Source organism: Paenibacillus spiritus, assembly GCF_008710135.1.
Classification (GTDB): Bacteria; Bacillota; Bacilli; order Paenibacillales; family Paenibacillaceae; genus Paenibacillus_AQ; species Paenibacillus_AQ glufosinatiresistens.
Genome location: NZ_VYKK01000012.1, coordinates 1 through 115,343, shown reverse-complemented (window position 1 = coordinate 115,343; position 115,343 = coordinate 1). Strand labels below are relative to the sequence as shown.

Annotated in this window: 99 protein-coding genes, 1 pseudogene, 2 CRISPR repeat arrays and 1 other annotated feature (1 of these 103 running past the window's edge); of the genes and pseudogenes, 40 read left to right on the top strand and 60 right to left on the bottom strand. The window is 58.1% G+C overall.

What is annotated here, in order from left to right; translation table 11 throughout:
- From F4V43_RS09600 to F4V43_RS09520, 17 genes are all read right to left on the bottom strand, one after another.
- Positions 1–2,224: the 5' portion of an FtsX-like permease family protein gene (locus tag F4V43_RS09600; RefSeq protein WP_150458027.1), read on the bottom strand. 578 nt of this gene lie to the left of the window's left edge; only the first 2,224 of its 2,802 coding nucleotides appear in the window; its start codon is at positions 2,222–2,224; its stop codon lies off the left edge, out of view.
- Positions 2,221–2,907: an ABC transporter ATP-binding protein gene (locus F4V43_RS09595; RefSeq protein WP_150458026.1), complete on the bottom strand. Its 687-nt coding sequence runs from the start codon at positions 2,905–2,907 to the stop codon at positions 2,221–2,223. Before F4V43_RS09595 ends, F4V43_RS09600 begins: the two co-directional genes overlap by 4 nt.
- Positions 2,904–3,350 carry a hypothetical protein gene (locus tag F4V43_RS09590; protein WP_150458025.1) on the bottom strand — a complete coding sequence of 149 codons (447 nt, stop codon included), beginning with the start codon at positions 3,348–3,350 and terminating at the stop codon, positions 2,904–2,906. The genes F4V43_RS09595 and F4V43_RS09590 overlap by 4 nt, the downstream gene beginning before the upstream one ends.
- Positions 3,351–3,372: 22 nt before the next feature.
- Positions 3,373–3,804, bottom strand: coding sequence for a peroxiredoxin family protein (locus F4V43_RS09585; RefSeq protein WP_150458024.1), 432 nt, complete (start codon positions 3,802–3,804; stop codon positions 3,373–3,375).
- A 168-nt stretch (positions 3,805–3,972) separates the two neighbouring features.
- Positions 3,973–6,279 (bottom strand): TIGR03986 family CRISPR-associated RAMP protein, encoded by a 2,307-nt coding sequence (locus F4V43_RS09580; protein WP_191089541.1) that lies wholly within the window; start codon positions 6,277–6,279, stop codon positions 3,973–3,975.
- The gene (locus F4V43_RS09575) at positions 6,279–6,710 is read right to left on the bottom strand and encodes a hypothetical protein (protein ID WP_150458022.1); all 432 of its coding nucleotides are present in this window, start codon (positions 6,708–6,710) and stop codon (positions 6,279–6,281) included. The genes F4V43_RS09580 and F4V43_RS09575 overlap by 1 nt, the downstream gene beginning before the upstream one ends.
- Positions 6,691–8,193, bottom strand: a complete 1,503-nt coding sequence (locus tag F4V43_RS09570; protein WP_150458021.1) for an RAMP superfamily CRISPR-associated protein — start codon at positions 8,191–8,193, stop codon at positions 6,691–6,693. The genes F4V43_RS09575 and F4V43_RS09570 overlap by 20 nt, the downstream gene beginning before the upstream one ends.
- Positions 8,153–9,907, bottom strand: coding sequence for a hypothetical protein (locus F4V43_RS09565; protein WP_150458020.1), 1,755 nt, complete (start codon positions 9,905–9,907; stop codon positions 8,153–8,155). Before F4V43_RS09565 ends, F4V43_RS09570 begins: the two co-directional genes overlap by 41 nt.
- Positions 9,908–9,927: 20 nt before the next feature.
- A complete protein-coding gene (locus F4V43_RS09560; RefSeq protein WP_150458019.1) occupies positions 9,928–10,662 on the bottom strand; it encodes a hypothetical protein in 735 nt (244 codons plus the stop codon).
- A complete protein-coding gene (locus tag F4V43_RS09555) occupies positions 10,649–12,289 on the bottom strand; it encodes a Cas10/Cmr2 second palm domain-containing protein (RefSeq protein WP_150458018.1) in 1,641 nt (546 codons plus the stop codon). Before F4V43_RS09555 ends, F4V43_RS09560 begins: the two co-directional genes overlap by 14 nt.
- A 226-nt stretch (positions 12,290–12,515) precedes the next feature.
- The gene (locus tag F4V43_RS09550; protein WP_191089540.1) at positions 12,516–13,577 is read right to left on the bottom strand and encodes a DUF6602 domain-containing protein; all 1,062 of its coding nucleotides are present in this window, start codon (positions 13,575–13,577) and stop codon (positions 12,516–12,518) included.
- Between the two features lie 30 nt (positions 13,578–13,607).
- Positions 13,608–14,516: a CRISPR system precrRNA processing endoribonuclease RAMP protein Cas6 gene (cas6, locus tag F4V43_RS09545; RefSeq protein WP_150458017.1), complete on the bottom strand. Its 909-nt coding sequence runs from the start codon at positions 14,514–14,516 to the stop codon at positions 13,608–13,610.
- A gap of 119 nt (positions 14,517–14,635) precedes the next feature.
- A CRISPR array of direct repeats spans positions 14,636–17,237; the repeat unit is 33 nt; unit sequence ATTTCAATCCACGCACTCCATACGGAGTGCGAC.
- A gap of 158 nt (positions 17,238–17,395) precedes the next feature.
- Complete coding sequence (gene hepT, locus F4V43_RS09540; RefSeq protein WP_150458016.1) at positions 17,396–17,830, bottom strand: type VII toxin-antitoxin system HepT family RNase toxin; 435 nt, start codon at positions 17,828–17,830, stop codon at positions 17,396–17,398.
- Positions 17,827–18,273 (bottom strand): type VII toxin-antitoxin system MntA family adenylyltransferase antitoxin, encoded by a 447-nt coding sequence (mntA, locus tag F4V43_RS09535; RefSeq protein WP_150458015.1) that lies wholly within the window; start codon positions 18,271–18,273, stop codon positions 17,827–17,829. Before mntA ends, hepT begins: the two co-directional genes overlap by 4 nt.
- A 181-nt stretch (positions 18,274–18,454) precedes the next feature.
- Positions 18,455–20,584: direct repeats of the CRISPR family, unit length 33 nt.
- 253 nt (positions 20,585–20,837) lie between these two features.
- Positions 20,838–23,267: an RNA polymerase recycling motor HelD gene (helD, locus tag F4V43_RS09530; RefSeq protein ID WP_150458014.1), complete on the bottom strand. Its 2,430-nt coding sequence runs from the start codon at positions 23,265–23,267 to the stop codon at positions 20,838–20,840.
- 297 nt (positions 23,268–23,564) lie between these two features.
- The gene (locus F4V43_RS09525) at positions 23,565–24,146 is read right to left on the bottom strand and encodes a hypothetical protein (protein ID WP_150458013.1); all 582 of its coding nucleotides are present in this window, start codon (positions 24,144–24,146) and stop codon (positions 23,565–23,567) included.
- Between the two features lie 100 nt (positions 24,147–24,246).
- A complete protein-coding gene (locus F4V43_RS09520; protein WP_191089539.1) occupies positions 24,247–24,942 on the bottom strand; it encodes a YjgB family protein in 696 nt (231 codons plus the stop codon).
- Positions 24,943–25,078: 136 nt separating this feature from the next.
- Between F4V43_RS09520 and F4V43_RS09515 the strand changes: the two genes are divergently transcribed.
- On the top strand, positions 25,079–25,645 hold the full coding sequence (locus F4V43_RS09515; protein WP_150458011.1) for a GNAT family N-acetyltransferase: 567 nt from the start codon (positions 25,079–25,081) through the stop codon (positions 25,643–25,645).
- Between the two features lie 79 nt (positions 25,646–25,724).
- Here the strand turns inward: F4V43_RS09515 and F4V43_RS09510 are convergent, their stop codons facing one another.
- From F4V43_RS09510 to F4V43_RS09490, 5 genes are all read right to left on the bottom strand, one after another.
- Positions 25,725–26,126, bottom strand: a complete 402-nt coding sequence (locus F4V43_RS09510) for a hypothetical protein (RefSeq protein ID WP_310551491.1) — start codon at positions 26,124–26,126, stop codon at positions 25,725–25,727.
- A 45-nt stretch (positions 26,127–26,171) separates the two neighbouring features.
- On the bottom strand, positions 26,172–27,257 hold the full coding sequence (locus F4V43_RS09505; RefSeq protein ID WP_150458009.1) for a hypothetical protein: 1,086 nt from the start codon (positions 27,255–27,257) through the stop codon (positions 26,172–26,174).
- 149 nt (positions 27,258–27,406) lie between these two features.
- Positions 27,407–29,260 carry a ribosomal protection-like ABC-F family protein gene (abc-f, locus tag F4V43_RS09500; protein ID WP_150458008.1) on the bottom strand — a complete coding sequence of 618 codons (1,854 nt, stop codon included), beginning with the start codon at positions 29,258–29,260 and terminating at the stop codon, positions 27,407–27,409.
- Between the two features lie 428 nt (positions 29,261–29,688).
- A complete protein-coding gene (locus F4V43_RS09495; protein WP_150458007.1) occupies positions 29,689–30,486 on the bottom strand; it encodes a hypothetical protein in 798 nt (265 codons plus the stop codon).
- The gene (locus tag F4V43_RS09490) at positions 30,483–31,469 is read right to left on the bottom strand and encodes a L,D-transpeptidase family protein (protein WP_191089538.1); all 987 of its coding nucleotides are present in this window, start codon (positions 31,467–31,469) and stop codon (positions 30,483–30,485) included. Before F4V43_RS09490 ends, F4V43_RS09495 begins: the two co-directional genes overlap by 4 nt.
- Before the next feature lie 234 nt (positions 31,470–31,703).
- Here F4V43_RS09490 and F4V43_RS19845 point away from each other — a divergent pair.
- From F4V43_RS19845 to F4V43_RS09445, 10 genes and pseudogenes are all read left to right on the top strand, one after another.
- A pseudogene (locus F4V43_RS19845) lies at positions 31,704–32,153 on the top strand (VOC family protein); the annotation flags it as partial.
- Positions 32,154–32,201: 48 nt separating this feature from the next.
- On the top strand, positions 32,202–32,693 hold the full coding sequence (locus tag F4V43_RS09485; protein ID WP_223879845.1) for a GNAT family N-acetyltransferase: 492 nt from the start codon (positions 32,202–32,204) through the stop codon (positions 32,691–32,693).
- Between the two features lie 100 nt (positions 32,694–32,793).
- Entirely contained in the window at positions 32,794–33,120 is a 327-nt protein-coding gene (gene ytxJ, locus F4V43_RS09480; RefSeq protein WP_150458005.1) for a bacillithiol system redox-active protein YtxJ, read from the top strand.
- On the top strand, positions 33,117–33,353 hold the full coding sequence (locus F4V43_RS09475; RefSeq protein WP_150458004.1) for a glutaredoxin family protein: 237 nt from the start codon (positions 33,117–33,119) through the stop codon (positions 33,351–33,353). Before ytxJ ends, F4V43_RS09475 begins: the two co-directional genes overlap by 4 nt.
- A 224-nt stretch (positions 33,354–33,577) precedes the next feature.
- Positions 33,578–34,339 (top strand): glycerophosphodiester phosphodiesterase, encoded by a 762-nt coding sequence (locus F4V43_RS09470; protein WP_150458003.1) that lies wholly within the window; start codon positions 33,578–33,580, stop codon positions 34,337–34,339.
- 134 nt (positions 34,340–34,473) lie between these two features.
- Positions 34,474–36,084, top strand: a complete 1,611-nt coding sequence (locus tag F4V43_RS09465) for a spore germination protein (RefSeq protein ID WP_150458002.1) — start codon at positions 34,474–34,476, stop codon at positions 36,082–36,084.
- Complete coding sequence (locus F4V43_RS09460; protein WP_150458001.1) at positions 36,081–37,184, top strand: endospore germination permease; 1,104 nt, start codon at positions 36,081–36,083, stop codon at positions 37,182–37,184. Before F4V43_RS09465 ends, F4V43_RS09460 begins: the two co-directional genes overlap by 4 nt.
- Complete coding sequence (locus tag F4V43_RS09455; RefSeq protein WP_150458000.1) at positions 37,184–38,464, top strand: Ger(x)C family spore germination protein; 1,281 nt, start codon at positions 37,184–37,186, stop codon at positions 38,462–38,464. Before F4V43_RS09460 ends, F4V43_RS09455 begins: the two co-directional genes overlap by 1 nt.
- Before the next feature lie 10 nt (positions 38,465–38,474).
- Positions 38,475–38,714 carry a hypothetical protein gene (locus F4V43_RS09450; protein WP_150457999.1) on the top strand — a complete coding sequence of 80 codons (240 nt, stop codon included), beginning with the start codon at positions 38,475–38,477 and terminating at the stop codon, positions 38,712–38,714.
- Entirely contained in the window at positions 38,715–39,854 is a 1,140-nt protein-coding gene (locus F4V43_RS09445; RefSeq protein ID WP_150457998.1) for an endospore germination permease, read from the top strand.
- A gap of 85 nt (positions 39,855–39,939) precedes the next feature.
- Here the strand turns inward: F4V43_RS09445 and F4V43_RS20100 are convergent, their stop codons facing one another.
- Complete coding sequence (locus tag F4V43_RS20100) at positions 39,940–41,064, bottom strand: YsnF/AvaK domain-containing protein (protein ID WP_150457997.1); 1,125 nt, start codon at positions 41,062–41,064, stop codon at positions 39,940–39,942.
- Positions 41,065–41,371: 307 nt separating this feature from the next.
- On the opposite strand from F4V43_RS20100, the gene F4V43_RS09435 reads away from it, so the two are divergent.
- The 4 genes from F4V43_RS09435 to F4V43_RS09420 all read left to right on the top strand — a co-directional run bounded on the left by F4V43_RS09435 (position 41,372) and on the right by F4V43_RS09420 (position 48,169).
- On the top strand, positions 41,372–42,202 hold the full coding sequence (locus F4V43_RS09435) for an AraC family transcriptional regulator (RefSeq protein ID WP_150457996.1): 831 nt from the start codon (positions 41,372–41,374) through the stop codon (positions 42,200–42,202).
- Between the two features lie 363 nt (positions 42,203–42,565).
- Complete coding sequence (locus F4V43_RS20095; protein WP_150457995.1) at positions 42,566–46,261, top strand: cellulase family glycosylhydrolase; 3,696 nt, start codon at positions 42,566–42,568, stop codon at positions 46,259–46,261.
- A gap of 139 nt (positions 46,262–46,400) precedes the next feature.
- Entirely contained in the window at positions 46,401–47,390 is a 990-nt protein-coding gene (locus F4V43_RS09425; RefSeq protein ID WP_150457994.1) for an aldo/keto reductase, read from the top strand.
- A 236-nt stretch (positions 47,391–47,626) separates the two neighbouring features.
- Positions 47,627–48,169 carry a hypothetical protein gene (locus F4V43_RS09420; RefSeq protein WP_150457993.1) on the top strand — a complete coding sequence of 181 codons (543 nt, stop codon included), beginning with the start codon at positions 47,627–47,629 and terminating at the stop codon, positions 48,167–48,169.
- A 493-nt stretch (positions 48,170–48,662) separates the two neighbouring features.
- Here the strand turns inward: F4V43_RS09420 and F4V43_RS09415 are convergent, their stop codons facing one another.
- Complete coding sequence (locus tag F4V43_RS09415) at positions 48,663–50,282, bottom strand: helix-turn-helix domain-containing protein (RefSeq protein WP_150457992.1); 1,620 nt, start codon at positions 50,280–50,282, stop codon at positions 48,663–48,665.
- Positions 50,279–52,123 (bottom strand): sensor histidine kinase, encoded by a 1,845-nt coding sequence (locus F4V43_RS09410; RefSeq protein ID WP_150457991.1) that lies wholly within the window; start codon positions 52,121–52,123, stop codon positions 50,279–50,281. The genes F4V43_RS09415 and F4V43_RS09410 overlap by 4 nt, the downstream gene beginning before the upstream one ends.
- Positions 52,124–52,271: 148 nt before the next feature.
- Between F4V43_RS09410 and F4V43_RS09405 the strand changes: the two genes are divergently transcribed.
- The 3 genes from F4V43_RS09405 to F4V43_RS09395 all read left to right on the top strand — a co-directional run bounded on the left by F4V43_RS09405 (position 52,272) and on the right by F4V43_RS09395 (position 55,434).
- Positions 52,272–53,159 carry a carbohydrate ABC transporter permease gene (locus tag F4V43_RS09405; protein ID WP_150457990.1) on the top strand — a complete coding sequence of 296 codons (888 nt, stop codon included), beginning with the start codon at positions 52,272–52,274 and terminating at the stop codon, positions 53,157–53,159.
- A complete protein-coding gene (locus tag F4V43_RS09400; protein ID WP_408638333.1) occupies positions 53,156–53,995 on the top strand; it encodes a carbohydrate ABC transporter permease in 840 nt (279 codons plus the stop codon). The genes F4V43_RS09405 and F4V43_RS09400 overlap by 4 nt, the downstream gene beginning before the upstream one ends.
- 131 nt (positions 53,996–54,126) lie before the next feature.
- Positions 54,127–55,434: an ABC transporter substrate-binding protein gene (locus F4V43_RS09395; protein WP_150457988.1), complete on the top strand. Its 1,308-nt coding sequence runs from the start codon at positions 54,127–54,129 to the stop codon at positions 55,432–55,434.
- A gap of 119 nt (positions 55,435–55,553) precedes the next feature.
- Here the strand turns inward: F4V43_RS09395 and F4V43_RS09390 are convergent, their stop codons facing one another.
- Complete coding sequence (locus tag F4V43_RS09390; RefSeq protein WP_150457987.1) at positions 55,554–56,285, bottom strand: ZIP family metal transporter; 732 nt, start codon at positions 56,283–56,285, stop codon at positions 55,554–55,556.
- A 178-nt stretch (positions 56,286–56,463) separates the two neighbouring features.
- Between F4V43_RS09390 and F4V43_RS09385 the strand changes: the two genes are divergently transcribed.
- From F4V43_RS09385 to F4V43_RS09370, 4 genes are all read left to right on the top strand, one after another.
- On the top strand, positions 56,464–56,916 hold the full coding sequence (locus tag F4V43_RS09385; RefSeq protein ID WP_223879839.1) for a DUF2975 domain-containing protein: 453 nt from the start codon (positions 56,464–56,466) through the stop codon (positions 56,914–56,916).
- A gap of 11 nt (positions 56,917–56,927) precedes the next feature.
- Positions 56,928–57,167: a helix-turn-helix domain-containing protein gene (locus tag F4V43_RS09380; protein ID WP_150457985.1), complete on the top strand. Its 240-nt coding sequence runs from the start codon at positions 56,928–56,930 to the stop codon at positions 57,165–57,167.
- Positions 57,145–57,966 carry a DUF817 domain-containing protein gene (locus tag F4V43_RS09375; RefSeq protein ID WP_150458120.1) on the top strand — a complete coding sequence of 274 codons (822 nt, stop codon included), beginning with the start codon at positions 57,145–57,147 and terminating at the stop codon, positions 57,964–57,966. The genes F4V43_RS09380 and F4V43_RS09375 overlap by 23 nt, the downstream gene beginning before the upstream one ends.
- 101 nt (positions 57,967–58,067) lie before the next feature.
- Complete coding sequence (locus F4V43_RS09370; protein WP_150457984.1) at positions 58,068–58,553, top strand: DUF6803 family protein; 486 nt, start codon at positions 58,068–58,070, stop codon at positions 58,551–58,553.
- A gap of 45 nt (positions 58,554–58,598) precedes the next feature.
- Here F4V43_RS09370 and F4V43_RS09365 read toward each other — a convergent pair whose 3' ends face one another.
- Genes F4V43_RS09365 through msrA form a run of 4 tightly spaced genes read right to left on the bottom strand, consistent with a single transcriptional unit; the run spans position 58,599 to position 62,089 of the window.
- Positions 58,599–60,059 (bottom strand): sensor histidine kinase, encoded by a 1,461-nt coding sequence (locus F4V43_RS09365; RefSeq protein ID WP_150457983.1) that lies wholly within the window; start codon positions 60,057–60,059, stop codon positions 58,599–58,601.
- Complete coding sequence (locus tag F4V43_RS09360; RefSeq protein WP_150457982.1) at positions 60,046–60,762, bottom strand: response regulator transcription factor; 717 nt, start codon at positions 60,760–60,762, stop codon at positions 60,046–60,048. Before F4V43_RS09360 ends, F4V43_RS09365 begins: the two co-directional genes overlap by 14 nt.
- The gene (locus F4V43_RS09355) at positions 60,734–61,102 is read right to left on the bottom strand and encodes a hypothetical protein (RefSeq protein WP_150457981.1); all 369 of its coding nucleotides are present in this window, start codon (positions 61,100–61,102) and stop codon (positions 60,734–60,736) included. The genes F4V43_RS09360 and F4V43_RS09355 overlap by 29 nt, the downstream gene beginning before the upstream one ends.
- Positions 61,103–62,089: a peptide-methionine (S)-S-oxide reductase MsrA gene (gene msrA / locus F4V43_RS09350; RefSeq protein ID WP_150458119.1), complete on the bottom strand. Its 987-nt coding sequence runs from the start codon at positions 62,087–62,089 to the stop codon at positions 61,103–61,105.
- A gap of 237 nt (positions 62,090–62,326) precedes the next feature.
- On the opposite strand from msrA, the gene F4V43_RS09345 reads away from it, so the two are divergent.
- The 7 genes from F4V43_RS09345 (at position 62,327) to F4V43_RS09315 (ending at position 68,679) form a co-directional block, all read left to right on the top strand.
- Positions 62,327–62,929: a TetR/AcrR family transcriptional regulator gene (locus tag F4V43_RS09345; RefSeq protein ID WP_150457980.1), complete on the top strand. Its 603-nt coding sequence runs from the start codon at positions 62,327–62,329 to the stop codon at positions 62,927–62,929.
- Between the two features lie 205 nt (positions 62,930–63,134).
- Positions 63,135–63,899 carry an ABC transporter ATP-binding protein gene (locus tag F4V43_RS09340; protein ID WP_150457979.1) on the top strand — a complete coding sequence of 255 codons (765 nt, stop codon included), beginning with the start codon at positions 63,135–63,137 and terminating at the stop codon, positions 63,897–63,899.
- 30 nt (positions 63,900–63,929) lie between these two features.
- On the top strand, positions 63,930–65,009 hold the full coding sequence (locus F4V43_RS09335; protein WP_150457978.1) for an aliphatic sulfonate ABC transporter substrate-binding protein: 1,080 nt from the start codon (positions 63,930–63,932) through the stop codon (positions 65,007–65,009).
- Between the two features lie 27 nt (positions 65,010–65,036).
- The gene (locus F4V43_RS09330; protein ID WP_150457977.1) at positions 65,037–65,834 is read left to right on the top strand and encodes an ABC transporter permease; all 798 of its coding nucleotides are present in this window, start codon (positions 65,037–65,039) and stop codon (positions 65,832–65,834) included.
- A complete protein-coding gene (locus F4V43_RS09325) occupies positions 65,835–66,716 on the top strand; it encodes an ABC transporter permease (protein WP_150457976.1) in 882 nt (293 codons plus the stop codon).
- Between the two features lie 39 nt (positions 66,717–66,755).
- Positions 66,756–68,108, top strand: a complete 1,353-nt coding sequence (locus F4V43_RS09320; RefSeq protein WP_150457975.1) for an LLM class flavin-dependent oxidoreductase — start codon at positions 66,756–66,758, stop codon at positions 68,106–68,108.
- Between the two features lie 172 nt (positions 68,109–68,280).
- Positions 68,281–68,679 (top strand): hypothetical protein, encoded by a 399-nt coding sequence (locus F4V43_RS09315; protein ID WP_150457974.1) that lies wholly within the window; start codon positions 68,281–68,283, stop codon positions 68,677–68,679.
- 108 nt (positions 68,680–68,787) lie between these two features.
- On the opposite strand, the gene groL is transcribed toward F4V43_RS09315, so the two are convergent.
- The 7 genes from groL to F4V43_RS09280 form a co-directional block, all read right to left on the bottom strand.
- On the bottom strand, positions 68,788–70,407 hold the full coding sequence (gene groL / locus F4V43_RS09310) for a chaperonin GroEL (RefSeq protein WP_150457973.1): 1,620 nt from the start codon (positions 70,405–70,407) through the stop codon (positions 68,788–68,790).
- A gap of 61 nt (positions 70,408–70,468) precedes the next feature.
- Positions 70,469–70,750 (bottom strand): co-chaperone GroES, encoded by a 282-nt coding sequence (gene groES, locus F4V43_RS09305; protein WP_150457972.1) that lies wholly within the window; start codon positions 70,748–70,750, stop codon positions 70,469–70,471.
- Positions 70,751–71,012: 262 nt separating this feature from the next.
- On the bottom strand, positions 71,013–71,756 hold the full coding sequence (gene tatC / locus F4V43_RS09300) for a twin-arginine translocase subunit TatC (protein WP_223879843.1): 744 nt from the start codon (positions 71,754–71,756) through the stop codon (positions 71,013–71,015).
- A 165-nt stretch (positions 71,757–71,921) separates the two neighbouring features.
- Positions 71,922–72,140, bottom strand: coding sequence for a twin-arginine translocase TatA/TatE family subunit (locus F4V43_RS09295; RefSeq protein WP_150457970.1), 219 nt, complete (start codon positions 72,138–72,140; stop codon positions 71,922–71,924).
- Between the two features lie 84 nt (positions 72,141–72,224).
- Positions 72,225–72,710: a molybdenum cofactor biosynthesis protein B gene (locus F4V43_RS09290; protein ID WP_150457969.1), complete on the bottom strand. Its 486-nt coding sequence runs from the start codon at positions 72,708–72,710 to the stop codon at positions 72,225–72,227.
- A 71-nt stretch (positions 72,711–72,781) separates the two neighbouring features.
- A complete protein-coding gene (moaC, locus tag F4V43_RS09285; protein WP_150457968.1) occupies positions 72,782–73,249 on the bottom strand; it encodes a cyclic pyranopterin monophosphate synthase MoaC in 468 nt (155 codons plus the stop codon).
- A gap of 2 nt (positions 73,250–73,251) precedes the next feature.
- Positions 73,252–73,890, bottom strand: a complete 639-nt coding sequence (locus F4V43_RS09280) for a 5-formyltetrahydrofolate cyclo-ligase (protein WP_191089537.1) — start codon at positions 73,888–73,890, stop codon at positions 73,252–73,254.
- A gap of 174 nt (positions 73,891–74,064) precedes the next feature.
- On the opposite strand from F4V43_RS09280, the gene F4V43_RS09275 reads away from it, so the two are divergent.
- Positions 74,065–76,011: an ABC-F family ATP-binding cassette domain-containing protein gene (locus tag F4V43_RS09275; RefSeq protein ID WP_150457966.1), complete on the top strand. Its 1,947-nt coding sequence runs from the start codon at positions 74,065–74,067 to the stop codon at positions 76,009–76,011.
- A 349-nt stretch (positions 76,012–76,360) separates the two neighbouring features.
- Here F4V43_RS09275 and F4V43_RS09270 read toward each other — a convergent pair whose 3' ends face one another.
- The 7 genes from F4V43_RS09270 to F4V43_RS19700 form a co-directional block, all read right to left on the bottom strand.
- Positions 76,361–78,088 carry a 2-isopropylmalate synthase gene (locus F4V43_RS09270; protein ID WP_223879838.1) on the bottom strand — a complete coding sequence of 576 codons (1,728 nt, stop codon included), beginning with the start codon at positions 78,086–78,088 and terminating at the stop codon, positions 76,361–76,363.
- 59 nt (positions 78,089–78,147) lie between these two features.
- Positions 78,148–78,383, bottom strand: a binding site (T-box leader).
- 88 nt (positions 78,384–78,471) lie between these two features.
- Entirely contained in the window at positions 78,472–79,521 is a 1,050-nt protein-coding gene (gene tsaD / locus F4V43_RS09265) for a tRNA (adenosine(37)-N6)-threonylcarbamoyltransferase complex transferase subunit TsaD (RefSeq protein ID WP_150457965.1), read from the bottom strand.
- A complete protein-coding gene (gene rimI / locus F4V43_RS09260; protein ID WP_150458117.1) occupies positions 79,518–79,988 on the bottom strand; it encodes a ribosomal protein S18-alanine N-acetyltransferase in 471 nt (156 codons plus the stop codon). Before rimI ends, tsaD begins: the two co-directional genes overlap by 4 nt.
- A gap of 26 nt (positions 79,989–80,014) precedes the next feature.
- Positions 80,015–80,887, bottom strand: a complete 873-nt coding sequence (tsaB, locus tag F4V43_RS09255; RefSeq protein WP_150457964.1) for a tRNA (adenosine(37)-N6)-threonylcarbamoyltransferase complex dimerization subunit type 1 TsaB — start codon at positions 80,885–80,887, stop codon at positions 80,015–80,017.
- Positions 80,877–81,365, bottom strand: coding sequence for a tRNA (adenosine(37)-N6)-threonylcarbamoyltransferase complex ATPase subunit type 1 TsaE (tsaE, locus tag F4V43_RS09250; protein WP_150457963.1), 489 nt, complete (start codon positions 81,363–81,365; stop codon positions 80,877–80,879). The genes tsaB and tsaE overlap by 11 nt, the downstream gene beginning before the upstream one ends.
- Before the next feature lie 224 nt (positions 81,366–81,589).
- Positions 81,590–81,775 (bottom strand): H-type small acid-soluble spore protein, encoded by a 186-nt coding sequence (locus F4V43_RS09245; protein ID WP_150457962.1) that lies wholly within the window; start codon positions 81,773–81,775, stop codon positions 81,590–81,592.
- Between the two features lie 17 nt (positions 81,776–81,792).
- On the bottom strand, positions 81,793–81,954 hold the full coding sequence (locus tag F4V43_RS19700) for a hypothetical protein (RefSeq protein ID WP_191089536.1): 162 nt from the start codon (positions 81,952–81,954) through the stop codon (positions 81,793–81,795).
- A gap of 187 nt (positions 81,955–82,141) precedes the next feature.
- Here F4V43_RS19700 and F4V43_RS09240 point away from each other — a divergent pair, with 187 nt between their 5' ends.
- The 4 genes from F4V43_RS09240 to F4V43_RS09220 all read left to right on the top strand — a co-directional run bounded on the left by F4V43_RS09240 (position 82,142) and on the right by F4V43_RS09220 (position 86,487).
- On the top strand, positions 82,142–83,218 hold the full coding sequence (locus F4V43_RS09240) for a Ku protein (RefSeq protein WP_223879837.1): 1,077 nt from the start codon (positions 82,142–82,144) through the stop codon (positions 83,216–83,218).
- Between the two features lie 43 nt (positions 83,219–83,261).
- Entirely contained in the window at positions 83,262–84,272 is a 1,011-nt protein-coding gene (locus tag F4V43_RS09230) for an ATP-dependent DNA ligase (RefSeq protein ID WP_223879836.1), read from the top strand.
- Positions 84,273–84,477: 205 nt separating this feature from the next.
- Positions 84,478–85,371, top strand: coding sequence for a non-homologous end-joining DNA ligase (gene ligD, locus F4V43_RS09225; protein ID WP_150457961.1), 894 nt, complete (start codon positions 84,478–84,480; stop codon positions 85,369–85,371).
- A 468-nt stretch (positions 85,372–85,839) separates the two neighbouring features.
- The gene (locus F4V43_RS09220; protein WP_150457960.1) at positions 85,840–86,487 is read left to right on the top strand and encodes a transcriptional regulator; all 648 of its coding nucleotides are present in this window, start codon (positions 85,840–85,842) and stop codon (positions 86,485–86,487) included.
- 1,381 nt (positions 86,488–87,868) lie between these two features.
- Here the strand turns inward: F4V43_RS09220 and F4V43_RS09215 are convergent.
- Both F4V43_RS09215 and cls read right to left on the bottom strand, forming a co-directional pair.
- Positions 87,869–88,681 (bottom strand): YitT family protein, encoded by an 813-nt coding sequence (locus F4V43_RS09215; RefSeq protein ID WP_223879842.1) that lies wholly within the window; start codon positions 88,679–88,681, stop codon positions 87,869–87,871.
- 234 nt (positions 88,682–88,915) lie between these two features.
- Positions 88,916–90,352, bottom strand: coding sequence for a cardiolipin synthase (cls, locus tag F4V43_RS09210; protein WP_150457958.1), 1,437 nt, complete (start codon positions 90,350–90,352; stop codon positions 88,916–88,918).
- Between the two features lie 150 nt (positions 90,353–90,502).
- Between cls and F4V43_RS09205 the strand changes: the two genes are divergently transcribed.
- The gene (locus F4V43_RS09205) at positions 90,503–91,591 is read left to right on the top strand and encodes a M23 family metallopeptidase (RefSeq protein WP_191089535.1); all 1,089 of its coding nucleotides are present in this window, start codon (positions 90,503–90,505) and stop codon (positions 91,589–91,591) included.
- Between the two features lie 96 nt (positions 91,592–91,687).
- Here the strand turns inward: F4V43_RS09205 and F4V43_RS09200 are convergent, their stop codons facing one another.
- The 5 genes from F4V43_RS09200 to F4V43_RS09180 all read right to left on the bottom strand — a co-directional run bounded on the left by F4V43_RS09200 (position 91,688) and on the right by F4V43_RS09180 (position 101,637).
- Positions 91,688–92,482 carry an ABC transporter permease gene (locus F4V43_RS09200; RefSeq protein ID WP_317983777.1) on the bottom strand — a complete coding sequence of 265 codons (795 nt, stop codon included), beginning with the start codon at positions 92,480–92,482 and terminating at the stop codon, positions 91,688–91,690.
- Positions 92,466–93,389, bottom strand: a complete 924-nt coding sequence (locus F4V43_RS09195; RefSeq protein WP_150457955.1) for an ABC transporter ATP-binding protein — start codon at positions 93,387–93,389, stop codon at positions 92,466–92,468. The genes F4V43_RS09200 and F4V43_RS09195 overlap by 17 nt, the downstream gene beginning before the upstream one ends.
- Positions 93,390–93,588: 199 nt before the next feature.
- Positions 93,589–98,187 (bottom strand): glutamate synthase large subunit, encoded by a 4,599-nt coding sequence (gltB, locus tag F4V43_RS09190; protein ID WP_150457954.1) that lies wholly within the window; start codon positions 98,185–98,187, stop codon positions 93,589–93,591.
- Between the two features lie 336 nt (positions 98,188–98,523).
- A complete protein-coding gene (locus F4V43_RS09185; protein ID WP_150457953.1) occupies positions 98,524–100,878 on the bottom strand; it encodes a YhgE/Pip family protein in 2,355 nt (784 codons plus the stop codon).
- A 156-nt stretch (positions 100,879–101,034) separates the two neighbouring features.
- Entirely contained in the window at positions 101,035–101,637 is a 603-nt protein-coding gene (locus tag F4V43_RS09180; RefSeq protein ID WP_150457952.1) for a TetR/AcrR family transcriptional regulator, read from the bottom strand.
- Positions 101,638–101,934: 297 nt separating this feature from the next.
- Between F4V43_RS09180 and F4V43_RS09175 the strand changes: the two genes are divergently transcribed.
- Complete coding sequence (locus F4V43_RS09175; RefSeq protein ID WP_150457951.1) at positions 101,935–103,140, top strand: MGDG synthase family glycosyltransferase; 1,206 nt, start codon at positions 101,935–101,937, stop codon at positions 103,138–103,140.
- Between the two features lie 83 nt (positions 103,141–103,223).
- Here F4V43_RS09175 and F4V43_RS09170 read toward each other — a convergent pair whose 3' ends face one another.
- From F4V43_RS09170 to thpR, 3 genes are all read right to left on the bottom strand, one after another.
- Positions 103,224–103,907, bottom strand: a complete 684-nt coding sequence (locus F4V43_RS09170; RefSeq protein WP_150458115.1) for a metal-dependent hydrolase — start codon at positions 103,905–103,907, stop codon at positions 103,224–103,226.
- Positions 103,908–103,978: 71 nt separating this feature from the next.
- Entirely contained in the window at positions 103,979–104,878 is a 900-nt protein-coding gene (locus F4V43_RS09165) for a cell wall hydrolase (protein WP_150457950.1), read from the bottom strand.
- Positions 104,879–104,952: 74 nt separating this feature from the next.
- Positions 104,953–105,540, bottom strand: coding sequence for an RNA 2',3'-cyclic phosphodiesterase (gene thpR / locus F4V43_RS09160; protein WP_150457949.1), 588 nt, complete (start codon positions 105,538–105,540; stop codon positions 104,953–104,955).
- Positions 105,541–105,611: 71 nt separating this feature from the next.
- Between thpR and F4V43_RS09155 the strand changes: the two genes are divergently transcribed.
- Positions 105,612–106,568, top strand: coding sequence for a D-2-hydroxyacid dehydrogenase (locus F4V43_RS09155; protein WP_150457948.1), 957 nt, complete (start codon positions 105,612–105,614; stop codon positions 106,566–106,568).
- A gap of 44 nt (positions 106,569–106,612) precedes the next feature.
- Here F4V43_RS09155 and F4V43_RS09150 read toward each other — a convergent pair whose 3' ends face one another.
- Both F4V43_RS09150 and F4V43_RS09145 read right to left on the bottom strand, forming a co-directional pair.
- Positions 106,613–107,578, bottom strand: a complete 966-nt coding sequence (locus tag F4V43_RS09150; RefSeq protein WP_150457947.1) for a TRM11 family SAM-dependent methyltransferase — start codon at positions 107,576–107,578, stop codon at positions 106,613–106,615.
- Between the two features lie 33 nt (positions 107,579–107,611).
- Complete coding sequence (locus F4V43_RS09145) at positions 107,612–109,021, bottom strand: deoxyguanosinetriphosphate triphosphohydrolase family protein (protein WP_150457946.1); 1,410 nt, start codon at positions 109,019–109,021, stop codon at positions 107,612–107,614.
- A gap of 165 nt (positions 109,022–109,186) precedes the next feature.
- Between F4V43_RS09145 and F4V43_RS09140 the strand changes: the two genes are divergently transcribed.
- Positions 109,187–110,194, top strand: a complete 1,008-nt coding sequence (locus F4V43_RS09140; RefSeq protein WP_150457945.1) for a helix-turn-helix transcriptional regulator — start codon at positions 109,187–109,189, stop codon at positions 110,192–110,194.
- 93 nt (positions 110,195–110,287) lie between these two features.
- Here the strand turns inward: F4V43_RS09140 and modB are convergent, their stop codons facing one another.
- The 4 genes from modB to F4V43_RS09120 form a co-directional block, all read right to left on the bottom strand.
- Positions 110,288–110,950, bottom strand: coding sequence for a molybdate ABC transporter permease subunit (gene modB / locus F4V43_RS09135; RefSeq protein WP_150457944.1), 663 nt, complete (start codon positions 110,948–110,950; stop codon positions 110,288–110,290).
- Between the two features lie 17 nt (positions 110,951–110,967).
- The gene (gene modA / locus F4V43_RS09130) at positions 110,968–111,762 is read right to left on the bottom strand and encodes a molybdate ABC transporter substrate-binding protein (RefSeq protein WP_150457943.1); all 795 of its coding nucleotides are present in this window, start codon (positions 111,760–111,762) and stop codon (positions 110,968–110,970) included.
- A gap of 165 nt (positions 111,763–111,927) precedes the next feature.
- Entirely contained in the window at positions 111,928–112,896 is a 969-nt protein-coding gene (locus tag F4V43_RS09125) for a helix-turn-helix transcriptional regulator (RefSeq protein ID WP_150457942.1), read from the bottom strand.
- 193 nt (positions 112,897–113,089) lie between these two features.
- Entirely contained in the window at positions 113,090–113,803 is a 714-nt protein-coding gene (locus tag F4V43_RS09120) for a hypothetical protein (protein ID WP_150457941.1), read from the bottom strand.
- Positions 113,804–114,046: 243 nt separating this feature from the next.
- Here F4V43_RS09120 and F4V43_RS09115 point away from each other — a divergent pair, with 243 nt between their 5' ends.
- Positions 114,047–114,529, top strand: coding sequence for a coiled-coil domain-containing protein (locus F4V43_RS09115; protein ID WP_150457940.1), 483 nt, complete (start codon positions 114,047–114,049; stop codon positions 114,527–114,529).
- A gap of 35 nt (positions 114,530–114,564) precedes the next feature.
- Positions 114,565–115,269, top strand: coding sequence for an AIM24 family protein (locus tag F4V43_RS09110; protein WP_150457939.1), 705 nt, complete (start codon positions 114,565–114,567; stop codon positions 115,267–115,269).
- Positions 115,270–115,343 lie beyond the last annotated feature (74 nt).

The following is a 115,343-nucleotide window of genomic DNA, read 5'->3' as shown; positions in this document are numbered from 1 at the left end:
TGGAACCGTATGGCTTCAATTTGTCATATAAACGCGGGCTCAGAAGGATAAGGTTCTCGAACTGATGATCCACATTACCATCGGTCTTTTGGATTCCTATGACCCGAACCTCAACACGGACTCCGGTCCGGGGCCCCTTCCCAAATTTCGCACTGCCGGGCGCTTCTTCTTGTGGCAAAACCTGCAGAGACAGCTTGTCGCCTACACGAATTCCATGTAACGGTTTGCCGTAAAGCCCATACAGCTTGGACCACCGGTCGATGGAATACGAGAAGCTCCGATCAAGCACCACATTATTCGGGTTGTCACGTACGGCTTCCCACACTTCCCGGTCGCTGCGGAATCTCGGGTCTTTGTCCACGAGCGGTGTGAAGGCCTTCTGAATATACCCGTCTGAAGCCGGCAGCATATTGAACACCGTTTCCCCGGCGAAGAACAACGGGGAGCGGGCTGCAATCCGATAAGGCTCCACCGGCAGCGTTTTGGTTATTCGCTCTGCCAGTTGCGGGCTGCGGTCAATTTTCTCCAGAATCCGAGTCTTCTCCTGCTCATTTTCGTAGGGAATGTAGGTGGTGAGTCCGAGGACATTCGTGCTGGGCGACTGGGAGCTTTTCATATAATACTGCCCCGTAACCATGGCGATCGTCAGCATCGCGAAGACCAGGGAGAACAGAAGTGAAACCGTCCATACGCGGCGGTAGTTCAAGCGTGGATACCGTAAGGCCAGCTTCGTGGATAACCTCGAAAAACGAAGCAGGCGCATCAGCCGATGCAGCGGCTTGTCCAGCCTGGTCAACAGGTTGAGCCCGATATGCAGCAGACCCAGACATGCCGCGATCCAGGACACAAGCACCAACAACGACATTGGCATATTATTGACAGCCAGCCAGTGGGGTCCCGCTCCGGTTATCAATAAACTCAAGTGCAAGATGACGACAGCGCAGGAAATCAGCAGACCGAGAACATAAGCCCGCTTCGACGGAGGGCGGCCGGCAGCGGACTTACCCTTCGTCAGCTGAAGGATCGGGCGCCTGCCGATTCTCCATGCAATCCATAAGGCGATCAACATCTGAATCAGCATCAGAACGACGAAGGAGACGGCCAGGTACCCCGCGGAGAGGTAAGGAGTCAGCTTGACGGAGAAGCCTTCGATCAACTCTACTTTATCCGAATACTGACTCACAAAATAAGTGATGAGACCGCGGCCAAGGGCAACTCCCCCAACCGTACCCAGCAGGGTACAGAACAAAATTGACAGAAACGCCTCCGATAGAAACAGCGAGCGAACATGCTTCTTTCTTAACCCGAGCGCGCGCAGCACGCCGAGCTCCTGACTTCGCGCTTCTCCCAACATCACGAATAATTGCGCGAGCAAAAGAAAGCTCGCCAAGGTAGCCACGCTGCCTGCCATGAAGAACAAATAGCTGTAGTTGTCGCGAAACAGCCTGTACTTGTCATAATCGTCTTCCCGCTGACGGTCAACTTCAAATAGCGGAGAAGCCACCGGAAACATGCGCGGCGTGCTGATTAGGCGTCCGTTCCCGGCAAAAACCGCATTGTACGCGCCTGCGGACAACTCTGCCCATTCTCTTGCAAATGTTTCCGTGGTCACCAGCGTTCCTGCGGCTCCTGCGAAGACGCCGCGATACCCGCTGAGTCCCCGCTCAGGCAAGATGGCCGCCACCGTTACGTCGCGATGCCGATCCTCCCCGTTCGTCAAGCGAAGGGAATCCCCCGAGTGGAGTCCGAGGAGGAGAGCCGCCGGCTTCGACACAATCACTTCGTTGTCCTTCAGAGAAGAAAGGGATGGTGCCAGTGCCTTCTCATCGAACTCTCTTGCTTTCTCCAGATCAAGACCGACCAAAGCCACACTGACGGGCTCTGCTGCTGGCTGCACAGCACTTCCGCCCGGAAGAAGCGAAGCGCCGGTTATGATGGAGGGAAGCTCCGGAATCCGGTTCTTCTCCAGCAAGCTGCCGATTTCCCCGGCCTGCTCAACGGTAAACGCTTGCTGCGGCCCAGGCGGTGTGAGCGTCCATTCAATGCTTCCGTAATGCTCCTCGAGGTAGCTGCCCGAGCTGTGGTTGACCGACGCATAGAACAGTACCGAAGCGATCATAAGGACGGTGCCGATGCAGCCGCCCAAAAGGGTGAGAATCGTCTGCTTGCGGTTTCGTTGGAGATGGGCAAATGCCATTTTCCATATCAGGGGTGATCGGATCAATGTCTGTCTCCCCCGTCCTCGGAAACGATGCGGCCATTCTCCATATGCAGCGTTCGCTTGGTCGCTTGCGCGATTTTGGGATCGTGCGTCACAATCACCACGGTAATCTGCTGCTCCTGATTAATCTGCAGCAAGAGATCCATCAGCTGGGCCGCCGTCTTCGTATCCAGAGCTCCCGTTGGCTCGTCGGCCCAGAGCAGCTTCGGCCGGGCTACGATCGCCCTGGCGATGCTGACCCGCTGGTTCTGCCCTCCTGACAGCTCGGAGGGGTAGCGCTCTTCAAGCCCGCTTAATCCCACGTCATGAAGCGCCTGTCTTGCGAGCTGGGCTGCCTGCTTGGCGGCTGTTCCGGAGGCAATCAGAGGCAATTCCACATTTTCAAGCGCGCTCAGAACCGGAATCAAATGATAGGATTGAAAGACGAAGCCCATATGATGAAGACGGTAATCGGAGAGCTTATTATCATTCAACAGATGCAGACCGGTCTCTCCCGCCCAGATCTCCCCCTTGTCCGGCCGGTCAATGCCTGACAGCGTCTGGAGAAGAGTGGTCTTTCCGCTTCCCGACGGTCCCATAATGGACAAGATGTCCCCCGCCGCAATTTCCAGATCCACCCCCCGCAATGCCTCGTAACGGCTGGGTCCTTCTCCGTAGGCTTTCGTGATCCCGATTGCCCGAATCATAGTCTGTTCTCCTCCCTGCTTGGGAGCGGCTCTGCCACCAATGGAAGGTGGTCCACCTGATCCGCCGACAATTCGACGGCTAATGGATACCAGAAGACCGGCTTATCATTTACAAAGAAGCAACAGTGGTGCGTTTCAGCGGCATAAAATGCAATCAGCAACTGGTAACCCAACTGAAATCCCGGTGTACGATTGGCCCGATACTGATTCCGAACCACTTTTCTTTCCGAGACAGCTACAATTCTCTCTTTAGAGTCATAAATAATGAATTGAGTATCGTACGACTCTTCCAAGGAAAGATAACTCGCTCCTCCGATGACGTACAATGGTATTACAAAGGGCACAGTAGGTAGTGAAACCGAACGAAGAAGCTTTCCTAACTTGTAGGTTTGACTATCTTGATCGTAGGTTGCATTGTCGCTGACCAGAAGGTTGTATTGCACAATTTTTACCTCACATATAATTTTATTTTTTATACTTTTTTTCTTTTCCATATAAAAAATAGAAGTCATCCGGATTGTACACAACGCCTTTTTGAAGGACGATCATATTAGGATCAATAACCATAATAAATGGCAATACGCTGACTCTAAAATGTTTATCCATAGCCTCTGGACTTAGAGTTATAATCGGAAAAGACCACTGGAAGTAAGTTTTCATTTCTCGGTGGTCTTCATCTGAGCCATTAGAGAACAGGTAAAGATCAAAGTCCCCTGCTCGATGTATATCTAACAAGTAAGGCGTAAAATCAATACAGTGTTTGCAGTACAATGACAGAAAAACCAATACCATAGGCCTTCCTGATGAAGTCAAGGAAACCTTCACCCCGTTACAATCTACAAATTCCTCATTCAAAAGCTTCTCCCCTAAAGGGATGCCGGTATCCTTCGTCAACATGGGATTCTCCATTACCCCACCTCAGCTTCCTCAAATTTGTTCCATTCATTCTGCTTTATCCACCATTCATAATAAGCGCCTTTTCTAGCCAACAGTTCCCGGTGGCTTCCATTTTCGATAATCTCACCATGCAGCATCTGCTATTTTATTTAGGAATATTTACACCTGTTAAGATTTCAATATCCAACTGTCTGGATATCCTCCGCCACTAGTCTTGTTGTCTACCTTCTTTCGCATTTCATCCATATTACTCCAATTAATATGAGGCGTATTCCCTCTACTTTGAGACAAATTTTTAAAGTCTTTTTCCATTTTGCTTTGGACATATTGATCCATATGAATTCGCTTCAACCAGGTATCTCCTCCCATACCGTTTAAGAAAGCATTTACAAATGTTGAAGGAGTAGCTTTGTTTGTTTCATAAGGATTATTGATCAAAGAATCGAAATCCGTTTCTTTTCGTTCTAACTCAATAGCACCCACTGTGAACATGACTTTCCCGTAACCATAAGGCTTCGCCCCACCTATCAGTTCATAAAAGGAGTTGCCTCCAGGACTATATTGCCCAATACTAGGGAGCTGACTGATATCCATGGCTAACAGCAACAAGCCAAGTTCGGCTTCCGTCACATTAGTAAAATGAATTTTGCCTTCAAAATAAAAGGGCGATTTTGCCGGATCATAGACATAACGCTGGCTGATCATGTTATCCGAATCCTCAGCACGCTTCTTGTTACTCGAGTACTCAAACGGCTTATCCAGGACATGGTAGTATTTACTCCCCCGCAATTGAGGACTAGGCTCGTTAAACTTCTCTTCATAAGTAGAAGCCCTGCGGCGTCTGTTTGGTTTCAAATACATCGCGCCTGCAGAAGCCTGCGGTGTCGCCAACAGGAAACTCTTAATATCATTAGGCGGGATCTCCCCATATAGCCGCACCGGAGTGAATCTTAAGCGGGACTTGTAACTGTCTATCTCCGTTTCTTCCCCACTCTTCAGCTTACGATTGCTAGAAGTGTACCCAAATAGGGCGCTTGCATAGTCGACTTTGTTTTGATTTTTCGGCCCCAGTAACTCTCTTATTTGATGATCGTAAGGTATCCGAAAATATGGCGTTCGGCCTATAGCGGACACGGTTTCGTCCCCATCCTCGGTTGAAATGGTCTGATAGAATACCACAATCGGTTCTTCGATTTTCCCTGGGGTGAACAAGTCATAGAATGGTGGTTTTTTAGTTTTACCTACCCGTATTCGCTCAAAAGCTCGCTTATAACTCTGGATAGTATTATCCGGCACTTTAATCTTGATAGCATCTTCCCGCTCAATGCCAATCAGATAATGATTTCGTTTGGAGCTTGCATTCGTGGAATTAAATAACGTTCCTCTCTCCGTCCCTTTTTCGGGCGAAGATGGATGTCCGACCCAAGTGACCTTATTTCCTTCTAAACGATAGCGGACCGCTTTTGAATATGGGGTATTATTCGTTTTTTTGAAGCCTGCTTTGTTTGTTTTGTCCAAAGGTTTGTTTTTGTCCAAATAAATCAAATGCATTTGAAGTTTCAGAGCCCATCGTTCCACCATTTTCTCGAATAGGTCTTCATAGGAATACTCTTTTAATTCCCCCTTCAATTGTTTCAGCCGCCTGCGAAGGTCTTCCTCTAAGTTGTTAATCTCATACATATCATTATCTGTTTTTCGTCCCGAAACTTTGCCGCTAATCTTTGTAAAGGAAAAATCCATAAATACTTTTTGAACTTTGTCCGCCAACCCATGCTCTTTAAAATTTCTCTGGCGTTTCTCATGAGTAATCCATTCATCCAGTTTCTTGATTTTTGAAGCATACTCCGTCATTTGATCCATAATTTTGGTACCCTTAGATGTAGTAGCCTTCCAGTCAAACAATAACTCCTCATCATTCATGGAACCATTCTGCATTTGTACGATTTCCAGTTCTTTAATCGAAGCGAAGTTATACTCTCCAATCGAAACGGCAGGAGTGACGTAGTAGCTTCCATCCTCATCCCGGTGTAAATATCCGGCGTGCACAACCTGCTCCAGCTTCAGTTCTCCTTTTATCCCAAGCAGCTCCTTGTATCTGTCTCCGCTATTAATCTTCCGGTATAACATCTCGCTGTCGTCTACAAATTCCGGGTAACTGGCACTTAATAACTCAACATTTGAGCGCAGCTTGCCTCGAATCTGGCTGCCACTTAACCAATAAGTTGCTTTTCCAGCGTTATCCCGAATTTCCCTTAATTCAAGCGCAAGGGGAGAGTGCGGGTTAATTCGATAGGACAGATAGCCCGAGAACTGTTCCTTTCTCGCCAGATCATGACGGGGCGGGGCGGAAGTTCCCTTGTACCGGCTGTATGGATAATAGTATTCTGCGCTGCCGCCATTACCCGGCAGAGGGATGAAATCGTAAGGAAGCGTAATTTCGATTGCAGATTTTTTTTTATCATGCCCGCTGTTCATCAGGCTCCCTCCTTCTCCAGACGATAGAGCATCGCGCATTTTACATAGGCGAGGTCATCCATAAAGTCGATTAATTCACGCACGAACAATCTTCTATATTTAGGCCGGTTTGATCCGCCATCATTATAAGGAGCGTGCTCCAGTTCGTAACATCTAGGGATCACAATTTGATCTTTGCCGTCAGTTTTGCCGCTTCCCACCACAATGGGTTCATAGACCATAAGCTGGCCGTTCACGCGTGAGGCATATATCTCCATTTTCCGGTCAAAAAAGTGCCCCTCCAGTAATTCATCCCGTTCCAAGGCCAGACAAAGATCGTTGTAGACTTTCGTATCCGTTGTCGAGCCCAGCAATATCCGGTCAAACAGGTGCACGATAAAATCAAAATCACCTTCAGGCAGCATATTTATATTAAAAGCGCGCATCATCATTGCCGGCTCCTCCCAGTGACTCGATATACTTAACGAATTGATCGTAGTAGAATTTCAATACGCTCTCTTCATCTTCGGGCAACATGTCATCATTCCGAAAACATAGTTTGTCTCCGTACAAATCAATCTCAGTCGCTGTCGCATGGAATTCGCCTAACCCAATTGCGGTTCTTCCGCCAAGCGGAATCAATCCCGAGCCGACTCTCCGCAATACATACACAAGAGGGAACAACTTGGCTTCTACGTCTGCTGCATCGCGAAGTTCGAGGCGAACCTCCGCTTCTCCATGCACCTCATTCTGAGTCTTTAACGCACCGTCGATAACACCGCCTGTAATACGATCAATGCGGATATACTTCGGGAAGTCATTCGCATCCTGCTCCTCGTTTTGTCTCTTCTGACTGTAAGGACGTTTGATCTTGATCTCCTGAGCCTTATCTATTACAACATCCTCAACCACAATCGAGCCGGGCTTCTCTTGGCTGCCAAACCACTCTTGCACAAGTACCTCCGCTGCTCTCTCGCGCTCTGAATCATCAGCATCAACTCTCAGCATTCGAAGCAAGAGTCGCCGCAGTTCATGTCGCAGCAATCCTTTCACGCTGGAACCGGGCAAATAGTAGTTCCCGTTGATATTCTGCTGTAATCTCGTAGCTTTGGCAGATAAGACCCGGGCATTTGTTGGGCCCGAGTAGGCCTGGTACACGGCATAGGGAAAACTCCCCTTTAAGCTTAGAACAACAGGTGATCTCGGCGATGAATAGAGGTTGTTATTCAGGGCGTCTTCTCTGCACTCGCACCCCTCATTCGCCCGTCGATTCCATACGTAGTCGTCAAGAGCCATGGGGTTGTCGAAAATAAAATCATGGCGAGTCAAGCCTTCCACTGCAAATCGCCCATACCCATTGCTTTTCTGTCCGCCAAATCGCAGTTCGCCACTCTCAATTGCCGCCGCCAATATGTATACCAGTTGAGTAAATGAAATCTCTGATTCTGGCACACTCGCCTCTTCCGGCTTCTTCGCTTCTTTCAAGACTGCGTCACATTCAACTTCAAAACACAGCTTCGTTCCTGCTGGTAAGTAGTAACGCTTGTACTTATGATTCGGACGAGCCGTACCGGTCCCCGCTTCAATTGCCGTCCCTTCCATAGCCGGAAAGGGGTCATTGCCCACAATTAACTCCGACCATTCTTCCGTTGGGGTGAGACGGCCATCGCCGATGAACGCCCGACTCTCTATAAAATCTGCTGGCTTGTCCGAATCAGGAGGGTACTTCTCATCGCCTCCCAAATAGCACAGGATATCTTTATTTGGGATGTTGCCGCTGCATTTGAGAAAGTTCCGCAGGGCCCCTCCGATGCTGTTTCCACTGACAAACGGCCGGCCCCCCTCATCCGTCAATATATCCCCGGGAGACTCGCCACCGAAATGGACCGGCCCTTTAGCTATAAGATTGAAGACGAAACGTTGTCTTATATTCATTGGAAATGGCCTCCTCTTCCGCGGACCTTTGCTGGAGATACAGTGCTTGGCAGAGCAGCTCGGCAATTAGCCGCTTTTGCTTAGCCATGGAGGAATCCCCTATACCGTTGTAGTAGATTTCTCCATGATTACTGCTTAACTTGTTATCAGCCAACTTGCGTAAAGCCTCGTATTCCGGGGAGCTATATCCCTCCCCCAGAAATTTCATAATTCCATTAAAGTGTACGCCGGCCAATGAGAAGCGTTCCTTATCCTCCCGGTAGGTCTGTCTGCTCACCGCCTGTTCGTCGGGAACCGAAGAAGCCGGCTTATCGCCGCTGCGCAGCCATCCCTCCAGCAAATTCAACATCACACGGCAGTGGTGCGCCTTCAAGCCATTTAGTGTTAAAGCTTCGGGGCTGTCGCTCGACTTCATCAGCTTGTCTCTCAACTCCCGCAACCATATGAATCGGTTATCGCTTAGTCCTTTGCTTATAATGCGAATAGATTCTGCAATGTAAGGAGCAGATGTGGGGCTCTTGTGAACTTCCTGCGCTCCATCAGAATCGAACGACTTTCGTGTATCTTCCTTAAGCGCTTCTGGCTCAATCAACAGATTGGCAGGGTATGGAAGATTAACCGCAATCCAGCCGTAACCATCCTGGGGGCGCGCACCATATCGCTGTTGCTCCAGACATTTCATAGCCCGACTCAACGTTGAAGAATCAGGCCATCCCTCCAGTTCATATCTCATAATCGAACCGGCCTTAATCGTCGTTTCCTTGGGATATCGTGCCTTCCACGTCGCATTATACCCTTCCGTCACACCAGTCTGGATAAAATGACGACTCGAAGCTTTAAATTTCAAACCACTGATTTCTTCAAGATATTCTTCCGGCAAGCAGGAGCGCGGTTCGCCATAAGGACCGCGAATAATTAAGTCTGACAGACAAGTCAACGTGATCACTGCCGCTTGTTCTGACGCAATCGTGTCGTAGGAGAGTGCCGGTAATCCGATCACTTCCTTTGCTTGTGCATAATCAGAGAGCGGATCGCCCACGGGCTGTACCCGACAACGTCCATAACCGGACCCTTTGGCACCCCCCAGGTACCAAACGTCCATCCCATCCCACATCGTCTCGATCCGGCCCTTGATATTCTCACTGTAAGCGATGATTGACCGGAACACATAACCCGACTCAAGTGCCTGGTAGCTAAAAAGATTGGCGCGTTCTCGCAGATCGGAATTCAGCAGCGAGCTATGGTGGAGACGATAACTCTTACGGGGTGCAACCCCCTTCATGTATCTCTCATGAAGGGATACATAAGGCAGCGGAAGCTGATTTTTGGGCTGATCTTCTTCTGTGTCTCGAATGTCCGCCTCTTTTAACGAGTAGAGGTCAATCAGCGGCAATAAGCCGCTGCGTTCATTGCGGTCAGCCCATTTACTTTCTCGCCGATAATGGTGTTTGTCCATACGAAGATGCTGCGGAGCAGGCGTGTACAGTTGCCCTTCTTGATAAAGGTAAGCATTCAAGCACTCCATATCCTGCAATATAGCCTTTGAATCATCATCAAACAGTCCCATTTTACGCAATCGCGCTATAGCGCCGCCACGCAAAGTCGACCCGGGAATATAATCCTTGCAAGGTTCATCCCAGTGCGCCTTGCTGCCTCCGGAACCGATCTTTAAAGGTTCCTCATTGCAGATTTCAATAACCTGATACCAAGTCATCTCCTTATGTAAACCTCCCTTCATGAATACAAATATTCTCTTGCATCTTGTCCATTAATCAGCAGCCTGGATTCAATTTCGCCGCGTCCGCGGTGAATGTTCGCTCCGATTCGTTCCATGGAGTACACTATTCGAGCAAGATCGGCCAGTACGTCAGACGGGTCCTCATCGAAGAATAGCCGGGAATGAAAAACCAGCCCTTTCTTTATCGCCTGATAAGTGTTCAACATCTTATCCTTAACAGTTCCATTCTCCTCCAATTGAATTTGAGTCCGAATATGTGTCTGGGCAGCAATCAGATCATGCGTGGAGAACTCGCCTTTGCGGATTGCGTCGCGAAAATACGCCCGTACCTCCTGAGGCAGCTCCAGATTAGTGAGCTTCATAATCCCCTGACCGCGCAGGCCGCCTTCCGACTGCTTGCGTTCTAAATAATTGCTCATAAAATCCTGCGGTGTCCATGCATGCCTCAACTCCCACACGCTGATGCCAAAGAGCGTATCCATCGAGTCGAGAAGAGCATAGGCGCGACTCTTCCCCTCCTCCCCCATGGCGATATACTGCTGAAGCAGCCACAATCCTTGGCGTTTCAATCGCCCTTTCAGAGACTTGGCATGATAATAGACAAAGCCTTCCGAGTCGGCTAACGACCGATTCTGAACCAGATTTCGTTCCTTTTCTCCACTGCTGAACACCGTTTCGCTCAACAACAGAAGCTCAAGTACATATTCCGCGTCCGCATCATACCTTGACATCTGTGTCGACACTTCCCTTCCCCGCCGAGATGAACGCGATCGTCTCCAAGAGATCATTCAGCACATAACGGTATTCCTCATGTCCATGCCCTGTATCAGACTCTATACGAACTCCATACTTCCAGTTCCCGTCCGATAAAAATGTCTGTTCCACCAAGTCGGATAGAGCCTTGCCTGCCCCCGTCTGATCCAGCTTGAATAACAGACTGTAACTTTCCCAGCCTTCGTATAGATGTTTCTTGATCTTTTCCAGAAAAGAAGCGCTGATTTGCTCTCTCTCCAGCAGATTCCGCAGTCCATCCGCAAGGCTTCGAAAAGCGCGATAACTATACACTCCATCCACTGTCGGATGAAGTTGATCGACCCGCAAAGGTTTTATATGATAATGGCTATGCTCTCTGGACCGGCTTACCAGCTTCTCGTAAGGTTTCTGTGCGCTTACTTGACCCTGTACAATTTCCCAGTTCATAAAGGATGCAGCAATTGCCTCGCTACCCGCCAAGCGGTACAGCTCTTCTTTGGCTCGGCGGCAGAGCTTCTCTGCCCTTTGTACCGCATCAAAGAAAGGATAGGTTACTTTAACGATAGCCACTCCGGCACAGGCGGTAAGATCAAGCTGCTTATCCTCTAGCCCCTTCACTCCCTCCACAGCCTTACGCAACGCTTTCTTCGCTTCAGGAGATGGCGTCCGAATCCGTTCCAGAATAGCTGCCGTAATATCCAACGCATCCTCGGCATTAGTAACAAGGCAGACGTCGTCCCCCGACATCAGAACAGGTGTAATTTTTATGAGCTTCTGTTTAGAGGTGGCGTAAGCACAAAGCGCGTCAGCAACCGCTTCAACATAGATTTTCTCAATAGCTAAGCTGAACGCGCTCAAACTTTCGGGAGTCCGCAACTTGTTGAACAATTTGCCCATCTGGTTACCGTCCAGAGCAATAACGCCGATATAGCTCTTACGCTCATCCGAAGACTTATAGTCACTTAGCTCGACAGTAATTTCCACTTTCTCTTCTCCGCCGATTTTTTTCAGCCGATCTTTCAGACGCTTGTGGAGAACATTTCGCGCCCGATCCAAGCCGTCCTTAACTTGACGAGTATTTGTGCATAGAACAGGTTTACCGCTATCGTCAATTCGTTCAATTCCATAGCTCCACCGGCGAAACATCGGCTTGCGAGAATCCTTCAGTCTGTCCGCACGTTGGATTAACAATCTTCGGATCAGGCTCATATCCTCTTTGTTACATCCTTCAGGGATATCCTCTTCCGTAACCTTACTGATATAGAGCTCCAGTTGAGGATAGGCACTCAATACCTCAAGGGAATACCCTCTGACGAATTCTTTGGCTTGTTTGGCGCCAGTGAATTTCAGGATGCTGTTCCCGCCGCCCGAGTAAACCACCGAATACGCTCCGGTATAATACTCAGCAAGATAGGTTGCCAGGGTAACTTCTGAATAACTGTTGCCGATCTCATCATCTGTAGCAGTCGGCTCGGCGTCAGCGATACCCGGCAGCTCGGTAACAGACTTAATCACATAAGAATTGATCAGATTATCCCGAAGACGCTTGCTTCGAAAAATATACTCCTGCTTCCTGGATACATCGATGAATACGTAAGCGCTCATTCCGTTCTCCTCTCTCTTCCTTGTAATTCACAGCCACGACATTTACAGGAATGAATCTCCAGACTTGAGTCTTTTTTCCTCCTCACTCATTCTCCAACATGGTTCATATTTCCTTTTCATTTGATTGAATTCAACAATTATTAACAAAACACAGCCTGCCTTCGCGCCAAGAACGAAGACAGGCTGTAGTTTCAAATAGTTGGTCTACTGCTATTTAAATATGTATCTAAAGCTCAGGCTCTGCCTGATTCTGATCAGATACCGTTTCAGAAGTGCCTTCCCTTGCCTCTAAATAAATGAGCATTTTATTGAAGGCCTGGGCATAAGCAAGATGGGGGAACAGCATCGGATTGTTGAGCAAAATCAGCAGCTGGTTCAACTGCAGATTGAGCGTCAGCAAGGCATTCCCTTTGACTCGTAAATCTTTGAGCGTGTTTACTAGCTGAAGCCGGTCATTGAAGCGCAGTTCCGGATATTTCGTCTCAAGCTCCTCTTGCGAGTAGGCTTTATCCAGATGCTCTAGCTTCAACGGCTTCTCTGATACGTCCTTTGTGGATTTGCCCTGATTCAGAACTTCCCCCCACCAGCCCAACGTCATATCCTCGTGCGGGACATGCAGCACGAACCGATTATCCGGTTTCTTGGGTCCAAGAGATGATGACACACGCTTTTCTTCGATAATAAAATCAAACGAATTTCCAAGGTCCTTCACTGATTCCAGCTGGTTTTTCTCTTTTGCGCTTACTCTCAACGAGACTAGTACTCGAATCGGTCGTGTGCGGGTCTGGGAACGATTCGTCTCTCCCACTACATATCCTTGTACTATTCGAGCGATCCCTGAAGCCGTCGGTGTCAGTTTCTCTATGCTTCTACTCCATTTTTGCAGTTTGCTTGTTGTGTAGCTCTTGCTCTTGCATTCAATGACCATGACAACAGCTTCAATAGGAATAATTTTGAGCGTGTTATACCGAAAAACGTAGGGCGTGTAAGTCTCGTCATAGACGGCGATATCCACCTCATTGGAGGTGCGCCCTTGCGAATCTATAATAATTACTCCTTGAGCCAATTGATACTTAAGCGGAATGATGCTGCGAAAATAATCAAGCCACATCCCCTCCCGGTATCCGCCGGTCAGTCCGTGATGCTCCGTCGACAGTTCCATCTCCTCTACCATTCTGCGGTTGGAATAATCGTTGTTAAGGTAGATTCGCTTCAGAACATCAGGGTCCACTTCAAGGTTCACATCACTTTTTTTCGCTTTTGAATTTTTACGGCTTTTCGATGCCATAATTCCCCTCCGCTCATCACTAAAAGTTGTTCAAGCGTAATAAACCTCATATTTTCCCAAACCATGTGTCGCATTCTTGCCAGCATGCAACCATCTTCCCGCCTCAAGCAGTGGGATAAAAGGCGTTATGTTGCCTTCATACCTTGCCCAGCCCTCAACTCCGTTCAGCGACAGCTTGCGGTCATAGGTCATGGAATACCGCTCCAAATCCACAAATCGCCAGTCCTCCTCGGCAGTACGGACACGCTCCGCCTCCCCTAACATCGCTTCTTCGTCCCAATAGACGGGCTGCTGCGTGTAGGCCTGAGACAGTAAAGAGATGCGGCGAGCGATGGATTGAATCAGGTCACGGAAGGTGGGACGCCGGCATAGCTGTCGGCTTACCAATAAACGAAGCGGAGTATGGAAGCGGATGAGCACGCTGCTAGCAGGTCGACTGATATCCGGCAAATCACTCAGCTTCATTCTATCCGTCCAGGTATGCCCCCCGCTCCAGATCAATGATTGATGAACCGGGTCCATAATTTGAGTCAGGGAAAATCGCATTCGCTTTGCTCCCCAGCCGAACCGCTCCATATGACGAATACCGTCGAGGTAAAACTGTCCTTGTCCAGTAGCACTTCCAACTACTGCGAGCTCGAAGATCAGCGAATCGCCAATCTGCCAGCTTGTCTTATCCCGCGTCGGTACATAAAGTACCCATGGATTTACAGCGCCTCCCTCATTGCCTGGGGAATTAAAACTATGTGCATACGGACAATCTACGGCAAGTTCGCATAGATGACAGCGCAGTCCTGGACGGCTGCACACCAGCCCACGCATGGCATGTCCCAACACTCCTCGAAGAGTTGAACCCAAATATGGCGGCAGTTGACCCGCCTCGCGCGCAGTGAACAGCGCCCTGAAATGGAGAAATTGAAACTGATTGAGGGTAGCCAAGCTTTTCCTCCTCCAGAAATCTTTTAATTAATAACTTCTCTACTAGAGAATAATTTCCTTGTAAGGATATGTATTTGAAAGTCATTAGTTGTGAAAAAATGTGCAAATATGACGAAGCTATTCTATTACACGCACTCCATACGGAGTGCGACGAGGTGGCGAGGGCGCACGGCAGCGTATGCGTGTATTTCAATCTACGCACTCCATACGGAGTGCGACCAGCCGAGTTTACCAAGAGCACCAAGGATGCGAAATTTCAATCCACGCACTCCATACGGAGTGCGACAGGCAAGACTTTTAGGATTACCTAAAAATAATACTACATTTCAATCCACGCACTCCATACGGAGTGCGACTCTTCTACCCGAAGGGATTCCCACGGCGTATTGGATTTCAATCCACGCACTCCATACGGAGTGCGACGACCGGACCGCGCATACCAGGCATACGTATTACCGCCATTTCAATCCACGCACTCCATACGGAGTGCGACGTCTTGGGCACGTCCTTATACTGGGTCTTGCCCAATTTCAATCCACGCACTCCATACGGAGTGCGACGGCCGATATGATCCAAGCCAAATATTCCGGCAATGATTTCAATCCACGCACTCCATACGGAGTGCGACCCGCCAAGGTCACCTTCATTGATGCCCCAGCGCGATTTCAATCCACGCACTCCATACGGAGTGCGACTGGGTCATTCCGTCTTCTCCATCCTCTCAAAATAATTTCAATCCACGCACTCCATACGGAGTGCGACGCGCCGGAGAGCACCAAGCCCAATCAGCAGGCGATTTCAATCCACGCACTCCATACGGAGTGCGACTGATTACCCGCGTCAACAAGCAATCCGTCGGCGATTTCAATCCACGCACTTCATACGGAGTGCGACTTCCGTGCGAAAGCCTGAATTTGATCAATATGTAATTTCAATCCACGCACTCCATACGGAGTGCGACCAGCTTGCGGCAGTGCTGGCTAAAATCACGAAAACGATTTCAATCCACGCACTCCATACGGAGTGCGACCATCGTATTGATCTCAATCGCCATATTACTTGTCTATTTCAATCCACGCACTCCATACGGAGTGCGACGCTGGTAGACCTCCGAATCGGCTATGTGCCGCGATTTCAATCCACGCACTCCATACTGAGTGCGACAGCCGCTCGTCCACACCGGCCTGCACCGCTTCCCGATTTCAATCCACGCACTCCATACGGAGTGCGACAAGTCCTTCAGGCGCTCGAGCTGATCATCGGGCAAAATTTCAATCCACGCACTCCATACGGAGTGCGACAAAGAGCGCGTTGCGGCCTATGGAGACTGGCACAATTTCAATCCACGCACTCCATACGGAGTGCGACAAAAAGGGACTAGTTGATGATATCGGATTTCTTATTTCAATCCACGCACTCCATACGGAGTGCGACCGCGTCTCCGGCAAGGTGGAGTTTCACCACCGGCTATTTCAATCCACGCACTCCATACGGAGTGCGACATTTCTATAGCAGCTGCTAGCCTCAATTCCGTTATTTCAATCCACGCACTCCATACGGAGTGCGACGCGCCGATTATCAACCAAGGCAGACCGCCCGCTATATTTCAATCCACGCACTCCATACGGAGTGCGACTCCCGGCGATTGCTGCAAAATTTGCTCGAACATATTTCAATCCACGCACTCCATACGGAGTGCGACGTTCGCGCTGACGGCTCAGCAGCCGATTTGTCCATTTCAATCCACGCACTCCATACGGAGTGCGACCTGGACTATGCCGCCGACCAGCAGCGGGCGGCCCAGATTTCAATCCACGCACTCCATACGGAGTGCGACGGCGACTGGTACACGGTCGCCATCCCTTATGCGCTATTTCAATCCACGCACTCCATACGGAGTGCGACGAAATCAAACTGGTTCCTAAAAAAATCAGTAAAAGCATTTCAATCCACGCACTCCATACGGAGTGCGACCGAAACTCAAAGAAATTTATACAACTATCGTCAAAATTTCAATCCACGCACTCCATACGGAGTGCGACCCTTGACCTTTCATCTGGCGGGGACCTGACCTCCGGATTTCAATCCACGCACTCCATACGGAGTGCGACGCCTGGCGCTGGCTCATAGCAGGATTCCGGCGAAGATTTCAATCCACGCACTCCATACGGAGTGCGACCCTGGCGCTGGCTCATAGCAGGATTCCGGCGAAGATTTCAATCCACGCACTCCATACGGAGTGCGACACGAGCCGGATTTATCGGGAATATCAAAGGATGATATTTCAATCCACGCACTCCATACGGAGTGCGACAAAATAGCTTACATCAGTGTAAAATAGGGAGTAGATTTCAATCCACGCACTCCATACGGAGTGCGACTTCGAGCGGACCGATATGGGAGCGGGAAACGATTTTATTTCAATCCACGCACTCCATACGGAGTGCGACGGGCCATTAGCCGAGGCTATCCGCCACAGAGGATGCATTTCAATCCACGCACTCCATACGGAGTGCGACGCAAAATATCTTGCGGAGATGGTAACTTGGCATACATTTCAATCCACGCACTCCATACGGAGTGCGACGCACAGCACAAAGTGCTGGTCAAGAACATTAAACATTTCAATCCACGCACTCCATACGGAGTGCGACGAAGATCGCGCTGGCAAAGGCTTCCGAGGGGATGATTTCAATCCACGCACTCCATACGGAGTGCGACAGCGAAAAACCAGCCGATTGATCCCCGCGAAGCATCAATCCGGTGCTTTTCCTGCGACTATCATATCAAATAAATCTGTGTGCTCTATTGACAAATTAAAGAACAGCTCGGGTTCGACAGAATTCGTCGAATTTCGAGGTGCGAAGGACCCGGGAATTTCATGGGAGCTTGGGGTTCGCACCAAACGACGCTTGTGCTTTTAGAATCGCCGCAAACTCCGTGAAATCCGTCAAATGCTCTTCTAAAATCGCCTTAAGAATGTCCAACTGAACGGCCTGGTAATCGTGAACGGCAATATTACGGAAGCCAACCATCGCCTTAAGATTGCGAGCCAATTCCTCGGGAATCACTCCTTCTTGCAGCAGGATGTCAAAAGCTTCCCGGCTGGCCTGCGGCACACCCGTTCCAAGCTCCGCCACCGTATGCATCGCCAGATCGATGCAAGCTTCACAGCATCTTTGCAAGTTCAGGATGATAGAGTCCTGCTTCGTGTAATGGTGCAGATTCCGTTCGTCACCCGCGTACTCCTCATGGATTCGTTTCAGGCATCTGCGAATAACTTCGGTTTTGTTGAGCAGAATGTCTCGATTCATGTCCGTCCTTCCCTCATCCGGTTCTGGATGATCTCGCTTCTTTCTGCATTGAGCATGGCGTATTCCTTCAGGGATCGCATGAACAGCAGCTGACGCTTCAAAGCATCCGTCTCATAGAGCAAAATACCGCCGTCAATGATCTGTACGCGAAAGACCGGACTCGCCTGTTCAAAATCAACCAGATCTACTTCCCGCCCCACCACATCCGCGAGTGTTGCGGCAATTTGAAACCGTTCATAGGCCCCGGGCCGATGTCTGTGGGGGATATACGCCAAATCCAGATCGCTGTCCGGACGAAACGTCCCCTTGGCCGCCGAGCCGAAGAGCATGATGGATGCGGGAGCCACTGTCTCGTTGAGAATCCGTATGATGGCCTCGATCTGAGCAGGACTCAAGTTGACGGAACCCGGCGCTTCATGCTCGAGCTGGTTGATTCTTTTCATTAGATCCCTCCTTCGGCATCTGGTTATCGTCCGGCTGACTCCCGTGTATTACTCTGTACTGCCATCTTATAAAATAAAGCCGAATCACTTGTACCTTCGGTTTTAGATTCATCATATCACGATTCCATTTATGCCCTCTATATGTAGGGCAACCTGTCACGGAGGATGTGTTTCAAGGATGAATTTCAATCCACGCACTCCATACAAAGTGCGACTTTCTCGATTATAACATAAGGAGCGATGCCAGATATTTCAATCCACGCACTCCATACAGAGTGCGACCACAACTCCCCGCATCGCTCGGGGCTTCCGGTGATTTCAATCCACGCACTCCATACAGAGTGCGACGGCTTACCGTCATCATGGAATAGTTTTCGGGCATCATTTCAATCCACGCACTCCATACAGAGTGCGACGGATCATTCTGGAGGTCTCGGTTCCGCACCGCGTCATTTCAATCCATGCACTCCATACAGAGTGCGACGCGCCGCTACCGGACGAGCTTCCCGCTGCGTTTCCATTTCAATCCACGCACTCCATACAGAGTGCGACTCCGGAAACGATCATCTCACCGAATGCTGCAATATTTCAATCCACGCACTCCATACAGAGTGCGACGGATACTACGATCCGTGTCTCCCAGGGACTCAAAATTTCAATCCACGCACTCCATACAGAGTGCGACCTGGACACTGTACTGGACATTCAACTGGACAACTTTATATTTCAATCCACACACTCCATACAGAGTGCGACCGCATCCTGTCCGTTCGGAGCCTTAATATCGGCAAATTTCAATCCACGCACTCCATACAGAGTGCGACGTTTTCGGCACAGCTGCGCACGCTGAGGGCTCTGATTTCAATCCACGCACTCCACACAGAGTGCGACCGTCTCCCGCAGGTAGCTTGCCGCTTGGTCATCCGCATTTCAATCCACGCACTCCACACAGAGTGCGACTAGTCACTCACGGCCTCCACGGTCGCGCCACTCAAATTTCAATCCACGCACTCCACACAGAGTGCGACGCCGCCGTCTATCAGTGCGGATACGCCACGGACCCATTTCAATCCACGCACTCCATACAGAGTGCGACTGCAAAACTTCCGGGACGCGATGCAGCAACCACATTTCAATCCACGCACTCCATACAGAGTGCGACGGACCGTATGCACTCATTCGGAAAGTCGGCATCATTTCAATCCACGCACTCCATACAGAGTGCGACGCGCTCTACTTCCAGCGCCTGCGGGTTCGCGTGGATATTTCAATCCACGCACTCCATACAGAGTGCGACCTAACAGTCACATTGCGTCTTTCCATCTCCTCACATTTCAATCCACGCACTCCATACAGAGTGCGACCCGGTGATACCTTGCCGACCTTCTCGCTCTGGACATTTCAATCCACGCACTCCATACAGAGTGCGACTCCGGACTGTTCGCCCTAATTAAGGGCATCACGGGATTTCAATCCACGCACTCCATACAGAGTGCGACTGGGCTTGGAAAAAGTCAACGAAAACTATCGGAAATTTCAATCCACGCACTCCATACAGAGTGCGACGGTCTCCCGGCTCCGGCAACTCCTTAAAATCAGCATTTCAATCCACGCACTCCATACAGAGTGCGACTAGCATGCCCCAAAATATCTGCAACTCTTTGGATGATTTCAATCCACGCACTCCATACAGAGTGCGACCCGGCTACGAGGCCGTTTAAATATAGCTATTAACCATTTCAATCCACGCACTCCATACAGAGTGCGACCTCGTTCCAATCCAGACTCCCGGGCAGTGGCGAGATTTCAATCCACGCACTCCATACAGAGTGCGACAACCACCTCCGCGAAGCGAGAAGCGGCAACACCAAATTTCAATCCACGCACTCCATACAGAGTGCGACGATATGACTCAATCCTACATACCTAGCAGCCCGAACATTTCAATCCACGCACTCCATACAGAGTGCGACGGGAGATAAGATGTCCTTTAAATTGGACATGGGTATTTCAATCCACGCACTCCATACAGAGTGCGACCATCCACGCCAACCAAAAGCCGGTACCGCTGCTAATTTCAATCCACGCACTCCATACAGAGTGCGACGTCCAGCGTGTCCCATCGGCGCATAATCTCGTTATTTCAATCCACGCACTCCATACAGAGTGCGACCTGTGACTTGCGGCCGATCTCCCGGACTTGGCCGAGATTTCAATCCACGCACTCCATACAGAGTGCGACGCGCTCCAGTCTTCGGGGGACTTTCGCACAAAATCGATTTCAATCCACGCACTCCACACAGAGTGCGACAGCGAAAAACCAGCCGATTGATTCACCCGAAGCATCAATTCGGAGCTTTTTCTCCCCCTATCATATCAAACAAATCTGTGCGCCCGGTTGACAAATTAGAGAATAACTTGCAGTCGACAAAGTTCGGGCAAATCCGAGGTGCGAAGGACCCGGGGATTTCATGGGAGCTTGGGGTTCGCACCAGGCGAGCCTGGTTCGCCTGGTACGATTGAGAGAGGAGAGCAAGGCCCTTTGCAAGGGCCTGCCCCTCCATTCAGCGGCTCTCATACAACTCCGCACTCACCCCATCCAGCAAAGGGGTCCAGCCTCCGTCCATATACAGCAGCAGCCGGTGCATCGCGCGCGTGCAGGCTGTATAGAACAGCTTGCGCTCGCTCTCGCGCCCGTACACGGCCGGAGAAGCGTTGTAGATCAGCACGGCGTCGAACTCGATTCCTTTGGCGAGATAGGCGGGGATGACGACGGTCCCTTTCTCAAAAGCGAGCGTCTCCTTCGTCACGAGCCGCAGATCCTCCCTTCCTTCGTTCGCCAGGGCTTCCAGCGCCTCGCGGCTCTCGGCCGCGGTCTTGGTAATGACGGCGACCGAGCCGAAGCCGGCGGCTTCCAGCGCTGCCAGATCGGCTGCAATCGCGGCGTTCCGTTCTCCCGCGCCGGTCCGGCGCACCACACAGGGCTTGCCGCCGCTTCGGTCAAAGGGGATAATCCCTTCGCCGCCGGGAAGCAGCGCCCGGGTGAATTCTACAATCTCGCGCGTGGACCGGTAGCTCCGCAGCAGCTCGATGATGCGGGTGTCCGCCTCCCCGTAGAGACGGAGCAGCGGCGAATCCGCTTCGTTCAGGTTCGTCGATTGCGCGAAGATCGCCTGGCCGAAGTCGCCGAGGACGGTCATACGGGCGCGGGGGAACAGCCGGCGCAGGAACCGGTACTGAAACGCCGAGTAGTCCTGGCCTTCGTCCACGAAGAGATGACGAACTTCCGTGTTCGTCCGCACGCCTTCGACCAGCTCTTTCAGATAGAGAAACGGCGTCGCATCTTCATGGAACAGCCCGCCCTGCTCCAGCTTCTCCAGCGTCTGCGCGCAAATCTCCGGCCAATGCCCGGGAACCCCGGCCGCGCCGGTCAGGGTCCGATAAGACGTCTCTTCCGTGAAGATCCGGGCATACAGCCCCGCCGCATCCACGAAGGCCAGGCGTTTGACCTGACGGCGGAGCGGCTTGAATTTTGCATGAACGATCAGCTTGCGCAAAAGTTCTTCTTCCTGTTCCGCAAAATCAAACACTTCCGCCTCTCCCTGCTCGGTGCCCTCCAGCTCACCGTAGGCTTCCAGATACTCGGTTGTAAAATCAAACACCGGCCGGTCCCGCCGGTATTTGCGCAGCAGCTCGCCGGAGACGGCGTCATACTGGTCTTTGTCCAGATAGTCCAGCTCTTCTTCCACCCAGGACGCCTCCCGCTCCTTCCGCTCCAGCTGTCTGAGTCTACGCAGCAGCCACTCGCGAAGCAGCGCAATGCGGTTCGGAAGCCGGACCGACGCGTCCCCGGCGTAGAAGCGGGCGGCCATCTCATCCGCTCCGATCAGCACCCGGCCGTCCAGACGCAGATCGAGGAAGCACATGCCTTCGGCCGCTAGTCGGTCCGCATAACCCTGGAGCGCCTCCAGATAGGCCTCCGACGCTTTGTAGCGAATCCCCGCCAGACGCGCTTCGTGCCCCGGTTCTCCCACAGCGGTCAGAAGGTACTCCATCTGGTCGAACGGATCTTCCATCCGCCACTGCTTCCCGAGTCCGTATTCCAGATACTCCTGGAAGGTCGTCTGCTGCATATTCTCTTCTCCAAGCTCGGGAAGCACGGTCGAGACGTAGCTGTTGAACAGCGGGTTCGGCGAGAACAGGACAATCTGATCGGCCCGGAGCCGGTCCCGGTGCTTATAGAGCAGGTAGGCGATCCGCTGGAGCGCCGCCGAGGTCTTCCCGCTGCCCGCCGCGCCCTGGACCACCAGCAGCCGGCTGTGGTCGTCCCGGATTATGGCGTTCTGCTCCCGCTGGATCGTAGCGACAATGCTCCGCATCCGGTTGTCGGCGTCCTGCCCCAGCACTTGCTGCAGCAGCTCGTCGCCGATGGTGACGCCGGTATCAAAAACATCCAGCAGCCGCCCGTCCCGGATGCGATACTGCCGCTTCCGCTTCATGGTCCCTTCGATCCGCTCTCCGCCCGGTGTCTCATACGCGCAGGGGCCCGGCGAATAGTCGTAGTACATGCCGGCTACCGGCGTGCGCCAGTCATAGATCAGGAAGCTCATTTCGTCCGTGCCCAGAAGAGAAGCAACGCCGATATATATCGCCTCTTCGCCGCTCTGTCCTGCCTCCTGAACATCAATCCGTCCAAAATAAGGCGAGGGCGCCAGCCGCTTCAGGCTGTTCCACTGACGCCGCCGCAGCTGGTGGCTGCGCTCCCGTTCCGACAGCAGCGCTTCCTGCTGCCGGATGCTGTAGAACGTCTCTTCGAAATCTTCGGGCGTACTGGCATTCACCGTCACTTCTTCCCAGAACCGCTTGCGAAGCTCGGATGCCTGCTCGCGCAGGCCGCCGACCAAAGGCTCCAGTTCGCCGATTCGCTCCTGAAGAAGCGCCTCAACCCGCTTCAACCGGCGTTCCTCTTCCACCCATTCCTGTTCTTCAACCATCTTGCCATCACGCTCCCCTGCAATTTGGTAAGGCATGGCCGGGTCCATTTGACAATCGCGATCCACCGTGGTATGATTAAGTTGTAATTAAGATGGTCTTTCTTTGCCCGATTGAATAAAATGTACCCATAGCCTTCCCATGATAGCATGGGGGCGGGATTTCTGCAAGGAATCTTCAGCCCCTCTTGGGCGGCGCTGAAACCATAAACAAAGACCCCGGAAACGGGACGCTGAATGGAGCGTCCGCTTCCGGGGTCTTTGCTTTGACATCCTAACAGGAGCAACCCGGACGGCGCTCTAGACGCCGCTGTCCTTCTCGTGCCAGCCCTTCGCTTCCGCGCTCTCGGTAATATCCGAGAACACCGAGCGCCACGATGTGCCGAGTCCGGCCTGCTGATCGGCCTTGATTCCGGAATAGCGCTCGGCCAGCTTCTGCACCGCTTCTCCGCCGATCGTCGCTCCGATGGCCTCCTTCTTGCTGTTCTCATCCCAGAGCACATGGAATTCATACCGCTGAATCTCCGGGAAGAAGCGCTGAATACTCCAGGCATACTCCGCGATGGAACGGTAAATATCTTCCTTGATCGGAGCCGATCCGGCCTCCGGGATGAAGCTTAACCGAAGCGCGTATCCTTCCTCTCCGCTCTCCAGCTTGAACGTTTCGACAAACCGGAACGACACCCCCGTGAAGCGGCTGATGGTTTCGGTCATCCATTCCGTTCTCGACTCCTGCGCCGCCGCTGCGTTCGGAGCGGATGCCAGCGGAGCGGCGCTGGGGATGATCCGGCTTGTGTTCCCATTGGAGTCGGAACAAGCCGCCAGAAGCAGAATGGCGGACAGCCCCGCCGCAGCGAGGATTCCTTTGGTGATTGCTGCCATAGGCACCTCCTTCACCCCCTTTTCTCCATGTTACTAGAAGAAACAACACCGGCACGGTTCTGAAGCCTGTATTCCCGGCTTCGAACCGCACCGGCATCTTCTATCCCGCCATATTATTGAACGAATCCTTCTCCGAGAAGACCGAGATGTGATCGACCTTCCCCGTGGATTTCGGGATGGCGAATTTCAGCTGATAGCCCTCTTTCGCCTGATAAATGAGAATCTCATCGTCTCCGCTTGTCGTGACGTTGTCCGGCTTGCCGAGCGCTCCCTCCACCTGCTCCCGGGTGAGAGCCTGCACTTCGGCCGAACTGGATCTTACATCAAAGATCCGGCTGCCTTTATTGAAGCCGATGGCCGCTTTCTTGTCCGTATAAGTGGCGTACATGCCTTTGCCCGCCCAATCTTCACGGTCGGGCTCGCCCCAGGCGGCTTTGACATCGTCGATCAGGTTGTCGTGGACGGCGAATTCGATGCCCGGCGCCTTGCCCTGCTTGGCCAGGGCCAGCATTTCCTGGAGCTGCGCGCTGGCATCCCTCTGACCGGAGTCGGCGGTCTCCGGCTCCGTGGAGGCCGGCGCTGCCGTAGCGGGAGCTTCGCCGCCGGCCGGAGGCATGCTGGCGGCAGGCTGCAAGCTTGCTGCCGGCGAAACCGCCGGAGCGGCTGTGGCGGACGGATGCGCCGAAGCTCCCGCAGGCGCGTTGTTTCCGCCGGACGAGCAGGCGGTCAGTCCGAGCAGTCCCGCCAGCAGAAGCCCGGCGGATAGGGTTTTATATCCATGTTGTCGAAGGTTCATCTCATTCTTCATCTCCTTTGTTCTCTTACAGACGGTTCGGCGCTGCCAAAGGTTGCCGCGGAAGCGCCCGTTTGATCTGTCAGCGGGCTTTGCGGTATGATGTTCAGCAAGTTCAATGAGGAAAGCAGGATGCCGCATGTCTACTTTATTCGATCAGGTATATGAACTGATGGAGCTGTCCTTCCCTCCGTCCGAGTTCCGGATACGCCGGGACCAGGCGGCTCTTCTGGACGATCCCCGCTACCGCCTCCTTCCGGTCCGCCATGAAGACGGCGCGCTCGCCGGCTTCATGGCGGTCTGGGAGCTGGAGACGTTCCGGTTCGTCGAGCATCTGGCGGTGCATCCCAGACTGCGCGGGCAGAGAATCGGCGAGCGGCTGCTGACCGGTTATATCGGGGAAGCCGGAGGCGGACCCGTTGTGCTGGAGGTGGAGCCGCCGGAGGGCGAATGGCCGGAGCGGCGGGTGCGCTTTTACGAGCGGCTCGGGTTCGTCCTGAATTCATATCCGTATGTTCAGCCTCCGCTGCGCGATGGGCAGGCCCCTCTGCCCCTGATGCTGATGAGCCGCCCTTCGCCGCTCGCGGAATCGGAATTTCTGCGCTTCCGGGATACGGTATACCGCCATGTGTATCGTCAGCCTGCGGAGAAGTGGCCCCGAGCCAAAATGGATTCGGAACGGCGGATGGACAGATCTGCCCGATAGGATACTGGCGGCGCAAATTCATATGCAGCACAAAAAGGAACCGGCCTGGGCCGGTTCCTTTTTACGTGCAAGCCTCTGTTTACTGCTGCATTCCGCCGCGTCCCGAAATCGAAGAACCGATCTGCGAACCGGCCGAAGAACCGAAAGACGGAGCATTGAAGGAAGGCATCCCGAAGGAGTGCGCGCCGATTCCCTGGCCTCCGAACGCCGGCTGGTTGAAGGAAGCGCTGGACTCGATCTGGCGGCAGATCTGGGTCACCTGCTGAAGCTGTTGAATGGCTGTATGATGGCCCTGCAGTGCGGTCTGAATCGTCTGGGCCGCTCTGCGCTCGCGGTCGGCCAGGTCGTTCAGCTGGGCGGCGTTCTGCTGCTCCTGTTGGAGCATTTGCTGGTACATCTGGCTGGCCTGGTGAGTCTGATTGATCAACTGCTGGATGAGCTGCTCGCACTGCTGAATCTGGCCGGACAAGTTGCTGTTCAAGATGTGATTCCTCCTCGGAGTGGGAAAGTGGTGTAACCGCAGTTATTATGGTTGAGGCGCGCCGGAGCTATTCATCAGATTAACCGTAATTAGCTCCGCTCCTCCGCTTGGCTGGTATTTAAGCAGCCAGAGCTGATTGCCGCGGTACCCCACGAATCGAACACCGGAAGGAGTCCCAGTGAAGGCATGGGCACCGATTAGATTCGCCTGCTGATCGTACTCTTCAAGCTGTCCGGTCTCCGAGTTCATCAGCATCAGCCGATGATTGAAGTAATCGGAGGTCCAATTCGAGTCTATGGAAGAGAAAGTCTTGGTGAGCTCTATATTCACCTTGCCGGTCGGAAGCGCATATCGGGTATAAACCGGATTCGCCCTATTGACATCAATGCCTCCCGGACTGCCTGCAATGCTTGAGCGGGTAACCACCAGTTCCTCCCCTTCAATCCTTCCGCTAGTGGTCAAATTCCACGGCATGGATAGAGTATAGGAGCCTCCGGAAGACAAATTCAGCACCCGGTACAAATCACGCCCCTGAACAAGAGCGCCTCCCCTAAGCTTCAGCACCGCATAAGGGAACTCCAGCCATACCCTGTCCAGCGCAACATTCTCATAACGGCGGCTATACTCTTTCAGGGCATAACTTACCGTCCGGGAGGCTTTGAACCAAGGCGCTTGGTAGAAGAACAATCGGTCTGAATAGGCTACAGCCAACTCCTCCTGATGATTGGCAGCAGAGAAAGTCCAGGCGACTTGCTTCACTTGAGAGTTCAGGACAATCCGGGTGAAGACTTGTGAGGATAGTATCTTTCCTTCCGCAGAAAGTACAACTTTTCTAGGATGGTTATTTTCAGAGGTAATAATGATGATTTTATGGGGGTTAGTGAATACCCGGCTATCATAGATGGCCGGTAGATCCAGCTCCCACTTTATAGTGTTACGGGATAAGTCCAAAGCCTGAATGCGGTGATCGATCCGATCGATGAATAGAGTTGTCGAAGCGTCCAGCGAATACACTTCCGTGCTCTTATCCAACAGGCTTTCGGAGAACAGCGGAGCGGCCCCTGCCAAGCCGGCAAGTACCCACAGCGAGCCGAACCATAGGACGACGACCATCCCAACCGATTTCTTCAATTCTGTTCCTCCTCTTCTTATAAAATCAGAGAATGCCCTGATGGGCATCCTCTGGCTTGGATGAGACTTCATAGAATGAAGCAGCTCTTTCGTACCAGCAGCCCCATTCTATATTTTTACAATAGTTTAAAACATTGGTTCACCCTTGTCTAGTCGGCATTCCTGTATCCGGGCTGTCCCCGCAGCGCGTCAATCTCCCGGCGCAGCCGCGTCATCTCCCGCAGCAGTCCAGCATTCTCTTCCACGCTGCTTAAGGCCTCGCTCTGAATAAGCTGCGCCAGCCGCAGCTCCAGCCGTCCGGCCTCGTCTGCCCGGACGCGCTCTTCGTCCGGCAGCGAGCGCAAGGCCCTGCCTTCCTCATACTCCCGCCAGCCGCCGGGATACAACACCGGCTCCCGGCCGGGGGAGAGCAGCACCAGCCGGTTCGCCGCTCTCTCCAGCAAGTAGCGGTCATGGGTGACGAGCAGCAGCGCTCCAGGATACGACTGCAGCGCTTCCTCGATCACCTCGCGGGTGTCGATATCGAGATAGTTGGTCGGTTCGTCCAGAACAAGCAGATTGGCCCGGCCGAAGTACAGCTTCAGGAAGGCCACCCGGCATTTCTCGCCAAGGCTCAGGGAACCGATCCGTTTGAAGACGTCTTCCCTCGAGAACAGGAAGCAGCCGAGCAGCGTCCGCGCTTCCGTCACCGTCATTCCCGGCAGGTCCAGGAGGCTGTCCAGAAGCGTGCTATCCAGGTCGAGACCCTCCAGCTCCTGGGCAAAATAGCCGACCGCCGCCTTCGGATGCCGGGTGACCGTGCCGGATGCCGGTTCATAGACGCCGGCCAGCAGCTTCAGCAGAGTTGACTTGCCCGCTCCGTTCGGTCCGATTACGGCCGCCCGGTCGCCCCGGTTCAGCGACAGGCTGAAATCGCGCAGGATCGTCTCCCCGCCCGGATAGGCGTACGAGATTCGGTCCGCAGCCACCAGCGTTCCCGCCTCAAACGCCTCGCCCGTGAACGCGACGTTCAGCTTGGCCGCTTCTCTGGGCCGGTCGGCCCGCTCCTTGTTCAGCCGCTCCAGCGCCGATTCCTTGGCATGCAGCCGGGAGACGTTCTTCTTGGCTTTCGCCTTGAGAAAAGGATCCTGCCCGGCCGCCCGGTGCGCCTGTTGGAACCACTCGGAATAGCGGCGGATGCTCTCCTCCAGCTTCTTCTTCTCCGCCTCCTGCTTCCGCCAGGCGATCTCCTGGGTGCGGGCCTCAACGGCCTTCTGGGCCCGGTAATCCGAGTAGCCGCCGGGATAGCGGCGGCAGCCATCCTGCCGGAGCTCCAGCACAGCCGTCGCCGTCTTATCGATGAACGCCCGGTCATGCGACACATACAGCACCGTGCCCGGATAACCGGCAACGAACTGCCCCAGCCACTCCATCGTCTCGGCGTCGAGATGGTTGGTCGGTTCATCCAGAATCAGCAGCTTCGGCTGGCGGGCGAGCAGCGCCGCGAGCTGGACGCGCGTCTTCTGCCCGCCGCTCAGCGCCGCATAGGGCCGGAGCCAGTTCTCCGGTTCAAGGCCCAATTGAACGAGCGCTTTCTCCGCAGCCGCTTCCCAGCCGTATCCGTCCAGCGCCGCATATTGGTCGAAGGCCGCTCCGTAACGCTGCACAGCTTCTTCCTGCAGCTCTCCGCCTTCCGCCATAAGCGCGGACCACTTCTCAAGCTCGCGCTTCAGCGCGGCCAGCTCCGGTCGGCCCGCCAGCACGCAGCCGAGTGCGCTGATCCCTTCCTCAGGCTGGAGCTGCTGGGCCAGCAGGCCCCACTCCGAGCGGGGCAGCTCCCGGTGAATTCTTCCTCCATCCGCAGCAAGCTCGCCGGTCAGACAGCGAAGCAGCGTCGTCTTGCCGGTGCCGTTGCGGCCCAGCAGCGCCAGCCGCTCGCCTTCCGCTGCCTCGAAGGATACCTTCTCGAACAGGGGCTTCCCGTTCCATTCTTTACGTACATCCGTTGCTCTAATTATCATCATGAACTCATCATCTCCCGTTGCCTGCTGTTCCAGGCATACTAAAAACCGCAGCGGATCACCGCTGCGGCCGGGATAAAGCGTATGCGCCGAAGACAAGCCGGCCGAAACGAAGGGCATCCTTCCGGGGCGGCAGGGCCGCTTACCGGAATACCCCGGCCGCAAAAGGCGGCAACGGGGAGATTCCTCTCGTTGCAGGTACAGCTTCCCGAAGACATACGTATCCCTGACCGCCGCCCTGCTGGGCGTACTCGGACCTTGGCGCCCACGGCGCCGGTCTGATTCCATTCGGTGGGAACACGCATTAGTTCTTCATGTCTTCGGTAAGTCCTCCGGATTGTCCGTAATTTAAAGCGTTATCCCGATTATACAGGCAGAAGCTGGAGATTGGCAAGGCATCATCTTCCGGAACGGTCCCTTAATCGACTGCGCTATTCCTTCGCCGGACCGACGAGCGGAGGCAGCGTCTTCAGATACCCCGCCTCCTTCAGCCGGTTCTGTACGATCCGGTCCATGCGTTCGGTCACGTAGACGCCCGGATGCATCGCCGGCTTGACCCGCAGCCAGTAGAGCAGCCGGATGCCGCTCCCGTCCTTAAGAGTCAGCTCCATTCCGACCGAATCGGCAAGCCGGGCCTTGCGCAGCTGATCCGGTCGGTAAGAGAGACTCAAGAAATCCGCCAGGAATTCTTCCTGCTCCTGCGCTGTGAGCTTCACGGCTCCGTCCTTCAGCGTCACAGCCTGCACGCGGCCTTCGATATCCATCAATTCGCCCACCGTCTCCGCCTTGGGGTTGAGGGAAGCTTCATACACCCGCAGTCCCTGCGGGGTCTTGGCGAGAATGCGGAAGGAGGAGGCGTAGCCCTGGTGTTCATAAAGCTCCGTTCCTTCTTCCAGATAAGACGCATTGCCGTCCACCGATTCATAATCGGAGCAGGCCTGCCCCGACAGCCGGTAATTGACGCTTCCCAGCCGTTCGCCGGGCAGGATGCCGGTTCCCCGATTCGCATCCTCGGTATACGAGTAGAACACCCCGTTCAACCGCACGAAATCCACATACTCGACTTCGGCATCCGGACAGCCCTGCACCGCCCTGGCGATCGTGCTTGCCGGACCGGAAGAACCCGAGCAGGCGGACAGCAGCGCCAGCACGGCCAGCATCAGCACCGGCAACAGGAGGGCCCCAAGACGCTTCGGTCCCTGCCTCCTGCCTCCGCATTCTTTCTTCATAGCTTCAGCACCGCCGTCTTGCTGGCCGAATTCCAGGCAGCGTCTCCGCCGAGCAGCGCCGGAAGAGCCGCCAGCGGCACCATCAGGACGCCGTCTTCATAGAACGAAGAAGCCGGCAGCCCGTAGTTCCGGCCATCTGCCGCGACCGTGCTTCCCAGCGGCAGATGCGCAGCCGTCCGTCCGCCCCGGGTGACGGTCAGCGCTCCGCTGTCTTTGCGGCCGATTACCGCGCCGGCCGCTTCAGCCGTTTCCCGAAGCGGCACGAACACGCGCCCGCCGGCAATCACGAACGGACGGTCCGCCCCGATCCGGCTTGCGCCGATCTGGAAGCTGCCGGCCACGGATTGCCGGTCCAGCTTGTATCCGGCCTTGACGGCCAGCGCCTTCATGGATTGCTCCGACGAGACAATGACGACCCGGGTTCCCTTCGCAATCTTCGGGTACAGCCAGCGGATATCGTCGTTGTGCATCCGGATGCAGCCCGCGCTGACATGCTTGCCGATGGACGACTCATTATTGTTGCCGTGGATGGCATAGGTGGTTCCGTAGGTATCGTTCACCTGAAGGCCAAGCCAGCGGTCTCCGAGCGGATTCTTCGGGTCGCCGCCTGCGATATGATCCTTATAATAAGGCCGGTTCTTGATTTTGCTGACGATCGGGAAGCTGCCCTCCGGCGTCAGCGCCTTTGTTCTTCCCGTCGCCACCGGGAAGGTTCGGATTTCCTCCCCGCCGCTGAACCAGGCGAGCCGGTTGGTCGTTTTGTTCACAATAATCAGATCCCGGGACGATCCGGCAGCCGAAGCGGCGGAAGCCTGCGGCCATTCTGCCTGCCCGAACAGACCCGCCAGCACCAGCAGCGCCAGCGCCAGCCGGCCGGCGATCCCCCGCAGGCTGAGGCCGGACGCTCCGCAACTCCGGTTCCTGCCGGCTCTTTTTCCGGACCGGTTCTCCGGCAGTCTCGTTTCCGTTGCTTGTTGGTTCAACTCTTGACGCCTCCTTCGCTTCTTGCCATGCATTTCCTCTCTTATCCAAACGCGGAAGATGGAGGATAGTTGCAGGAGAGAGCTTGGCCTGCGGCAAATTTTTTGAGCGGAAGAAGATTGGTCGGGCCAGAGACCTCCGTTCCGCAGCGCAGAAGAGGAGTCCGGGAACACGGTCTCGAATAAGGCATCGGAAGGCAGAATGAACAGGTTCAACATCCGCGAAGGGGGACCCTTATGATTAAAGGATTATACGAAGCCCATTTACCCGTCCAACATCTGGACGTGTCCGTCGCCTTCTATTCCGGCTTGGGTCTGAAGCTGGCCTGGCGCGACGAGGACACGGCCTTCTTCTGGATCGAAGAAGGCAAGAGCTGGCTGGGCTTGTGGCAGGGAGAAGCGCCTCTCACGCCTTATCATCCTTCGCTGCGCCATGTGGCCTTCAGGGTCACGTATGCGGATTTGAAGAAGGCGCTCGGCTGGCTGGCGTCCATTGGAGCAGAAGCGGTTCCGTTGGGTCGAAGAACGTCTGTTCAGCCCTTTATTCGTCCGAATCAGGGCAACGCCTCGGTCTATTTCGACGACCCGGACGGCAACAGTCTGGAACTCATGTGTGCGGTGGATGTGCCGGATGAGCTGAAGAAGATTACGGAGAAGCTGTCTTTCGGAGAATGGGAGAGCCTGTTGAAGAAGCGCCGCCTTACAGAGACGGAAGCCGGGCAGGAGACGGATTTCATTGCACAGGAAGAGCATCTGAGCGAAGAACGGCGACGCCAGCTGGCCCGGCTGCTGGTCGAAGTGGTGGCAGACGGCGCTTCCGTCGGATTTCTGCCTCCGCTCGTCGAAGCAGAGGCAGATGCCTATTGGCAGAATGTGCCTGCGGCGAATGTGCGGCTCTGGACAGCCTGTCTGGACGGGGAGATTGTCGGCTCCGTCCAGCTTCACCTGGCGGAGAAGGCGAACGGCCTGCACCGCGCGGAGATCGCCAAGCTGATGGTGCATCCGGGGGCGCGCCGCCGGGGGCTGGCGCGGAAGCTGATGGAGACGGCCGAGAACGCCGCCCGGGCCGAAGGGCGCTCCCTTCTCGTGCTGGATACGCGGGAAGGCGACCCCTCCAACCGGTTATACCGTTCCCTCGGTTATGAGGAAGCCGGAAGAATTCCGGATTATGCCCGGTCGGAAGACGGACGCCTGGACGCAACTGTGCTGTATTTCAAGCGGCTGTGAATTCTTTAATTTTGAAGTGTGCGGCTGAAATGTGCTACAATCGGAAGCATCTATTCAACCGCAATTCCCAATCGCAACTCTAATTCAGGAAGGTGATTGTATGGCACTTACCCAGCTTCATTCCCAGTCCGATCTGCAGCAATTCGTCGCCCAGCCGGGCAAGAAACTGTTGTTCAAGCACAGCACGACCTGCCCGATCAGCGCCAAGGCGCACCAGGAATTCACCGCTTACCTGGAGAATCATGATACGCCAGCGGCGATTGTCCACGTTATCGAGGACCGCCCGCTCTCCAACGCCATTGCCGAAGAATTCGGCATCAAGCATGAATCTCCGCAGATCTTCCTTCTGGAAGACGGCGAAGTGCGCTGGAATACCTCGCATTGGAAAATCACCCGCGATTCCATTCAGGAAGCGGTTCAGGCATGAGCGCGTCCGTCATTGTCTACTCGACGGAAGGATGCAGCGACTGCGCCAAAGTGAAGCGCATGCTGGACAGCGAGGGCGTGTCCTATGAAGTGCGGGACATCCTCGCCGATGAGGCATATCAGCGCGAGGTGGAGAGCCTCGGCTTCATGGGCATTCCGGTTACGGCAGCCGGCGGCAAGGCCGTCAAGGGCTTCCAGCCGGAAGCGATCAAGAACCTGATCGCCAGTCTGTAGACGGTCCGGCTTCTCTCGGCGAAGCACCGGAAGGTTCCGGCTTTGCCGCTTATTATCAATCCTCCCCTGCCCTGCGCGGGCTGCATTCGCGTCCTTTCGAATGCAGCCTCGCCGGTCAGGGGATTTTTCATTTCGCGGCGCTCCTGTGCCTCCCAATTCGCCCGCTGGCAATTCCGGATTCTCGTAAGCATAGAATGTACAGCTTGCGACAAAGAAGGAGGGCGATGATCATCACCAGTCCGATTATCAACTTTGCTCACCGGGGAGCGTCCCGCGAATGTCCCGAGAACACGATGGCGGCCTTTCGCCGCGCCGTGGAGCTTGGAGCTACCGGTATCGAGACGGATGTGCAGATGACCCGGGACGGACGGCTTGTCCTGATTCATGACGAGAGGCTGGAGCGGACAACTAACGGCAAGGGCTGGGTCAAGGATCAGACCTGGGAGGAGCTGGCTGGGCTTGACGCAGGCAGCTGGTTCAAGGGCGGCGCTTATGCCGGGGAACGCATCCCTCTGCTGGAAGATCTGCTGGAGCTTGCGCTCGGCAGCCGGCTTGTTCTGAACATTGAGCTGAAGAACGGCCGCTGCTTCTATCCGGGAATGGAGCAGAAGGTCATTGCCGCCGTCCGCGCCTGCGGCCTCGGCAGCTGGACCGTGATTTCCAGCTTCAATCACTACTCGCTTGCGCTGTGCCGGACCCTGGCGCCGGAGATCGGCACCGGCATTCTCTACTCGGAAGGCCTGTACCGGCCCTGGGCTTATGCGGCTTCGCTCGGCGCCGGCGCCCTGCATGCCGAGTACCGCACGGCTCTGCCCGAACTTGTCCGGGAAGCCGCCGCATGCGGAGTCGTCTTCCATCCGTGGACGGTGAACGAACCGGCCGAAATGTCGGCGCTCATCGAATCCGGCGTAGCCGGCATTATCACGGATGAGCCGGGCATGTTAAGCGCTCTCTTGGAGCGCCGCCTGAACCCCCCTCCTCCCTGAATCGGCTGCCGGAGCCGCTGCGGCGGAATGATCGCGCGGATTTCCGCTTGTTACGTCTCCAGCCAGAATAAGGCAAGATGCTCCGGGCATACTACTTCATCATGACCGACCTAGTCCGAAGGAGAGGTTATACGATGAAGCTGAAGCTCCCGTTCCGGGATTCCTTCCGGATACCGGACCCTGACCCTGTTGAAACCTCTGTTCCCGCTCCCCGGCCGCTGTCCGAATCGCTGGAGGACAATCTCCGGGAGCTGTCCAGCCGCATCGGAGGAAGCGACGATGTTGTGATCCGGCGGCTGGCCTACGGAGGTTCAGCGGCTTATAAGATGGCCGTTGTCTACATTGACGGGCTGATTGATTCCGAGACGCTCAACCAAGCCTTACTGAAGACGCTGATGAACAATGACACGCTGAAGAGCGGCAGCGTCCAGGGGCGCGAAGCGTACCAGTTCATTAAGGATGCGGAGCTGCCGGTCGGCAGCGTCGCCGAATGCCTGACGATGGAGACGGCGATGGCGAATCTGTTCGAAGGACATACGCTGATCTGGCTGGATGGCTCCAGCGCCGCACTGTCGGCGGATACCTCCGGTTGGGAGAAGCGCGCCATCAACGAGCCTACCTCCCAGGGCGTCATCCGGGGACCCAAGGAAGGCTTCACCGAGAACCTTCGCACCGGGACTTCCATGATTCGAAGAAGGCTGAAGAGTCCGGATCTCCGGATCGAGCAGTACAAGATCGGACAGCGTTCCTCCACGTCGCTGGCCCTGATCTATATGGACGGTCTGGCGAGCGAAGAGGTGGTGACCGAGGTCCGCCGGCGGCTGAACCGTATTCAGACCGACGCCATTCTGGAGAGCAATTATATTGAGGAACTGATCCAGGACGGGGGACTCACCCCTTTTCCGACCATCCAGAATACCGAACGTCCCGATGCGGTGGCCGGCGGACTTCTGGAAGGACAGGTTGCCATTCTGATCGACGGAACCCCGTTCGCTCTCCTGGCGCCGTCCACATTCTTCAGCTTCTTCCAGTCCAGCGAAGACTTCTATCAGCGCTACGACATCGCCTCCTTCCTGCGGCTGATCCGGTTCACGGCCTTCTTCGTCTCGATGATGCTGCCTGCCATGTATATCGCAGTGACCACCTTCCATCAGGAAATGCTGCCAACCACGCTGCTGATCAGCTTGGCCGCCCAGCGCGAAGGGGTCCCCTTCCCGGCCCTTGTGGAAGCGTTGATGATGGAGCTGACCTTCGACGTGCTGCGCGAGGCCGGAATCCGGATGCCCCGGGCCATCGGCCCGGCGATCTCTATCGTCGGCGCGCTCGTTCTGGGACAGGCTGCTGTGCAGGCCGGTCTGGTCTCGGCGGCGATGGTTATCGTGGTCTCGTTCACCGCCATCTCGAACTTCGTCATTCCGTCGCTGGCAATTGCGAACTCGATCCGGCTCATCCGCTTCCTCATGATGCTGATTGCGGGCACGCTGGGCCTGTTCGGCATCATGTCCTTCCTGATGGCGCTTCTTATCCATATGGCCAGTCTGCGCTCTTTCGGCGTTCCTTACCTGTCGCCGCTCGCACCGATGAAGCTGCGCTATCTCAAGGATATTCTGATTCGGGTTCCGCTCTGGAATATGACGATGCGGCCATCGACCAGCACGGGTAAGGAGACGCGGAGACAAGCGCCCGGCCAGAAACCGGAGACGCGGAGCAGCGCTCCCGGCTCCAAGGAAGGAGGGAACGAATGAACAGCAAGATCGGCTCTGCCCAGGCCTCCATGCTCCTCTTCAACGCCGTAGCGCCCACCGCCCTGATCGTGCTGCCGCTCATCATCGGCACGTATGCGGAGCAGGATGCGCCCTTGGTCGTTCTGATCTCTCTGGCCCTTGGCCTCGGCGTGGCCGGCATCGTCGCGGCCCTGATCCGCACCACGAACGGGATGCCTCTGCTTGACTGGGTCCGCAAGCTCGGTTCTCCCGCGCTTGCCTTCCTGCTCGGGCTGATGCTGCTCCAGTATTATCTGGACGCCACGGCGACAATCCTCCGGGAATACATCAATTTCCTGAAAGACAACGTCCTTCAGAATACGCCGGCTTCCATCCTGCTGGTCGTCATTCTCGGAGCGGCGCTTTATATAACAGGCCGGGGAATTGAATCCGTCGCCCGGGTGAATTCCATCGTGGTTCTTCTGCTGATGTTGTTCCTGCCGGTCTTTCTGGCCGGAGTAATCCCGCTGTCCGATTCTCACAACCTGCTGCCGTTCTTCGATCATTCCGCCGCAGCGCTGACGAAGGCTTCGCTGATGCCTGTAGGGTGGATGTCCGAAATCGCCGTTCTGCTGCTTCTGGCCCCTTACTTGAAGACGCCTCAGCGGGCATGGCGAATCGGCATGCTGGGCTTGCTGTATATTGCGGGTCTCCTGATGCTTGCAATCTTCAGCTCCGTTGCCGTCTTCGGTCCGTATTTTGTCAAAATGTCCGCTTACCCCGGCTTTGCCGTCATCAGCGTCATCCACTTGGGCCGTTTCATCGAACAGCTTGATATCTTGTTTATCTCCTACTGGATCTTGATGATCTACATCAAGCTGGCTCTGTTCCTGTTCGCCTGCCAGGAATGTCTGAAGCAGACCTTCCGCCTTAAGGAACGGGAGCCCTATCACTGGGCAATCGCGCTGATTGTCGGCCTGGAATGCACGTACACTTGGCAGAATCCGTCCAGGCTGAGCGAATACAACACCTACGGCCGGTTTCCGGTCTTCTATCTGATCAACATTCTGCTTCCGGCCTTCCTGCTGCTCTACGGACGAATCCGCGGCGGCCGGACGGCTCCCGCAAAGGAGGAGAAGTAATGCGAAGCACAGACCGAACCGGAACCGAAGCTGGCGGCAGAGAACCAAGCGCGGTTCTGCGGGCCGGCGTCCGCCTGGGACTCGCTCTCCTGCTTCTGACGCCGCTTGGCGGCTGCTGGGACGACCGGGAATTGAGCGAGCTCGGCATTGCCTCGGGGTCGGCCTACGACTGGGAGAACAATCAATTTGTAGGCACCTATCAGATCATCAACCCTTCATCGGGAGCCAGCGGTACGGGGGGCAGCGGCGCGGGAAGCAGCAGCTCTCCGCCGTTCGTCACCTTCCGGGTCAGCGGGCCCACGATTATGGAAGCGATGGAGAAGACCAATCTGACCAGTACCCGCCAATTGTTCCTGAGCCATTCCAGAGTGGTTATCCTCAGCAACAAGCTCGCGCAGGAGAAAGGCATCGCCCAGCTTGTCGATCTCTTTCTCCGCAAGCCGGATGCGCGGGAGACGGTTTATGTGTTCATTACGGACGGCGAGGCCGGCCGCATTCTCGATCAGCTCATGCAGCTAAGCAAGAATCAGGGGGCCGGCATCCAGCTCATGATCGAGCAGGAGAGCAAGCTGGCTTCCTATTATCCCGGCATCCGAATGTTCGAGCTGGCGATGGCTCTCTTCTCCGACTCCAACTGCGCGGCCGTTCCCGAAATTCTGCTGAGCGGCGGCAAGAAAATGGACAAGACGGATGAAGTCAGCCAGACGGATCTGCCCTCCCGGCTTACTTTCGGCAGACTTGCCATCCTGAAGAAAGACCGGTTCATCGGCTGGCTGTCACAGCCGGAGGCGCTGGGGCTGTCCTTCCTGCGTAACCGCGTTCAAATGACCAATATCTCCTTCCCCTCTCTGCCAGATCTGCCGAACGACGACTCGTCCTTCTCGATCCAGCACAGCACGACGACCGTCCATCCCGTCTGGGATAAGGATCATTACGTAATGAATGTCTCCATCAAGGCCGGCGGCTACCTGTCGGAAATCGGCAGCGATGTGAATCTCGGCAAAGAGCGCTCCATCGCCCGGATGGAACAGGCCATTGAAGCCAACGTGCTGAAAATTGTTCAGCGCTCCTGGCGAAGCGTACATCGCATGAATGCCGATGTGACGGAATTCGCCACTCTGATTCACCGGGAGGACCCCCGCCGCTGGAAACAGATCAAGGCTGAAGGGCGATGGGAAGACGTCTTTCGGGATATTGAGCTGCGTCTGAAGGTCACCATGAAGATCGAACGGATCGGCCTGAGCAACAAGTCGTTCAAAGCCGTCGAAAATCAGGACTGAGAGGTACGCCATGACCATTGCACTTCTAATTCTGGGGTACCTGGCCCTTCTGGCTGGAGGCAGCCGCAGAATCAGGGGAAGCGGCTCGGGCTTGCGCCGGCTGCTGTATGCCGGACTGCTCGGCTGGAGCCTCTACCTTGCGGTATCCGCCAAGCTCGGGTGGCCCCGAATGAGCTTGTCGTCCCTGTACCTGATCGGCTTTGAGCCTGTGGGTCATGCTCTATTTCAATGGCTGGGAGGAGAATCCTAAATGACCAGCTCCAGCAACCGCCTCTCTCCGCTGCAGATTGGCTTCATGGTCGTGCTGTTCGAGGTCGGCAGCACCCCGATGTTCCTTCTGGGCGGCAAGGCCCGGCAGGATGCCTGGCTTGCCCTCCTGATCGGCTCCGCCGCCGGCTTCCTTCTGCTGCTGGCCCTGCTTGCCCTTCAGCGTCTGTATCCCGGCCGGCATCTGATGCAGATGCTGGAGAGCGGATTCGGCCGGATTGCCGGCCGGATTGCCGGATTTGTCTACTGCTTCTATTTTGCCTACGAAGCCATGCGCAACGTCCGCGACCTTGGAGAACTGACGAAACTGACGCTGCTGCCCAACAGCCCGATGGCAATCACCATGTTCCTCTTTGTCTTGACGGCAGCCTATGCGATTGCCAAAGGGACGGAGATTGTCTTCCGTCTTCCCGAGCTGCTGCTTCCGCTGGTGATCATCTCCTATGCCCTGCTGATTCTCCTGCTGGTCGCCACCCGGTGTACAGATTTTGCGCGGCTTGCTCCCGTGTTGGAGAACGGGCTTAAGCCGGTTCTCCAAGCCGCTCTGCCGGACACGATCTCTTTTCCGTTCGGTCAGATGCTCGTCTTCCTGATGCTCTGGCATCTTCGCGGCAAGCCGGGCTCATCCGCCCCGGAGACGATCACCGGCTATATCGCCGTCAGTCTCTTCCTTGTCTTCATGAACGCCCTCAACCTGGCCGTACTCGGTCCGGCTCTTGCAACCAGCAGAGAGCTGCCGTTCCTGAACTCGGTCCGGACGCTGACCGCGCTCGGGTTCATCGAACGGCTGGACATTATGGTGACCTTTCTCATCTTCATCGGCATTACAATGAAGATGATGCTGTTCTACCTCTGCGCCGTGCGCGGATTGGCCTACTTGAGCGGAATAAGAAGCTCTGCTTGGATCTTCTTCTTCGGCTTCCTGATCTACGCAAGCTCCTTCATCGAGCGGAACTACACGCAGCATATCGCGATCGGACTCGGCCCCAGCCTGAAGATCGACATGCTGTTCCAGCTTGCGATTCCCCTGCTGCTCCTGTTCATCTCCCTCATTCGCCGCAGCGCCAAGAAGAAGAAGAAGAAGAACGGCCCGCAGCGCAAAAAGGCCCCAAGCACCGCCTGAGCGGGCTTGAGGCCTTATTCGTATCCGGCGATTGGCGGAGCCGTATCAGCCGGAGGCAGCGCCGTTCAGCAACGGCGGCGCAGTCTTACCGATTGCGGCGAAGCGGATCAGTATCGGCCGCACGGTCGGTTAATCTCGCGTCCCCTGTCCGGTCGATTCTCGCTTCTTCCCGGCGAACCGTATCCTGCACCTGCTCGGTCTCCTGAACCTCGCGCTTGTGCACATCGACTTCGCCGGTAACTACCGTATTCTTGTTGACTTCGACGCGCTCCTCGCTCACCGGAATGCGGATCGTCTCATCCTGGCCGATCGGACCCGCGCCGGTCTCGTCGGTTACCGCGCGGCGCTCGATTACTACCTCTTCATGCGTAACCGGCACGTGGATCGTCTTCTGCTCTTCAATGACTTCCTTATGGATCGACACTTCGCCGGTCTGGACCTTGTTCTTGGACACATCAAGCTGCTCTTCGCGCAGCCGGAGCTTGCGGGCGCTGTCCGCATCCGCCTCGGACGTTACACCAAGATCCGTACGGGCATGATCCGGCACAGCCGTTCCGGTTGCTGACGTACTCAGATGGGAAGCCGCTCCAACTGCTCCCGAATTTACCGTATCCAGTCCGGGATTGCTGCGGTTATCCAGCGAGGAGCCGTTGAATACGGCATCGACCGAATCTCTCACCGAATGGTCGGCTTCCGTCCCCTTTACCTCGTCTTCATAATAGCTGCTGTTCAGCGAACCATGGCTGCGGAAGACACTGTAAATCTCGCTCTCCTTCGCCGTATCGGCATCAACCATAACCAGGATGCGGCCTTCATCGACATAGCGGTCATAGGCTTCAGCCTCTTCTTCCGGAATGCCGAGTCCGATCAGACCGCCGACAAGGCCGCCCGTTCCGGCACCTACAGCAGCGCCTGCCAGCGTCGCTGCGATAGGACCTGCCGCCAGAATCGGCCCGATTCCCGGAATCGCCAAGGCTCCCAGCCCCGCCAGCAGTCCGGTAAGGCCGCCGAGAATGCCGCCTGTTGCTGCGCCGGAAGCAACGCCTTCCGGCGCCATAGTTCCGGTATGTTCGCTGATGTTCTCCATATCATCCTTATTCCGGGCTATAACCGAAATATCCTCAGTCCGGAATCCCTGTTTCTTCAGTTGCTCAATGGCCGAAGAAGCCTCATGCTCCGATGTAAATACGCCTACGATACGTTTGTTCATTTCAATTACCTCCTTCAGATTTTTGTAAAGTTGCAAATTCGAACTTGATGCACGGTTGTGAACTTGGTGCACGTGATCGGCTACATTGCCTAATTAACCACAGGATTCCGATCGAAACCATCTGCCCGGATTTCTGCGGCAAGAACCCAAACGATCCATTTTGAAACAGGAAAAGATAGAGAGCGCCTTAAGAGATTTCCAGAAATCCGCCTCTAAATCAGGCATTCCGGCCGCGGGAAGGATGCTTTATACTGAAGGTATCTCATCTCTCGAATCTGTAACACGGCTTGATATGGAGGTTCTTGGCATGGCTATCTTTCATTACAACCCCGATCCGCCTTCCCGCTCCGAGCCCGAGCTCCATCTCCTCTTCTGGGGCCGGGAACAATGTTCTCCCGGACACGCTTTCGGACCGGGCGTCCGCGACTACTACAAAATCCACTTCATCCACGGAGGAAGGGGCGTTCTGCAGGCCGCCGGCCAGACCCGCAGGCTGGAAGCAGGCCAAGCCTTTCTCACGTATCCGCACCAGAAGGTCTATTACGAGGCGGACCGGGGGCAGCCCTGGCTGTATTCCTGGATCGCCTTTACCGGATCAAGGGCGGAGGAATTGCTGGCCCGCACCTCGCTTACGCCGGCCGAACCCGTCTTTCCGGCGGACGGCGAGCCGATGGAGGAGCTGTACGAGCGGCTGAACGAAGATGCGCGGGCCGGAGAAGCCGCCGATCTGCTGCTGATGGGCCGGCTCTACGAGTTCCTGGCCGCCCTGGTGCGAACGATGCCCGCCCGAGAGACCGGCCTTAGCGGCTCCCGCCGGACCAATGCACATGTTGCCGACTCGCTGCGCTATCTGCATGCCCATTATTGCGAGGATATTTCGGTCGAGCAGATGGCCGAGCAGCTTCAGCTGGACCGCAAGTACTTGTCGGCGCTGTTCAAGCGCGAGACCGGGGTTCCGCCCCGTCAGTATCTGCTGGACTACCGGATGGCGAAGGCGGCCGATCTGCTGATCCGTACCGACTGCACCGTCGGGGAGATCGCCCGCTCGGTCGGCTACCGCGATTCTCTGTTGTTCTCCCGCATGTTCAAGCGGGTAAGAGGTCTCTCGCCCCGGGCTTACCGGGAGCGTAACCGGTGACGGGCACCACGTCCCGCCTTCTCTCCATTCGCAGCCGATGCCGTTGATGACGGCCGGCTTTTTTTGCGTTCATCCAGATAAATAAGGACAGGTCTTGTCCTTCTTCGCTTGCCCAATTTTGTTTTTATATAACATTATTGGGCTATGTCATTCGAACAATTGACCGGTGCAACAATCTGCAAATATGATCGATTTATTGGAGACAAATGGATAATTCAAGCCTGCTCCATGGCCCCCTCTCTCTTGTTCCATGCACAATAGAGAGCGCTTTCACTATAATGCCCGAAGGGAGGAACCGTCCGCGCAGACGAAGGCGAAGAAGATCTGCTGCATGGAATCTCATAACCTTAGGAGGTTGGAATTTTGAAGAAGGCATTATCCCTGCTCTTGTGTATATGCTTGTTGGTCGCGTTCTTCCCGCAGAACCATGTAAGCGCTGCAACCGATGCCGCCCTGGGCCGAACGGCTGCGGCAAGCTCGACAGAAGACTCCTCCAAGACTCCTGCTATGGCTGTTGACGGCAATTCCTCCACCCGCTGGTCTTCCAGTTATTCCGATCCGCAGTGGATCAGCGTCGATCTGGGAAGTGCGACTCCGGTGGAAGGCGTGAAGCTGAACTGGGAGGTCGCCTACGCCAAGGCTTATCAGATTCAGCTCTCCACCGACAATCAGAAATGGACCACCGTCTACTCCACGACATCCGGGGACGGTGGCATTGACAATATCTCCTTTGCCTCCCAGAGTGCCCGGTATGTCAGAATGTACGGCACGCAGCGCGCAACGTCTTACGGCTATTCCTTATGGGATTTTGAAGTCTATTCCAGCGGGGGCGCTCCCGTCGGCAGCGGGATAACTTCCGGCGCCGTCTATAAGCTGACCGCTCAGCACAGCGGCAAGAATCTGGATGTGCAGGGCGGCTCCTCCGCTGACGGCGCCAACGTCCAGCAGTGGTCGGACAACGGAAACGCCCAGCAGAAGTGGAGAGTTACGGATGTCGGCGGCGGGTACTACAAGCTCATTGCCCAATCCAGCGGCAAGGCGCTGGACGTTGCCGATTCCTCCACCGCGGACGGAGCCAACGTGCGGCAATGGACCGATAACGGAAGCGCTGCGCAAAAGTGGAAGATTGCCGATGTCGGCGGCGGCTACTACAAGTTAATCTCGCAGGTCAGCGGCAAGGCGCTGGATGTCGCCGGCGGCTCCACCTCGGACGGAGCCAATGTCCAGCAGTGGACCGATAACGGAAACCCGCAGCAGAAGTGGAAATTCACCCTGATTACGGCCTCTTCGGCGGATACGACTGCGCCGACGGCGCCGACGAACCTGACCAGCCCGTCCAAAACCGCGACCAGCGCAAGCCTAGCTTGGACGGCCTCTACCGACAATGTCGGCGTTACCGGCTATGACATCTACAACGGGTCGGCGCTGGCCGGAACCAGCGCATCGCCCGGCTTTACCGTTACCGGCTTGAAGGCCGGCACGGCCTACACCTTCACGGTCAAAGCGCGGGACGCGGCAGGCAATGTGTCCGCGGCCAGCTCCGCGCTTCAGGTGACGACCGCCTCCGATAATTCCGCCGCTTCAGGCTTCTATATCCAGGGGACGACGCTGTACGACGCCAACGGCAAGCCGTTCGTGATGCGCGGAATTAACCACGCTTATACTTGGTACAAAGGCCAGGAAGCTACAGCTATTCCGGCCATCGCCAAGACGGGCGCCAACACCGTCCGGCTGGTTCTCTCCGACGGGCAGCAGTGGACCAAGGACTCCTTGTCCACGTTGCAGAGCCTGATTACCTTGTGCGAACAGAATAAGCTGGTTGTCATCGTTGAAGTTCATGACGGAACCGGCTCCGACAACGAAACGGTTCTCAACAATATCGCGAATTACTGGATCGAGATGAAGAGCGCGCTCATCGGCAAGGAGAAGACCGTTATCCTGAACATCGCCAATGAATGGTACGGCACATGGAACGGCGCCGGCTGGGCGAACGGGTATACCTCGGTCATTCCCAAGCTCAGAAGCGCGGGAATCAAGAATACGATTATGGTCGACGGCGCAGGCTGGGGACAGTACCCGCAGTCCATCGTCGATTACGGCACGCAAGTCTTGAACTCCGACCCGCTGAAGAATACCATGTTCTCCATCCACATGTATGAATATGCAGGCAAAGATGCGGCAACCGTCAAGAGCAATATGGATAGCGTCCTGAACAAAAATCTGGCTCTGGTCATCGGCGAATTCGGCATCCGCCACACCAACGGAGACGTGGACGAAGCCACCATCATGAGCTATGCGCAGGAGAAGGGCGTCGGTTATCTCGGATGGTCGTGGAAGGGCAACGGTTCCGGTCTGGAATATCTGGATATGTCCGCCGACTGGGCGGGAACCAGCTATACGGAGCAGGGCAATGCCATTATCAATGGCCCTTACGGCATTAAGAACACCTCCAAGCCAAGCAGCGTGTTCGATCAGCCGACCGATACGCAGCCTCCGACCGCTCCGGCGAACCTGGCCGGAACGGCCGCTTCATTCTCCAGTGTCACGCTGAGCTGGGCCGCCTCAACGGACAATACGGGGGTGTCCGGCTACAATGTCTACCAGGACGGGACACTGGTTCAGATCAGCCCGACAACCGGCGCTTCGGTAAGCGGACTCAAGGCCAACACGGAATACACTTTTACTGTAAAAGCGGTCGATGCCGCCGGCAATCTGTCTTCCGCCAGCAATGCGGTGAAAGTCAAAACGCCGGACAGCAACGACAAAACCGCTCCTTCGGCTCCAACCGCCCTCACCGTTATCCCGTCCATCACGACCGCCGCTCTGAGCTGGTCGGCTTCGACGGACAATGTGGGCGTCGCCGGATACCGGATCTACGTGGACGGCATACTCAAAGCCACCAGTGCCGCAACGAGCTATACCTTATCCGGTCTCACGGGCAAGACCGCCTATACGTTCACGGTTAAAGCTATAGACGATGCCGGGAACGAATCGGCCGCCAGCAATGCCGTTAAGGTCACGACCGGCGACCCGAGCAATGCAGGGACCATTGATCCGGGGCTCATCGCCCGCTACTCAACCTGGTACGTCGGTATCAACGGAGCCGACAAGCCGGCAGCTCCAACGGTTGCCGCCCTGTCGCCGCTGGGGAATGGCGGCCTCAATATGACTTTTAATTTGCAGACCGAGAACTATCCCGCCTTCCAGCTCGATCCGGTTCCGGGCGAAGACTGGAGCGGCTACAAGACTATGAACCTGGTGCTGACCAACCCTAACGCCGCCGAAATTCAGGTGCAGCCGATTGTTAAAGACGGGGACTGGAAATGGGTAGAGCTGGGCAATTACATCAAAATTCCGGCAAAAAGCACGATTCTGGCTACCGTCCCGCTGACCGGCCTGACCAACAAAAAGGTGAACCGGATCATTATCCGGGTCCAGAGCGGCAGCGGAGGACTGGCGGGCAGCATCCAGCTGCACACCATACGCTTTGATCTGCCCGCCGACGCCTACGCCTCGACCATTGCCGAGATGAACCGGCCCAAGACGGCAAGCTTCTACCCGTGGAATCTGGCTGAAAGCTCTTTTACCGGGAACGTGTCCGCCGGTCTGACCGGGGAGTCGCTCTATGTCAATTATTCGAACGTGCTCAGCGATACGGTAGCGGCCGGTATCTCCACCGAAACGAAGCCCGGACTGGGCGTTGGGGATGACTGGTCCAAGTACGGCAGCCTCTCCGCCACGCTGACCAATACCGGAACGAGCGCCATCCATGTATCGCTTGTCCTGCGCACCGGAGGCGGCTGGGTCTGGCAGGAGACCGGCGGCCAGGTTAAGGGCGATACGGCAATCGAGCGAATTATCGCTCCGGGCCGATCCGTCGACGTCGTCTATGATTTCAATGCTCCGATCTGGAAATCCGCCAAGACCGGCTGGGTCAATCAGGCGGTTCTGGACAGCGCAACCGATGTCAGAGGCATTCAATTCAAGGTCTATGCCGGAACGGGCGAAACCGTAAAGGCCGGTACACTTACCCTTACGAATTTCCAGGTGAACTTCTGACAGGTTAAGACGTTAGTCCATGTTTTCCTTCCATGCTGATATACCGCTAGGCCGTCGGCTTCAGCTACAATGAAGAGGCTTACACGACAGCGGACAAGCCTCCGGCGGTTCCGCAATCCACCTGGAAGGATGATTGCAGATGTATTCAGCATCGGATACCCGATATGACAAAATGACCTATAACCGCAGCGGGCGCAGCGGGCTGCGCCTGCCGGCCGTCTCGCTCGGCCTGTGGCATAACTTCGGCGGCATCGACACGTCCGAGAACGGACGGGCGATGATTCGCCGCGCCTTTGATCTGGGCATTACCCATTTCGACCTGGCCAACAACTACGGCCCGCCCCCCGGTTCGGCGGAGGAAGCCTTCGGCTCCATGCTCCGGAAGGACCTGCTTCCGTACCGCGACGAGCTGATTATCTCGACCAAAGCCGGGTATTTCATGTGGCCCGGCCCTTACGGCGAATGGGGCTCCCGCAAATATCTCGTATCCAGCCTCGATCAGAGCCTGAAGCGGATGGGGCTGGATTACGTCGATATTTTCTACCATCACCGCCCCGATCCGAACACGCCGCTGGAAGAAACGATGGGCGCACTCGACGCTGTTGTCCGCCAAGGCAAAGCGCTGTATGTCGGGCTCTCGAACTACAGCCCGGAAGAGACGCGGGAAGCTTCCCGCATTCTGCGCGGCCTCGGCACGCCTTGTCTGATTCATCAGCCCAGCTACTCCATGCTCAACCGCTGGATCGAAGACGGGCTCCAGGATGTGCTGGACGAAGAAGGCATCGGCTCCATCGCCTTCTCGCCGCTGCATAAAGGCATTCTGACCGACCGCTACCTGAACGGCATCGCCCCGGATTCCCGGGCCGCCGGCCCCAGCGTCTTCCTGTCCGAGAACGAGATTACGGAAGAAGTGCTCGGCAAGGTCCGCAAGCTGAGCGAGCTTGCCGCCGAACGCGGCCAGAAGATGTCCCAGCTTGCTCTTGCCTGGGTGCTGCGCGGCGGACGGGTCACCTCCGCCCTGATCGGCGCCAGCAAGGTAAGCCAGATTGAAGACGCCGCCGCCGCTCTGGATGCGCCGGAGCTGTCCGCCGCCGAACTGGAGCGGATTGAAGAAATTCTGCGCGGCTAGACCAAGCGCCGCTGCCAGCCAATGCAGGCACTGTCGCCAGATGCAGGCACTGCCGCCAGATGCAGGTACTGCCGCCAGGTGCAGGCACTGCCGCCAGGTGCAAGAGCAAGGCCCCCGTTCCGATGGACCGGGGGCCTGCTTCGTTTTACGGAGAGCCATAGATAGGAGATCGGGTCAGCGGCGGCGAACATGGATAGTGAACCCTTATTGCCGCGCACGCTTAACAAGGAGGACTCATGATTCCATCGCTCTATCATTATTATGAAGCCTCCCTCGGCCCCTTCCGCAACTTGTCCGACCTGGAGCCGGAAGAAGCGGAAGCCGTGCTGGAGGAACTTCGGCTTCGCGGAACCAGCTTTGCCGGACAGCGGACGCCCGATTATTTGGCGGTTCGCCGCAGCCTGGAGACGGCTGCCCGGGAGCAGTTCATCCGCAAGGGCGGACGGCCGCTTCGCTCCCGCCCCCATTACATGACACTGGGAGAATGCCCGTGGCTGCTGGACTGGTACGAGGACGGAAGGCAGCTTGACCTGTCCGTCGGGGATTTTGAGGAAGACCGGATCAGCTTCACCTACGGCGACCTGTTCCCGACCATGCGGTACCGGGACGGAAAGCCTTACCGGGGACAAATCTACACCCTGAAGGAAATAACCGGCCTGATGGATGTGTACGGGCTTCCGCAGGTCTGGAACCCGCACGGAGCGGGCGGCCCCGAGCGCTATATCGAAGTCCAGATCTGGGACGACCGGCCGCTGGCGAATCGGCTGAAGACGCTTTAGCCGCAGGATGCTCCGGGCCGGAATGAACCTACAGCGGCCGGAAGTGGCCGGAGAGGGAGATCTCCCTGCATAAAGCCGGCGTACTGGGCACCCTGTCCCTTCACTCCATGCACTCACCTATAAGGACGCGGCCCTCCCCTGTCCGGCTGCAATCCCCGAACAAAAGGCAAGCCGGCCAGCCCGGCGGACCCGCCCACCGGACCACAGAGTCCTTATTAACGCTGAAACCGGCGTTTTGCTGCTGGGATCGGACCCAGATGACCTTATATGAAGAATTATGCCCGATGTTTAACGCTATTATCGGCCAATAAGGTCTCTGGAGTCCGGTAATCCGGCATAGGAAGCCTGTACGCAAAAATAAGGTCTCTCGGGTCCGCTAAGGGAAGCCAGCTGTGCACTACTGCCGCTGATCCAAGGCGTGAGCCAGAGACACCGGCGGGCGGTTCAGGCATTCTCGCAGCCCCGGCGCGACGGCGGACCATGTCCACCGTTCCTACTCTGTTCCGTCCGTTCCTCCCAGCTTCCGGTATTCCCGCGGCGTCAGGCCCGTCGCCTTCTTGAAGACGCGGCTGAAATATTTCTCGTCCTCGTAGCCGACTCTCTCGGCCACTTGGGACAGGCGGATGTCCGTATGCCGGATCAGGCTCTTGGCCTTGTCGATCCGCAGCCGGGTCAGATAGTCGGACAGATTCTCGCCCGTCACCTGCTTGAACTTGCGCGAGACATTCTCCCGGCTTAGGTAGAACCGCTCGGCGATATGCTGGAGCGTCAGCTCGCGCTCGAAGTTCCGGTCCAGGTAATCGCGGATCTCCAGCACAATCCGGCTGTCCGAGGTCCGGGACAGCCGGAATTCGGCGCACAGCTCCGTTAACAGCTCCATCAGCCGGCGCTGCCAGAGAACCAGCGAGAAGTTGCCCGCCTCGTCGGAGTATCCCGGCAGCTTCAATTCGCGGGCATCGCCGTCCCCCGCCCATTCCCGGAGCCAGCGCCGGATCTCGTCCATAATCTTCTCCTGCCAGCGGGAGAAGACGCTGCCGGTCAAGAGCGGCAGACCCGTAAGCCGCTCGCAGAATTCAGCCAGCGCGCGGCCGACCCGTTCGGGGTCGCCGGTCAGAAGCGCCAGGCCGAAACGCTCCGCAAGCGGCTGAAGCGCTTCGGTCTCCGCTGCGTTCTCCGTAGGCAGCGCCGCCTCGCGGAATTCCTGAACCCCGGCCGGCGCTCCCAGCAGATTGCGTTCATCCAGCGCCAGTCCGGCCTGGTGGAACGCCAGGCGGATGCCGTCCGGGAACGGCTGCTCCGCGCTCAGGCCGATCTCCAGCCCCATCCGGTAAGCCGCCTCCATCGAGCGGTTGATCTCTTCCAGCAGCCCGAGTGCCGGTTCCCGGCTCCAGAGCAGCAGCGCCACATCGGCGCCGTCATGCCAGTAGCGGAAGGCGAAGCCCGAACGGTCCCGGGAGAGAATTTCATTGCAGATGTTCGCCACGGCAAAAGCGGTCAACTGCACATCGTCGTGCAGCTTCCGCAGCAGTCGGCCTCCGGCGGATTGCAGCGAGACGATCGCCATCCGGCACACCGCCGTTCCGGAGGGCAGTCCCAGCTCCTCTTCCATCGCCGAGGCCAGCTCGGCGTATGCCTTCCGGCCGGTCACGAGGTCGGACAGCGCCTTGTCCCAGTAGAGCGGGCGCAGCACGTTGAGCTGAATTTTTTGGCGGAAGGCCTGTTCCCGTTCGTTCTTCTCCTTGTTCCACAGCTCGAACGCCCGCTCCGCGGCTTCGGCTACCTGCTTGCCGCTCACCGGCTTGAGCAGGTAATCCGTTCCGCCGTACACGATGGCCGGCTTGACGTAGTCAAAATCCTGGTACCCGCTGACGACAACCGTCTTGGTGTAGGGCGCATGGCTGTGCAGCCACTCCAGGAGCGACGCGCCGTCGACCAGCGGCATCCGCATATCGGTGAAGACGACGGCCGGCCGGTGCTGCTGAACCAGTTCCATCGCTTCCCGTCCGTTGCTTGCTTCATAAATGCCGGTTACCCCGTACTGATCCCACGGCACAAAATATCGGATGGCCTCACGGACATGCTTCTCGTCGTCCACGATCAATACGTTCGTCATTGTTCTTCCTCCTTGGGTTCTTCTAAGCTGCGCGGAATCACCAGCGTCACCCGCGTGCCCGCCCCGCTGCTCTCCAGCAGCAGGCCGCAGCCTGCCCCGAGCTGCAGCCGCAGCCGGGCCAGAACGTTCCGCAGACCGATTCCTTCCTCATCCGACCCGTCCAGCGCCTCCTCGTCCAGACACTGTCTGAGTTCCTCCAGGCGCTCCGCAGGCATGCCCCGGCCGTTGTCCTGAAGCGTAATCAGCAGCCGGCGTTCTTCGTCTAGCCTTCCCCGGATTTCAATGCGGACATCCTGTACCCCGTCCGGAAAAGCATGCTTGAACATATTCTCGACAATCGGCTGAAGAATCATCTTCGGTACGATCATGCTCCGAATCCGTTCCTCCAGGTCAAGCGTCAGCGACAGATTCTCCGCCCCGAAGCGTTCCTGCTGCAGAATCAGGTAGTTCTCCACGTGCTCCGCTTCCTGCGCCAGCGTAACCAGCGGATTGTTCGTCGTCATCGAATAGCGCATCATGCTGCCGAGCGAATAGATCAGGTCGTAGATCTTCGGCGCGCCGAGACGAAGCGACAAGCTGGCGATCGACTGAAGCGCGTTGTACAGAAAATGCGGATTGACCTGCGCCTGGAGCGCCTTCAGCTCATTCGTTTTGTTGGCGATTTCCAGCCGGTATTCGTTCAGAATCAGATCGTTGATGGTGCGCGTCATATCCGTGATCTTGCGGGTCAGAAGACCGAATTCATCCTCGCTGACCGGCTCGATGTGGGCGCCGAGCTGCCCGATCTGCACCCGCTGCGTATAGGCGATCAGCTTCTTGATCGGACGGGTGAACGAGATCGAGATCAGCACCCCTGCGATGCCCGCAACGGCTACCAGCAGCACGCCGATGCCGGTATTGATGCCGGTAATCGTCCGCGCGTCCGTGTACAGCTCGTCATAGGACACCAGCTTCACGATGTAGCCCTGAAAGAGCCGGGTATCCACATGCTGATAGAGCACGATGCCCTGGAAGTTCCCGTCTCTCCACGAAAAATGCCCGCTCTCCTTGTCCTCCGGAAGTCCGCTCCAGCCTTCCGAGAGCGGCTGTCCGACCCAGCCGTCCCCCTGCGCGTACAGCAGTTGTCCGCGCTCGTCCGCAATATAGAGACGCTCCGTTCCCGCATTGTACATCGCGGCCGAAATATTCTCCAGCTCGCTCAGCTTGAAGTCGATCGAGAGGTCGGCCAGAATCTCGTCGCTGGGTGTCTTGTATACGGGATAATGAAGCGTGAACACCGGCGTAATGCCCGGCCGGTAGTTCGAGAAGCCGGACTTCACGCCGTACTGGTGATCCGGATGGGCCGGCTCCACGAAGGGCCGGTTCGTGCCGTCCGGGTTGTCCTGGGGCCGGTAGGTCAGATTCGTCTCCTGCCGGAACTGGCCGGCCAGCAGCGTATTGGACTGCCGGATGCTCCGAATGAAGAGGTGGATCTGAAAGATGCTGCGGTCCGCCGTATACAGATTGTAGAGCTGGCTGGACATGATATGCCGGTTGTCCGGCAGGGCCGTATCCGAGACGGGCACACCGCTCGCATTCTTCGCCGTCAGGATGGCCGTGTAGAAAGATCCCGCCACGTTGATGCCGCTGTACACGCTTGAGGCCCGCTGGTCGATGCCCTCAAAATAATTGCCAAGATCGGCCGCGCCGAGCGAGAGAAGCTTGCCGTTCTGGGCGATGGACTGGCGCGTTACCGATTCCCGGGTGAAGTAGTACGAGAAGATGACTGACACGCTGGCGGGAATAACCGCGGCCAGAAGCACCAGCGCAATCAGCCGGCTGCGGATACTGTGTTTGAACAATGAGGCTCCTCCTGATCCTCCCGGCGATGGGGCCGAGCAATATAATCCACTTTTCTTATCATCATATTGAGTGTTGGAAGCGGATAGCGCTTTCTATAATTAAACCATGTACCACGACACAAGCCAATCTGTCAAAAGGAGAACCGCTATGAGAAAAGCGCTAGGTTTACGCAAAGGCTGGAGCCAGCAAATCGTGTTCCTCTGGCCCGCCCTGATTTTCTTCCTCACGATCGTCGTGACACCGTTTATTCTGGGGTTCTATTATTCTTCGACCGACTGGAACGGTCTGGATCTCAACAAGGCCACCTGGACAGGCTCGGACAACTGGGTCCGGATCTGGCATGACGAGAAGTTCTGGGATTCGCTCCTGTTCACGCTGCGGTTCACCGTGGTGTCGGTTATCATCGCCAACGTGCTGGCCCTGGGGCTGGCCATGATGCTGACCGCCGCCCTGAAGACGAAGAAGCTGCTGCGCACCGTCTTCTTCATGCCGAACGTCATCGGCGGCATTCTGCTCGGTTATATCTGGCAGTTCATTTTCACCAAGGGCTTCCTGACCATCGGAGAAAAAACCGGCCTTTCCTTCTTCGAGCTTCCGTGGCTCGGGACGGCCAACACCGGCTTCTGGGGACTGGTCATCGTCTTTGTCTGGCAGACCGCCGGCTATATGATGATTATCTACATCGCCTCGCTGGCCGGAATTCCGAAGGACCTGATCGAAGCGGCCAAAATTGACGGCGCCCGTCCGCACCAGCTGTTCAAAAGCGTCTATGTGCCGCTCATCATGCCGGCCATTACAATCTGCCTGTTCCTGACGATCTCGAACGCCTTCAAGATGTTCGACCTTAACCTGTCCCTGACCAAGGGCGGTCCCGGAACCTCGACGCAGTCGCTGGCGTACAACATTTACTCTGAAGCGCTGATCAACAACCGGTACGGCCTCGGCACCGCCAAGGCGCTGCTGTTCTTCGTCGCCGTCTCGCTGATTACCGTTACCCAAGTTGTTCTCACCAAGCGCAAGGAGGTATCCGCCTGATGAACGCCAGCCGTTATAATACCCGAACCCTCCTGCTGGAAGTCATCGCCATCCTGCTGGCCCTCGTGTTCCTGGCGCCGTTCTATCTGGTGCTGAGCAACTCGGTGAAGACACTGAAGGAAATTTTGCTGGATGCGGCTTCCTTCCCGTCGCTCTTTCACTGGAGCAACTATTCCGATGTATGGAGCATGATCGACTTCCCGAAGGCCTTCCTGAACTCGCTCCAGATTACCGGGTTCAGCGTCGTGCTGATCGTCATCTTGAGCTCCATGGCGGCTTATCAGATCGTCCGCCGGCCGACCAAGTTCAACAATTTTGTGTTCCTGCTGCTTGTGGCGGCGATGATTATCCCGTTTCAGTCGCTGATGCTTCAGCTCGTGCGGGTGACCAGCCTGCTTGAACTGCGCGGCCACCTGTACGGCATTATCGCCTGCTATCTCGGCTTCGGCATGCCGCTGTCGGTCTTCCTGTTCCACGGTTTCATCAAGACGGTGCCGGTTGAACTGGAGGAAGCGGCGCGTGTGGACGGGTCCAACCCGTACGGCGTCTTTTTCCGAATCGTGTTCCCGCTGCTCATGCCGATTATCGTCACGGTCATCATTCTGAACACCCTCTGGATCTGGAATGACTATCTGATGCCGGTGCTTGTCATCGGGGGCAACAAAGATTTGACAACGCTGCCGCTTGCCGTCACCAAGTTTTTTGGGCAATATACGAAGAAGTGGGATCTCGCGCTGGCCGGTCTGGTCATGGCGGTCGTACCGATCCTGATCTTCTTCCTGAGTCTGCAGAAGTATATTGTCGAAGGCGTTACCGCCGGTTCCGTCAAAGGTTAAGAAGATCCGCCGCCGGTCTCCCGCAACAATATCCACTTTTTCAGACAAGATATTAAGTGTTGGAGATGCGGCGGTTCGATTACGATCATGATGTAAACACTTACAAACAGAAAACAGGGAGGCATTTATCAATGAACAAAAAACGACTCGCGCTTGTTGCGCCAATCGTTTGCGCACTGGCTGTAGCCGGCTGCGGCAACGGCAACAACAATAACAACGCTGCCAAGGCAACCAACAGCGGCACCGCAGAGACCGCAGCCCCGGCCGCCACGAAAGCGCCTAAGAAGGATGTCACCATCAAGGTTTTCCAATTCAAGGTTGAAATCGCCGAGCAGCTCAACGCGCTGGCCAAAGAATACGAGAAAGAAACCGGCGTGAAGGTTGAAGTGGAAACCCACGGCGGCGGCGAAGACTACGGCGCGCTGCTGAAAGCCGAGCTCGCCTCCGGTTCCGAGCCGGAAATCTTCAACAACGGCGGATTCACCGCACTTCAGCCTTACATGGACCGCGCCACTGACCTGTCCGACCAGCCTTGGGTAAGCAATGTGCTCGATTCCGCGAAGATCCCGACCACCGTTGACGGCAAGCTGTACGGCATGCCGATGAACGTGGAAGGCTACGGCATCATCTACAACAAGGACCTGTTCCAGAAGGCCGGCATTACCAATGAGCCGAAGACGCTGTCCGAGCTGAAGGATGCGGTAGAGAAACTGAAAGCCGCCAAGATCACTCCGTTTGAAACAACGAACGAATGGTGGTCCCTTGGCATTCACCTGGTGAACGTAGGCATGGCCAGCCAGCCTGACCCGGCTGCCTTCATCGAGGATCTGAAATCCGGCAAGCAGACGATCAAGGACAACGCCATCTTCAAGCAGTGGCTGGATCTGGTTGACGTCATCTTCAACAACGCCCAGAAGAACAAGATGACGACCGACTATGCAACTCAAGTCGCCGACTTCGCTTCAGGCAAGGCCGCTATGATGCAGCAGGGCAACTGGACCCAGGGCGACATCGACAAAATCGATCCGAATCTGAACCTCGGCGTGCTTCCGCTGCCGATCAGCGATGAACCGGGCCATGTCTTCGTCGGCGTACCGAACAACTGGATCGTCAACAGCAAGTCCGCGCATCCGGAAGAAGCCAAGGCGTTCCTGAACTGGCTCGTCAGCTCCGAGACCGGCAAGAAATATCTGACCAAAGAATTCAAGTTCCTCCCGGCATTCAACGGCGTTCCGGCTGAAGCAGCCGACATCGGCCAGGTTGGCGTAGCTGTGCAGGAGAAATCCGCAGATGCTCTGAGCTGGACATGGGACCGCTTCCCGGATGGCGTAACACAGGGCTTCGGCGCTGCTATGCAGGAATACATGGGCGGCACGATCGACCGCGACCAGCTGCTGGCGAAGCTGGACAAAGCCATCCAGGATATTGTGAAGCAGTAAGAACGGCAATGCCGCTTCTGAAGCGCCTGCCGGAGCAGAGGACCCCCTCCTGCCTGCTCCGGCAGGTTATATAGCAGACCGCAGACCCGCAGCCGTTCAACGGCGGCGGGTCTGTCTTTTTATCCGAACCAATACGTGATATACACCAGCGCCAGCAGGCCGGCAATGAAGGAATACGTGGAAGGCCGCTCATAGCCATGGCCGTGGCTCTCGGGAATCAACTCCTTGTAGACGATGAACAGCATGGCTCCCGCTGCGAACGCCAAGCCGTAGCCAACGACATTCCGAATCGAATTCGCCAAGAAATAGCCGACAGCTGCCGACACCATCTCCATCAGCCCCGTCACCGTAACGAACTTCAGCGTCCTGCGCCTGGACACCTTGGAATTTATGAGGAAGACCGCCAGAATAAGCCCCTCGGGCATATTCTGGGCGCCGATCGCAATCGCCACCATCGGACCCAGTGACGCCTGCTCGCTCGCGTAGCTGAAGCCGGTGCTGAGGCCCTCGGGAATGTTGTGAATGAACAGCGCGATCAGCACCAGAAGCGCCTTGGCGTCCACGCCCGCCGACCCCGGCTTATTCTCAACATCCATATGCGGAACCGTCCGCTCAATGACATCCAGCAGCAGCACGCCGGTGACCAGGCCGAGCGTCAGCGCAATCGCTCCCGATTCCTTCAGCGCCTGGGGCATCAGCCCGAACGTCGAAGCGGACACCATAATTCCTGCGGTAAAAGCGACCAGAATATCCTTCCACTTCTCGGACAGCGTCCGGACCAGCAGAATCGGCGCCGCGCCGAGCACCGTGGCCATCGCCGACAGAAAGCTGCCGAGCATTGCCGTCTCCACTCCCCATCTCCTCCTTGAACCAAGCATGCTTCACCCTATGCCTTAAGCAAGCCCTCTATGCTCCTCAACGGCTATTCTCTATATAAAAGAATAAATATATATTGTAATTCGATAAATATATGTTAAGTTATAATAAAAAACAGTGAGGTGTTTTGTCGTGAAACGGGAGACTCTGATATTGAGGCTGGCGATTTGGGGCATCGGAATTCCGGTTCTTCTTCTGTGCGTCTGGGTCTTGCCCCGGGTGCTGGGGCATCCGGCCAATCCCGAGTATGCGCGCTGGCTGTATCCGGTCATTGCGGGGATGTACGCTTCGGCGGTACCTTTCTTCATTGCGCTCTATCAGGCCATGAGCCTGCTGCGCTTTATCGACCGGAACGAGGCTTTCTCGGAATTGTCCGTCAGCGCCCTGAAGACAATCAAGCGCTGCGCAGGCGTCATCGCTCTGCTGTACGCCGCTGTGCTTCCTTTCCTGTATTTGATCGCGGAGAAGGATGACGCTCCCGGGCTTATTCTGCTCGGATTGGTCGTTGTATTTGCAGCCTTGGTCATCGGCGTATTCGCCGCCGTTCTGCAGCAGCTGCTGAACAAGGCCATCGAAATCCAGTCCGAGAACGAATTGACGGTCTAGAGGTGAATGCTATGGCGATTATTATTCATATTGATGTGATGCTGGCGAAGCGGAAGATGAGCGTCACCGAACTGTCCGAGCGTGTCGGCATCACGATGGCGAATCTGTCGATCCTCAAGAACGGCAAGGCCAAGGCCGTCCGCTTGTCCACGCTCGATGCCATTTGCCGGGCGCTGGACTGCCAGCCGGGCGATCTTCTGGAGTACCGGGATGACGAAGAGGACGAAGATGCCGATTCTCCCGAAGCTTGAATTCGCTCCGGCGCTGCCCGCCCGCTTCAAGTTCTTCTCCGTTCAGCTCCTGTGGTTCGGTTATCACCAGGCGATGAGCTGTCTGTTCCCGCTCGCCATCTTCGGAACGCTCGCCTTGTCTCAGGCCATTTCATGGCCCGGTTATCTTCACCGCTACGATGCCATTCTGCTCCTTCTTCTGGGCGTACAGCTCCTGATGTACCTGAGCGGGCTGGAGACGCCGGATGAAATCAAGGTCATCTGCGTCTTCCATCTGATCGGACTTGCGCTGGAGCTGTACAAGGTTCATATGGGCTCTTGGTCGTACCCCGAGCCGGGCTGCACTAAGCTGCTGGGCGTGCCCTTGTACAGCGGCTTCATGTATGCCAGCGTCGCGAGCTACATGTGCCAGGTCTGGCGGCGGCTGCGGATGGATATGACCGGATGGCCGGGCCTTCCCGCCGCCGGCCTGCTCGGCGGGGCGATTTACTTGAACTTTTTTACCCACCACTTCCTGCCCGATGTCCGCTGGTGGCTGACGGCGCTGGTGCTCCTCGTATTCCGCAGAACCCGGATTCTCTACCGGGTCAGAGAGAAGGTGTACCGGATGCCGCTCACCGTTGCCTTCTGCCTTGTCGGCTTCTTCATCTGGCTGGCCGAGAATATTGCGACCTTCCTGGGAGCCTGGACGTATCCCGACCAGCGGGAGAGCTGGCACCTCGTCGGCTTCGGCAAGATCAGCTCCTGGTTCCTGCTGGTCATCATCAGCGTCATTATCGTCGCCCAGCTGAAGCACGTCAAAGGCCGCAGAATGTCATGAGAGTCCTTCTTCAGCGGCCGGTGCGGCACATACTTTCTACATATTTTCCTCCTATACTGAACGTAAAGTTCTTCATTACAATCTTTGGGGGAAATGAATGTATGACGATGACGCATTACATGTCGCTGCTGTCGGATAACCAGCCCTGGAATCTGATTCTGTTCATGGCGATTCCGGTCATTCTGGCCGAGACGATTACGGTCACCGAGTTCTTTATCCTGTTCACCCGCAATCTGCACGGACGGCTGCGCGCCTTCAACCGGATCTGCAGCATCATCGCCGGCCTGTACTTTACCGGGGTCTTCCTGTATCTCTTCCCGGGCACCTTCATTCCGTTGACGGCGGACGGAGAATGGCATACCTGGGTGGACGTCGTAGCGGTCAGCTTCTACCTGGCCGGAGTGCTGTTCCTGCTGCCGCTGGCCCTGCTGGACCTCGGCGTGATCGGGCGCAAGCGCACGGAGGAGGAACGGCTGAAGCTTCACTTCCTGCTCGTCAGCGGCTTCCTCGTTGTCGCCCACGTCGCCATGATCTTCGGTATGGTGAATCCCGAGATTGTCAGCGGCATGCCGGGCATGCATCACTGAACCCGGATGCGATTCATTTCAAAAAAGGACGTTGAAGCGATGGCTTCAACGTCCTTTTGGCATATCCGCTTCCCGGCCCTCCGGCGGGCCGTCCTCTTCCCGTCTTCCCGGGTCCAGCCGGATCTCGAAGCGGCTGCCGCGCCCGGGACGGCTCTCCACCCCAAGCTCTCCGCCCTGGAGCTCCACCAGCTTCCGGGCAATGGCCAGACCCAGGCCGCTCCCGCCGTAGCGGCGCGATCTCGACTTCTCGACCCGGTAGAACCGGTCGAAGATATAAGGCGCTTCTTCCTCCGGAATGCCGATTCCGGTATCCTCCACGGCCAGGAAGACCCGGCCGCTTCGCTGCCCGAGCTCGACGGCGATGCCGCCCTTCTCGGTGTACCGCACGGCGTTCTCCAGCAGATTGAGCACGATCTGCTCCAGCCGCAGACCGTCGCCGTAGACGAGCGGCGTTCCGGGGGCCAGATCCGTCCGAAGCGACAACTGCTTGGCGTCCGCTTTGAGCCGGATTTTGCGGACCGCGTTGTCGGCGATTTCCGCCAGGTCGATCCACTCCAGCGACAGGGAAATCACGCCTTCCTCCATCTTCGCCAGATCGAACAGGTCATCGACCAGACGCTCCACGCGCTTCGCTTCTTCATGAATAATGTCCAGATACTTGTCCTTCTCTTCCTCGGTGTCGTAGAGGCGCTGGCGGAGGACCCGGGCATAGCCCTCCAGATAGGTGATCGGCGTGCGCAGCTCATGCGAGATATTGGCCAGGAACTCCTGGCGCGTATCGCGGTACCGCTGCAGTTCCACCGCCAGATGGTTGATGGAGTCCGACAATACGCCGATCTCGTCATTGCGCCGGATCGCCAGGCGCGTCTCCAGCTCCCCGGCGGCAATCCGGCGGGTCGCCGCCTGCATTTGCAGCAGCGGGCGGGTCAGGAGACGGGCAATAATCCAGGCGAAGCCCAGCGCGAGTACAAAAGCGCCCGCCCCGGCCAGCCACAGCACATGGCGGACCGATGAAATCGACTCCTCCATCTGCCGGGTCGAGGACAGGACATAGACGGCGGCGGTGACGCCGTCTCCTGCGCTGTCACCGCCGGCGATGGGCCTTGCCGCGATGAAGTACCGTTCCCCCCGGTCATTCCGGTGTTCCAGCTCCACCGCTTCTCCGGCGAACAGACGCTTCAGATCGCCCGGATGAATATAGCTCCGGTCGGACGCGTCATGGTCGCCCGAACGTTCCAGCACCTCGCCCGATTCCGAGACAACGACGAAGCTCACGTTCGAGAAGTCGGCGAACTGGAGCAGCGCTTCGTCGGCTCCCTCCCCCGGCGTGTGCGATTCGCTCATGGAAGCGAAGTGATTCGTCAATTCATCGACTTCCGTTCTCATCTCGGCATTGTAGAAATTGGTGAACACACGGTTGACCGTCAGTCCCAGCGTCAGCAGAACGGCCGCAAAGGCGCCCAGCAGCATCAGGCCCAGCTTGAAGCCGATCTTATTCCGGCTCATCGGCTTGGCCCGCCCCGCTAAATTTGTACCCGACTCCCCAGACCGTCTGAACCGGATTGTAGCCGAGGCCCGCTCTCCGGACCTTCTCCCGGATGTTCTTGATATGCGTATCGACCGCCCGGGTCTCCCCTTCGTAGTCGCCTCCCCAGACCAGACTGACCAGCTCCTCCCGGCTGAAGGCGCGCTTCTCGTTCTTCGCCAGCGTCAGCAGCAGATCGAATTCCTTCGGAGTGAACTCGACCGGAAGGCCGGACACCCGAACTTCCCGGCCTTCGGGCAGAATCGCCAACCGTCCGTATTCCAGCCGCGGCACAGCCGCTCCCGCCGCCGGATGAAGGGCCGTCCGGCGGATCAGGGAATGAATCCGGGCCAGCAGTTCCTCCGGCTCGAACGGTTTCGTTAAATAATCGTCCGCGCCTAGTCCAAGCCCGTGTACTTTATCCTTCGTCTCCGAACGTGCCGTGAGCATCAGGACCGGCGTCTGCGCATGCTGCCGGATTCGGCGGCAGACTTCCCAGCCATCCATGTCCGGGAGCATAACATCGAGCAGGATCACGTGGAACGCCTGCCTCCCCATCAGCTCCAGCGCCTCGCTGCCGCTTGCCGCTTCGGCTACGCCGAACCCTTCCCGCGTCAGATAGATGCGCAGCAGATTGCGCATGTTCCATTCATCGTCAATGACCAGAATCTGAAGCTGTGACATCGTTCATCCCTCCTTCCCGCCGGAGATAGACACTCCGCTCCGCGAAGCCGAGCGACTTCCAGAAAGCCTGTCCCCGCTTGTTCCAGGAGAGCACCTCGACATCCAGCGCCCCGGTATCCAGGATCTCCAGCAGTCTGCCGAAGGCCACCCGGCCGCGCACCTCTTCGCCTTGCATGAACAAATAAGCCCGGTAGCCGCCGCGAAGCAGCGCCTCCATCCGAATCTTCAGCTTCGGGATTTCCAGGGGATGGTCATGTCCCTCGTCTTCAATCAGTTGGCGGTTCATATCAGCCAGCAGCTCCACATCCTGATGTCCCGCCTCTTCGACGCGCAGTTCCATTCAATTCCGCTCCTCTTCGTGCAGCTCGTCCTCCGCCGGGATAAAACGCAGCGCCGCCGAGTTCACCCGGTAGTGCAGCCCGTCCGGCGCGGGACCGTCATACAGCAGGTGGCCGAGCCAGGCGCCGCTTAACCGGCTGCGCAGCCCTGTGCGCGGCATCCCCGGCCGAAGGTCCGCTTCCCGGCGGATTCGGCCTTCGGCCAGCGGACGCCGGAAGGCCGGCCATCCGTCACCCGCCTCGTATTGATCCGCAGACGCGAACAGCGGGTCGCCGGTGATAAGGTCAACGTAAACGCCCGGCCGCCGGTTGTTCCAATAGGCATTGTCAAAAGGCGGCTCCATCCCCCGGTTCCGGGTCACCTCATATTCCAGCGGAGCAAGCGTCCGCCGCAGACGCTCGCGGTCCTCCGGCCGGTTCCACCGGGCCTCCAAGTAATCCGCCCGCCCCGATCCCTTCAGATAGAGCTTATAATCGAACGGCCGGTGCTTGTAGTAATGCTGGTGCTCCGGCTCCGCCGGATAGAACGGACCCGCCGGAAGAATCTCCGTTACAATGCGGCCGCTGAACCGGCCGCTGGCCGCAATCTCCCGCTTCGATTTCTCCGCCAGTTCCCGCTGGCGATCGCCATGGACGAAGATCGCCGTCCGGTACGAGCTTCCCCGGTCCAGGAACTGCCCGCCCGCATCTGTCGGATCAATCTGCTGCCAATACAGCCCAAGCAGCCGTTCATAGGGAAACCGCTCCGGGTCGAACACGATCCGGACGGCCTCGTAATGACCCGTAGTCTCCGTTCCGACCTCTTCATAGGTCGGATTCGCCGTCCGGCCGCCCGTGTAGCCGGATACGACCGAGACGATGCCCGGCAGCTCGTCGAACGGCTTCACCATGCACCAGAAGCAGCCCCCGGCGAAAGTCGCAAGCTCGGTACGGCTGTTCGCGGCAGCCGCTGTATCCGCTGTATCCGGTGTATCCGCTATGGCCGCCATGTCCGCTTCCCCGCAACCTGCGGGGCCCGGCGGAAGGGGCGGATTCATCTCTTGTCCGGTCATCCCGTTCTCCTCCATTCCGACGTTTGGTCTCATTTAATCGCATGCGGCGGCAAATGGCAAGCTGTTTCGGACGGGATGCCCGGCCTTGTTTTACAGCCCGGGACCGGCTTATACTAAGTAACGGTTCATCCCAAGAGCATATCCCACGTCAAGACCTGATGGAGGAATACACGAGTGGCTAGAAATGCCGAGAAAGACCAAGCGCTGCGCGAGAAGCGGCTCAACCACCTGCTGGACTGCGCGCTTGAAGTCATCGCCGTCAAGGGAATCGGGGCAGTCAGCATCAGCGATATTGCGGCCGCGGCCAAGATCAGCGTCGGCAACGTCTATCATTATTTCAAATCCAAGGACGAGATTTTTGACGAGATTCTGAAGCGGGGACAGACAGCCTACGGCGAATTTGTGACCCATACCGCCTCGCTCGATCTGCCGGCCCTGGAGAAGCTGCATCTGATCTGTTCCAGCTGGCTGTCCGTCCGCAACCACTGGGCGCATACCATCCTGATTCACAGCGCCCGCCTGGCGGAGACTTCCCTGCCGGGAACGCGCAGTCAGGTAACAGAGCGGTTCACCCGGAACCTGCTGCCCGTCTCCGCCATTATCGAGCAGGGACAGCGGGAGGGCGCAGTGATCGACGGCGATCCGCTGGAGCTGGCGTTCTATCTGGTCAGCCTGATCCAGGGCCTGACCCTGCAGCGCGTTCCGGGCGCAGAGGTGCAGGCGCCGATTCGGGTAGACGGCGTGCTGAAGCTGCTGGACAAGAGAAACCGAATTTAACGCCCTCCAAGGGGATGTCAGTGATAAAAATCATCTTGACATCCCCTTACTCGTCAGAACATAATACGAATATGACAAACCGATTAATTATTCGGTTTGTACCTCAACCTATTTCGACCAGACACACTGGAGAGAATGGTTTTTTTATTCCCTATAAAACCAAGTATTTTTATCTGATTAATTAATAAAACAAGGAGGCGGTTTCGTGCTAGCCATTCACCAGCTTCACCGCACTTTTGACACGCCGGCCGGGCCGGTTACGGCGCTTCATGATATCCGGCTGCAGATTCAGGAAGGCCAGCTGGTGACCTTCATCGGTCCGAGCGGCTGCGGCAAGAGCACGCTGCTCAAGATTGTAGCCGGGCTCGACACCGGCTACACCGGCCAGGTCGAGTTGAACGGCAAGGCCATTTCGGGCCCCGGCATCGACAAAGGCGTTATTTTTCAGGAACCGCGCCTCTTTCCCTGGCTGACCGTAGAGAAGAACATTGCCGCCAACCTGTCGCTGCGCAGCCCCGAGGTCCGCAAGCGGGTCGCCGAGCTGATTGAACTCGTCCGGCTTCAAGGCTTTGAACGGGCGTACCCCCGGGAGCTGTCCGGCGGCATGGCCCAACGGGTCGCCATCGCCCGCGCCCTGCTGCGCAGGCCGGAGGTGCTGCTTCTCGATGAGCCGTTCGGCGCGCTGGACGCTTTTACCAGATCGCATATGCAGGAAGTGCTGCTCGACATCTGGGAACGCAACCGCACAACCATGCTGTTTGTCACGCACGATCTCGACGAAGCGGTCTTCCTCGGGGAACGCGTCGTGATTATGAACCCCCGGCCCGGGCATATCCGCAGCGTCATCGACATCGACCTTCCCTATCCCCGCAGACGCAGCAGCACCTCCTTCCAGGAATACCGCACCCTTGTCCTCCGTGAATTCGAGAAAGTGGAAGGCCCGGCCATCGACCGGGGAGCCGGCATCTAAATTTATCTGACTATAAGGAGCTGTCTTTCTATGAAAAATAAAACGTTCGCCCTGCTCGCCCTCTTCGTCCTGCTGCTGGCCGTGGCCGGCTGCGGCAGCGGCAGCAACGACTCGAGCGTCAACGCCGCTGCCTCCTCCGCAGGACCCGACGGGAAATCCGGCGCGCTGAACCTGGCTGCCTCCCCCTCCTACGAAGGCGTGACGGTTCGCATCGGTTATCAGGGCAAGGGCGGTCTGTTCGGTAAAATCCGGGAAGAGAAATGGTTCGAGGAAGCCTTCGCCCCCTTCGGCGCCAAGGTCGAATTCTCCGAGTTCCAGAGCGGTCCGCCGATGGTAGAGGCGATGGCCTCCAACCACCTCGATTTTGCCGGCATGGGCAATCTGCCCCCGATTGCGGCACAGGCCGCAGGCATTGATTTCAAAATCGTGTCCCAGACGCTCAGCGGCAAGAACAACGTCGCTCTGATCGTGCCTAAGGACAGCGCCATACAATCCGCCGCCGACTTGAAAGGCAAGAAGGTTGCCGTCACCAAAGGAAGCAATGCCTTCAACTTCCTGTATCAGCTTTTGGAGAAAGCGGGCTTGAAGGAATCCGATCTTCAGGTCATCCAGCTTCAGCCGGATGAGACGCAGGCCGCCTTCGATGCCGGCAAGGTGGATGCCTGGTCCGTCTGGGATCCGAGCATTACGCTGAACACGGCCACCGGCAAAGCGCGGATTGTCGCCGACGGAGAAAGCGCGGGCGTGCTGTCCCCCTCCTTCCAGCTTGTGCGGACCAAGTTCGCCGATCAATCCCCGGAGCTGGTCGTGGCTTATCTGAAAGTGATCGAGAAGGCGCTCCGCTGGCAGGAAGCGCACAACGATGAAGCGATGCAGCGTTATGCGGACGAGAACCAGATTCCCGTGGACCTGATGAGGGGCTTCCAGGAGCGTTCCGCCTATATCAATACGCCGGTGAGCCCGGAGACAATCGCCCAGCAGCAGGCCACCGCAGATTTCCAATACAAGCTCGGCACCATCAAAAAGCAGGTCAATGTCTCGGAGGTATTCGACAATCGCTATATCGAAGAGGCGCTCACCGAGTATGCTGCCGAGAACAGCAAGCCCTGATTCCATCCCCGAAGGAGCGTGACGTCCGTGTCCGTTAGAACAAGCAAGTTCGCTATCCGCTCGGCCAACGCCCTTATCGGTCTGCTGCTGCCCCTTGCTCTGCTCGCCGTATGGCAGTATGCGACGTCGCGGGGCCTCGTCAACGCCGTCCTCATTCCTCCGCCCCGCGCGATCTGGGAGGCGCTGACGGACATGGCCCGCTCCGGCGAATTAGGGAGCAATCTCTGGATCTCCGCGAAGCGCGCAACGCTCGGCTTTCTGCTCGGCGGCGGTCTGGGACTGGCCGCCGGGCTGTGGGTCGGGTTCTCGCTGAAGGCCGAGCGGCTGCTCGATCCTTCCATCCAGCTGCTCCGCACACTGCCCCATCTGGCTGTTGCGCCGCTGTTCATTCTGTGGTTCGGCTTTGACGAGACCTCAAAAGTTCTGCTGATCGCCAAGGCGGCCTTCTTTCCGCTCTACGTCAATACGTTCCTGGGCGTCCGCTCGGTGAACAACGAGCTGTTCGACGTTGCCCGCGTGCTGGAATTCACCCGGGCCCAGACCATCGCAAGGCTTGTGCTTCCGGCTTCGCTGCCCTCCGTCTTCCTCGGCATGCGGCTGTCCATCGGCGTCAGCTGGCTGGCGCTCGTGGTCGCGGAACTGATGGGGTCGAGCTCGGGCATCGGCTATATTATCAATGACGCCCGGTCGTTCTCGCTTACCGCCGTCATCTTCGTAGGGATTCTGGTCTTTGCGGCCGTCGGCAAGCTGACCGACTCGATAGTCCGGCTGGCGGAATCCCGCCTGCTGCGGTGGCAGGACAACCGGCAGGGAGGAGGAGCTTAAATGAACGAACTGATCGATCATCCGGCGCCGGCCTCCGTGCATGCCGCCGCTTCCGGGGCTGCGGCTCCATCGGCCGCTTCCCGGGGTCCGCTGCCCCGGGCCCGTCCGGCCGTCCGGCGGCGCATTCGTCCCGCCGGCTGGCAGGGCTGGATCGTCCCGGCAGCCGTCCTGCTTCTCTGGCAGACCGTATCCATGCTCGGATGGGTCTCTGGAACGCTGCTGCCCGCTCCCTCGCGCATCGTCCAATCGCTGGTTCGGCTCTCTCTCTCGGGCGAACTGTTCCGGCATCTCGGCGCAAGCGCCTTTCGCGCCGCGTCCGGTTGTCTGCTCGGAGGCGCGACGGGCCTGCTCCTGGGGTTGTTCACCGGGCTCGGTAAATGGGCCGAGCGGACGCTGGACCCCTCTATGCAGATGCTCAGAACCGTGCCGCTGATGACTTTGATTCCGTTGTTCATTCTGTGGTTCGGCGTCGGGGAATTCTCCAAAATTCTGCTGATCGCGCTCGGTTCTTTCTTCCCGGTCTACTTCCATACCTTCCTCGGCGTGCGGGCGGCCGACCGGAAGCTGCACGAAGTCACGCTGGTCCTTCAGTATTCGCCCTGGCACAAGCTGACGGCGCTGGTGCTTCCCGCCGCGCTCCCCAACCTTCTGCTCGGCGTCAGGCTGGCCGTCAGCGCCTCCTGGCTCATCCTCGCCATCGCGGAGATGATGGGAGCAAGCTCGGGAATCGGCTACATGATCCAGGATGCCCGCGTGTTCAGCAATACGGACATCGTCTTTGTCGGCCTGATCGTCTTCATGGCCGCAGGCAAGCTGTCCGATGTCGGCGTCCGGGCGCTGGAGCGGCGCTGGCTGAAGTGGAGCACCGCATACAAAGGCTGAGGACGGATCCCTACTACTATTCAACGGAGGCGACTACTTATGACCCGTACCCGTGACGGACAGCTTCATCTCGGAGCATTCCTGTATTTCAGCGGACATCATCACGCCGGCTGGCGGCATCCCGCTTCGGGCGTGGAGCAGATGTTCGACATCAAGCTGTACGAACAGCTGGCGAAGACGGCCGAACGCGGCAAGTTCGACATGATCTTCTTCGCCGACCTGCTGCATCTCATCTACCCCGGCCGGGCGGCGGCCGGCATGCTGGACCCCGTGTCGCTGCTCTCTGCACTCTCCATGGTCACCTCGCACATCGGTCTGACGGCAACGGTCTCCACTACCTACAACGAGCCTTTTCACGTCGCGCGCCGGATGGCAACGCTGGATCTTATCAGCGGCGGCCGGGCGGGCTGGAATATCGTCACCTCGCAGGTTGACGCCGAAGCGCATAACTTCGGCCGGGAGAAGCACCCCGAGCACAGCCTCCGCTACGAGATGGCGGCGGAGTTCGTAGAGGTCGTCACCCGGCTGTGGGACAGCTGGGAGGACGACGCGCTGGTGCTGGACCGGAAGGAAGGCGTCTTCGCCGATGTCTCCAAGCTTCATCCGGTCGACTACCAAGGCGAGTGGTACAATTCCAGGGGACCGCTTATCACCCCCCGGCCGCCGCAGGGCTATCCGGTGCTGATCCAGGCGGGGTCTTCCGAACCGGGCCAGGCATTCGCCGCCCGGATCGGCGAGGTGATCTTCACCGCCCAGCAATCGCTGCCGGCCGCGCAGGCCTTCTACAGCAGGCTGAAAGCCAAGGTGGCCGCGTCCGGACGGGAGCCGGACAGTCTGCTCATCATGCCGGGCCTCTCTCCGATTCTGGGCTCGACCGAAGAAGAAGCGAAGCGCCGCGAACGCGAGCTGCTTGACCTGATCGACCCGGAGGAGGCGGTCATGATGGTGTCCGGCATTCTTCAGGTTGATCTCGGCGGGTACCCGGCCGACGGTCCGCTGCCGGACATCCCCGATCCCGTCGAATCGAGCAACGGAATGAAGAGCCGGGTTCAGCTCATTATGGATCTGGCCCGCAAGGACAATCTGTCCATCCTGGAGCTCGGCCGGAGGCTGCTCGGCGCAAGAGGCCATATGCAATTCGTAGGCACCCCCGGGCAGCTCGCGGATCTGATGGAGGAATGGTTCGAGCAGCGCGGCTGCGACGGCTTCAACATCATGCCGCCGGTGCTGCCGGGCGACCTGGACATCTTCGTCGATCAGGTGGTGCCTGTCCTTCAGAAGAGGGGCCTGTTCCGCACCGAGTACGAAGGCTCCACACTTCGGGATCATCTGGGCCTGGCCCGGCCGCAGATTGGACATTTTCGGCAGCCCAACGGCACTTTTGCCGTATAACCTCCTGAAACGCCTCAAGCTCTCCGGGAATTTCTCCCGGAGAGCTTTGGCATGCCCTGACCCATCCCTATCCGGCATGAGAGGGGCTTGGATGCTGCACATCATGATGTAATTTATATACAGGGCGTTATTGCCATAATATACTGATGGGAGCAAAAGGAGGAATTTAATTGTGAACCACAAGAGTTATTCCCGTCTGATTCTTCAATGCATCACCGGCCTGCTGGCCATCGTTCTCTTCGGTCTGTTCGTGTGTCCGGGCCTGTACCGCTACGATGAGCTTGAACAGAAGTATCCCGTCCGAATCAACCGCATTACCGGCACCACCCATGTTCTTGTCCAGGGCCAATGGATCAAATCCGAAGCCAAGAATGCCGCCTACTTCACGGGGCTGCAGCAGAACAGCAATGAGACGGACTATACCATTACGCAGATGTCCTCCATGCTGCAGCAGCAGCTTGACCTTTTTCGCCAGCAGCTGGAGCAGGACCTTCGGAACGTCTACCCTACCCCCTCGCCATCCTTTTATTCCACCGAGTATCCGCCGCTGAACGGCAAGACCGGGAACTGAGTTCATTCACGCCGTGAACCCCGAACCCCATCGAAAGAGGCCTCTCCGAAGTTCACTGAACTTCGGAGAGGCCTCTGCTTTCGTGCGATTTATTGATTTATTGAAACCTTACATCATGCCGCCCATACCGCCCATGTCAGGAGCCATTGGCTTCTCTGGAGCCGGCTTGTCGGCGATCACAGCTTCGGTCGTCAGGAACAGACCTGCTACGGAAGCGGCATGCTGCAGTGCGGAACGGGTAACCTTGGCCGGATCGACGATACCGGCTTCGATCATGTTCACCCACTCGTCGGTAGCGGCGTTGTAGCCGATGCCGACTTCTTCCTTCTTCAGACGGTCCACGATAACGGAACCTTCCTGGCCGGCATTCGCGGCGATGGTGCGGATCGGCTCTTCCAGAGCGCGCAGCACGATGTTCACGCCGGTCTTCTCGTCGCCGGTTACATCGACAGCGGCAACGGCTTTGTAGACATTGACCAGAGCGGTACCGCCGCCGGATACGATGCCTTCTTCAACCGCAGCGCGGGTTGCGTTCAGGGCGTCTTCGATGCGAAGCTTGCGTTCTTTCAGCTCGGTCTCGGTAGCGGCGCCGACTTTCACAACGGCTACGCCGCCGGCCAGCTTGGCCAGACGTTCCTGCAGCTTCTCCTTGTCGAACTCGGAAGTCGTTTCTTCGAGCTGGGAGCGGATCTGGCTGACACGGGCCTGGATGTCTTCCTTGGCGCCTGCGCCGTCCACGATCGTGGTGTTCTCTTTGGTTACGCGCACTTGACGGGCATTGCCGAGCTGGTCGACCGTTGTGCTCTTCAGATCCAGACCGAGCTTCTCGGTAATTACCTGGCCGCCGGTCAGAGCGGCGATATCCTGCAGCATGGCTTCGCGGCGGTCGCCAAAGCCAGGAGCCTTGACAGCCACAGCGTTAAATGTGCCGCGCAGCTTGTTGACGATCAGCATGGCCTGAGCTTCGCCTTCGATATCTTCGGCGATAATCACCAGCGGACGGGACTGCTGAACGATCTTCTCAAGCAGCGGCAGAATCTCTTGCGTGCTGCTGATCTTCTTGTCGGTGATGAGGATGTAAGGATTGTCCAGAACCGCTTCCATCTTGTCCGTGTCGGTAATCATGTACGGGGAGATGTAGCCGCGGTCGAACTGCATGCCTTCCACCACTTCCAGCTCGGTCGCGAAGCCGCGGGATTCTTCGACGGTGATAACGCCGTCCTTGCCCACCTTCTCCATCGCTTCGGCGATCAGCTGGCCCACTTCCTCGTCGGCTGCGGAAATCGCGGCAACCTGGGCGATGGACTGCTTGCCTTCGATCGGCTTGGCGATCTTCTGCAGTTCTTCAACAGCGGCGCGAACGGCCTTGTCGATGCCTTTGCGCAGTCCGATCGGGCTGGCGCCTGCCGTTACGTTCTTCAGGCCTTCGCGAATCAGCGCTTGCGCCAGAACCGTTGCCGTTGTCGTACCGTCGCCGGCGACGTCGTTCGTCTTGGTCGCTACTTCCTTCACGAGCTGGGCGCCCATGTTCTCAAAAGCGTCTTCCAGTTCGATCTCCTTGGCGATCGTTACGCCGTCGTTCGTGATCAGCGGGCTGCCGAATTTCTTCTCCAGCACAACGTTGCGGCCTTTCGGTCCGAGCGTTACCTTAACAGCGTTAGCCAGGGCGTCTACCCCGCGGAGCATTGCGTGACGCGCTTCTTCACTGAACTTAATATCTTTAGCCATGATTCAAATTACCTCCCTGTTAAATTGTAAGTATTTGAATGTCGTTCTTATGCAAATCGTCTTAGCCGAGAATGGCGTGAATGTCGCTTTCTTTCATAATCAAATACTCTTTGCCTTCGTACTTGATTTCAGTTCCGGCATATTTGGAGAAGAGCACACGGTCGCCTTCCTTGACTTCCAGCGGCACGCGCACGCCGTCTTTCAGCGCACCGGCGCCAACGGCTACGATTTTGCCTTCCTGCGGCTTCTCCTTGGCGGAGTCGGGCAGTACGATACCGAACGAAGTCGTCTGCTCCTGCTCGATCGGTTCCACCAATACGCGTTCACCTAAAGGTTTGATCATGAAAAACAGCCTCCTTTAATTATGTGGTTGGTCAAGCGGCTGCGGCAACGCCATGCGGGCAAGAAGCGCAGAGCCGCGTTGCGGGTATCCGCCTTTATTAGCACTCGACATCGCGTAGTGCTAACAACAATTTTTATATTACTCAACTTGCGGGCGGATTTCAAGTCCCTGCACACTCTTTTTCCCACAAATTCAGGAAAAAGCGCTCCGGGGGGCTGTCCCCCCCGAAACCTCTCTTCCATTCTATCCACGGCTGGGAGAATTATGCCTCCCGAATATAGCGCGCCTCCCGCGCCGCGTCGGCCGCCAGCTGCTTGCGGTAGACCAGCGCCGACAGCAGAACGCTGAATTCATAGAGCGCAAGCAGCGGAATCGTCACCAGAATATCGGAGATGAAGTCGGGCGGCGTAATGACGACCGCGATGAAGACGAGTGCGAAATAGGCGTACCGGCGAAGCTTCCTAAGCCGCATCGGGTTCAAGAGCCGGATGCGGGTCAGGAACAGCACGGCCAGCGGCAGCTCGAACAGCAGCGCCAGCGGCAGCACCAGATTGAACATGAAATCGAAATACTGCGTAATCCCATAGGTCTCGGCCAGCCCCAAGTTCCGGTTCACCGAAGCGGTAAAGGCCAGCGCCATCGGGAAAACGATATAATAACCGAAGGCAAGGCCCGCCACGAACAGCAGAAAGACATAAGGGACATACCGCAGCGCCGCGCTCCGCTCTTCGGGGTGAAGCGCCGGACGGACGAATGCCCAGATCTGATAAACGATGAACGGCAGGCCGACCGCCAGCGCAACGGCCATGGCAATCTTCATATAGATGCCGATTCCGTCCCAGGATGCGAAGGCATGCAGCTGATACCCCTGGGCGCTCTCAGCGCGAATCAGATAGCGATAGACCGGCTGCGCGCAGTACAGCCCGCCGATCAGTCCGATGAAGAGAACGGCCAGCACGCCGATCAGCCTGCGCCGCAGCTCGGTCAAATGCTCGACGAGCGACATTTCTTCCTGTTGTTGCGATCCCGCCACGTTCGTCACTCCCCCCGCGCGCAATCTGTGAAAGGCGGTTCTTTCTACAAAAAAAGGGCCGCCGGCCGGCAGCTCGGCGGTCATCCCTCTTGTTCTGTCTAAAATCCGGCCAGAAGCCGTTCGGGCCAGCGGTCTTCTCTAAGGCAACCGCTTGTCCGGTTCAGCCTGCGCCGTCTGCTGCGGACCGGAAGCCGCACGCGCCGAATCCTCGGCCAGCACCTCGCGTGTGCCGTCCTTGAATTCACGGAAGGTTCTTCCCACCGCGCGCCCCAGCTCAGGCAGCTTGTTCGGACCGAAGAGAAGCAGGGCAAGAATGGCGAGCAGTATAAATCCCGGTGTTCCGATGGAGTTGAACATTCGGATTCCTCCCGTTCCAGATTAACGTAGCCTAACTTCCTTATCATACCATAACTTATATCACATGCGAACCGCAGCCGCCGGCTACTGCCTGAACTGCCCGGTCACCATGAGCAAGGCTTCCGGGAGCTGATCCATAATCGCCGCCAGATGCTCATGTACGCCCTTCGGGTTGCCCGGAAGGTTGACGATCAGGGTTCTGCCGCGAATTCCGGCAATGCCGCGGAACAGCATGGCCGTCCGGTTCTTCGGCAGCACGGCCGCGCGCATTGCTTCCGGCATTCCCGGAACCTCGCGTTCAATGACCCGGCGGGTCGCTTCCGGGGTGACGTCCCGGATCGCCAGATCCGTTCCGCCCGTCGTCAGCACCAGATCGGCCTGAAAGTAATCGGTCAGCTCGATCAGAGCAGCGATGATCTCATCCTCTTCGTCCGGAACAATCCGGTATTCCACAATTTCACCGCCAAGTTCTTCTTCCACCAGCTCGCGGATGACCTGGGCGCTCGTATCTTCCCGCTCCCCCCGGGCTCCCTTGTCGCTGGCCGTCAGAATGGCCGTCTTCCATGCCATGGGTTCTCCCCCCCCTTCTTATGTACTTTGCCGTGTGCTTGGCCGCCCTTGCGCGGCTTGGCCGGGCAGCGTTACCGCCGGTAATCGCCGCTTGCGCCGCCGCTCTTGGACAGCAGCAGCGTCGGCCCGATCGTCATGTCTCTCTGAAGCGCCTTGCACATATCGTACACGGTCAGCGCGGCGGCCGATACGGCCGTCAGCGCCTCCATCTCGACGCCGGTCCGGCCGGTCGTCCGCACGGTCGCTTCTATATATAGTTCATCTGCGTTGTTGTCGTCAAAAGACAGCTCCACTCCGGTCAGCGGCAGCGGATGGCACATCGGAATGAGATCCGATGTCTTCTTCGCCGCCATGATGCCGGCGACCTGCGCCACACTCCGCACATCGCCCTTGCCGACCGTCCCGGATTTAATGGCTTCCAGCACCTGCGGCGCCATCGTCACGGTGCTGCGCGCGGTCGCGCTGCGCTGCGTGACCTCCTTGCCTCCGACATCGACCATCCGGGCGCGGCCCTGATGGTCAAAATGCGTCCATTCCAAATTCAAGCCCTCCCCTTGCAGATCGTGATGCCCTTCTCTGTAATCAGCATATCCATGAACCTGTCCTTCCCGTCGACCGGAACCTCCGGCACCACCTGAGCCGAGAAGCAAAGGCCCGCCCGGACCGGACGCTGCCTTCCGCTTCCGGCAGCTTCTTCTTCCAGACGGGTCAGCAGACGGTCGTAGTAGCCGCGGCCGTATCCCAGCCGGCCGCCGCTCTCGTCGAAGGCGAGGCCCGGAACCAGAACAAGTTCCGGCAGAGCCCCGCCGGAGGCCCGGCAGGCCGCAGGGGCGGGCTCGGGGATTCCGAAGACCCCCGGCACCAGCTCGCTGCGGGATTGGACCCGTCCGGTCTCCAGCAGTCCTCCCGCCGCGACACGCGGCAGGAAGACTTCCATGGAAGCGGACCAGGCCTGATCCAGCAGGGAACCGGCATCGAGTTCGGAGCGGATGGCGGCATAAGCCATCAGAGAGGCATATCCCGCCTCGGTCATCCAGGCCCAAGCCAGGCCGCAGGCTTCCCGGGACCAGCGTTCCCGCAGAGGTCCCTCCAGCGCATCCCGCCGGCTTGCCGCCAAGCGGCGCAGCGCAGCTTTTGCCTCCGTCGTTTCTCCCGTTCTGTTCCATTCTCCGCCCGGCATATCCATCCCTCTTCCGCTCCGCCGCTGATGTTCCCATTTAACTATCAGTGTACCACTGTTCCCCCCCGGAAGCCAATGAAGGGAAGCTCTGGCGGTGGCCGTGCTTTTTCATGTACACTGAAAGACAGAAGAACGTTTTGATAATCACAGGTAAGGGCGGAGGTTACACTTACTATGCTGCTTCAAGCAACAGGCATTACGAAATTATATGGCATTCAGCCCGTACTGGAAGGCATCAGCCTTCAGGTCAACGAGAAGGAGCGGGTCGGGCTGGTCGGCGTCAACGGCGCGGGCAAATCGACCTTCCTGCAGATTCTGGCCGGAGAGCTCAGCTACGACAGCGGGCAAATCTATAAAGCGAAAGAAACAACGATCGGCTATCTTGCCCAGAACAGCGGCCTGCAATCGGACCGGACGATCGGGGAGGAGATGCTCGCCGTGTTCGAGCCGCTGCTGGCGGCCGAAGAAGAGCTGCGCCGGCTGGAAGAGCAGATCGCCGATCCGGATGCCGCCGGGGACGAGAAGCGCTACAACGAACTTCTGGAGCGCTATTCCACACTGTCCGACTGGTTCAGGGACAACGGCGGCTACGAGATGAACACGCGCATCCGCAGCGTGCTGCACGGCATGGGCTTCGGCGAATTCCCGGCCGAGACGAAGATCAATACTTTGAGCGGCGGCCAGAAGACGCGGCTCGCGCTTGCCCGCATTTTGCTTCAGGCGCCTGACCTTCTGATGCTGGACGAACCGACCAACCATCTCGACATCGAGACGCTGACCTGGCTGGAGGATTATCTGCGCAGCTACCCCGGCGGCATCCTCGTCGTCTCCCATGACCGCTATTTTCTCGACCGGCTGGTAACCGGCATCGTTGAAATCGAGCGGCACCAGTCCAGACGCTATACCGGCAACTATACGCGTTACGTGGAACTGAAAGAGGCCGAGTACGAGAGCCGGCTGAAGCAGTATGAGAAGCAGCAGGACGAGATTGCCCGCATGGAGGAGTTCATCCAGCGCAATATCGTCCGCGCTTCCACGACGAAGCGGGCCCAGAGCCGCCGGAAGGCGCTGGACAAGATGGACCGGATCGACCGCCCGCTCGGCGATCTCAAGAAGGCCAGCTTCTCTTTTGAGCCCGATTTCCAGTCCGGCCGCGAGGTGCTCCAGGTTCGCGGCGTCTCCATCTCCTTCGAGCCCGGCAAGACGCTGTTCCGGGACGCCTCGTTCGAGCTTCGCCGGGGCGACACCGCTGCCCTGATCGGCCCGAACGGCATCGGCAAGTCCACGCTGCTGCAGTGTCTGATCGGGTCCCGGGAGCCGTCCGGCGGCACCGTGAACTGGGGAGCGAAGGTCAAGATCGGCTACTACGATCAGGAGCAGACCCGGCTGAATCCGAACAATACGGTGCTGGAAGAACTGTGGAGCGAGTATCCGATGCTGGAGGAGGCCCGCATCCGGACCATTCTCGGCAATTTCCTGTTCAGCGGCGAGGACGTCCAGAAGAAGGTGGCCGCTTTGAGCGGCGGCGAGAAGGCGCGGGTTGCCCTCTCCAAGCTGATGCTGCGCGGCGCCAATATGCTCATTCTCGACGAGCCTACCAACCATCTCGATCTTGTCAGCCGGGAGGTGCTGGAGTCGGCGCTCATCGACTTTGAAGGCACGCTGCTGTTCATCTCCCATGACCGTTATTTCCTCAACAAGATGGCGGAGCGGGTGCTGGAGCTGTCGCCGGACGGAATTGATCCGTATCTGGGCAATTACGACGACTACATCGCCAAGAAGCAGGAGCTGGCCGAACTGGCGGCCAGCGAAGCGCCTGCACCGGCCACTTCCGCTCCGGGTGCGGCTCCCCAGGAGGCGGCGGACAAGTCTCCGGCCTCCTCCTACGAGGCCGACAAGCAGGCCAAGCGCGAAGAGCGCAGCCGCCAGCGCCGGCTGGCCGAGCTGGAGGACCTGATCGGAGAGCTGGAGTCGGAGATTGCCGGGATCGAGCAGAGCATGGCGAATCCCGAGGTTTTTCAGGATTATATGGCGCTGCAGAGCCATGAACAGCAGCTTACCGCGCGCAAAGAGCGGCTGGCGGAGGTTTTTGACGAGTGGGAGCGGCTGGCCGAGAATTAGGAAATCGCTGGCTTCAACAAAAATTCATGATTTTCCCGATTTCGTCCTTCTCCGGTTGTCCACAGCCTTATCCCCAGAAGTCGTGTATAAGTTTTCTCCAAAAAAGGCCCGGAGGGCCTTTTTTTCTGCGTCAAATTTGGAAATGTGGAGTCCACCCTTTTTTATCCACGATTCTATCCACATTATCCACATTTTCCACAGTTCATCTATGAAAAAACACCCCTCATTTTCAGGGTTTAACAAAGAGGCTTCCCTGCTGCATTTCCGCAGATTTTGCACAGATCGGGCAGAATATGTGGATAACGTTGTCCACATCTTGACAAAATGCTCGCACCCCCTGCACCTCTTGTCATCGGTTCGATTCGGCAGCCGGGACGGAGACTTCCGCCAGCATCCGGTTGACGGCGCTCAGCAGCGCCTTCACCGAGGACTGCCCAATATGCGTATCCATGCCAGCTCCCCAGAAGCCGCAGCCGGAAGCGTCCACGATTCGGATGTAGGAGACGGCTTTGGCATCCGAACCGACTCGCGTTGCATTCTGGCTGTAGGTTGCGATATCGAAGACAAGCGGCGATGCGCCTGGCTCCTCCCCGCCCGGACTTCCGTTGTTCAACAGTCCTGCAAGCGCGCCGCGAAGCGCATCGAGCGGTCCGTTCCCCCGTCCTTCCACCAGGCTGCGGACGCCGCCGTATTCGATTTCCGCCTCAACCCGGACCCCGTCCTCTTCGCGCGATTCCGTATAGCACGCCAGCCGGAGCCGGTCGCCCCGGTTCACGTATTCCTGCTCGAACAGGCTGTACAGCTCAGCCGGGGCCAACTCCTTGCTCCCCCGGTCCGAGACCCGGGTGCACCGGTCGCCGAACTCTTGCTGCAGCGCTCTAGGCGGCTCGATGCCGTAGTGCGTATTCAGCAGGTAGAAGACTCCGCCCTTGCCTGACTGCGAGTTGACCCGAATGATCGCTTCATAGCTCCGGCCGATGTCCTTGGGATCGATAATCAGGTAAGGCATCCGCCAGCGTTCATACGGCTGCTCCAGCCGGTCCATCCCCTTCTTGATCGCATCCTGATGCGATCCCGAGAAGGCCGTGAACACGAGTTCGCCCGAATACGGGTATCGGGGCGGAACGCCCATGCCCGTCAGCCGCTCGCAGGCTTCGGCGATCTCGTCCAGGCGGGAGAAGTCCAGTCCGGGATCGATGCCCTTCGTGTACAGATTCAGCGCCAGCGTCACCAGATCCACGTTGCCCGTCCGCTCGCCGTTGCCGAAGAGCGTTCCCTCGACCCGCTGGGCCCCGGCCATGAGCGCAAGCTCCGTAGCGGCCACGCCCGTGCCGCGGTCATTGTGGACATGGACGCTGACGATAACCGAATCCCGGTAGTTCAGCCGCTCCGATACATACTGGATCTGGTCGGCATAGACATTCGGCGTTGCCAGCTGCACCGTCTCGGGGAGATTGATGATCGCCTTATGCTCCGGAGTCGGCTGCCAGACGTCCAGCACCACATTGCAGAGCTCAATGACATAATCCATCTCGGTGGCGTTGAAGGTCTCGGGGGAGTATTCAAAAAAATACTTCTCGGGTCCATACCGCTCCGCCAGCTCCTTGAACCGCCGGGCGCCCTTGACGGCGATCGCCTTGATCTCCTCCCGGTCCATCCCGAACACGACTTCCCGGTGCAGCGGGCAGGTCGAATTGTACAGATGGACGATGGCCCGCCGCGCATCTTTCACCGACTCGAAGGTGCGGTCGATCAGGTGGTCGCGGGCCTGGGTGAAGACCTCAATCGTCACATCCTCCGGAATCCGGTCCTCTTCAATCAGCCGGCGGACCAGCTCATATTCGGTCTCCGAGGCGGATGGGAACGCCACCTCAATCTCCTTGAACCCGATGCCCGTCAGCAGCTCGAAGAAGGCCAGCTTCTGTTCCGTGTTCATCGGTACCTGAAGCGCCTGGTTGCCGTCGCGCAGATCGGTGCTGCACCAGATCGGAGCCTCCGTAATGACGTTGTCCGGCCAGGTGCGGCCGGCATAGCGGAAATCGGGTTCTCCTGCGTACTTGCGGGGGGACATGGACATGGTTGTTACCTCCTCTAAGGGGTGGGATGATCCAACAAAAAAACCGCATCTCTTGATTATCAAGAGACGCGGTTATTCACCTCGCGCGGTACCACTCTAATTCGCCTGATTCAGGCGCACTCATCGGATGCTGACACATCCTATCCCTGTAACGGGGGCACCCGGCATAGCCTACTGAATCTTCGGTATGCAGCTCCGAGGGGAGTTCCGAATTCCTGGCTGCGGCCTTCCACCTTCCGGCCGCTCTCTGGAAGCTCAGGGGAGAAACGTACTAATTCCTCATCCACGCTTGGATATAAAGTTGCTGCTGAAGTTAAATGATGAAGTTAAGTTGCTATAGAGATTAACACAGCTTCACGCCGCAATCAAGTCGAAGTTTCCGGTCAATGCCTTCCGGCCGACCATTCCTCCAGCGAGAGTCCGGCGTCGGCCACCATATCCAGCGCCGTCCCGCCGTCCCGCCGCCACTTGACATAGGCGGCCGCGCCGATCATGGCGGCGTTGTCGGTGCAGTACACCGGCGGCGGGACGATCAGTTCGATGCCCTCGGCGCTGCACCGCTCCGCAAGCGCCGACCGCAGGCCGCGGTTGGCTGCGACACCGCCGCAGAGCAGAAGCTGCTGCGCTCCGGTCTCCCGGACGGCCCGGATCGCCTTGCCGACCAGCACCTCCACCACCGATTCCTGGAAGCCGCGCGCGATGGCGCCCGCATCCGGCTCCAGGCCCTTCATCCGGCTCTGATTGACCAGATTCAGGACCGCCGACTTCAGTCCGCTGAAGCTGAAGTCATACGACTCCGGCTCCAGCCACACGCGCGGCAGCGGAGCGGCCTCCGCCGATTCCCGCGCCAGCTTGTCCACATGGGGACCGCCCGGATACGGGAATCCGAGCGCCCGGGCCACCTTGTCGTAAGCTTCCCCGACAGCGTCGTCCCGCGTCCGGCCGATGATCCGGAACTCTCCTTCCGCTTCCAGACTGACCAGCTCCGTGTGTCCGCCCGAGACCACAAGCGACAGGCAGGGATACTTCAGCTCTGCCACAAGCCGGTTGGCGTAGATATGGCCGGCGATATGATGCGTGCCGATCAGCGGCTTGTTCCATGCCAGAGCCAGGCTCTTGGCGGCCACGACGCCGACAAGCAGGGCGCCGACCAGCCCCGGTCCCTGGGTGACGGCGACCGCGTCCAGCTGCTCCGGCTTAAGCCCGGCCTGCCGAAGCGCTTCCTCCACGATGACCGTAATCACTTCGACGTGCTTGCGCGAAGCGACCTCCGGCACGACCCCGCCAAAGGCTTTGTGCGTCTCGATCTGGCTGGAGATAACGCTCGCCAGCACCTCGCTGCCATTCTCCACGATGGCGGCCGAAGTCTCGTCGCAGCTGGTCTCGATCGCCAGAATATAGAAAGGCGCCTCTGCGCCTGTATGCTCGCTCATTCCTGTTCCACGCTTCCTTCCATGACGCCAAAATCCCGGTAAGCCGGCAGATCCGCCCACATAATCAGCGCATCTTCCCGGTTATCGGAATAGTAGCCCTTCCGTACCCCTGCGGGGCGGAAGCCTTTTTTGCGGTAGAGATTCTGGGCGACCTCATTCGAGACCCGCACCTCCAGAGTGATGGACTTCATCCCCAGGTAGGCGGCCGTCTTCATGAGCTCGTCCAGCAGCCGCTCTCCCCACTTGCGTCCGCGGTAAGCCTCCAGCACCGCGATGTTCGTCACATGGGCTTCGTCGACGATGGCCCACATTCCCGCATAGCCGATGATGTCGCCCTGCCATTCCATGACCATATATTTGGCAAAATGATTATGAGTCAGCTCGTTGCGGAATGCTTCTTCCGTCCAAGGCATCGTAAAGGCTTCCCGCTCGATGACCAGGATTCTCGGAATATCCTGCAGCGTCATCAGGCGGAAGACCAGCTCTTCGTCGCTCACGTATTCCCGGCCTCCTTGGCCGCCGCCCGGCGGAGATTGGCCTCCGCCTCCGACAGCTGCGTATAGTTCGGAATCAGGCTGTGAACGTCTTCGCCCTCCGGCTGCTCCAGAAGCCGGAGTTCTCCGAGCAGGCCGACCCAGCGGCCTTCCAGCTCGCAGGGAACCGCCTGCGCCTGCGCCAGCCCTTCGAGCGGGGCGAGCTGTTCCGCCGAGGTATGCTTTTGCGGCTCGCCGACGAACCAGACGGCCCCGGGCGCGGTGCCGGAAGCCTCCGCGTCCCGCAGCATCCCGGCGAGCTCCGGCAGCCAGTCCGCCGTCAGCCGGATGGCGTCCGGTGCCAGCCGCTGTGGCGGCGCTCCTGCCGGCCGGTCTCCGCCGGCTGCGAACAGCGCCGTGTAGGTCTGCCCCCGGCGCGCCTCCAGCATCGGCACGATCCAGTACGCGGCGGCCGCATTCGCGGGTTCCGCCAGCGCTTCAGGCCGCGGTTCGGCGGAATACCGGCGTCCGCCGTCCAGGCCGGCCGCCCGGCTCCAGCCGCACCAGGCCAGGGCGTGCAGCGTCGATACGCCGCAGACGGGCACCTTCCAGGCCCAGGCCAGCGACTTGGCCGCCGTAACCGCGATCCGGGTTCCGGTGTAGGAGCCCGGGCCGATGCCGACGGCAATCCCGGCCAGCTTCGGGCCGGACGTGCGGCTCGCGGACAGCGCCTCTCCGATCAGCGGCAGCAGGTGCACCGAATGGTTCCGCTCGCCGGCCGCGTTGATCTCATGCAGCGTCCGCCCGTTCTCCGTCACGGATACGCCGAGCACGGCCGTGGCCGTATCCAGCGCCAAAAGCCGCTTGCGCGGCTCGCTTTTATCATGATTCATGATTGCTTGCTCCATTCTCTGTCAGACTGCGGCAAATCTCCGCATGGGCTTCTCCGTATCCGGTCAGCGTAATGCTGCGCTCCTGCGGTCCCGTCGTCTCGATGGCGATCCGCAGACACTCGGCGGGCATCAGATCCCTTATCAGGGTACTCCACTCCACCAGGCACACGCCTTCCCCGTAAAAGTATTCCTCCAGTCCCAGCTCGTCCGCCTCTTCCGGCGACAGCCGGTACACATCCATATGATACAGCGGAAGCCGTCCCGCGTATTCTTTAATAATGGTGAAGGTCGGACTGCTGACGACGCCGCGCACGCCGAGACGGCGGGCGAAGCTCTGCGAGAACGCGGTCTTGCCTGCGCCCAGATCGCCGTCGAGGCCGATGATACAGCCCGGGAACGCCAGATCGGCCACCGCCGCAGCCAGCCGCTCCGTATCCTCCGGACCGCCGGAAGCCGCCGTATAGCTGCTCTTCTCCATGGCGATTTCCCACCCCTGCCTGTAAAATAACTGCTTCTTCCTCTATACGGAACATTCATCTTATTATATCGGGATGCCCTCTAAGCCGCAAGGAAACCGCGTTAAGACAGCCTTGTCCTGCTCTGCGAGCTTGCGGCGCACCAAAAAGGCCCTGTGTCCGGACAGAGCCTCTCTTGTCTCTTGGGGCCAAGCTTCTCCCAAGGCATCTCAATTCATTCTTCGTTTCAGCCTTTCTCTTCCTCCAGCCGGTCTACGCCGACCGTATGCGTATTGGTCGGCCGGGAGCCGACCTGCACCGTCGCCATGCCGTTCGCCGCATCCACCTGCTCGATCCAGACGGGCTCGCCGTCCAGCTTCACCGCGATGTTATCCCGCGAATTCAGAATATCCTGGGCACGCTGCACATCCATTGTTGACCCCTCCTTATTTATGGATAAAAATCATCATCGTCCTCCGGTTCGCCGATCGTATCCTCCGCGTCCAGCCGCATCGCTTCCGGTTCATCGGCTTCGTCTTCCGGCGCCGTCAGCGCCTCCCAGTCGACCAGACCTGCCGGAATGCCCGGCATCAGCTCTTCCTCCCGGCTCATACGCCTTCCTCTCCCGGCCGCCCGGCCGTCGATCGCCTCCTGCCTGCGCAAGAAGCGGGATGCCTTCTAGTCTTTCCCCGCCCCGGCTCGGGTATTCGCAGGATTAACGGCCCCCCGGGTCCGGATATACTAAGCCGAAGCGCACGGCACGTGCCCGTACCATCAACAGCAGAGGAGGTTGTACGTCATGCATACCGTCTGGAAAGGGGCGATCAGCTTCGGTCTGGTCCATGTCCCGGTCAAAATGTTCTCGGCCACCGAAGATAAGGATATTTCGCTGCGCTATATCCATAAGGAATGCGGCAGTCCGCTCTCTTATGTGCGCAAATGCCCGGTGTGCGACAAGGAGGTCGGCTGGGAAGAGATTGGCAAGGGCTATGAGTACGAGAAGGGCAAATTCGTCCTGTTCGACAAGGAAGAACTGGAGCAGCTGACCGAGGAGAGCAGCAAGAACATTGCCATTCTGGATTTTGTCGATTTGAAGGAGATTGATCCGATTTATTTTCAGAAGACCTACTACCTGTCTCCCGACCAGGCCGGTTCGGGCGCTTATTTGCTGCTGATGGAGGCGATGCGGCAGACCGGCAAGATCGGAATCGCCAAGATTTCCATCCGTTCCAAAAGCAGTCTCGCCGCGATCCGCGTGCTGGACGAGTGCCTCGCGATCGAGACGATCTTCTACCCCGACGAGGTCCGTCCGGTCTCGCAGGTTCCCGGTCTGCCGGAGGCCCGGGCGGTTAACGACAAGGAACTCGATATGGCCAAAATGCTGATTGACCAGCTCTCCACCCCGTTCGAGCCCGGCAAGTATACCGACGATTACCGTCAGCGGATGCTGGACCTCATCTCTGCGAAGGTCGCTGGCGAGGAATTCCATGTCGCGCCAGCCCGCCAGGAGAGCAACGTCATCGACCTGATGGCCGCCCTTCAGGCCAGCATCGAAGCGGCCCAGGCCCCGGCCATTCCGACCGATCCGGGACGGGCGGCCGGCGCGGGAAGCGGCGCAGCAGGAGCCGCCGGACCCAAGCGCCGGAGCGCCGGCAAACGGACGGCGGCCGGCGCAGCGGCAGGTGCGGCAACAGGCGCAGCAGCAGGTGCGGCGGGATTGGCTGCCGGGGCGGATGCCGGGGCGGGAGCCGCGCAGCCGGGGGCCGCTGACGCTGCGCAGGCTGCCCCGGGCGCGAGTACGGGCGCCAGTGTGCCGGTAATCGCGCCCAAGACGCCGAAGCGCCGGAGCAGCAAAGCGAAGAAGACCATTTCATAAGGGCGCCCGGAACCCGGGATCGTCCGAATCGGAGAGGAGGAGAATGGCTATGCCCAAGACGCCGATTGCGGAAGCGGGTGTCTTGTCTTTTCCAGCCGTCAAGCCGTTCGAGCCCGTTCTGGCAGAAGTTCCTCCCCAGGGCCCCGAGTGGATCGCCCAGATTAAATGGGACGGCGTCCGCATGCTGGCCTGCCGGGACGGAAACGGCGCGGAACTGGTCAACCGCCGGGGCAACCGGCGAACGGCGCAGTATCCGGAGCTGGCCGACATTGCCGCCTACTGCCGGGCGGACTCGGTTATTCTGGACGGCGAGATTATCGCGATGAGCGGAGGCAAGCCTTCTTTTCATGAAGTGATGCGGCGGGACGGGGCGCGGACGGAGGCTTCTATCCGCTCCGCTTCCCGCCAGGTGCAGGTCATCTACATGGTGTTCGATATTCTGTACCGCGGCGGCGTCTGGCTGACCGACCGGCCGCTCGCGGAGCGCCAGAAGATTCTGCAGGAGACGCTTCGTCCTCACCCGCATGTGCAGGCCGTCCCGAGCTACCCGGACGGGGCCGGTCTGCTCGAAGCTGCGCGAAGCCAGTCGCTGGAGGGCATCGTCTGCAAAGACCTCGGCAGCCGCTATGCGCCGGGCGGTAAGGATGCCCGCTGGCGCAAGATCAAGCTGCTCTCCGACGTTACAGCGGTCGCCGGGGGCGTTACCTTCCGCGACGGAATCGTCAACGCTCTGCTGCTGGGCCTGTACGACGAAGCCGGCCGGCTGCATTACATCGGCGACGCCGGATCCGGGCGTCTGACCGCAGCCGATTGGCGCGAATTGACCGCGCTTGCCCATTCCATGGCCGCCGACCGTATGCCGTTCGCCTCCCCGCCCGCCCGCGCCAAAGGGAAAGCGATGTGGGTCCGGCCCGAGCTGGTATTCAAGCTTCACTTCCTGGAATGGAATGCTTCCGGAACCATGCGCCAGCCGGTCATCCAGTGCCGGATGGAGCTGCCGCCTTCCGCCTGTACGCTGGACCAACGGCCAGGTCCGGCGGGGCCGCTGGTTTAGGAACCTATAGCCCCCTGGTTCTTCCACCCGCGGCTCTCCGGCGGCGTGCTGCCCGGTTCTTCACCCACGACGTCTCCGGCGCTGCTGCTCGGTTCTTCCACCCGCGGCGTCTCCGGCGCTGCTGCTGCCCGGTTCTTCTTGCCCGCGGCAGTGAACGGCGGTGCTCCGCGTTTATCGCATCCTTGTCTGTAAGGAGGAATCACTCATGCCGACCGGAGTAAAAGGCTCGATCGAGATCAACGGACACACCGTTGACATTACTAACCCAGACAAGCCTCTCTGGCCCGAGATGGGTATCACTAAAGCCATGTATTTGCAAAAACTGGCCGCGCTCGCGCCTTACCTGCTTCGCTACTGCGAAGGCAGGCTCCTGACGGTGATCCGCTACCCGCATGGGGAGGGCGGCATGTCCTTTTACCAGAAGAACGCCCCCGAGCCTAGGCCGGATTATATCTCCACCTATCTGCATGAGGGTATCCGTTATATGATTCTGGACAGTCTGCCCTCCCTACTCTGGCTCGGCAATCAGGCCGCGTTGGAGTTCCATCCCTCCCTGCATCGGGCGGGGAGCCCGCTCCCCTGCGAGTGGATGATTGATCTCGATCCGTCCCGCGATGTCGAGCCCCGGATTATGGAAGCCGCGGCCATCGTTGGGGAGGCGCTGCACTCGCTCGGCCTGGCCTCCGTCCCCAAAACCTCCGGAGCCACCGGCGTCCAGATTATCGTGCCGATCTCTCCGGGCATCACCTTTGACGAGCTGCGGGAGATCGGGCACTTTCTCGGCCGGTTCGTTACCGAGAAGCATCCGCATTTGTTCACGCTGGAACGGCTCAAGAAGCATCGCGGCGACAACATCTACTTCGACTATCTCCAGCATTACGGAGGCAAAACGCTCGCTGCGCCCTACACTCCCCGCGCCCGCCCCCGGGCGACCGTCTCCACCCCGCTGACCTGGGAGGAGGTCCGCCGCAACGTCTCCCCGCTCGACTACCATCTGCTCAATATCGAAGCCCGGCTCGCCTCCGTCGGCGATCTTCTGGCGACTCTTCCGCCGCAGCCGGTCGAGCTGGTGATCCGGGCGTTGAAGGGACGGCGGTAGGGTTAGGGTTAGGGTTAGGGTTAGGGAGAGAACGGGAAATTTCCGGAAGCTGCAAGAAGGCTAAAGAGCACGGAAACGTACTGTCAAGGTACAGAACTTACGAGGCTTGCTCCATGAGGGCATAGCAGGCAAGTACAGGAATTCCGCGATGCACCGCTGCATTAAGAGCCAAAATAGCCAAAATACGCTTCGTGAACGGCGACGTTTATATACGAGAATGCTCCGGAAGGACAGCGCACCATCTGGGCATAAGCATGCCTTTATGCAGGCACGGAGCGGTTGCACCGGGACCCAGGATTTGTGCCGGGGCTTTCCGGCAGGTATAATCGGTAGGAGACAGACGTGAAGCACACGCCGCTTTGAGCGACCCCACCCGGTATTCATAGGCCGGGGGGCGGAAGCCGGAGCGGCTTTTTTGCGGACAATTTGAACGGCTGGGATCGGTTGAAACGGAGAGGAGCAGAGGGAATGCCGAAGTTCGAGACGGAGTATGAGTTATGGCTGGAACGGCAGTTGGACGCCGAGAACAATCTGCGGCGCAGGGAACTTCTTGAGCGGGGGCTGGGTCACGGAACCGTGGAATTTTTGCGGCGCGTATGGTTTCCGGCGGTCGGGAATTTGGAGCATCTGCATGCGGAATGGGAGGTGCGTGATTTTCAGGGAGGATACCGCTATGTAGACCTTGCGTACATGCCCCACGGCTGCAAGGGCGGCATTGAAATTCAAGGCTATGGATCGCATGCGCGCGATCTGGATGTCCGCCGGTTCAAGGATCTGTGCCGCAGGCACTGCCTGCTTGCGCTGGACGGTTGGACCTTTCTGCCGATTGCCTATCCTTCCATCGTCGATGAACCCAAGCTGTGCCAGCAGCTAATCCTCGCTTTTATCGGCCGATTCGTGGCTTCAGGCCCCGGGTTCTCTCTGTCCTGTCTGGAAGCCGAGACGCTGCGGTACGCCCGAAGAGTGCTGCGGCCCTTTGCGCCGGGCGAGCTTGCGCTGCATCTGAACGTAACGAACCGGCATGCGCGGCGTATCCTCCAGCGCCTGAGAGAGCGCCAGCTCGTAGAAGCGGCTGCCGGCAGCGAGCGCATTCGCACCTATCGGCTGACCGAGTAGTGCCGGGTGGGCTAAGTAGCGCAGCCTAGTGCCCATGATGTAGGGCAGCTTAGTGATACCAGTAGTGGCCAGTAATGCTGAGTAATTCGGAGTAGTGCCGAGTAATGCCCAAGTTCGGAGTAGTGCGGAGTAGGCTGAGAAGTTCGGAGTAGTGCCGAGTAGTGCCGAGTAGTGTGGATTAGCGCGGAGTAGTGCCGAGTAGTGCGGAGTAGTGCCCAGTGGTGCGGAGTAGCGCGGAGTAGTGCGGAGTAGTGCGGAGTAGTTCGGAGTAGTTCCGAGTAGTGGTGACGAGTGCTCTGTTAATGGAGGTAGCACCTAGTCGTATGAAGTAATGTGAGTTGCTTAGAATTGGAGGTTAGTCGCATTCTTGACGAGAGTCTACTGATCATCCGGACACTAGAGACCTTATTTTGCTCTAAAATGCCGAATTATACGGGTATGCGGACACAGGAGACCTTATTCCTCTACTCATGGCCCGGTTTCAGGACGTAGTACCGGAATAAGGTTTCTCATGTCCGCTGACTCACATTTTATGGCGTTTTTGGGCTAAATAGCGTCTCCTGTGTCCGCAGTGTACAGGGATCGCAGGATAAGGGACAAGCAATGCGCCTTTGTAAGGAGAATAAGTCGACGAAATTCTTGGTACTGGGCGCTGCTGCACAATAGGCTTACTGAACAGCAGCGGTCCAGCAGCAAGACAGGTGTGCGGGCAGCGAGACAGGCGGCACTGGCAGCAGATCGTGATGCGGCGAGGGTCCGCACCATTCGAGACGCCCGTGCCTTGAGGCGTTGCCGGCGGGCCTATGTGATGCATCCGCATACTGGAGGTGCGCGTTCTACCGGGCGCTCCAGGCGGATTTTGCCGGCCCACCCACGGAGAACGACCAAGCCCGCGGGCTGCGAGACCGCGGGCTTGGTCGTTCTATTGAGCCGCCCGCTTCCACCGCTCTTGGCTTGCGCGCCTCTTAGCTTGCTCGCCTCTCGGCCTGCTCATCTCTCGAGCCGCCCGCTTCCGGCTTGCGTGCCTCTTAGCTTGCTCGCCTCTCGGCCTACTCATCTCTCGAGCCGCCCGCTCCCGGCTTGCGTGCCTCTCGGCCTGCTCGCCTCTCGAGCCGTTCGCTTTCGGCTTGCTCGCCTCTCCGCCTGCTCGTCTCTCGATCCGTTCGCTCTCGGCTTGCTCGCCTCTCGGCCTGCGCGCTTCTCGATCCGCTCGCTTTTGGCCCATTCACCTCACGGCTTGTGCGCCTGCCGGGCCGCGTCACCTCTCGGCTTGCACGCCTCTCAAGCCTCCGCGCCTGCCAGGCCACCGCGCCTCTCAGGCCGCGGCACCGCCCAGCCTCCAAACCTTTCGACCCGCTCATTCATCAGGCTGCCCGCAGCGCTAATGAATCGCCTTCTTCTTGAACCGCCCGCCCTTGACGTCGTGGATATTGCCGACCGCCACAAAGGCGTCGGAATCCCAGTCCTCCACAATGGCCTTCATCTTGGCTTCTTCCAGGCGGGTGATGACAACGAAAATCACCTTCTTGTTCTCGCCCGAGAAGCCGCCCTCGCCTTCGAGGTAGGTGACGCCGCGGCCCAGCCGCTCCGTCAGCGCCTCGCCGATATCGCGGTACTTGTCGCTGATAATCCAGACCGATTTGGACTGGTCGAGGCCTTCGAGCGTAACATCGATCATTTTGAATGCAATGTAGTAAGCGATAAGAGAGAACATGGCGTTATTCCAGCCGAATACGAACCCGGCTCCGCTGAGAATAAAAAAGTTGAAGAACATAACGACTTCGCCGACCGAGAACGGCAGACGCTTGGATATGAGAATCGCGACGATTTCCGTACCATCCAGAGACCCGCCGTAACGGACCACAAGTCCGACGCCGACGCCCAGAATCACTCCGCCGAAGACGGCGGCCAGCAGCGGCTCTACGGTAATAGGTTTCACAGGATGCAGCAGCTGAGTGCCGATGGACATGACCACGACAGCGTACAGCGTGGACAGCGCGAAGGTTTTGCCGATTTGTTTATAGCCGATAACAAGAAAGGGTAAATTTAAGAGGGTCAGCAGAAGACCCAAAGGGATATCGAAAATATGCGACAGGATAATGGAGATGCCTGTAATCCCGCCGTCGATCAATGAATTGGGTACGAGGAAAATTTCAAGAGCAACGGCCATCATAGCCGCCCCGATGGTCATCATTACGATCCGCTGCGCGAAAAGGGCCTTTTTGACGGCTCCTGATTTCTGCGGCCTTACGCGGTTGCCTTCTGTAAATGTGTGTGGATTCATAGCCATAGAACTCCCCCTATATCACCAGATTAATTGTGTACACAACTAATTATATCACACTTCCCCCCGTAAATTCGAATTAAAGGCTAAATAAGCTTGAAAAAGCTCGTTTTCAGCATAATTGTTGAAGTTTCCCATCTTTCTCTACAGCAGCGGGGCTAAGAGTCCGCAAATCTCTTCTTTAAGCCGATCCTTGAACGGCCGCTGCCGGAACCGCTCCGGCTCTATCGGCTCGCTGTCCTCCAGATCCTGCCGGAACGCTTCGGCCAATTCTCCGATTCGTTCGGGACTGAACAGCAGCGCAATCAGCTCGAAATTCGTATACAGGCTTCGCATATCCAGATTGGCGCTGCCCACTGAAGCCGCCGTCTCATCGATGATCCATACTTTGGCATGCAGAAAACCCTTGCGGTACCGGTAGAAACGGACCCCCGCATCCAGAAGTTCTTCCACCTTCGATAAGGTTGCGTACTTGACCAGCTTGCCGTCGGCAACGCCCGGCAGAAGAATTCGGACGTCCACCCCTTTCAGCACAGCCGTCTTGATCTGAAGCGCCAGCGCCTGATCGGGTACAAAATAAGGCGTCGCGATCCACAGCCGCGACTTCGCCACAGAGAAGGCCGCCGATAACAGAGCCGGCAGCGCCTGCAAATCCTGATCGGGTCCGCTCGCAACAATCTGGACCGCTTCTCCGCCCTTCAGCCCGTGCGGCGGGAACAGACGGGGATGAAGAAGCTGCTCGCCGGCGGCGATCCTCCAGTCCCGAAGAAAGACGCGCTGGGAAGCATAGACTGCATCTCCGGTCATCTCCAGAAATGTATCGCGCCAGCAGCCCAGCTTCGGATCTCCCCCGAGATATTCATCGCCAATATTCAGTCCGCCGGTAAAAGCAATGCTCCCGTCTACCACCAGAATTTTGCGGTGATTGCGGTAATTGACCGCCCCTGCCGGAAGAGCCAGCGCGACCGGCAGGAAGAGATGAACCTTGACCCCTGCTGCCCGAAGCCCGTCCAGAAAGGATCGGCCCAGCTTCCGGGACCCGGTGCCATCCAGCAGCAGCCTTACCTTGACGCCCTGCCGCGCCTTGCGGATCAGCGCGGACCGGAACTGCTTCCCCGACCCGTCATCCCGGATAATGTACATCTCCAGATGAATATGCTCCTGTGCGCTCTCTATCGCCTCCAGCATCCGGTCATATGCCGTCTCCGCCGACGGCAGCACGCGGCTGGCGCTGCCCCTGGTGACCGGGTTGCCGCAGAGCCGCAGCAGCGGGCCAAGCAGTTCCGGGCAGCCATCCAGGCCCGGATTTCCCGTTCCCCCGGACGCCGGAGCCGTGAGCATCCGCAGCGGAAGCGTTTCGCTCCCGGCTGCTCGCTTCCGCTCTTCCCGGGCCCGGCGCAGTCTGTGTCCCCGCCGCCGGTAGGGCCATTCCAGCGCCGCATAGAGGAACAAGCCGAACAGCGGGAAGATCAGGATCAGGAAGATCCAAGATATTGCCCGCTCCGGCCGCCGGTATTCCACCAGAAACACGACTGCAAGCTGAATCCATAGCCATATGAGAAGAAGTGCAAGAATTGTCATGTCCCATGCCTCCCGTGTCTCGGTGCCTCCGTCCGGTATATACAGGTGTTGCCGAATCCGCTCTCCTTTATTCAGCCGGGGGGTGGCATGAGCGGAAGCGGAACGGAATACATAACTAATACAAGCCGCATACGCCAGAAAGGAGCCGCCATGAAGTCTGTTCCTTCTTCGCCCATAACGCTACTCATTCTGGGGGACGCCGATCGTCCGCTCAGGCAGTTCCGCATCAGCCGCTCGCTGGCGGTCATCCTCCCGGCCGCCGCTGTGCTGTCGATATCCAGCCTCGTTACCTCTATGCATTACCATGCCGAAGCCGCCATGCACCGTCTGGAGTCTCAGGCCGCCTCTCTGGAGCTGGAGAACCGGCTGCTCACTGCCCAATCGGCCGGCAAGGATCAGAGACTCGCTGCCCTGCGCGCAGAGGTAAGCGATCTGTCGCAGGAATGCTCCCGGCTTCGCGCCGGCCTGGAACGCATGGACGGGCTGGGAGAACGGCTGGGAAAGATCACGGGCGCCGAAGAATCGCCCGGGGATACCCGTCCGGCGGATTTCCCTGCCACCCATGAAGCTCCGGAAGGGATGGCGGGGCAGACCCCGGATACCGCCCGGCAGGTAATCGTCCGCATCGGCTCGTTCAGCGCCCGGTTGCCGGCGGTCTCTGCCGGCTTCGCAGCAGAGACCGGAAGCTATACAGCCGCCTACGAGACGGAAGAGAGCCGGAAGCTTGGCGAAGTCCGCGACGATCTGGAGGAATTGCGCCTCCTTCTGGACGAGGTGGCCAACCGCATGGCTGCCGCCGTGGCCGCCGGAGAATCCGCTCTGGAACAGAAGAACCGGACCGCTTCTGCGGTCTGGCCGACGCCGTCCCGGATCATTTCTTCCAGCTTCGGTACCCGTACCGACCCGTTCAACGGCACCTCCGCCTTTCACTCCGGCCTGGACATAGCCGGGAATGCGGGCGATCCCGTCTTCGCCGCACTGGACGGCACAGTGCTTCAGGCGGAAGAGAATCCATCTCGTGGCCGGTATCTTGTACTGGACCACGGCAACGGGCTGCATACCTGGTATATGCATCTGAGCCGTGTGGAGGTCAAGGCCGGAGCCGCAGTCCACCGGGGAGAGGTGATCGGACGGCTCGGAAGCACTGGAAGGAGCACAGGGCCGCATCTGCATTTTCAGGTCGAGAAGAAGAATACGCCCGTGAATCCGCTCGCCTATCTGGACGCCGCCGGACCATGAGCGTATCGAAACGGCGGACAGCACCAAAACACCCGTTCCAAGACCGGCAGTCGGTCTGGAGCGGGTGTAAAGGACGGAACCGGATGGGGCCGCTGTTTAGGCCGCCACGTCTCTTTTGGAGAAGACCAGCCAGGAGATCAGCATGAAGACCAGGTAGTAGACCGCCAGAACCGCGGCCGAGAAGCCGATTGTTACGCCTCCGGGGCCTGTACTCGAGTTCATGTACATTTGCAGATCCAAGTGGTTGAACAGCAGGTATTTGGCCCAGCTGTAATGGTCCGGGTTAAAGATTGCAATAATGATTCCATTCGCGAAGATCAGGAACAGGGACAGGCCAATCGACAGCCCGCTGGCCCGGAACACGCTGGACACCATAAAGGCAAGCGCCGCCGTGATGAACAACTGCACATAGGAGCAGGCTATGCTCGTCAGCATGTAGGTTGCCGGAGTCCAGTCGCCCTTCGTGTATCTGGTAATATCTCCGGTCTTGAACAGCAGAAACGAGGTTCCTAGGGCGAATACCGCCAGCAGCACCGTCGTCAGCAGACTGAACAGCACGACTGACAAATATTTGGACAGCAGGATTTTGGAACGGCTCCAGGGACGGATCAGCAGCAGCTTGATCGTTCCCCAAGAGAATTCCCCTGCGACCATATCCGAAGCGATAATGACCGTAAAGATGGAGTTCAGGAAGAACAGGACGCTCATCGTCATCTCGAAGCTCTCCCAGCGGCCCGGCCGGTTCCCGACGTCGCTCGCTGTATAGAACAGAACCGGAAGCGCAATGCCCAGCAGTACAAGCAGCGCCAGCATCACCCAAGTCCGGATACGGCTGTAGACTTTGATATTCTCGTTATGTAGCAGCGATGCAAAATTACCCAATGCCCTCACCTCCGGTCATTTGCAAAAATTGATCTTCCAGCGACACGGTCAACTCGCGGATTGCATACACCCGGAAGCCGGCATGGACCAGCCTTGCGTTCAGTTCCGGGATATCGGCTCTTGCAGCGGACAAGGTAACGCCTTCCGCTCCGGCTGTACCGCCGATCAGCGCTGCGGCTTCTTCGGGACGGTCCACTTCGAACCGGATATTGCGGGCCGCTTCAGCTGCGCCTTCCTCTTCCTTCAGCGACCGGACATCGACCAGATGACCGTTCTGAATAATCGCGACCGTATCGCACATCAGCTCCATCTCCGACAGCAGATGGCTGGATACGAAGACTGTCGTCCCTTCCTCCCGGCACAATCGGCGCAGATAATCGCGCAGCTCGCGGATGCCCTGCGGATCGAGGCCATTCGTCGGCTCGTCCAGAATCAGCAGCTTCGGCCGGTGCAGAAGCGCCTGGGCGACGCCCAGCCGCTGGCGCATGCCGAGCGAGTAGGTCTTGACTTTGTCATGGATTCGGCTCCCGAGTCCGACCAGCGCCACCACTTCGTCTACCCGCTTCTTGTCGACCCCTTTGACCATGCGGGCGTATTGAAGCAGATTCTGGTAGCCGGTCAGAAACTTGTACATCTCCGGGTTCTCGACAATAGCTCCGATCCGGGTGATCGCCTGCTCGAAGTTCCGGCGGATGCTCTGCCCGTCGATCAGAATGTCTCCCTCGGTAATCGAGATCAGTCCAACCATCATGCGGATCGTCGTCGTTTTGCCGGCGCCGTTGGGACCCAGAAATCCGAACACCTGTCCTTTCGGGATATCCAGGGTAAGACCATTGACCAGCGTCTTCGAGCCGATCTTCTTGGTCACGCCCTTCAGTTGGGCTACGAACTGCCTGTTCTCTTCTGCGTGCTGCATGTCTCCGCTCACTCCCCTCTCTGTGTGTCTTATTCTTCTTCCTCTCCTTAGACGGCCAAGCAGAGCCTCAACCCTGCATCGCCACTCTTGTTACGAGGAATTCCGCCATGAGGTTCCAGAAAAAAGAAAAAAACCGCAGCAATCCTTACGGAATTGCTGCGATTCTCCTGTCTCGGCTTTAAGGCCCTCTCTCCTCGGATCAGCCGCCGACGCGGGCCAGCTCTCTCATGTTCGCTTCAAAAGCGGCCATCAGCGCGGCTTCGCCGGTAAGGCCGGTCTCCTGAACCTTGCGAATCTGGCTCAACATCCGCTTGTAGTCCTTCGGAATGACACGGACGAAGCTTGGCAGGTTCTCCTGCCAGTTCGCCAGCACACGGCTTCCCAGGGCGCTGCCGGTCAGCTCGGCGTGACGGGCAATCATGTCCTGCAGCTCCTGCGCCTCTTCTTCATCCTCGACACGTTCCAGAAGGACCATCTCCAGGTTGCAGCGGCCGACAAAGCTGTTGTCCGGATCGTAGACGTAGGCAATGCCGCCCGACATTCCCGCCGCGAAGTTGCGGCCGGTTCCGCCCAGGACGACTACGCGTCCGCCGGTCATGTATTCGCAGCCGTGGTCGCCCACGCCTTCGACAACGACCTTCGCGCCGGAGTTGCGGACTGCGAAGCGTTCGCCGGCAATTCCGCTGATGTAGGCTTCTCCGCCGGTTGCCCCGTAGAACGCCGTGTTGCCGATAATAATATTCTCTTCTGCGGCAAAAGTAGCCTGCGGCGAAGGCTTCACGATCAGCTTGCCGCCGGACAATCCCTTGCCGACATAGTCGTTGGAGTCGCCTTCAACCGTAATCGTAATTCCCTTCGGCACAAAGGCTCCCAGACTCTGCCCGGCCGAACCGCTGAAGTTCAGGCGGATCGTATCTTCAGGCAGACCGGCCGCTCCGTATTTGCGCGTCACTTCGCTGCCCAGAATCGTTCCGACGGCGCGGTTGACGTTCGTGATCGGCAGCGACGCTTCGACAGCCGTGCCGTTCTCGATGGCCGGAGCCGCGATGGCGAGCAGTTGAGACATATCGAGCGTCTCTTCCAGGCCGTGGTTCTGGGTCTTGGTGCGGTGACGGGTGCTGCCTTCCGGCAGCTCCGGCGTGTGCAGCAGTCCCGATAGATCCACACCCTTCTTCTTCCAGTGGTAGGAAGCCTGAACCGCATCGAGGCAGTCCGTCCGCCCTACCATCTCCTCGATTGTGCGGAAGCCGAGGCTGGCCATGATCTCGCGGAGATCCTGGGCCACGAAGGTCATGAAGTTGACCACATGCTGCGGATCGCCGGTGAAGTTGCGGCGAAGCTCCGGATTCTGCGTGGCTACGCCCACCGGACAAGTATCCATCTGGCAGACCCGCATCATGATGCAGCCGACCGCCACGAGCGGAGCCGTCGAGAAGCCGTACTCCTCGGCCCCCAGCAGGGCTGCAACCGCCAGGTCGCGGCCGCTCAGCATCTTGCCGTCCGTCTCCAGAACCACACGGTCGCGCAGGTTGTTCAGCATCAGGGTCTGATGCGTCTCGGCAAGCCCCAGCTCCCAGGGCAGACCGGCATGGCGGATCGAGTTCATCGGCGATGCGCCGGTACCGCCGTCATAGCCGCTGATCAGGATGATGTCGGCACGGCCCTTGGCAACGCCTGCGGCGATCGTGCCTACGCCGACTTCGGATACGAGCTTGACGTTGATATTGGCACGGGGATTGGCATTCTTCAGATCATAGATCAGCTCCGCCAGATCCTCGATGGAATAGATGTCATGATGCGGCGGAGGCGAAATCAGACCTACGCCGGCTGTCGAGCCGCGGACCTCGGCGACCCAAGGATACACCTTGCGGCCCGGAAGCTGTCCGCCTTCGCCCGGCTTGGCGCCCTGCGCCATCTTGATCTGAATCTCGTCGGCGTTCACCAGATAGTTCGACGTGACGCCGAAGCGGCCCGACGCGACCTGCTTGATCGCACTGCGGCGGGAGTCGCCGTTGGCATCGGGAATGAAGCGCGCCGGGTCCTCGCCGCCTTCGCCGGTGTTGCTCTTGCCGCCGATGCGGTTCATGGCAATCGCCAGCGTTTCATGCGCTTCCTTGCTGATGGAGCCGAACGACATGGCTCCCGTCTTGAAGCGTCTCATGATCGCTTCCACCGGCTCGACTTCTTCCAGCGGAACCGGCTCGCCCGCCGGCTTAAGCTGCAGCAGCGACCGCAGGGTCATATGCTTCTGGCTCTCGCCTTGGACAAGCGCCGCGTATTTCTTGTACAGCCCGTAATCTCCGCTCCGTACGGATTGCTGCAGCAGATGAATCGTCTGCGGGTTGAACAGATGTTCTTCCCCGTCGCTGCGCCACTGGTACTCACCGCCCGAATCGAGCACCTTGTCGGTGCCGTCCTTCTCGGAGAAGGCGCGTCTGTGATGAGACAGCGCTTCGGCAGCCACTTCTTCGAGGCCGATGCCTCCAATTCGGGACGGCGTCCAGGTGAAGTAACGGTCTACGAATTCCGCCTTAAGTCCGACCGCTTCAAAGATCTGGGCGCCGCGGTACGACTGGATCGTCGAAATGCCCATTTTGGACAGAATCTTGACGACGCTCTTCGTCGCCGCCTTGATATAGTTCTTGACCGCCTTCTCATGCGAGATGCCGCGCAGGAGTCCCTGGCTGATCATGTCATCCAGGCTCTCAAAGGCCAGGTACGGATTCACGGCGCTGACGCCGTAGCCAAGCAGCAGCGCGTAGTGGTGCACTTCACGCGGCTCTCCGGATTCCAGCAGGATCGTTACCCGGGTACGCGTACCCTGACGGATCAGATGGTGGTGCAGGCTGGAGACAGCCAGCAGCGCCGGTACAGCCGCATTGTCCTTGTCTACGCCGCGGTCGGACAGAATCAGAATGTTATGGCCCTTCTCAATTACGCGGTCCGCCGCTTCGTTCAGACGATCCAGCGCGAGGCGCATGCCTTCTGCGCCCAGCTCGGCCGGGAACAGAATCGGGATGGTCATCGACTTGAAGCCGGCACGGCGAACATGGCGGATCTTGGCGAAATCCTCATTTGAGAGAATCGGCGTATCCAGCGCAATCTGGCGGCAGCTCTCCGGCTCCGGCTTCAGCAGGTTGCGTTCCGGGCCGATTGTTGTCGTCGTCGAGGTGACCAGTTCTTCGCGGATCGCGTCGATCGGCGGATTGGTTACCTGGGCGAACATTTGTTTAAAATAGTTGTATAAACGCTGCGGACGGTCGGACAGCACCGCAAGCGGCGCATCATAGCCCATCGAACCCACCGCTTCGGCGCCCGTGGAGGCCATCGGCTCCAGCACCTTGCGCAGATCTTCGAACGTATAGCCGAAGGACTGCTGCAGCTGCTGGACGTTGTCATGCTTCGGATTCGGCAGTTCCGGCGCGTCCGGAAGCTCATCCAGACTGATGAGATGCTCGTCGAGCCAATCCCGGTACGGATGCTCGGACGCAATCTTGGCCTTCACTTCCTCATCGGAAATGATACGGCCTTCCTTCGTGTCGACCAGCAGCATGCGGCCCGGTCTCAGGCGGTCCTTGTAGAGCACGTTCTCCGGCGGAATATCCAGGACGCCCGCTTCGGAGGACAGCACGATCAGGTCATCCTTCGTTACATAATAGCGCGACGGGCGCAGCCCGTTGCGGTCAAGAATTGCGCCGATCTGGATGCCGTCCGTGAAGCCCATGGCGGCGGGGCCGTCCCACGGCTCCATCAGCGTGCTGTGATACTCATAGAATGCCTTCTTCTTCTCGTCCATGGTCTCATGGTTGCTCCAGGGCTCCGGCACCATCATCATGGCGACATGCGGAAGCGAACGCCCGCTGAGATACAGGAATTCAAACGTATTGTCGAACATCCCTGTGTCAGAACCGTCCGGATTGATGACAGGCTTGATCTTCTCCAGGTCCTGGCCGAACACTTCGCTCTTGAAGAGCGACTGCCGGGCATGCATCCAGTTCACATTGCCGCGCAGCGTATTGATCTCGCCGTTATGGATCATGAACCGGTACGGATGGGCACGCTCCCAGCTCGGGAACGTATTCGTGCTGAAGCGGGAGTGGACAAGCGCAATGGCCGATTCAAAAGCTTCGTTCTGAAGATCGAGATAGAACTGGCCGACCTGCTCGGTGGTCAGCATGCCCTTGTAGACGATCTTGCGGCAGGACAGGCTGGGCAGATAGAAAGACTCGCCCTCTTCCACCTCGGCTTTGTAGCGGATGGCAAGCTCGGCCCGCTTGCGGATTACATAGAGCTTGCGTTCAAAGGCAAGTTCGTCCCGAAGATCTTCGGACCGGCCGATGAACACTTGGCGTACATAAGGCTTGGCCGCCTTGGCGGTCTTGCCCAGCATCTCATCGAAGGTAGGCACATCGCGGAAGCCGAGCAGCGTCTGGCCTTCCTCGGCGACAATGTTCGCCAGAATGGCTTCGTGCGCGGCACGGACGGTTTCGTTGTGAGACAGGAAGATCATGCCGACGCCGTAATGGCCCGGTTCCGGCAGTTCAAACCCGAGCGCCGCCGCCTCTGCCGAGAAGAAGCGGTGCGGAATCTGAATCATGATGCCGGCGCCGTCGCCGGAGTTCGGCTCGCTTCCCTGCCCGCCGCGATGCTCCATATTGATCAGCATCGTCAGGGCGTTCTGGACGATATCGTGCGAGGGCTTCCCTTTAATATGGGCCACAAAGCCCATTCCGCAAGCATCTTTCTCAAACTGGGGATCATAAAGGCCTTGTTTGGGCGGCAATTCGGTATGTCTCATCGTACGCAACCTTTCTATAATAAAGTGGGGCATTATTAATAATTATTCAGTTGAAGATTGGTTATATCATTTTATCATCGACCTAACATGAGCGCAATTTAAAGTTTTTTATGAGTTTGATTAACAACCGTTTTTGCGACACAGCTTTAATGGGCAAAAGCTTAAAAAATCTATACAATGAATATTTATGCATTACTTGCGAATAAGGACTTATGCAATGTAAGCGTTTAAAACCAACTTCGGGCAGAATCTCACATGTCTAAAACGCTTTCATTATAAATGCAAATCAAAAAGCGCCCCCGAAGGGACGCTTTTATCTTGTCGAATCTTGTTCAATTATACATTCATAACTTGTTCACTTTTCACACCGGCCTGCGTATCGCGGTTGCGGGTGAGGAAGTAGATGAGTGTAAGCGCCAGGAAGCCGACGGCGAAGATCGCCAGAATGCCGAGGTCGCTCCACATCGCGCTGTAGTCGCCGGTGGAAATAACCGACTTGAAGCCGCGAACGCTGTAAGTCATCGGCAGCAGCGGGTTCAGGCCCTTCATCCAGTTCGGAATCAGCTCCAGCGGGAAGGTGCCGGCGCTGGTCGTCAGCTGGAAGATCAGGAGGACGATGGCTACGAAGCGGCCAGGCTGATCCAGCCAGGTCACGAGCGCCTGAATGATCCACATGAAGGTCAGGCCCGTTACGAAGGTGAAGAGGAAGAACAGCGGCTTGCTGTGGACCTCCAGCTTCAGGCCGTAGAGAACGATAAGGGCGGCCAGCAGGGATTGAATCAGACTCATGCCTGTGAAGGTCAGCGTCCGGCTCATGAACCGGTTGAACCGGGTTGCGCCTTCGGCTTCGCTCTCGCGCATCGGCACCACAATCGTGCAGATCAGCGCGCCAACGAACAGACCGAGCGACAGGAAGTACGGAGTGAAGCCTGTTCCGTAATTCGGCACTGCATTAAGCGTCTTGGTCTCGACTTGAACCGGCTCGGCGAACATGCTGACCATCTCGTCGGTCTTCTTGACGTTCGCCGTCTGTGTAGCGGCGTCGCCAAGCTTCGTCGCCAGCTCCTTGGAGCCGTCCTTCAGCTGGTCGGCGCCGGTCTTCAGTTCCCCGGCTCCATCGGCCAGCTTCTGCGAACCGTCTGCAAGGGAGCTGATTCCGCCGCTGAGCTGGCCTGCGCCGCTCAGCAGCTTGGAGGTTCCGGCTTCAAGCGCTGCGCCCCCCTGGGCCAGCTTGGAGCCGCCTGCCGCCGCTTCGCCCAGCTTCGTTCCGAACTGGGTCATGCCGGCATTCAGCTTCGTGAAGCCTGCCGTCAGCTCGGACGCGCCGGCAGAGAGCTGCTTCTGGCCCTGCGCGAGCTGTCCCGCGCCGGTGTTGAGCTGCACGGCGCCGCTGTGCAGGCTGTCAATGCCCGCTGCCAGCTGCTTCGAGCCGGCGTTCAGGCTCTTCGCGCCTTCGGCCAGCTGCTGCGAGCCGGAGTGAAGCGCCGCTGCGCCTGCGGAGAGCTGCTGCTGGCTCTGGGAGACTTGTGCGCTGCCCTGAGCCACTGCCGCCGCGCCGGCGACCAGCTTCTGTACGTTCGGATCGGCCGCGAGCTGCGGATTGGACTGCGCCAGAGCCTGAAGGCCCTGGGAGAGGCTCTTCGCGGCATCGGCCACTTTGGCGCTGCCATCGGAAGAAGCCTTAAGCCCCGTTGCGAGCTGCCCGCTGCCTTCCACGGCCGAGTTCAGGCCGGTCGCCAGCTTGTCGGCGCCTGCGGCTACCGACTGGGCGCCGGTCTGCAGCTTCGCCGAGCCTTCTACGGCGGATTGCGTTCCGGCTTGAAGCTTCTGGGCGCCGGTCAGCGACTGCTGAAGGCCGGCGTTCAGTTTCTTGCTGCCTGCCGAAGCGCTGTTGACGCCGGCGGCCAGCTGCTTATGCGCAGCCGAGAGCTGCTGCAGACCCGAGGCCAGCGTGCCGCTTCCGGTCTTAAGCTGGGCGGCGCCGTTGTTCAGGTCGCTGACGCCCTTGGTGAGCGGCTGGACCCCGTCCAGCAGTTTGCCCGCTCCGTCCGTCAGCACCAGCAGATTGTCGTGCAGCTTGGCTGCGCCCTCGTCCAGCTTGCCGGCTCCGTCGGCAAGCTTGGAGGCGCCGCTTCCGGCTTCTCCCAAGCCGCCGGAAATTTCGGAGATTTTGTCGAGGACCGATTCGGTGTAGGCCTCGGTCACTTTTTCCGATACTTTCGTGCGGATATCCTTCACTGCCGTCGTTCCGATCTGAGCCGACAGGAAGTTGTAGCCCGCATTCGGTTCAAATACGATCTGTGCAGGCGTCGGATGCTCATCCAGCAGCGTGGTCGCCTTGGACGAGAAATCCTCCGGCACAATGATTGCCATGTAGTACTTGTTGTCGTCCAGGCCCGCTTCGGCCTCTTCGCGGCTGACAAAGTTCCATTGGAACCCGTCGGTCTTCTTCAGCTCTTCTACCAGATCCTTGCCGGCGTCCAGCTGCTTGCCTTCATACTGGGCTCCCTTGTCCTGGTTGACGACGGCGACGGGAAGCTCGTTCATCTTGCCGTACGGGTCCCAGAAGGCCTTCAAGAACAGACCGCTGTAGAGTACCGGAATGAACAGGACCACCAGCATCGGGATGAACAATTTCGGATTCCGAAACGCCGCCCTCATATCCTTGGCAAAAACGGATAATGATTTCATTCTGGTCTTCTCTCCTTATCTTATATGAAGCTTTTCTATTAGGGAAAAATTGTTATTCAGCAACACCAACTGACCGTTTTCCCCATTCAGTCAGTCAAAGCGACAAAAAAAGCGCCGTAACGGCTCTCCTCAGCCGGGGGCGGCTGCGCTTATGGCTTACCGCTGCTGCGTCACCCCGGTTCTCTGCGCTTCCAGCCCCTCAGCCAGAAACAAGTGAAAATACGTCTTGATCTGCTCCTTGTCCAGCGGCGCATTCAGCTTGTTGAGCTCTGCCGTCAGCACCACATAGAGCCGGAACATGACCAGTGAGACCACTTTGGGGTCGCACGGCTTGATCTCTCCCTGCCGAATGGCGTGCTCCACCTCCCGCTCGATGTAGCCCAGCACCAATTTCTCGATCTTGTCGAGTCCTTCCTGGGCTTGCGGCGTTCCCACCTCCCGGTTCTCCTGCGACAGCTTGATGAACAGCTCATGCTCGTCCCGGAATTCCAGGAGAGCGTCCAGGACACGGTGCAGGTTGTCGAAGAACGGCTTGTCGCGCTGAATTTCGCGCTCCGCGATCCCCTTCATCTCTGCCAGGACCGTATGAAGGATCTCATCGAACAACTGATCCTTGTTCGCAAAGAACGTGTAGATCGTTCCTTTGCCGACGTTGGCGATCCGGGCGATCTGATCCATGGTGGTTGCCTTGTACCCGAACAGCGAGAACGACTTGGCCGCCGCCTGAAGCACCTGTTTCCTTCGGTCTACCACTGCCATTAACCGCGCACGTCCTTTCTTCGCTCCTCAAGCCCGACGGGCCGCAGGAGCCGGGATTAAAAACTGACCAATTTACGCTTTTGGTCATTTGGTCATTCATTACTTTACCACCCTTATCTGCACTTTGCAAGATGCCTGTTGCAGAATTATTTTAATTTTTTGCAGTGTTTGGTCTTTCTATTTCCGTCTTATTTGTATAATGTGAGAAGTGCACAGAATTTTTGGACAAGAATAGCGTATAGTGGTTATTGAACGGTTCGTGCAATTCTATTGAAATGGAAAGCAGCGGGTGAGATTATGCGCAAGAAACGAGTGCTACTGTTTTCAGAGGGCTTCGGCACCGGCCATACGGCGGCGTCTCGTGCTCTGGCCGAAGGAATTCGCCGGCTGAACCCCGAGGTTCAGTGCCGTGTCTTCGAGCTGGGCAAATTTCTGAATCCGACGGTAGCCCCGTGGGTATTGTCGACTTATCGGGCAACTGTAAGCACTCAGCCTAAGCTGGTGGGACTTCTCTACAAATCCCAATATCATAATCCCTTGAGCCGCCTGACCCGGATGGCTCTGCACCGGGTCTTCTATTCGCGTGCCCGCCGGGTAATCGAACGGCTGAAGCCCGACCTCATCATATGCTCTCATCCCCTGCCGGCTGCAGTGGTCTCGCGTCTGAAGTCGCAAGGGCTGAATGTGCCCCTGTTCACGCTGATTACCGACTATGATGCCCACGCAAGCTGGATCAATCCGGAGACGGACCGTTATCTGGTCTCGACCTCCCGGGTCAAATCCATTCTGACCGGCCGGGGCATCTCCTCCGACGTTGTCGGCGTGACGGGCCTTCCGGTTCATCCGAAGTTCTGGACGTCCCCGATTAAGAAGGAGAGCCGCCGGGAACTCGGTCTGGCGGACATGCCGACCGTTCTGGTCATGGGCGGCGGCTGGGGCCTGATGTTCGGCAAGGAAATCATGGACGCTCTTACGTCCCGGATGGATCAGATTCAGTTGATCTTCTGCATGGGAAGCAACGACCGCATGGTCCGCCGGCTCAGCAGCGATCCCCGGCTGAACCATCCGAATGTGAAGATTCTCGGCTACAGCAGTGAAATTCACAAGCTGATGGACGCCGCCGACCTCCTGATTACGAAGCCGGGCGGCATGACCTGCACGGAAGGAATGGCGAAAGGCATTCCGATGCTCTTCTACAAAGCGATTCCCGGCCAGGAAGAGAAGAATTGCCAGTATTTCGTCAGCATCGGCCTCGGCGAGGTGCTGGATTCCGAAGCGGTGATCGACAAATGGTTCCGCCTGCTTCGCACGGACTACGCCGCCATGGAGGAACAGCGGCGCCGCAGGCTCGCCGCGCAGCGTCAGCAGTCCCCCTCCTGTGCGCTGTCCGTCCTGGAGCTGCTTGGATCGCCGCCCCGGCCGGCCGAGCAGCCGGCGCGGACTCCCCGGCCGCAGACTCAGCCACAGGCCAGGAGCGAAGAGCCGGCCTACGTGACTCCGTAGCCGGACCGGCCGCTCCGGCCATTCTCAACAGCCCCGTCGCCAATTCGGCGACGGGGCTGTTCGTTTTGGCGTAAATTCCCGAGCTACAGTTCCAGGCTCTCTCCCGGCAGCAGCGGGCACCCCTCGATGCCCTCCGATTTCAGGCGTCTGCTGAATTCGCCGGCGTCCTGGGCGATGGCCGGGAAGGTATTGTAATGTACCGGCAGAACCTTGTCGGCCCGCAGCCACTTGGCCGCAAGCAGCGCGTCGTCGGGGCCCATCGTCAGCATATCACCGATCGGCAGCGCCGCGAGATCAATGTTGTGGCGTTCGCCGATCAGCCGCATATCGCTGAACAGCGACGTATCCCCTGCATGATAGAATGTCCGTCCCCCCATATCCAGCACAATTCCCGCCGGTTCCCCCGCATAGATCCAGCTGTCCCCTTCCGTTATGGACGAAGAGTGCAGCGCCTGCGTGTACTTCAGGGTGAAATCGCGGTAAGTGCAGCCTCCCCCGATGTTCATCGGCATGACTTCAGCCCCCTTCTTCCGGCAGTACTGCGCCAGCTCGAAGGGCGCGAAGATCGGGCATTCGTTGGCAAGAGCGATTTCCACCGCATCTCCCAGATGATCGGAATGGCCATGCGTCAGCAGAACCGCGTTCACCTTGACGGCATCCGGAGAGATGCCCGACTTGGGATTACCCGAGAGAAACGGATCGATAATCACGGCGCTCTCGCCGCTCTCCGCCAGCACAGCCGAATGGCCGTAATACGTCACTTTCAACATTTTAAGAATCCTCCTCCGAAGGGCGCAGGATAGTTACTCTAATCCATTAACCGTTTTGGCAGGCTCTCTTATCTGTAAAAAGAATGATTGCCGATGGTCACGGCAAACTTGCGCGTGTGGTGAACCGTCAGATCCTGGGCCAGCCGAAGCGACAGAAAATAATAGGTGTCGTCGGTAACCGCCTTGACGCCGCTGAGCGCTTCATTCACGGCGCGGATGCTGTCGGCGTTGGGCTTGACACGCTGAAGACGCCCGTTCTGCACCGGGCTGAATTGGCTCTTCTGATAGATCACATCTCTAATGGTATCGGGAAAATTGGCTGACCGCAGCCGGTTTAGGACAACATTGGCGACTGCCACTTTGCCTATGTACGGTTCGCCCTCTGCTTCCGCCATCACAATTCGCTGAAGGAGAAGCAGATCCTCGCGAGAAACGCTGTAGCTCTCGGTTGCCCGGTCCTTCTGATCCGGGGTCAGCAGCTCGGTTCTCGTGAAGTATAAGATAGTGGGGGTATTGGCCTGGACGGCCGTCTTGGACTTCTGCGCGGCTTGTCTGGCGGCTGCCTGTGCCTTAACCTTGGCCTGCCGCTGCGCCTGCGCGATTGCGGCCTGGGCCGCCTGTTCCTTCTTGTCCCGGTCACTCTTCCACTGGTCCAGCACCTCTGCCGCCGGGCGGGTCTCCCATATTCGGGTTCCCGAGGTCTGAGCGGGCAGCAGCGACAATTCGCTTAGCTGCCGGTCCCGTCCCGGCTGACTGGCTCGGATGCCGCCCGGCGATTCCTTCATGGCCGCAGGCGCCGCGGATACCGGCTTCGCCTCCGCCCGGCCCCCCTGAAGCCGGTTCATCGTGACGCGGTCCCCGTATTCCCCGCCTCTTACGCGCGGCTGAAACAGAATTATGGAAGAAAAACACACCAGAATAACGCCGACAAGCAGCGCTACCCAGCGGTTTTGTCTAAATATAAGCATGATATTCCTCCCCGATTTTCGACACATTCCTATTCTATGTAACCGAAAAGGGGAGGTTTGAAAACTTCAACCGTTTATTTGGAAGTATTTAATGAAAATTCAGCAATCGTTTCATACATCGGAACAGCCCCCATCCGCGTAGCCAGCAGCACCATCCGGTCCGCCTCCCACAAGCCGCCCTCTTCGTCCAGGACGCGCTCGACCGCTGTGCGAAGCTGTTCCAAAGCCTGTCTGTTCTCCGGGCCTCCGCGAAATTTCCGCGCCAGGGTGACATGCGGACTGTACGCCCGCTCCTCTGCGCGGAACCCGAGCGGTCCGGTGGCGGCGGTAACCGCCCGCTGAAGCCCGGCCAGGCGGTCCTGTTCCCCCTCGACGCCGGCCCAGAGCACCCGGGGCGCCTCCGGCCTTCCGAAAGAGCCGGTCCCGGCCAGCCGCAGCCGGAACGGAGACGACTGAAGGGCGGCCCGCTCCAAGGCGCGGGTAAGCCCCGGCACGGCAGCGGTCTCGGTGTCTCCCAGGAACTGGAGCGTAATATGATAATCCTCCGGGTAAGGCCAGCTTGCGAACAACGAACGGGCCGGACCGAAGCGGCAGACCGCGCCCAGCGGCTCCAAAAGCCGCTCCGGCAGACGGATGGCAGTGAACAATCGCATTTTCTCCATCACATTTCACCTTTCTTTCGCAATTTGCTATCCTAGGATGGATAGAGAAGCACCCGGAGAGGAGAATCCCCATGTCCAGATTGATCGTAAGCCTACACGCCCTCAACGAGAAGCAAAAATCCCTAATCCTCGAGGCTGCGCCCGGTTACCGGCTCGAAGAGACCCGCGCCGATTCGCCCGACCCTGCGCTTCTGGCGCAAGCGGAGATTCTGATCGGCTGGGGCAAAGGCATTGCCGGCCATGTGCTCGCGGAAGGAACGCCCCTCCGCTGGGTGCAGTCCTGGTCGGCAGGCATCGACCGGATGCCGCTGGATCGCCTGCGGGAACGGGGCGTCTTCCTGACCAATGCCAGCGGCGTGCATGCCGAGCCGATCGCCTCGGTGATTATCGGCTTTATGCTGCTCTTTGTCCGCGATTTCCATACGGCGGTCCGCAATCAGGAACGCCGGCTGTGGCAATCGTCCGGCGCCGAGAGCGAGTTGACGGGCAAGACGGCCGTCATTGCCGGAACCGGCCGCATCGGGGCCGAGACCGCGCGGCTCGCCAAGGCGTTCCGCATGAAGACCGTCGGCGTCCGCAGCAAGGCCGAGCCGGTTCCCGGATTCGACGAGATCCGGACCACCGGACAGCTGCGCGAAGCGGCCGCGGAGGCCGACTTTGTGATCAATACCCTCCCGCTCACCGACCGTACCCGCAGTCTGTTCGACGCTTCCGTCTTCTCCGCCTTCAAGCCGGGCGCTTACTATATCAGCATCGGCCGCGGCGGCACCACGGTAACGGACGATCTGATCGCGGCTCTTCACAGCGGACGGCTCGCCGGAGCCGGACTGGACGTGTTCGAGCAGGAGCCGCTGCCGGCGGACCATCCGCTCTGGGCCATGGAGCAGGTAGTCATAACCCCGCACAGCGCAGGCAATACGGACCGGTATGCCGACCGGCTGGCCGATATTTTTGCCGGGAATTTAAAAGCTTATGCCGCCACAGGAACGCCGGACCTCAATCTCGTCGATTACGAACGCCAATATTAAGCCGGCGGCTGAAGCACGTTCCCGTCCCGGCTCCCGGCCGCCGCTTAGCGGCAGATCCAGATGAACCGGGTCAGGCTGCTCTTGGATACGGCGCAGCTCTCTTCTACTCGGAAGCCCGCCTGTCCGATCTCCCGCTCAAGCGGCTGTGTGGAGACGATTACCGCCCGGCCGGTCAGCCGGCGCAGCGCCCGCAGCATCTCCAGCGCTTCCTCCGGCGGCAGCACGGAGCACAGATTATAGGGCATGTCCAGAACGGCCGCATCGTACGTCCCCTCCAGACTGCGCATATCCGCCAGCCGGACGGCATCTTCGGGGTAGCCGAAGTGCCGGAGGTTGCCGCGGGCTCCGCGGACAGCCAGCGGGTTCAGATCGCAGCCCGACATCCGGACGCCCATGCTAAAGCCTTCAATCAGCACGTTGCCCATTCCGCAGCAGGGGTCGATGACCCTCTTCTGCTCCGGATCGGGGACGGCCAGATTGACCAGCGAGCGGGACAGCCCGACTCCAAGACCGGTGGAGTACGGATGCGGCTTGATGCGCCGCGCCTGCCAGCTCCGGTCGGCTTCCCGGTACGGGCCGAAGGCATAGACCCCGCCGCGCCGCACGATGCCGTAGACCTGCCCGGGCGAGCGCAGATCGGCTCGGCCCCGGATACAGCGGCCTACCCGGCGCTCCAGTTCCAGCCGTTCCTCGTAGCTGCCTTCGCTTTCTCTGGGGCAGCTTACCCGGAACGATGTTTCGCCCGGCGGAAGCTCGGCCGCGAAGCGGCAGATGTCCTCGACCGAGCCGGAGGCCGACCACACTTCCATGACGCCGGACAGATACGGGCTTCGGCCGGGGTTCACCGCGGCTGCGGAGGACCGGATGCCCGCCGAACTGCGGTCCGCATTTCCCCCGCTGCCTTCTTCCCCTTCCTCTCCAAGCAGAACCTTCAGCTCCAGCCGGCAGAGTTCGCTCTCGGTCTCATGGCTGCGGTAGAAATAATAATAAATCGGTTCCAATGGGTTCATCGCGTTGCAAGTTCCTCTCCTCCGCCGTGAATGCTAATCGAGATCGTAGATCGAGCCGACCTTCAGGCCGAACAGCTCGTTGTAGATTTTCTCGGCGAACGCGTCGGTCATTCCGGCAATATAATCAATCACCATATGCTCCCAGGTCCAGATCGGCCGCGCCTGCTTCTGGTCCTTCTCGAACCGCTGCAGCCAGTCGGTCGGGATGATCGCCTTGGAGGCGACCGGGTCCAGGAATGCGCTCCACAGTCGCCGGATAATCCATTCGCTGCGCTTCTGCAGCCGCTGAACCCGCAGATCGCGGATCATGGTGACCCAGGCAAAGCTCTTCAGCACGCTTACCGTGCGAAGCAGATCCTCATCCTCGGCCCCGTCCTTGACAAAAGTAACCTTCTTCCAATCCCCGTCGGAGATTACGCCGAGACTGGCCACGAAGGTGCTGACCCAATATCCTTTGACTTCGCGCCGGGTGCGCGAATAGTCGTTCTCGCAGACCGGCATCTTCTCCTTCCAGACGCGGAGGAACTCGGTCAGCACCGCTTCCGCCTTGCGCCGGATCTGTTCGTCGCTCCACCCTTCCCAGAAGAAATCCTCCAGCGTCAGCACCTTCTCGACAATCAGGCGCAGCGTGTAGGGGTCCTGAAGAAAATACTCATGGACCTCAATCTTCCCGGCCTTAATGCCGTCTTCGAGATCATGGGCGGAATAGGCGATATCGTCGCACAGGTCCATCAATTGGGCCTCCAGCGTTTTTTTGCCGTCCGGAATTCCCCAAGCTCCCCGAATCTGCGAGATGTACTCCCACTCGTGCAGGTACATGCCTTTCTTCAGCACCGTTCCGGGGAACGGGTATTTGTTGATCCCCAGCAGAACGGCATCGGACAGATTGAGTCCGTCGAAATTCTCCCGTTTCTCCAGGAACATAATCAGCCGGAAGTTATGGGCATTGCCCTCAAAATGCTCGTATTTGGTCTTCATGCGCGCGCGGATCGCTTCCAGCCGTACCGGGTCCGCCCCCGTCTGCGCCGCTTCCTGCAGCGTCTTCTCCTCAATCAGCTTCTCCAGAATGCTGTCCAGCACCTCTTCGCCCTTGTGGCCGAACGGCGGATGGCCGAAATCATGGGCGATGGCCGCGCATTCCACAACCTCGGGGTCGATCACAAGTCCGGGATTGTCGGCTTGTCCGGTCTCGACCTCCGGGTAAGCGCGCAGCAGGCTCTTCGCCGCTTCCCGCGCAATCTGGGCCACCTCCAGCGAATGGGTCAGCCGGGTGCGGTAATAATCGCCGGTGCCCGCGCCGAACACCTGGGACTTGCCCTGAAGACGGCGGAAGGTCGGCGAGTGAATCAGCCGGGAATAGTCCCGCTCATAGACGGCACGCGAAGTTTCCAGCCGGGCAGCTTCCGGGTATTGCCGGTGCTCCCGCTCCTGAAATCTGGTCATTTGAAGCCACCCCCTGATCGGTCTGTTCGTTATAGTAATTCATTATAAGGGATTTTCGGTCAAAGTTTCATCCTCTATACAGGTGGAGGTTCCTCAATTGCAGCCCCCGGTTAAATCGGGTAGTCTTAGAAGAGGATGCACTGCCGCCAAGGAGGCTGATGAACCGTGCCCGAAGAGGTTTCCTATACAACCGAAGAGGTCGCCAAGCTGCTGAAGATCTCCAAGCTGAAGGTATATGATCTGATCAAAAAGGGCGAGCTTCCCTCGTACCGGGTCGGCAAGCAAATGCGCGTGGACGCTTCGGATCTCGAGCTGTACAAACGCCGCTCCCGGGAAGGCGGCGCTCCGCCGCTGCTTCCGCTCCCGCAGGCGCCTTCCGCCGGGCAGGGCCTGCCGCCCTGGCAGCAGGCTCCGGGAACGAACCGCGCCGGCCTGCGCGATATCGTCATCACCGGCCAGGATATGAGCCTCGACATTCTGGCCCAGCATCTCGAACGGTCCTCGCCCTCGATGCGTCCGCTGCGCTCCTACGCAGGCAGTCTCGACAGCCTGATCTCGATGTACCGGGGAGAGTCCGACATTGTCAGCACCCATCTGCTGGACGGAGATACGGGGGCCTACAACCTGCCTTATGTACGCCGGCTGCTCGTAGGTCTTCCCTTCCTGATAGTCCGGCTGCTGACCCGGAGCGCGGGCCTGTACGTCGCCAAGGGCAATCCGAAGGGAATAACCGGGTGGGAGGATCTTGCCCGGAGCGGATATGTGCTCGTCAACCGCGAGCGCGGCTCCGGCGCCCGCGTTCTGCTGGACGAGCAGCTCCGGCTGCTCGGCCTCTCCTCCCGCGGAATCGAAGGCTACCGCACCGAAGAGACGAGCCATCTGGCAGTCGCAGCCAAGGTGGCGCGCGGAGAGGCGGATATCGGCGTCGGCACCCTGAAGGCCGCGAAGATCGTCGAAGGCGTCAATTTCATTCCGCTCATTGAAGAAGAGGTGGATCTGGTGATGATCAGGAGCGAGGAGAACGAAGGCTGGATTCAATCGGTGCTCGGCATCCTTCGGTCTCCCGCCTTCCGGCAGGAGCTGAGCGCTATCCACGGCTGCGATACCGGGAAGGCCGGCACCATCCTCTATGAAGCGGAATACCGGCAGGACCGGAGCGCAAGCGCCGAATGATCCGTCTCGCCGTCCACAGCAAAGGCCGCCCCTGCCGGGACGGCCTTTCTGCATAGCGGTCAACCGCCGCAGCCCTCGGATGGCCCGCCGGGCCTACCGGGTCCGGTTCGCCGCCAGCAGCATGAGAAAGGAGAGCAGCAGAGCCGCCCCCACCCAGAGCCAGGCCATGGCCATGCTGCCTCCGTCCACGGCGGTATAGATCGCGGCGGGAAGCGTCTGCGTCCGGTGCGGAATATTGCCGGCTATCATAATGGTCGCCCCGAACTCGCCCAGTCCCCGGGCAAACCCCAGCATATAGCCGGTTGAGAGCGACCGGCTCGCCAGCGGCAGCGTGACATAGCGCAGCACCTGCCACTCCCCGGCTCCCTGGGCCCGGGCGGCGTCTTCCAGATCACGGTCCACTTCCTCGAACCCCGCCTTCACCGTCCGGTACGCCAGCGGAAAAGCGACCACGACCGCTGCGATCACCGCCGCGCCCCAGGTGAACAGAATCGGCTGGCCCGTCCACTGCTCGTAGAGACGCCCGAACCGGCTCTGCCGGCCAAGTGCCACCAGGAGAATGAACCCGACTACTGTAGGCGGCAGGACCAGAGGCAGCAGCAGCAGCGTCTCGATCACGGTTCTTCCCGGGAACCTGCGGTGCGCCATTACCCTGGCCGCCGCGGCGGCCAGCACAAAGACAATCACCGAAGCGGGGATGGCTACCTTGACGGATATCCAGACAGGCGCCAGAAATTCGCTCCAGTCGATATTCATCGCTCCCCCTGGCACCGTCAAGGCAGCTGAAACCCGAAGGAGACGAACACATCCCGGGCAGGCTTGGATTGCAGATAGGCGTAGAATGCCTTCGCCTCTTCCGCATGCCGGGTTCCCTTGACGATTCCGAGCGGATAACGAATGGATTGCCGGTCCGGAAGACTAACGGCAAGCGCAATTTTCACTTTGGAAGAGCCTGCCGCATCGGTCTTGTAGACAAAGCCGGCATCCACGCTGCCCGTCTCTACATAAGAGAGCACCTGACGGACATCCTTGGCGAAGATCAGCTTGTTCTGAATCGGCTTCCAGATTCCCTTCGATTCCAAAGACTGTCTGGCGTACTGCCCGGCCGGAACCGATTCAGGCTGCCCGATGGCAATCCGCTTGAAGCCTTCTTCTTCCAGCTGCCGGATCGTGTTCAGGCTTCCCGTTCCCGAATGGGCCGGGACAACGACGACAAGCTGATTCTTCAGCACATCCGTCCGGGTCTCCACCAGGCCGCCCTTCACCAGCGCTTCCATCTGCTTGTCGCCGGCCGAGAAGAAGAGATCGGCCGGCGCGCCCTGCTCGATCTGCTTCTGCAGCGTTCCGGAAGCGCCATAATTGAATACCAGATCGATGTCCGGATGAAGCTTCTCGTACCGGCTCTCGATCTTCTCCAGGCTGCCTTGCAGACTCGCTGCGGCGGATACAAGCAGCTCCGTCTTTCGGGCCGCCTCCGCCTCGCCGCCGGACGTCAGCATCCGTACCGCCGCTGTCAGCAGCAGGGCTGCCGCGAGCGCCGCGCCAGTCAGCTTCATGCTCTTTCCCATTTCCCATCCCCTCCGGACTCTATTTATGGTTTGGTATGATTTAGAAGCCATTCTATCACGCATAAATCCGATTTTTCTATAGATATCATTATATTTGCATCTATTTCATGATATTTGGTTCGCTGCCCAATTACGCTGGATGCAGGCACAAAAAAAGGCTGCGCTTTATTTATAAAGCGACAGCCATACCTCCAGTTGGTGCTTCATTAATTCCCGGTAATAATAGGGTTCCATAATTTCGGCTTCCTCTTTGAACTGGCTAATCCAGTTGAAGAAAGCATTCGACCGCTCCGGCTCGACTTCAAAATGAATCATTCGGGATTCATTGTCGCTTCGCACCGGACGGAACGGTTCCGCATCGGCCTCGAGCCGCTTCCATAATCCCGGCGTTGCCCTGATTCGGAAGGCGAGACGCAGGCTGTCAGGCTCCAGCGACCATTTCTCCCGGATAAATGCATCCAGATTGAAAGGCTCGGGCGTGAATTCCCGGCTCAGAATACGGACCTGGGACAGCTGCTGAATCGGGTAACTGCCCACGCTCCCTTCCGGGCGCGCGCGGCCGACCAGATGAAACTGCCCTTCCAGGTACACAACGAAGTACGGCTCCAGTTCGAAGAAGGCTTCTTCGGCGGCCGCCTCGGAATATTCCGCCCGGATGCTTCTCCGCTTCAAGGCAGCCGTAAGCACAGCCATCAGGGCGGGCGGAAGAACTTCCTGGACCGAAAGGCCCCGTTCTCCCGAGAGCGGCGGCCCCCCCTCCTTGCGGTTCTCCGTCCGCTCTTCCCGGTCTGCGCGATACTTGTAGCCCGCGGCCAGCACCTTCTCGTAGGCGCTCTCAAAACTGTCCGGGATATACGGCTTGATGGCATCCAGATTCTCGCTGAACTGCGAGAACGCAGCGGCTTCTTCCACCGACCAGTCCAGCGGGTACAGAGCAAAGTTGCCGATAAAGGTGTATCCTTTCCCATGCCCCAAATGGGTGATCGGAATATGCATGGCGCTCAGGGCGTCCATATCCCGATAAATCGTTCTTTCGCTGGTGCCGCACCGCTCGGCAAGTTCCCGCGCCAGGATGCCAGGCTTCGCCTGAACGAGTGTAATGATGCGCATCAGACGAATCAGTCTGTCCGTCATTCTCAATCTCCTTGCATCTAGTAAAATAGACTTATAATCCTGTTGTAAATGAACAGAGAATACGAAACCATCTGGTGAAGGCAGAAGATCAACTAGATCTATTGTACTATTTTACCATAAGAAAAGCGTGTCTTTTTACCCCTCTTATTAATAACTTGTGAATATAGTCCTATTCGCGAACATTTTGTTCTCTTCAGACGCATTCCAGCCTCCGTTCCCATGCCGCCCCTTCGTGTTCCGGCTGCGGCAGCATGGCCCGCGTCTGGCCCTGCCGGTACAGCCACTCCGCTTCCTGGAGCAGCGTCTTGTCTCCGGAACGAACCGCCATAAGCAGCAGCCGGTCTCCCTGCCTGCGGATTTGCTCGATCCTCTTGTCATAGGGCAGCAGACAGTCCGGAGACAGAAATTCTTCCAGCAGCCGCCGGACCCGGAGAAGTTCGGTCTGCTTCTCTACATAGAAAGACCCCGGCTCCGATAGAACGCCGGTATGGACGCTGTGCTGAACCTTCAACCGGTGCACGGGCAGCTCCCGCATTCGGCTTCCGGCCGGGTGCCGGTACCGCCACTGAAGCCAGACGGCTTCGCGGTCGCCGGCCGGCATCCCCTCCAGTTCAAGCTCCACGGCCAGTTGTTTCTGCTTGCCCGCTTGCAGCGAACCGAACTCGTAGCGGAGCAAGGGAGCGTTTTCATCTGTCTCACAGCGTCCGCCTATGCTGTCGATCAGACGCACATGCGGCTCCAGCCAGACATCCAGTTCAATTCCTTTCGCCGCAGTACGGTGCTTCTCTTCCGCGTTCGGTGCCGGGTGCGTGCTGTTAATCTCTATCAGAAGCGTAAGCCGGCCGGCTCTTCCCGAGAACAGCGCATCGTGGCTCCAGGTATAGACCGGTTGAATGCTGGCCTGCATACGTCCACCTCTTTCTTGGTAAGGGACACGGGTTCGGGAAAAGTTATTCCGCAACTTCCTGTCTCTTCTATTAATATACCAATATTGGCGGACAACTCCTTGTCACGGAATGTATGTTCTCCTGTGAATATCGACATAAATCTGCAAATTCTTCTGTCGTGTCACATCCTGTATTATTCGGAGTGCACAGGTGTGGTAAATTATATAGGAGGAACTTAATGAATCAGAAGGACGGTGATTGGCATGAAGCCCAGAATCCGGGCAGCCTGTCAGGGTTTATCCACCGCATTGATCCTGGCGGCGGTTCTTGTCTCGGCGCCGTCTGCCGCCAGCGCCAATTATTTTAACGACATTTATAAAGGGCTGGAGAAATTCTCCGAGCTTCCAAGCGATGTGAGCGAGCTTCAAGAGAGCTATAAGGAGACGATGAATGAACTGGGCGAGACGAAAGAAAGCCTGGATCAGACACGGTCCGAACTGAATGAAGCCCGGACGGAAATGGAAACCTACCGGAACCAGAACGCAGAGCTCCAGGAGCAGAACCGCCAGCTGACGGCCATGATCGGCGAACTTCGCGATGACCGGGCAGCGCGCGAGAACTATATTCACCGGCTCAAGGTAACGGTCTTTACGGGACTTGGACTGATTGCCGGCTATTTCATTCTGATCCGGCTTGTGCGCTTCGGCATGCGGGGCCGCTCCCGCCGGGGAGACCGCATCCGCTGATCTGCGGCGGGGCCAGAACAGGAACGGAGGCGCTCATGAGAGTTGAGATACAAGCCGAAAGCGCGGACGCCAGCGGACAGGCCCTGGCATTCACGCTGGAAGAGCAAGAGGAAATTCATGTGCTTCATCCCCAGCAGATTATTGCTTATCAGGGACCGTCGTCCGGGCGTTCGGACCGGTTCATGGATGTCAAAGGGATGTACCGGAAGCGCAAGCTGATCCGTGCGGACATGTCCGGACCCTGCCGGTTCACGGCAGCGCTCCCTCCCGGCTACCGGGTGAAGACCATCGAGCTTACAGGGGAAGAGGATCTGCTCTATGACTTCCGGCATCTCTTCTACTACAGCCGGGGAATTGAGATGCAGACCCGGGTGCTCAGCATGAAGAACATGCTCGTGACCCGGGATGTGGTCAAGGTCAAGTTCTCGGGCCGGGGCAGCATCGGCCTGCTGACGGAAGGAACGGTCTGCGAGGCGGTTCTTGATCCCGACGAGCCGCTCTATGTCGATGCCGGGAGTGTCATTGCCTATCCGGAGAACGCCAGGCTGGAGCTGACGGTATACGGCAACCATCTGGCGAGCCAGCACATGAGCTACCATTGGAAAATGACCGGCCGCGGCTCCGTGCTCTTTCAGGCCGGACGCCAGAGCCGGAGGTTCGAGCGGGACAACGACGACGACGGCATTATCCGGCGTTTCCTGAGGGAAGCTCTTCCCTTCGGGGGAGTCTTCATTAAATAGCGGCTGGCTTCCTTGCTGCGGCAAGTCAAAAGAGGCTGTCCCAAAAGTAGATATTTCTAAGCTGAGAGGGACCA

Excerpts from the sequence above, each read along its gene's own strand:
- F4V43_RS09325 (WP_150457976.1), top strand. The coding sequence starts at position 65,835 with ATGAACGAACTGATCGATCATCCGGCGCCGGCCTCCGTGCATGCCGCC.
- F4V43_RS09450 (WP_150457999.1), top strand. The coding sequence starts at position 38,475 with ATGACCATTGCACTTCTAATTCTGGGGTACCTGGCCCTTCTGGCTGGA.
- F4V43_RS09150 (WP_150457947.1), bottom strand. The coding sequence starts at position 107,578 with ATGAACCCATTGGAACCGATTTATTATTATTTCTACCGCAGCCATGAG.
- F4V43_RS09320 (WP_150457975.1), top strand. The coding sequence starts at position 66,756 with ATGACCCGTACCCGTGACGGACAGCTTCATCTCGGAGCATTCCTGTAT.
- F4V43_RS09155 (WP_150457948.1), top strand. The coding sequence starts at position 105,612 with ATGTCCAGATTGATCGTAAGCCTACACGCCCTCAACGAGAAGCAAAAA.
- F4V43_RS09470 (WP_150458003.1), top strand. The coding sequence starts at position 33,578 with ATGATCATCACCAGTCCGATTATCAACTTTGCTCACCGGGGAGCGTCC.
- tsaB (WP_150457964.1), bottom strand. The coding sequence starts at position 80,887 with ATGAATCATGATAAAAGCGAGCCGCGCAAGCGGCTTTTGGCGCTGGAT.
- F4V43_RS09555 (WP_150458018.1), bottom strand. The coding sequence starts at position 12,289 with ATGAGCGCTTACGTATTCATCGATGTATCCAGGAAGCAGGAGTATATT.
- F4V43_RS09420 (WP_150457993.1), top strand. The coding sequence starts at position 47,627 with ATGATTCCATCGCTCTATCATTATTATGAAGCCTCCCTCGGCCCCTTC.
- F4V43_RS09120 (WP_150457941.1), bottom strand. The coding sequence starts at position 113,803 with ATGCAGGCCAGCATTCAACCGGTCTATACCTGGAGCCACGATGCGCTG.
- F4V43_RS20100 (WP_150457997.1), bottom strand. The coding sequence starts at position 41,064 with ATGAACAAACGTATCGTAGGCGTATTTACATCGGAGCATGAGGCTTCT.
- F4V43_RS09570 (WP_150458021.1), bottom strand. The coding sequence starts at position 8,193 with ATGAATATAAGACAACGTTTCGTCTTCAATCTTATAGCTAAAGGGCCG.
- abc-f (WP_150458008.1), bottom strand. The coding sequence starts at position 29,260 with ATGATGATAATTAGAGCAACGGATGTACGTAAAGAATGGAACGGGAAG.
- F4V43_RS09195 (WP_150457955.1), bottom strand. The coding sequence starts at position 93,389 with ATGCAGCACGCAGAAGAGAACAGGCAGTTCGTAGCCCAACTGAAGGGC.
- F4V43_RS09415 (WP_150457992.1), bottom strand. The coding sequence starts at position 50,282 with ATGACGAACGTATTGATCGTGGACGACGAGAAGCATGTCCGTGAGGCC.
- tatC (WP_223879843.1), bottom strand. The coding sequence starts at position 71,756 with ATGTCGCTCGTCGAGCATTTGACCGAGCTGCGGCGCAGGCTGATCGGC.
- F4V43_RS09455 (WP_150458000.1), top strand. The coding sequence starts at position 37,184 with ATGCGAAGCACAGACCGAACCGGAACCGAAGCTGGCGGCAGAGAACCA.
- rimI (WP_150458117.1), bottom strand. The coding sequence starts at position 79,988 with ATGACGCTGCAGGATATTCCGAGAATCCTGGTCATCGAGCGGGAAGCC.
- F4V43_RS09445 (WP_150457998.1), top strand. The coding sequence starts at position 38,715 with ATGACCAGCTCCAGCAACCGCCTCTCTCCGCTGCAGATTGGCTTCATG.
- F4V43_RS09295 (WP_150457970.1), bottom strand. The coding sequence starts at position 72,140 with ATGTTCAACTCCATCGGAACACCGGGATTTATACTGCTCGCCATTCTT.
- F4V43_RS09275 (WP_150457966.1), top strand. The coding sequence starts at position 74,065 with ATGCTGCTTCAAGCAACAGGCATTACGAAATTATATGGCATTCAGCCC.
- cls (WP_150457958.1), bottom strand. The coding sequence starts at position 90,352 with ATGACAATTCTTGCACTTCTTCTCATATGGCTATGGATTCAGCTTGCA.
- F4V43_RS09465 (WP_150458002.1), top strand. The coding sequence starts at position 34,474 with ATGAAGCTGAAGCTCCCGTTCCGGGATTCCTTCCGGATACCGGACCCT.
- F4V43_RS09165 (WP_150457950.1), bottom strand. The coding sequence starts at position 104,878 with ATGCTTATATTTAGACAAAACCGCTGGGTAGCGCTGCTTGTCGGCGTT.
- F4V43_RS09370 (WP_150457984.1), top strand. The coding sequence starts at position 58,068 with ATGACGATGACGCATTACATGTCGCTGCTGTCGGATAACCAGCCCTGG.
- F4V43_RS09175 (WP_150457951.1), top strand. The coding sequence starts at position 101,935 with ATGCGCAAGAAACGAGTGCTACTGTTTTCAGAGGGCTTCGGCACCGGC.
- F4V43_RS09565 (WP_150458020.1), bottom strand. The coding sequence starts at position 9,907 with ATGACTTGGTATCAGGTTATTGAAATCTGCAATGAGGAACCTTTAAAG.
- F4V43_RS09245 (WP_150457962.1), bottom strand. The coding sequence starts at position 81,775 with ATGGATGTGCAGCGTGCCCAGGATATTCTGAATTCGCGGGATAACATC.
- F4V43_RS09595 (WP_150458026.1), bottom strand. The coding sequence starts at position 2,907 with ATGATTCGGGCAATCGGGATCACGAAAGCCTACGGAGAAGGACCCAGC.
- modA (WP_150457943.1), bottom strand. The coding sequence starts at position 111,762 with ATGGGAAAGAGCATGAAGCTGACTGGCGCGGCGCTCGCGGCAGCCCTG.
- F4V43_RS09355 (WP_150457981.1), bottom strand. The coding sequence starts at position 61,102 with ATGGAACTGCGCGTCGAAGAGGCGGGACATCAGGATGTGGAGCTGCTG.
- F4V43_RS09520 (WP_191089539.1), bottom strand. The coding sequence starts at position 24,942 with ATGAACCTTCGACAACATGGATATAAAACCCTATCCGCCGGGCTTCTG.
- F4V43_RS09460 (WP_150458001.1), top strand. The coding sequence starts at position 36,081 with ATGAACAGCAAGATCGGCTCTGCCCAGGCCTCCATGCTCCTCTTCAAC.
- F4V43_RS09280 (WP_191089537.1), bottom strand. The coding sequence starts at position 73,890 with ATGCCGGGCGGAGAATGGAACAGAACGGGAGAAACGACGGAGGCAAAA.
- F4V43_RS09185 (WP_150457953.1), bottom strand. The coding sequence starts at position 100,878 with ATGAAATCATTATCCGTTTTTGCCAAGGATATGAGGGCGGCGTTTCGG.
- groES (WP_150457972.1), bottom strand. The coding sequence starts at position 70,750 with ATGATCAAACCTTTAGGTGAACGCGTATTGGTGGAACCGATCGAGCAG.
- F4V43_RS09365 (WP_150457983.1), bottom strand. The coding sequence starts at position 60,059 with ATGAGCCGGAATAAGATCGGCTTCAAGCTGGGCCTGATGCTGCTGGGC.
- F4V43_RS09435 (WP_150457996.1), top strand. The coding sequence starts at position 41,372 with ATGGCTATCTTTCATTACAACCCCGATCCGCCTTCCCGCTCCGAGCCC.
- F4V43_RS09110 (WP_150457939.1), top strand. The coding sequence starts at position 114,565 with ATGAGAGTTGAGATACAAGCCGAAAGCGCGGACGCCAGCGGACAGGCC.
- F4V43_RS09145 (WP_150457946.1), bottom strand. The coding sequence starts at position 109,021 with ATGACCAGATTTCAGGAGCGGGAGCACCGGCAATACCCGGAAGCTGCC.
- F4V43_RS09560 (WP_150458019.1), bottom strand. The coding sequence starts at position 10,662 with ATGTCAAGGTATGATGCGGACGCGGAATATGTACTTGAGCTTCTGTTG.
- groL (WP_150457973.1), bottom strand. The coding sequence starts at position 70,407 with ATGGCTAAAGATATTAAGTTCAGTGAAGAAGCGCGTCACGCAATGCTC.
- F4V43_RS09425 (WP_150457994.1), top strand. The coding sequence starts at position 46,401 with ATGTATTCAGCATCGGATACCCGATATGACAAAATGACCTATAACCGC.
- F4V43_RS09220 (WP_150457960.1), top strand. The coding sequence starts at position 85,840 with ATGCCGAAGTTCGAGACGGAGTATGAGTTATGGCTGGAACGGCAGTTG.
- F4V43_RS09395 (WP_150457988.1), top strand. The coding sequence starts at position 54,127 with ATGAACAAAAAACGACTCGCGCTTGTTGCGCCAATCGTTTGCGCACTG.
- F4V43_RS09575 (WP_150458022.1), bottom strand. The coding sequence starts at position 6,710 with ATGATGATGCGCGCTTTTAATATAAATATGCTGCCTGAAGGTGATTTT.
- F4V43_RS09270 (WP_223879838.1), bottom strand. The coding sequence starts at position 78,088 with ATGTCCATGTCCCCCCGCAAGTACGCAGGAGAACCCGATTTCCGCTAT.
- tsaE (WP_150457963.1), bottom strand. The coding sequence starts at position 81,365 with ATGGAGAAGAGCAGCTATACGGCGGCTTCCGGCGGTCCGGAGGATACG.
- ytxJ (WP_150458005.1), top strand. The coding sequence starts at position 32,794 with ATGGCACTTACCCAGCTTCATTCCCAGTCCGATCTGCAGCAATTCGTC.
- F4V43_RS09515 (WP_150458011.1), top strand. The coding sequence starts at position 25,079 with ATGTCTACTTTATTCGATCAGGTATATGAACTGATGGAGCTGTCCTTC.
- F4V43_RS09360 (WP_150457982.1), bottom strand. The coding sequence starts at position 60,762 with ATGTCACAGCTTCAGATTCTGGTCATTGACGATGAATGGAACATGCGC.
- F4V43_RS09230 (WP_223879836.1), top strand. The coding sequence starts at position 83,262 with ATGGCTATGCCCAAGACGCCGATTGCGGAAGCGGGTGTCTTGTCTTTT.
- F4V43_RS09475 (WP_150458004.1), top strand. The coding sequence starts at position 33,117 with ATGAGCGCGTCCGTCATTGTCTACTCGACGGAAGGATGCAGCGACTGC.
- F4V43_RS09585 (WP_150458024.1), bottom strand. The coding sequence starts at position 3,804 with ATGTTGACGAAGGATACCGGCATCCCTTTAGGGGAGAAGCTTTTGAAT.
- tsaD (WP_150457965.1), bottom strand. The coding sequence starts at position 79,521 with ATGAGCGAGCATACAGGCGCAGAGGCGCCTTTCTATATTCTGGCGATC.
- F4V43_RS09205 (WP_191089535.1), top strand. The coding sequence starts at position 90,503 with ATGAAGTCTGTTCCTTCTTCGCCCATAACGCTACTCATTCTGGGGGAC.
- F4V43_RS09240 (WP_223879837.1), top strand. The coding sequence starts at position 82,142 with ATGCATACCGTCTGGAAAGGGGCGATCAGCTTCGGTCTGGTCCATGTC.
- gltB (WP_150457954.1), bottom strand. The coding sequence starts at position 98,187 with ATGAGACATACCGAATTGCCGCCCAAACAAGGCCTTTATGATCCCCAG.
- F4V43_RS09335 (WP_150457978.1), top strand. The coding sequence starts at position 63,930 with ATGAAAAATAAAACGTTCGCCCTGCTCGCCCTCTTCGTCCTGCTGCTG.
- F4V43_RS09115 (WP_150457940.1), top strand. The coding sequence starts at position 114,047 with ATGAAGCCCAGAATCCGGGCAGCCTGTCAGGGTTTATCCACCGCATTG.
- ligD (WP_150457961.1), top strand. The coding sequence starts at position 84,478 with ATGCCGACCGGAGTAAAAGGCTCGATCGAGATCAACGGACACACCGTT.
- hepT (WP_150458016.1), bottom strand. The coding sequence starts at position 17,830 with ATGAATCGAGACATTCTGCTCAACAAAACCGAAGTTATTCGCAGATGC.
- F4V43_RS09405 (WP_150457990.1), top strand. The coding sequence starts at position 52,272 with ATGAGAAAAGCGCTAGGTTTACGCAAAGGCTGGAGCCAGCAAATCGTG.
- F4V43_RS09495 (WP_150458007.1), bottom strand. The coding sequence starts at position 30,486 with ATGAAGAAAGAATGCGGAGGCAGGAGGCAGGGACCGAAGCGTCTTGGG.
- F4V43_RS09550 (WP_191089540.1), bottom strand. The coding sequence starts at position 13,577 with ATGGCATCGAAAAGCCGTAAAAATTCAAAAGCGAAAAAAAGTGATGTG.
- F4V43_RS09525 (WP_150458013.1), bottom strand. The coding sequence starts at position 24,146 with ATGGCAGCAATCACCAAAGGAATCCTCGCTGCGGCGGGGCTGTCCGCC.
- F4V43_RS09580 (WP_191089541.1), bottom strand. The coding sequence starts at position 6,279 with ATGAACAGCGGGCATGATAAAAAAAAATCTGCAATCGAAATTACGCTT.
- F4V43_RS09215 (WP_223879842.1), bottom strand. The coding sequence starts at position 88,681 with ATGATGACCATCGGGGCGGCTATGATGGCCGTTGCTCTTGAAATTTTC.
- F4V43_RS09375 (WP_150458120.1), top strand. The coding sequence starts at position 57,145 with ATGCCGATTCTCCCGAAGCTTGAATTCGCTCCGGCGCTGCCCGCCCGC.
- F4V43_RS09290 (WP_150457969.1), bottom strand. The coding sequence starts at position 72,710 with ATGGCATGGAAGACGGCCATTCTGACGGCCAGCGACAAGGGAGCCCGG.
- msrA (WP_150458119.1), bottom strand. The coding sequence starts at position 62,089 with ATGGCGGCCATAGCGGATACACCGGATACAGCGGATACAGCGGCTGCC.
- F4V43_RS09125 (WP_150457942.1), bottom strand. The coding sequence starts at position 112,896 with ATGACGGACAGACTGATTCGTCTGATGCGCATCATTACACTCGTTCAG.
- F4V43_RS19700 (WP_191089536.1), bottom strand. The coding sequence starts at position 81,954 with ATGAGCCGGGAGGAAGAGCTGATGCCGGGCATTCCGGCAGGTCTGGTC.
- modB (WP_150457944.1), bottom strand. The coding sequence starts at position 110,950 with ATGAATATCGACTGGAGCGAATTTCTGGCGCCTGTCTGGATATCCGTC.
- thpR (WP_150457949.1), bottom strand. The coding sequence starts at position 105,540 with ATGGAGAAAATGCGATTGTTCACTGCCATCCGTCTGCCGGAGCGGCTT.
- F4V43_RS09180 (WP_150457952.1), bottom strand. The coding sequence starts at position 101,637 with ATGGCAGTGGTAGACCGAAGGAAACAGGTGCTTCAGGCGGCGGCCAAG.
- helD (WP_150458014.1), bottom strand. The coding sequence starts at position 23,267 with ATGGTTGAAGAACAGGAATGGGTGGAAGAGGAACGCCGGTTGAAGCGG.
- F4V43_RS09380 (WP_150457985.1), top strand. The coding sequence starts at position 56,928 with ATGGCGATTATTATTCATATTGATGTGATGCTGGCGAAGCGGAAGATG.
- mntA (WP_150458015.1), bottom strand. The coding sequence starts at position 18,273 with ATGAAAAGAATCAACCAGCTCGAGCATGAAGCGCCGGGTTCCGTCAAC.